Genomic DNA, 112907 nt, shown 5'->3' with positions numbered 1-112907 from the left:
GGCCAGCTGATGACCACGACCGACGTCGAAAACTGGCCCGCCGACGCCAACGGCGTGCAAGGCCCGGAACTGATGGCGCGCTTCCTCGAGCACGCCGAGCGCTTCAATACAGAGATCATCTTCGACCACATCCACACGGCGAAGCTCGATGAGAAGCCGATTCGCCTGATCGGCGATTCGGGCGAATACACGTGCGATTCGCTGATCATCTCGACGGGCGCATCGGCGCAGTATCTCGGCCTGCCGTCCGAAGAGGCGTTCATGGGCAAGGGCGTGTCGGCCTGCGCGACCTGCGACGGCTTCTTCTACAAGCAGCAGCACGTCGCCGTGATCGGCGGCGGCAATACGGCCGTCGAAGAGGCGCTGTACCTCGCCGGCATCGCGAAGAAGGTGACCGTGATCCATCGCCGCGACAAGTTCCGCGCCGAGCCGATCCTGATCGACCGTCTGCTCGCGAAGGAGAAGGAAGGCGTCGTCGAGATCAAGTGGAACCATGTGCTCGAAGAAGTAACCGGCGACAACTCCGGCGTGACCGGCCTGCGCATCAAGCACACGCAGAGTGGCGAGACCACCGACATCGCGCTGCAGGGCCTGTTCGTCGCGATCGGCCACAAGCCGAACACGGACATCTTCGAAGGCCAGCTCGAGATGAAGAACGGCTACATTATCACGAAGGGCGGCCTGAACGGTTTCGCGACCGCGACCAGCGTGCCGGGCGTGTTCGCCGCGGGCGACGTGCAGGACCACATCTATCGCCAGGCGATCACCAGCGCGGGCACCGGCTGTATGGCCGCGCTCGACGCGCAGCGCTATCTCGAGACCATCAACGAGATGGCCGGCGAGCACGCGATGAGCGCGGAAGCGGACCGCTGATCCGCAGCGCGATGCCTTATGTCGAGACGAAGTCCCGACAAACGGGCGCGACAGTAAAATGACGGTGGCGCAGCGCTGCTGTCATTGGCTCACGAAGGCCGCGGCTGAAATGCCGGCGGCCTTTGTCGTTTTTGCCGCTTTGTCAATGTGCGTCGAGCGCGTTGGCAGCACCACCGACCGACCTTTCCGCCTGTATTGCCGACATGCCGAAGAATCAGCCCCATCCGAACGAACCGAAACGCCCGCAAGCCGCCACGCGTCCCGCGCCCGCAACGGCTGCGCCCGCCGTCGCACCGAAGCTCGATCGCGCATCGGGGCTCGCCGGACTCGGTGCGTTGCGTGAAGCGTTGAAGGGCGAAGCCGAGCGGCGCGAGCGCGAACAGGCGGCGACGCGCGCGGCGCAGCGCGAAGCGGCCGCCGACGCCGATCTGTTCCGCCGCGAGATCGGCGAAGTCGCGCCGCTCGCGATTCCGCCGCGCGCGACGCTCACGCGCAATCCCCCGCCGCCGCTGCCGGTGCAGACGCTGCTCGACGAGGAGGCGGTGCTGCACGAAGCGATCTCCGACGAATTCGACCCCGAAGTGCTGCTCGAAACCGACGAAACGCTGTCGTATTGCCGCCCCGGCTTGAGCCGCGACGTAGTGCGCAAGCTGCGGCGCGGCGACTGGATCGTGCAGGCGCAGATCGACCTGCACGGCATGCGGCGCGAAGAGGCACGCGAGGCGCTCGCGGAATTCATCCGCGAATCGGCCAAACGCGGCCTGCGCTGCCTGCGCGTGATTCACGGCAAGGGTCTGGGGTCGATCGGCAAGGAGCCGGTGCTGAAGGGCAAGGTGCGCGCGTGGCTCGTGCAGAAATCCGAAGTGATCGCGTTCTGTCAGGCGCGCCCACATGACGGCGGCGCCGGTGCGGTGGTCGTGCTGTTGCAGCCGGGGGCGTTGCCGCCGCATGGGGCGAGCGCGAAGGTCTGAGGTCGATTTTTTCGGCCGTCGTTCGTCGTGGGGTAAACGGCCAGCCCGGCCGTCGCGCGGTGTGGCTTTCGTCGTCACCGCGTACTCGTGCTGTGCAACCGTCAAAGGTGATCGCGATGCCCGTGCTGCTTTATGCCCATCCGTTCTCGTCCTACTGCCAGAAGGCCCTGACCGCGCTGTACGAAAACGGTACGCCGTTCGAGATGCGCGTGCTCGCGCATGACGACCCGAAGGTCATGGCCGAATTGGCCGCGCTGTGGCCGATCAGGCGCTTCCCGGTGCTCGTCGACGGCGGGCGCACGGTGGTCGAGGCGAGCATCATCATCGAATATCTGGGCCTGCATTATCCGGGGCCCGTCACGCTGTTGCCCGCCGATCCGCGCGCCGCGCTCGAGGTGCGCACGATGGACCGCTTCTTCGACAACTACATTTCGACTCCACAGCAAAAAGTCGTGTTCGATAGCCTGCGTCCCGAAGCCGAGCGCGACCGGCGTGGCGTCGCCGATGCGCGCGCGCTGCTCGACACTTCGTACGCATGGCTCGACCGTCACATGGCCGAGCGCGAATGGGCCGCCGGCGACAGCTTCAGCCTCGCCGACTGCGGCGCCGCCCCGTTCCTGTTCTACGCCGACTGGACGCACCCGATCGACCCCGCGTTCGCGCACGTGCGCGCGTACCGGCAGCGGCTGCTCGCGCGGCCCTCGTTCGCACGCGCGGTCGACGAGGCGCGGCCCTACCGGCCGCTATTTCCGCTGGGCGCGCCGGAGCGGGATTGAGCCACGAGCGGCGGTGGCAGTTGCGCGCGAACGAGGCGCGGCAGACAACCAGTTTTGCTGGCTGTAGACTTCCTGTCGTGTCGCAAACCTGCCCCGCCCTTCTTCTGGCTCACCACTCACAAGGCACACCATGGACCGTTTCGAAGCGATGGAGATCTTCACGCGCGTGGTCGAAGCGAACAGCTTCACCAAGGTTTCGGAATCGCTCGATCTGCCGCGCGCGAAGGTCAGCCGCACGATCCAGGCGCTCGAGGAACACGTCGGCGTGCGGCTCCTGAACCGCTCGACGCGCCAGGTCAGCGTGACCGAAGACGGCGCATCGTTCTACGAGCGCTGCGTGCGCATTCTCGCCGATGTCGCCGATGCCGAGTCGTCGCTGTCGAGCAAGCGCGAGAATCCGGCCGGGACGATCCGCGTCGACACCTCCGGCACGCTCGCGCGCTCGCTGCTGCTGCCCGCGCTCGACGACTTCTACGCGCAATACCCCGCGATCGACGTGCGCCTCGGTCTCGCGGACCGCAACATCGATCTGATCCAGGACGCCGTCGATTGCGTCATCCGCATGGGCACGCCCGAAGAATCGAGCCTCGTTGCGAAGCGCATCGGGCTTGCGCGCATCGTCACGTGCGCATCGCCCGCGTATCTGCGCAAGTTCGGCACGCCGACCACACTGGCGGACCTCGGCGAGCATCGCGCGGTCAACTACGTGTCCGCGCGCAGCGGCAGGACCTTCCCGTTCGAATACGAAGTGGACGGCGAAATCGAGCGCGTCGCGATGGATAGCACGCTCGCCGTCAACGACGGCTCGGTGTACATCACGGCGGGTGTGTTGGGCCACGGCATCATCCAGCCGTCGCGCTTCATGGTCGCCGAGCTGATCGAGCAAGGCGCGCTCACGGAGATTCTCGGCAACTACGCGAGCCCCGGTACACCGCTGTCGATTCTGTATGCGCATCGCCGCAATCTGAGTTCGCGGCTGCGCGCGTTTATCGACTGGGTCAGCGAGCTCGCGCGCAGCAATCCGGACTTGCGTTTGCCCGAGGCGGCGTAACGGCTGCAAAAGAACAGAAGCCCCATGCGCAATTCAACGCATGGGGCTTTTCTGTAGCGACGGAATCAGCGCTTAGACGACGAATTACGCAATCCGCTCTTCATTCGCCGGATCGAACAACACCGCCTTCGACGTATCGAACAGCAGCGTCGCATTGTTCTCCGGTTGCGGGTTCGACGCCGGGTGCACGCGGCTCACCACGCGCTTGCCGTTGATCTGCGCGAACACCAGCGTGTCCGGACCGGTCGGCTCGATCACGTCGACCTTCACTTCGACCGGCTGCAGCTTCGAGTCGTCGCCGTGCGCGCCGCGCGCATCGGTGATGCGTTCCGGACGCAGGCCGAGAATCACGTTGTTGCCGACGTACGAGCGCACCTTCGCCGAATCGAACGGCAGCACCAGCACCTTGCGCGCGACGCCCGTATCGAGTTCGATGCCGACGCCCGAGCCCTGCTCGACCAGCTTGCCTTCGATGAAGTTCATCGGCGGTGCGCCGATGAAACCCGCGACGAACAGGTTCGACGGCGAGTCGTAGATTTCCTGCGGCGCGCCGAACTGCTGAACGATGCCGTCCTTCATCACCGCGATGCGGTCGCCGAGCGTCATCGCTTCGATCTGGTCGTGCGTCACGTAGACGATCGTCGTGCCGAGGCGTTGATGCAGCAGCTTGATTTCCGAGCGCATCTCGATGCGCAGCTTCGCGTCGAGGTTCGACAGCGGCTCGTCGAACAGGAACATCACCGGATCGCGCGCGAGCGCGCGGCCCATCGCGACGCGCTGACGCTGGCCGCCCGACAGCTGACCCGGCTTGCGATCGAGCAGATGCTTGATCTGCAGCGTGTTCGACACACGCTCGACAATCTGCGTCTGCTCCTGCTTCGGCACCTTGCGGATGTTCAGGCCGAACGAGATGTTGTCGCGCACCGTCATCGACGGATAGAGCGCGTACGACTGGAACACCATCGCGATGTCGCGATCTTTCGGCGACAGGTTGTTGACCGTCTTGCCGTCGATCTGGATCTCGCCCTTGGTCACGGTTTCGAGACCGGCAATCATGTTGAGCAGCGTCGACTTACCGCAGCCTGAGCCGCCGACCAGAATCAGGAACTGGCCGTCTTCGATGTCGATGTTGACACCCTTCAGAACCGGCACCCCGTTCGGGTAGGTCTTGTACACGTCACGGATGGAAAGGCTTGCCATGCTGTGAATCCTCTAGTCTCTGGTACTGCTTGAAAACGTCTTGTCAGGCGACGACGGCACGCGTTCGGTGAAACGCCGTCGCTCCAGGGTGATTTAGCCCTTCACCGCGCCCGCGGTCAGGCCGCGCACGAAGTAACGTCCGGCGATGATGTAGACGAGCAGCGTGGGCAGCGCCGCGATGATCGCGCCGGCCATGTCCACGTTGTATTCCTTCACGCCGGTCGAGGTGTTGACGAGGTTGTTCAGCGCCACGGTGATCGGCATCGAATCGACGCCGGAGAACACGATACCGAACAGGAAGTCGTTCCAGATCTGCGTGAATTGCCAGATCAGGCACACCATGAAGATCGGCAGCGACACCGGCAGCAGGATCTTCGTGAAGATCGTGAAGAAACCCGCACCGTCGATCCGCGCGGCCTTCACGAGCTCAGCCGGCACGCTCACGTAGAAGTTGCGGAAGAACATCGTCGTGAACGCGATACCGTAGATCACGTGCACGAGCACGAGGCCGCTCACCGTGTTCGCCAGGCCGAGGATGCCTTCGAGGCGCGCCATCGGCAGCAGGATCGCCTGGAACGGAATGAAGCAGCCGACCAGCAGCATCGTGAAGATCAGATCGGCGCCGCGGAACCGCCAGTGCGTGAGCACGTAGCCGTTGAACGCGCCGATGATCGACGAGATCAGCACGGCCGGAATCACCATGCGCACCGAGTTCATGAAGAACGGCTGCATGCCGTCGCAACGCACCCCCGTACACGCGCCGCTCCACGCCTTGAGCCACGGCGCGAAGCTCCAGCTCGTCGGCGGCGTCAGCAGGTTGCCGGTGCGCAACTGGTCGATGTCCTTGAACGACGTCGACAGCATCACATACAGCGGGAACAGGAAGTACAGCGCAAACAGAACCAGGGCCGCGTAAATGACGGCACGGCTAATCGTCATCTTAGGCTGCATTGCGGGTGCTCCTCGATTCCAGATACATCAGCGGCACGAGCACGGCCACTACGGTAGCGAGCATCATGATCGACGATGCCGCGCCGACGCCGAGCTGCCCACGGTTGAACGAAAACGTGTACATGAAAATGGCCGGCAGCGACGACGACGTGCCCGGACCGCCGGCGGTCAGCGCGACGACCAGGTCGAACGTCTTGATGGTGATGTGACAAAGGATCAGCAGCACGGAGAAGAACACCGGCCGCATGCTCGGTATCACGATCTTGCGGTAGATGGTCGGCAGGTTCGCGCCGTCCATCTGCGCGGCCTTGAAGATCTCGCTGTCGACGCCGCGCAAGCCGGCGAGGAACAGCGCCATCACGAAGCCGGTGGACTGCCAGACCGCCGCGATCACGATACAGAAGATCGCCCTGTCCGGGTCGCCGAGCCAGTTGAACGAGAAGCTCGTCCAGCCCCAGTCGTGAAACACCTTCTCGATGCCGATGCTCGGCGTCAGAATCCATTGCCACGCGGTGCCGGTCACGATGAACGACAGCGCCATCGGATACAGGAACACGGCGCGCAGCGCGCCTTCGTTGCGGATCTGCTGATCGAGCAGGATCGCGAGCAACAGACCCAGACCGATGCAGATACCGATGAACGGAATGCCGAACCAGCCGAGATTCGCGGCCGAAGTCCAGAACACGTCGTTCTGGAACAGTTCGCGATAGCGGTCGAGACCCGCGAACTCCCAACGAGGCATCAGCCGCGAAGTAGACAGCGACAGATAGCCGGTGATTGCGATAAAGCCATACACGAAGATCAGGCTGATCACGACGCTGGGTGCGAGCACCAGCTTCGGAATCCAGCGATCGGCGAGGGCCGCCATGGGCGACGTGCGGCGGGTGACGGTGGCCGTTTTCCCGTTCCCGCTGATGGAAGCAGTCACTACTCGACTCCTGCTGAAACTGTACCGTCGGGCGGCCCGTGCGCGCATGGCGCGGAACCGCGACGGCCTGGGTGTGACTCCATGAAACCAGGGTGAGCCGGGTGGCGCCGGACTGCGCTGCGAACGAAAGCAGCGAGGTCCGATCCCACACGGCCCGAAGGGCGCGCCCGGTGCTTCGGATGCAAGCCGCCGGGCGCAACACTTCGTACTTACGCTTACTTGGTCTTCGCTGCCTTCGCGAGAGCCTGAACCGCGGTCTTCGAATCTTCCTGCGAGTTCATGAACTTCGTGACGACGTCGGAGATCGCGCCTGCCGCGGCATCCGGCTGAGCCATACCGTGAGCGAGCGACGGCACATAACCGCCGGCCTTGATCGCAATCTGCTCATCCGCGTACGACTTCTTCGCGCAGTCGTCGAACTTGTCCATCGGCACGCCGAGACGCACAGGGATCGAGCCCTTGTACAGGCTGAACTGCTCCTGGAACGCCGGCGACATGATCGTCTTCGCGAGCGCGAGCTGGCCCGGCGTCGCGGCCTTCTGGCCCTTCTGCTGGAAGAACACGAACGAGTCGACGTTGAACGTATAAGCCTTGTCGGTGTTCGGCACCACCGCGCAGATGTAGTCCGTGCCCGACTTCTTGCCAGCGTTGGTGAACTCGCCCTTCGCCCAGTCGCCCATGAACTGCATGCCGGCCTTGCCGTTGATGACCATGGCCGTGGCGAGGTTCCAGTCACGGCCCGTACGGCCCGCGTCGAAGTAGCCCTGGATCTTGCGGACCGTGTCGAACACCTGAACCATCTTTTCCGAGGTCAGCGTCTTCTCGTCGAGGTCGACGAGCGCCTTCTTGTAGAAGTCCGCGCCTTCCGACAGCACGACGTCTTCCCACAGCGTCAGGTCTTGCCACGGCTGGCCGCCCATTGCGATCGGCTGAATGCCCGCGGCCTTCATCTTGTCGGCCACCGCGAAGAACTCAGGCCACGTGGTCGGCACCTTGCCGCCTGCCTTGTCCAGCGCTGCCTTGTTGATGTACAGCCAGTTCACGCGGTGCACCGAGAAAGGCGCGGCCACGTAGTGGCCGTCCGCCTGGATGATCTTGTCGATTTGCGGCGGCAGATTCTTCTTCCAGTCGCCCGCGACCGAGTCGATTGGCACCAGCACGCCCTGCGAAGCCCACTCCTGGATCAGCGGACCCTTGATCTGCGCGGCGCTCGGTGCGTTGCCCGAGATCACCTGCGTCTTCAGTGCCGTCATGGCAGCCGCGCCAGCGCCGCCCGCGACCGCGAAGTCCTTCCACGTGTAGCCCTGCTTCGTCATGTCGTCCTTGAGGACGCCGACGGCCTTGGATTCGCCGCCCGAAGTCCACCAGTGCAGCACTTCGATCGACTCGGCGGCCTGCACGGCCGACACGCCACACATCAGACCCGCAGCGCACAGAGCGCCCATGATCGCGCGAAATTTCATTGCTTATCTCCTCCAGACACCTGAACAAAAAAACGAATGGCCCCTGATGTCGCCAGGGTGCTGTGGTTGGTTCAAACAGGCAAAACACTGGCGATCGAGCACGGTCGGGCGCATGCGCGAGGGCATGTGCCGGCGGACCGATGTCCGGCCGCTGGACGCTCAAGAGGTGAGTGGTTCGGGATGCAACTGACTGTCTCCTCTTTTGATTTTTGCCTGCCCGCATCGCGCTGCAGACTCGAGGTACCTCATACGCCAACTCGACGCCAGCCTGACGTCGGCTGCGGGCAACGACCCCGCAAGCCCGTCGACTCCCCGGCTTTCCGTAAGGTCCGCCGGCACCCTGCTGGCGCGTACCGGAAGGCGTTGTCCCATTGTCCGTTAGCGTGCCGGGGACGCCCGCCGATTCGCAAAAAGCGTGCATTCCGTCAGTACAGCGCACGCTTTTTTCATCGAATTAACGCTACCTCTTGATTTGGATTGTAGTTAAACTACAATTCAGTGTCAAAAAATATTTTATCGGACTACGGTCGCTCTTCCGGGGCGCTGCGCGTGCAGTGTCCGATCAGCGCGGCGGCCCTTCAGGACATCGACGGAGACTCATGCATACCGACTCAAGCTTCACCTTCGTTCTCTTCGGCGGAACCGGCGATCTGTCGATGCGCAAGATCCTGCCCGCGCTGTTCGAGGCGCACCGCGCGGGCGGCATGCTCGCCGACAGCGGCAAGATCGTCGCGCTCGCGCGGCACGTCGAGGATCGCAGCGAGTATCTGCAGTGGGTCGACGGGCACGTCAAGCCGCATGTGTCGAAGAACGGCCTCGACGAAGCCGCGTGGACGAGCTTCCTCGCGCGCATCGAGTTCGTGAAGATCGATCTCGGCAATCCGGATGACTTCGCGCAATTGCGCGACGCGATCCAGGAGATGCCCGGCATCCGCGTGTTCTATCTGGCGACGGGTCCGTCGCTGTTCGTGCCGATCTGCCATGCGCTCGCCGCGGTGGGCCTGAACCATAACGCGCGCATCGTGCTCGAGAAGCCGCTCGGCTACGACCTGAAGTCGTCGAACGCAATTAATGATGCGGTCGGCGAAATCTTCGCGGAAGAGCAGATCTACCGGATCGACCATTACCTCGGCAAGGAGCCGGTGCAGAACCTGCTCGCGCTGCGCTTCGGCAATGCGCTGTTCGAGCCGCTGTGGCGCCGCGAGTGGGTCGAAAGCATCCAGATCACGATCGCCGAGGAACTCGGCGTCGAAGCGCGCGGCGATTTTTACGACAATACCGGCGCGCTGCGCGACATGGTGCAGAACCACCTGTTGCAGTTGCTGTCGATCGTCGCGATGGAGCCGCCCCACTCGATGGATTCCGACTCGGTGCGCGACGAAAAGCTGCGCGTGCTGCGCGCGCTCAAACCGGTCGAGCCGCAGGAAATCGGCAAGGTCGCGGTGCGCGGCCAGTATCATTCGGGCGTCATTCGCGGCAACACGGTCCCGGCCTACGCCACCGAGCACGGCGTGAAGCCCGATAGCTCGACCGAGACCTTCGTCGCGCTGAAGGTCGAGATCGAGAACTGGCGCTGGGCCGGCGTGCCGTTTTTCCTGCGCACGGGCAAGCGGCTCGCCGATCGCGTCGCCGAGATCGTCGTGAATTTCCGTGCGGTGCCGCATTCGGCGCTTGGCGCGTCGGCGCTGCGCGCGGGCGCGAACCGCCTCGTGATCCGTCTGCAGCCGAACGAGACGATTCGTCTGTACTGTCTCGCGAAGCAGCCCGGCGAGGGTATGAACCTCGCGAGCGTGTACCTCGATCTCGCGTTCGACCGGTTCTTCCGCGAAGGCCAGATGGAGGCGTATCAGCGGCTGCTGCTCGACGTGATCAACGGGCGCCTCGCGCTGTTCGTGCGGCGCGACGAACAGGAAGCCGCATGGCGCTGGGTCGAACCCATCCTGAACGAATGGAAGGCGTCGCCCAAGCCGCCCAAGCCGTACGCGGCAGGCACGTGGGGACCGGCCGCGGCGAGCGCGATGCTCGCCCAGCACGGCACCTGCTGGCTCGAGGAAGAGAATTGAGTTTGATGAATTGATGGACGGCGCCGCGCGCGATGAACACCTTGGCGCGCGGGCGCCGGCAACACCACCGACGAACTGAACGGAGTCGCGCCGGTATCGCGTCATGCGTTTGCAGGCCACCCGCCTTGCAGGCATCGTGCGAGAGCAGTCAGGCTGATTCCGCAGACCTAACAAGAAAGCAGCACGGAGGAGAAGTGATCGAGCTTCACGCTTTCGACGACCAGCGCGCCCAATCCGACGCGCTGGCGAAAGCGGTGGGCGACGCGTTACATGCGTCGCTTGCCGCACAGGCGGCCGGCACCGGCACGTCAACCCCGCTCGCGCGCCCGGCCATGCTGGCGGTGTCCGGCGGCAGCAGCCCGCGTCCGTTCCTGCAAACGTTGTCGACGCAGACGTTCGACTGGCCCCGCATCGCGATCACGCTGGTCGACGACCGCTGGGTGCCGGAGACCGATAGCGCGAGCAACGCGCAGCTCGCGCGCGCCACGTTGCTGCAGAACGCGGCGCAACACGCGACCTTCTGGCCGCTCGTCGACACCACCCAGGATCTGCATTCGCACGTCGCCGCGCTGAACGCGGACGCGCGCTTCGCCACGGCGCCCGACGTCGCGGTGCTGGGCATGGGCGAAGACGGCCACACCGCGTCGATCTTCGCCGATGCGCCCGAATGGGATCACGCGATCAACACGACCGAGCGTTTCGTCGCCGTGCATCCGGGCGCGGCGCCGCACGCGCGCGTGAGCTGGTCGCTGTCCGCGCTGAAGGACGTGAAGCATCTGTTTCTGCTGATCGCAGGGCCGCGCAAGATGGACGTGCTCAACGCCGCGTCCGCCGCGCTACAAAAAAATGCCATCTCGCAGCTGGCAAACGACAAGGGAGTGAGACTCGATGTCTACTGGTGTGCAAACTAAAGCTGTGCCGGGCGCGGTCCAGCACGCCGATGGACCGAGGCTGCTGGCCGACATCGGCGGTACCAATGCGCGTTTCGCGCTCGAGACGGGCCCCGGCGAAATCGGCTCGGTGCAGATCTATCCTTGCGCCGACTACCCGAGTGTCGCCGACGTCATCAAGAAGTATCTGAAGGACACGAAGATCGGCCGCGTCAATCACGCGGCGATCGCGATTGCGAACCCGGTCGACGGCGACCAGGTCAGCATGACCAATCACGACTGGACCTTTTCGATCGAAGCGACGCGCCGCGCGCTCGGCTTCGACACGCTGCTCGTCGTCAACGACTTCACCGCGCTCGCGATGGCGCTGCCCGGCCTCACCGACATGCAGCGCGTGCAGGTGGGCGGTGGCCAGCGCCGGCCGAACAGCGTGATCGGCCTGCTCGGCCCCGGCACCGGCATGGGCGTGTCGGGCCTGATCCCCGCCGACGACCGCTGGATCGCGCTCGGCAGCGAAGGCGGCCACGCCACCTTCGCGCCCGCCGACGAGCGTGAAGATATCGTGCTGCAGTACGCGCGCAAGAAGTGGTCGCACGTGTCGTTCGAACGCGTGGCCGCGGGTCCCGGCATCGAGGTGATCTATCGCGCGCTCGCGGGCCGCGACAAGAAGCGCGTGCCGGCCAGCGTCAATACGGCCGATGTGGTCAAGCGCGCGCTCGAAGGCGAGCCGCTCGCGGCCGAATCGGTCGACGTGTTCTGCGGCATTCTCGGCACCTTCGCCGGCAATATCGCGGTGACGCTCGGCGCGCTCGGCGGCATCTATATCGGCGGCGGCGTCGTGCCACGCCTCGGCGAGTTCTTCGCGCGTTCGTCGTTCCGCCAGCGCTTCGAGGCGAAGGGCCGCTTCGAGGCGTATCTGCAGAACGTGCCGACCTATGTGATTACCGCCGAATACCCGGCGTTCCTCGGCGTATCGGCGATTCTGGCGGAGCAGCTGTCGAACCGCGCGGGCGGCAGCTCGTCGGCGGTGTTCGAGCGGATTCGCCAGATGCGCGACGCGCTGACGCCGGCCGAGCGCCGCGTCGCCGAACTCGCGCTGAACCACCCGCGTTCGATCATCAACGATCCGATCGTCGACATCGCGCGCAAGGCCGACGTCAGTCAGCCGACCGTGATCCGCTTCTGCCGCTCGCTCGGCTGCCAGGGGCTGTCGGACTTCAAGCTCAAGCTCGCGACCGGTTTGACCGGCACGATTCCGGTCAGCCACAGCCAGGTGCATCTCGGCGACACCGCGACCGACTTCGGCGCGAAGGTGCTCGACAACACCGTGTCCGCGATTCTGCAATTGCGCGAGCATCTGAACTTCGAGCACGTGGAACGCGCCATCGACCTGCTGAACGGCGCGCGGCGCATCGAGTTCTACGGACTCGGCAATTCGAACATCGTCGCGCAGGACGCGCACTACAAGTTCTTCCGCTTCGGCATTCCGACCATCGCGTACGGTGACCTGTACATGCAGGCGGCCTCGGCCGCGCTGCTCGGCAAGGGCGACGTGATCGTCGCGGTGTCGAAGTCGGGGCGCGCGCCCGAGCTGCTGCGCGTGCTCGACGTCGCGATGCAGGCCGGCGCGCAGGTGATCGCGATCACGTCGAGCAACACCCCGCTCGCGAAGCGTGCGACGGTCGCGCTGGAAACCGATCACATCGAGATTCGCGAGTCGCAACTGTCGATGATCTCGCGCATCCTGCACCTCGTGATGATCGACATTCTCGCGGTCGGTGTGGCGATTCGGCGCGCGGTGCCGAGCGACGACGTCGCCGAGACGGTCGAGAAAGCGCGCGAAGGCGCCGACGACGACGCGACGGCCGTGCTCGACTGGCTCAGTCACGGCGCTGCTTCGTCGGCGCGCGACTGAGCCTCCGTTAGCGGCTGTCCCGAGCCGCTTGCAGTGAACGAATCCGCGGCGTGTGCATCGTCTTCGATGCGCCCGCCGCGGGTTTTCCTGTTTGGGGACGCGAAAAGCGACCGATAATAGGCGCTCTATCTCCTGGCCGAAGCGCTTTGCCATGATCATCCGCCCGCATCTCCACTGGTTTCACATGCTGCTCGCGTGGCGCGGCTCCGTGCTGCCGCAGTTGCTGCCGCGGCTCCTGCTGATCTTCTTCATCTCGATCATTGCGCTCGCCGCACACGATCATCTGCTGCCCGTCAGCCTGAACCTGAACTCGATCGCGCCGTTCTCGCTGGTCGGCATTGCGCTCGCGGTGTTTCTCGCCTTTCGCAACAACGCGAGCTACGACCGCTGGTGGGAGGCGCGCAAGCTGTGGGGGCAGTTGCTCAATGAGTCGCGCTCGCTGACGCGCCAGGCGCTGACGCTGCCGTCGCGCGAGTTGCCCAAAGAAGAAGCCGCCGCGTTTCTGGCGATACTGAGCGCGCTCCCGCATGCGCTGCGTCATCAGTTGCGCAAGACCGAACCGCGCGACGACCTTGCCGCGCGGCTGCCCCGCGCACTGTTTGAACGTGTGATTGGATCGCGCTACAAGCCAGCCGCGCTGTTGCTGTGCCTCGGCGAATGGGTGCAGCGCTCGGCACGCGCGGGGGCGCTCGATCCGATCGCGGTGCTCGCGTTCGACCGCAATCTGAGCGGGCTGTCGGATGTGATCGGCGGGTGCGAGCGCATCGCGTCGACGCCACTGCCGTTCGCGTATTCGGTGATGATCCACCGCACCGTGTACTTCTTCTGCGCGTCGCTGCCATTCGGACTCGTCAATAGCATCGGCATTTTCACGCCGGTGTTCGCGGTGTTCGTCGCGTACACGTTCATGGCGCACGAAGCGATCGCGTCGCAGCTCGAAGAACCGTTCGGCACCGACGACAATGACCTCGCGCTCAACACGATGTCCGCGATGATCGAGGATGCCATGCGCGATCTGCTCGGCGAGCCGGCGCTCGCGCCGCCGCAGCCGCGCGAAGACCGTTATCAATGGGATTGAATGCGCGGTGGGCCGCGCCGGTCGGCGGCCGTCAGTGGTTGCCGGCCGTTTCGGAGAGCCGTTTGATCGTCGCGACGCGCGCGCCGATGATGTCGATACGCCCGTGCTCGTCGACGAGCCGCGTCGACGCCCTCAGATACGCGCTCCACGCGCGTTGTGCGTGCACGAGCGTCGGCCGCGATTGCGCCGGCATCTTCGATTCGAGCACACGATAGTAGCGCTTCAGATCGAACATCGCGTGTTCGCAACGCGCGTCGGCGTTGCAGGCGCGCGGCCGGCGCGGCGCCGGACCGTTCGCATCGGCGAGCGCGCTGCGCAGCGCGAGCGCGCGGTCGCGCACCGGCTGCAACTGCATGTCGGCTTCGGAAAGCACGTACGTCGAACCTCGGGTCGTGGCGAAGACCGCGACAAGCAACTGCTTCTCGGCATCGCGCGACGCGAGCCAGCTCGACTGGCTCCTTTCCCACAGCCTGCGCGACGCGGGCGGCAGCTTCGCGAGCAACTGCTGGTACGCGTTGTCGACCGCGACCTTCCAGCCGATGCGCGCAGCGTCCATGCACTGCACCTGCCCCATCGTCGTCGACATGTCGGCGCGCGCGAGACACGCGCGCATCGACGCGTCGATCGGATCGGCGGCGGCCACCTCGGCATGCGCCGCCGGACTCGCGATGCCGCCGAACACCGCCGTGCCGGCCGCCAGCGCGAAGGCCAGCACGCCGGCCCCGCGCCGCCAGCGGCCGATCGCTGCCAGGCCCGGCAGAAACGTCACCCACCCCATCGTCAGATGCGCACGCAATCGACGAAGTATTCGATGCGCCCGTTGACCATTTCGCCGACGAGCCCGTGGATATCCGTATGGAAGCCCGGGAAGCGCTCGTTGAACTCGCGCGCGAAACGCAGATAGTTGACGATGGTCCTGTTGAAACGCTCGCCCGGAATCAGCAGCGGAATGCCCGGCGGATACGGCGTCAACAGGATCGACGTGACACGGCCTTCGAGCTCGTCGATCGGTACCCGATCGATGTCGCGGTGCGCGAGCTTCGCGAACGCGTCGGAGGGCTTCATCGCCGGCTCCATGCTCGACAGGTACATCTCGGTCGTCAGACGCGCGATGTCGTTCGCGCGATACACGCTGTGGATCTGCTGGCACAGGTCGCGCAGGCCGACACGCTCGTACATCGGATGATGCTGCACGAACTCGGGCAGCACACGCCACAGCGGCTGGTTGTTGTCGTAGTCGTCCTTGAACTGCTGCAGCTCGGTCACCATCGAGTTCCAGCGGCCCTTCGTGATGCCGATCGTAAACATGATGAAGAACGAGTACAGGCCCGTCTTCTCGACGATGATGCCGTGCTCGGCCAAATACTTCGTGACGATCGCGGCCGGAATACCGGTTTCGCCGAAGCCGCCGTCCATGTCGAGACCCGGCGTGACGATCGTCGCCTTGATCGGGTCGAGCATGTTGAAGCCTTCGGCGAGCGGGCCGAAGCCGTGCCATGCGTCGTTGGGACGCAGCATCCAGTCGTCGCGCGAGCCGATGCCTTCCTCGGCGAACTGGTCCGGGCCCCACACCTTGAAGAACCAGTCGTCGCCGTATTCGGTGTCGACCTTGGTCATCGCGCGACGGAAGTCGAGCGCTTCAGCGATCGACTCCTCGACGAGCGCGGTGCCGCCCGGCGCTTCCATCATCGCCGCGGCCACGTCGCACGACGCGATGATCGCGTACTGCGGGCTCGTCGACGTATGCATCAGATACGCCTCGTTGAAGCGATGCTTGTCGAAGCGGCTGTTCTTCGAATCCTGCACGACGATCTGCGACGCCTGCGAGATGCCGGCGAGCAGCTTGTGCGTGGAGTGCGTCGCGTACACCATCGCGCCGATGCGCGGACGGCCCGCGCCGATGGCGTGCATGTCCTGATAGAACTCGTGGAATTCGGCGTGCGGCAGCCACGCTTCGTCGAAGTGCAGCGTGTCGAGCCATTCGCCCAACATCTCCTTGATCATCTCGACGTTGTAGATCACGCCGTCGTAGGTGCTTTGCGTGATCGTCAGAATGCGCGGCTTCAGGTTCGGGTTCTTCGCGAGCGCTTCGCGCGCGAACGGGTTCGCCTCGATCTTCTTGCGGATGTTCTCCGGTTCGAACTCGCTGCGCGGAATCGGGCCGATGATGCCGAAGTTGTTGCGGGTCGGCCTCAGGAACACCGGGATCGCGCCGGTCATCGTGATCGCGTGCAGGATCGACTTGTGGCAGTTGCGGTCGACCAGCACGATGTCGCCCGGCGCCACCGTGCCGTGCCAGACGATCTTGTTCGAGGTGGAGGTGCCGTTGGTCACGAAGAACACGTGGTCGGCGCTGAAGATGCGCGCGGCGTTGCGCTCCGAGGCCGCGACCGGACCGGTATGGTCGAGCAGCTGGCCCAGTTCGTCGACCGCGTTGCAGACGTCGGCGCGCAGCATGTTCTCGCCGAAGAACTGGTGGAACATCTGGCCGAGCGGGCTCTTCAGGAACGCGACGCCGCCCGAGTGACCCGGGCAGTGCCACGAGTACGAACCTTCTTCCGCGTACTGCACCAGTTCCTTGAAGAACGGCGGCGCCAGCGAGTCGAGATACACCTTCGCCTCGCGGATGATATGGCGCGCGACGAACTCCGGCGTGTCCTCGAACATATGGATGAAGCCGTGCAGCTCGCGCAGGATGTCGTTCGGCAGATGGCGCGAAGTGCGCGTTTCGCCGTACAGGAAGATCGGAATATCGGCGTTGCGGCGGCGCACTTCGGTCACGAACGCGCGCAGCGCGACGATCGCGGCGGCAAGCTCGGGCGTCTCGCCTTCGACGACTACGTTATCGACGTACGGCAGCAGCTCGTCGTCGTCGATCGACAGGATGAAGCACGACGCGCGGCTCGACTGCTGCGCGAACGAGGTCAGATCGCCGTAGCTCGTCAACCCGAGCACTTCCGCGCCTTCTTTCTCGATGGCTTCGGCCAACGCCCGGATGCCGGAACCCGAGATGTTCTCGGAGCGGAAATCTTCGTCGATGATGACGACGGGGAAACGGAACTTCATGGGCGATTCTCCAAAAAGAAAACGACCGCTGCGTTACGTAAAAAGCGCAGCGGTCACCCGAATAACTGGTGGGTCAAGACGCTGCCGGCGTCACGTTTTCGGCAACGTGACGCCGTGCTGACCTTGATACTTGCCGCCGCGATCCGCGTACGACGTTTCACAAATCTCGTCGCTTTCGAAAAACAGCACCTGGGCGACGCCTTCGTTCGCGTAAATTTTCGCAGGCAAAGGTGTCGTATTCGAGAATTCGAGCGTGACGTGGCCTTCCCATTCCGGCTCGAACGGCGTCACGTTGACGATGATCCCGCAGCGCGCGTAGGTCGATTTGCCGAGGCACACGGTCAGCACGCTGCGCGGAATACGGAAATACTCGACCGTGCGCGCGAGCGCGAACGAGTTCGGCGGGATGATGCAGACGTCGCCCTTGAAATCGACAAACGACTTCTCGTCGAAGTTCTTCGGATCGACGATCGTCGAGTTGATGTTGGTGAAGATCTTGAATTCGTCGGCGCAGCGGATGTCGTAGCCGTAGCTCGAGGTGCCGTAGCTGACAATCTTCCGGCCGTCTTCGGAGACGCGAACCTGATCGGGCGCAAACGGCTCGATCATCTTGTGCGACTCGGCCATGCGCCGGATCCACTTGTCGGATTTGATGGTCATAGGTGAGAGCTGCTCGACGTGAATATCAGGTGTGACGAAAGATAGATGAAAACGGCCGGCGGCGCTTCGGCGCCCAGCCGGGAAAGGCCGCTTATTTTACGCGATCACGGAGACGCTGCCGCAGATAGCGCGAGGCGCGCCCGATGAAGGGGGTCCGCCGACTGGCACGACGCCGTTGCGGGACGGGCGCGGCGAAAGCGCGCTCGCGCTTCACTGCTGGCGAATCACGCCGCAGGCGATCGCCGCGCCCGCGCCATGCTGAGGGTAAGCGTAGGGATCGGTCGCATCGCGATGGAGCAGTACCGCGCGCTGCAGCACCGAGCGGATGCCGTCGAGCGACACGTCCGGCGCAACGATGAAGCCGGTGGCCACGCCGTTCGCGTCCGCATGGATGTTGCCGAGATCGCCCTCGACGCGCGCGCCGGCCTTGAGCCGTTCGGCCGCCGGCGAAAACACCGGACCGGCGCTGGAGCCGTCGGCGGCGTTGCAGTCGCCGCGCTCGTGCACCTGCAGCGCGTGGTCGCTATTGGGCGGCAAGCCCGTGAGATTGTAGGTGACCTGGACGCCGTCCGAGCGCTCGATAAAGGTCACGAGACCGTGCGCCTGATTGCCCACGGTGGGCAGCAGTTGCGCGTCGGCGCGCTTTTCCTGTGGTCTCAGGAATACGCCACAGCCGCTCAACAGCACACAGCCGGCAGTCAGGACGATGAACGCATGTACCGCGTGCCCGTCGATTCGTTTTCCCATGCGATCCTCTTGTCGGCCTGGCGGCCGCCCCTGCGGCCGCCGAGCCGAACTCGTGAAGTCGACATGATACCGCGAGAGCTCGTGAAAATAGGGATCGAGATCGCCCCTAATCCCTCGCCCGAACGGCCGCTCAGGTGTTCTGCACGACGATGTTCGGAAACTTCGAGCTCATGTCGCGCGCGCGTTCGGCGATATGCACCGCGACCTTGCGCGCGATCGAGCGATAGAGCTCCGCAATGCGCCCGTTCGGGTCCGCGACGACCGTGGGACGGCCCGAGTCGGCCTGCTCGCGGATCGTGATGTCGAGCGGCAGGCTGCCGAGCACGTCGACGCCATACTCCTTGCCCATGCGCTCGCCGCCGCCGGCGCCGAAGATGTGCTCCTCGTGCCCGCAATTCGAACAGATGTGCAGGCCCATGTTCTCGACGATGCCGAGAATCGGGATGCCGACCTTTTCGAACATCTTGAGGCCCTTCTTCGCGTCGAGCAGCGCGATGTCCTGCGGCGTCGTGACGATCACGGCTCCCGTAACCGGCACGCGCTGCGCGAGCGTCAGCTGGATGTCGCCGGTGCCCGGCGGCATGTCGACGATCAAATAGTCGAGTTCGTGCCAATTGGTCTGGCGCAGCAGCTGTTCGAGCGCCGAGGTCGCCATCGGGCCGCGCCACACCATCGGGTTGTCCGCCTCGATCAGGAAACCTATCGAGCTGGCCTGCACGCCGTGGCCGGTCATCGGGTTCATCGATTTGTCGTCGGGCGATTCGGGGCGACCCTCGATGCCGAGCATGGTGGGCAGCGACGGGCCGTAGATGTCGGCATCGAGAATGCCGACCGCCGCGCCCTCGCTCGCGAGCGCGAGCGCGAGATTCACGGCGGTCGTGCTCTTGCCGACGCCGCCCTTGCCCGAGGCAACCGCGACGATGTTCTTCACGCCGGGCAGCAGTTTCACGCCGCGCTGCACGGTGTGCGCGGCAATCTGTTGCGAAACCTCGACGCGCACGTTCGCGACGCCGGGCACCGCGCGCAACGCGTCGGCGAACCGCTGGCGGATCGCGTCGAACTGGCTTTTCGCCGGGTAGCCGAGCGTCACCTGAAGGTTGACCGCGTCGCCCTCCACAACCACGTTGCGGATGCTCTTCGCGGCCGCGTACGGCGCGCCCGTGTTGGGGTCAGTGACGGCCGCGACGGCGGCGTCGACCAAAGCCCGATCGATACTCATTGATACTCCGTGGGGAAGAGGTGCGGCGCGGCGAGATGGACCGATCGGCCACGCAGCGGAATTTGCAAGAAATTGTTATGCGGCATTGCGAAAATCGAATGTGCCGGGCACCCTTCGGGGCACGCGGGACGCCGTAGGGTCGCATCGCTGTGTGTTTCAGGCACTATTGTAGTGTCTGACGGCACACGGTGCCCGAAGACCCTTCTTCGCTGTAGGACCGCGCGAAGCAAGGCGCAGGAATCGTTCCCGAACTTTCTGAGTGGTCGGTGCATTGCCGTAATGTTCGCTGCATAGACTGACCGCTACCCGCTGGCTTATTCGCACTCGAAAGGAAACCAAAATGAATGCAAGAATCATGACTCGCGTGGCCGTATTCGCCGTGGCCGGCTCGCTGGTGGCAGGCTGCGCAACCCAACAGGGCACCAACACAGCAGTCGGCACCGGCGTGGGCGCTGGTGCCGGCGCGGCGATCGGCGCGATCTTCGGCGGCGGCAAGGGCGCGGCGATCGGCGCGGCCACCGGCGCCGCGGTGGGCGGCATCACCGGCTACAACTGGGACAACATCCGCAACCGCATGTCGGGCGCGACCAAGGGCACCGGCACGCAGATCACCGAGCAACCGGATGGCTCGCTCAAGCTGAACATCCCGAGTTCGGTCACGTTCGACACCAGCAGCTACGCGATCAAGCCGTCGTTCGCACCGGTGCTCGACCAGCTCGCGCAGACGCTGCAGCAGAATCCGGAAGTCGTCGCGTCGGTCGTCGGCCATACGGACAGCACCGGCTCGCTGCAATACAACGAGACACTGTCGGTCAATCGCGCGCAGAGCGTGACCGGCTATCTGGCGCAACGCGGCATCGCGCCGCAGCGCCTGTCGGCCACCGGCATGGGCCCGAACCAGCCGATCGCCGACAACAACACTGAAGCCGGCCGTGCGGCCAACCGTCGCGTCGAGATCTATCTGCGCGCCACGGCCCAGCACGCGACCCAATAAGGGCAAGTCTCAAGGAGAAGGCGCCGCCGGGCCGGCCGGGCGTCTCAGCCGCACGCGCCCGGCTTGCGGGCGGGACGAGGCGCCGGACCGGTTTGTCGACGGATCGAAAAAAATTTCGAACTCTGCGGAAAATCCGCGGTCTGTCTTTACGGTACGTGGCTGGCGAAGCCATCACGTCACCATTCTCCTCTTGTCGTTGTTGCTCCGGGGTTTATCGACCCCGGTTTTTTTTTGCCCGCGCGGTTTTGCACCCCGCTTCGCCAGGCATCGTTCCTGGCTGTCCCCCACCGCAGCGCCCGCCCCCATCCCCCTCTGTTCCGCGCGTCCAGCCCGCCGCGCCCGGTCCGCGTGCGGCGTGCGCCCTGCTAAAATCACCGTTTCGTCCCACCGCAGGCACCCCCGATCCTTATGTCAGCACCCGCCACCGACCTCCCAGCAGGCGCGCCGCCCGGCCGCCGTCAGATTCTCGTCACGTCGGCCCTTCCTTACGCGAACGGGCAGATTCATATCGGCCATCTGGTCGAATATATCCAGACGGACATCTGGGTCCGGGCGCTGCGAATGCACGGCCACGAGGTCTACTACGTCGGCGCAGACGACACGCACGGCACGCCGGTGATGCTGCGCGCGGAACAGGAAGGTCTGACGCCGAAACAGCTGATCGATCGCGTCTGGCTGGAACACAAGCGCGACTTCGACAGCTTCGGCATTTCGTTCGACAACTACTACTCGACCGACTCCGACGAAAACCGCGTGCTCAGCGAAAACGTCTACCTCGCGCTGAAGGAAGCGGGGCTGATCGACGCGCGCGAGATCGAACAGGCGTACGACCCGGTCAAGGAAATGTTCCTGCCGGACCGCTTCATCAAGGGCGAGTGCCCCAAATGCGGCGCCAAAGACCAGTACGGCGACAGCTGCGAGGTCTGCGGCTCGACCTACCAGCCCACCGAGCTCGTCAATCCGTACTCGGTCGTCTCGGGCGCGACGCCGATTCGCAAGACCTCGACGCACTACTTCTTCCGCCTGTCCGATCCGCGCTGCGAGAACTTTCTGCGCGCCTGGGTCGGCGGCCTCGCGCAGCCGGAAGCGACCAACAAGATGCGCGAATGGCTCGGCGACGCCGGCGAAGCCAAGCTCGCCGACTGGGACATCTCGCGCGACGCGCCGTACTTCGGCTTCGAGATTCCGGGCGCGCCCGGTAAGTATTTCTACGTGTGGCTCGACGCGCCGGTCGGCTACTACGCGAGCTTCAGGAACCTCGCCGAAAAGCGCGGCCTCGACTTCGACGCGTGGGTCCGCAAGGGCTCGACGGCCGAGCAGTACCACTTCATCGGCAAGGACATCCTGTATTTCCACACGCTGTTCTGGCCCGCGATGCTCGAGTTCTCGGGCCATCGCACGCCGACCAACGTGTTCGCGCACGGCTTTTTGACGGTCGACGGCGCGAAGATGTCGAAGTCGCGCGGCACCTTCATCACCGCGCAAAGCGTGATCGACACCGGCCTGAATCCGGAATGGCTGCGCTACTACTTCGCGGCCAAGCTGAACGGCACGATGGAAGACCTCGACCTGAATCTCGACGACTTCCAGGCGCGCGTGAACAGCGATCTGGTCGGCAAGTACGTGAACATCGCGAGCCGCGCGGCCGGCTTCCTGATCAAGCGCTTCGACGGCCGCGTGCAGGACAGCGCGATGCATCATCCGCTGCTCGGCACGCTGCGCGCGGCGCTGCCGCAGATCGCCGCGCACTACGAGGCGCGCGAGTACAGCCGCGCGCTGCGTCAGACCATGGAGCTCGCCGACTCGGTCAACGCCTACGTCGATACCGCCAAGCCCTGGGATCAGGCGAAAGACCCGGCCAACGCGGTCGCGCTGCACGAGACCTGCAGCGTCAGCATCGAGGCGTTCCGTCTGCTGTCGCTGGCCCTGAAGCCGGTGCTGCCGAAGCTCGCCGAAGCGGTCGAGGCTTTCCTCGGCATCGAGCCGCTCGTGTGGGCCGACGCCACCGTGCCGCTCAGCTCGGCGCGCCCGATCAACGCGTACAAGCATCTGATGACGCGCGTCGATCCGAAGCAGATCGAGGCGCTGCTCGCGGCCAATCGCGACTCGCTGCAGGCCACGCCGGAAGCGGCGCCGGCCGACGCGAAGGCCAAGGCGAAGGCCCACGCCAAGGCCGTCGCCGCGAAGGAAGAAGAGGCCGGCATCATCACGATCGACGACTTCGCGAAGGTCGATCTGCGCATCGCGAAGATCGTCGACTGCAAGGCGGTGGAAGGCTCGGACAAGCTGCTGCAACTGACGCTCGACGTCGGCGAAGAGAAAACCCGCAACGTGTTCTCGGGCATCAAGTCCGCGTATCAGCCGGAGCAGCTGATCGGCAAGCTGACCGTGATGGTCGCGAATCTGGCGCCGCGCAAGATGAAGTTCGGCATGTCCGAGGGCATGGTGCTGGCGGCATCGGCGGCGGACGAGAAGGTCGAACCGGGCCTCTACGTGCTTGAGCCGCATAGCGGCGCGAAGCCCGGCATGCGCGTGAAGTAACGCGCGGCGCCTTTGGGCGCCTCGCCCCACCTCGCCGCAGGCAGGTATGACGAAAACGGCACGCTTCCAGGCGTGCCGTTTTTTTTATGTTGCCCGCGTCACCACGAGATCCGGTCGAAGCGCCGCGTGTACAGCACGTCGGCGCCATAGAACGTGCCGCCATACACGACCAGCGACCAGTATCGCGTCAGATTGATCGTCGCCTTGATCGCATTGCTCGCCGACTGCAACCCCTGCTCGTAGCCGATCACGAGCCGCTCGTTGATCGCCTTCGACACCATCACGACTTGCGGATCGGTCAGGCCGACGTCGCTGCGGCCGATCGAAAACTCGTCGAGCCCGACGGTCTGCGCGATCCGCTGACCCGTCGCGCTGCCGAGCAGCGCGAGCGCGGTCGTCATCGTGCTCTGCTGGCCGAGGTTGTTGCCCTGGTCGGTGCCGTGGCCGAACAGCAGCCACGACAGTTTTTCGTTGTCCGGCACGCTTGGCTCCGACACGAGCCGCGCGACCGGCGCCTGCAGCGTGCCCGTTACCTGTACGCCGGCCTCGACCTGCTGGTTGCGGCGCATCGCGAGAATGTTGATGCCCGGATTCGTGACCGGCCCGTTGAACGTGAAGAAGCCGTTCTCGATTGCGAGCTTGCGGCCGAATTCGGTGTAGGTCGAACCCGGCGTGACGCGCACGTTGCCGACCGCGCGCAGCGGCGTATTCGGCGCGCTCGTCGCGGTGATCGTGCCGGCGAGGCCGAGATCGGCGCCCTTCCCACGGAAGCGGAAGTCGTTGCCGAGGCCGATCTCGATGTTCGCGCGTGGCGCGAACGGGCTCGCCGGCGGCTGGCCGCCTTCGCTCGGACGCGGCCGGCCGCCCGAGCGCGTGCCGTCCGGGCGGATGATCACGACGTCGTCGCCGAGGCTCGGCGCGGCCTGCTCGGGCAGATCGAACCGCGCGCTGTCGACCACGAACTTGCCGTCGATCACGGGGCCGCGCTCCACGCCGCCGTTCGAGATGTTCGCTCTGCCCGACAGCGACAGATGGCGGTCCGGCGACGCGAACACATCGAGCTTGTCCGCGACGATGCTCGCGGCCATGTCGGGCTCCGAGCTGTCGAGACGCACGCGCCCAGTCGCGCGCAGCGTGCCGCTCGCGCCGTGGAACTCGACCTGCTGGAAGTCCACAGTGTTCTGCGACAGCGCGATGCGCACGACCCCGTCCTTCAGTTGCACGCCCTGGCTCACGACCGTCGCGGACAGACCGTCGCCGGTCAGCGAGCCGGTCACGTTCGGTTTCGCGACCGTGCCGCCGAGCGCGAGCTTCAGCGCGAGACGGCCGTCGAGCAGATAGCTGGGGCCGAGCAGGCCGCCCGTCGTGCGCAGCGACGGCACGTTCGCGTTCACGTTGCCCGACAGCGCGCTTTGCGGATCGACGCTCAACATGCCGTCGCGCAGCACGAGCGGCGTGTGCGCGTCGGCATCGATCACGCCGACGCGGCTCGCCTGCGCATGCACGGTCGCATTGAGCCGGTTGCCGCCGGTGAATTCGGCGCGCGCGCGGATGTCGCCAATGCCCATCGACGAGAGCCCGCGGCCGATCTCGACCGTCACGTCGCCGCTGCGCCGGCGCAGCTCGATGTGGCCGCTCGCCGTCGCGCCGAGCGAGAAGTCCCAGTCGCCGTCGAACACGAGGTCGGTGCGCACGGCGGGCGGCTCGCCGGTGATCTGGTGACGCAGCTCCTGCAAGTGCGCGAGCGACACATCGGTCAGGCTGCCGGCCGACTGGATGCGGCCGTGATCGAACGCGAATGACTTCAGGCTCAGCACCGAGCCTTCGATCGTCAGGCGCGTCGCGCCGAGCGTGAGGTGCCCCGGCCCGGCGCTGAGCGCGAGCGGCGATTCGAGATTGAGCGCCGGCGTGCCGCGATTTTGCAGACGCGTGACGGTGCCGTCCCAGCGCGAACCGTCGCGCGTGTCGGTCAGCTTGCCGTTGGCGGCGAGCGTCAGATCGAGCGGTCGGTCCTGCAGCTTGCCGGTCGCGGCGGCTTCGAGCGTGTGGTTCGCGCGTGTGCCGGACAGGCGGGCGGTCAGCGTGGCGAGGTCGACGCCGCCCGCGTTGACATTGCGCGCGTCGGTCGTGAACGCGAGCGCGCCGTTCGCGCCGTCGCGCAACTCGGCGTGGCCTTCCGCATGGCCGATGCGGTTGCTCGCGAACACGACGCTGTCGGCCTTGTAATTCAGCGTGACGTTCGGATGCGCGAACGAGCCGGTAATGTCGCCGTCCGCGGCGACCGCGCCCGCGAGGCCGAAGCCCAGCCGATCGAGCTGCGGCGCGTCGATGCCGAAGCGCAGCCGGTCGCCGGCCGCGCCGAAGCTGCCTTGCAGATTCACCCGGTTGCCCGCCACCGAAAGATTCGCGTGGCTCGGCAGGATTCGCGAGCCGGCCAGCTGGATCATGCCGCCGCCCGTGAGCGGCAGGTCGTTGTAGACGCTCGGACCGAGCGTGAATTCGGCGCGCGTCGTGAAGACCGGCGCGAGCACACCTGCTGCCGTGACCGTGGCGTTCACGCGCGCCTCGATCCTGCGCGCTGGCGGACCTGCATGCGCGGCTGCGCGTGGCGCAGGGCCCGCGCGATGCGCGGGCGGTGGCGTCCTGCGCTCGAGCACTTCGGTCTGCGCCGCGGCCTGCGCGGTGTTCTTCACGATGGCGGCGGCCTGATCGCCGGGCGCCGCGCTCTTCGCGCCGGCGGTGCTGCCCACGAGCGCCGCGGCTTGCGCTTGCCGCTCGCGTTGCGCGCCGCTCGCGGCGGACGCGCCGGATGTCGTGACAGGCGTGCGGGCGGGCATCTGCGAGGTCAGCGACAGCGGATCGAAATCGGTCAGTTGCGCCTTCAGGTTGTAGGTCGAGTTCTCATCGTGCTTCAGCGCGCCCGATAGATCGATGCGGCCACGGCCCGACGTGACGCGCACGTCGTTAAAGCTGATGCGTGCGGGGTCGAACGTAATCTTGCCCTGGGCGCGCAGCGCGGCGGCGGGGTCGGCGAGATCGAGCGTCAGGGTCTGGATGTCGTCGTTTAGGCGGATGCCGATCGGGCCGGACAGTTGCGTCGGCCGCACGGTCGCCTGCAGCGCGTTCAGGTCGAGCCGCGCGACGCTCAGATCGAGCCGGCCGTACCGGCCGCTCAGCGCACCGCCGCCGGTGAGCGTCGCGTTGCGCACGAGCCGCACGTTCAGGTTCGAGATGCTCTGCGTGTGGGCGTCGAGGCGCACGTCGGCGTTCGCATCGATCAGCGGCAGCAGTTTCTGGTCGATTGCGCCGGGTTTCGCGTTGACGATCGAGACATGGCCGGCGACGGCGAAACCCGCCGCCGGTTTGGCCGGCGCGTGGTGGTCGCCGAAGATGTGGTGCGGATGGTTGGCGGCCGACGGTTTCGCCGCGCTGGCTGTGCCAGGCGCGGTCGCCGCGCCCTGCTCGACCGGCTGCAGCTCCGCGCGCACCGCCAGATCGGCCAGCGGCGCACCCGGCGCGAAAGCCTGCGGATTCACATGATCGAAGCTCAGCGTCGCGCGCTGCAACGGCACCGCGGCGAACGGCGCCGCTTCGAGCCGCGCGTGGCCGGCGAGCTTCATGCCGCTCGCATCGAGCTCGGCGACGAGCTGCTCGAGCGTGCCGCTCAGGTGGCCGGCCACCTGCACCGCTTCATCGTTGACCTTGCCCGCATAACCGACTTCGCCGGTGAGCGGAAACGGCCGCACGCCATCGAGTTTCGCCGCTGCCGTCAGCGCCCCGAACGGCGTATCGAGCCGATCGATCGCGGCCTCGTGATGACGCCCGTCGCTGCGCCCATGAAACGCGAAGCTGGACAGCTCCGTCGTCGACGCGCCCTGGTGCAGCAGCAGCCGCTCGACCTGCACGTCGCGGATCTCCAGCTGCATCGGTAGCTGCAGATCCTGCGGCAAGCTCAGCGGCTCGCTGGTGCTCGCCGACGACGGGCCGACGCGCGCCTCGATCGTGCCGACGTGCAGGTAGTCGATCGTGAACCGCCACGGCTCGCGCGCGAGCACCCAGCGGCCCGCGACGCGGTCGATCTCGATGTCGGTGCCGCTGCCGTCGAGGCTGCGCCAGCGCACGTCGCGCAGTTGCACGCCGCGCGCGAGCGTGCCGCCGTCGAGCGTGCCGGCGAGCCGGCCGCCGAGCAGCTTCACGGCCGCGTGCCACGCGTACGCGGTGCCGCGCTCGGTCGTCAGCGCCCCGTACAGCAGACCGAGCGCGAGTGCGGCGAGCAGTACCAGCATGACCACCGTGCCCACGACCGACTTCAGCAGCAGCCGGCCCCAGCGCCGTTTCGGCGGCGGCGTGTCGGGCGGCTGCTGCCCATCCGGCGGTCCTGGCGGCATGGCGCCGGGCGGCTGCGCGGGGGGCGGGGCGGTGACGTCGGTGGTCATGCGTGAATACGGTGGCAAATAAGGTAGTGGGTTGTCGTCAAAACGTCAGAACGCGATGCCGAGTGTGATATACGGCCGCACCCGGTTATCGCGGATCCCGTAAGCGACATCGAGATTGACCGGGCCGACCGGGCTGCGCCAGCGCGCGCCGACGCCGGCGCCCGGATAGAAAACTTTTTCGCCCCAGGTGTCGGTCGCGGTGCCGACGTCGAAGAACACGGCCGCGCCCCAGTTGTGCGAGAACCAGTGCTGGTATTCGGCCGCGCTCGTCACCAGGTACTTGGTCGGCAGGATCGAGCCGGCGACGTTGTTACCGATGCTCTGGAAGCCGTAGCCGCGCACCGAGTTCGAGCCGCCCGCGCGGAACAGCAGCGACGCCGGAATGCCCCTCGAGCTGCCGCTCGTGAATACGCCGCCGAGTTCGGCGCGGATCAGCACGATGTCGTCGACGCCGATCGGGAAATACTGCTGGCCGCGCGCGTAGCCGCGGATGAACGACTGGTCGGCGAGCAGACTTTTCACCGCGAAGCCCGCCTCGACGTGGATCAGGTTGCCGCGGCGCGGGAACAGCGGGTCGTCGGTGTCGCGCCGCGTCCACGACCACCCCGGCACCAGCGCGTGCGCGCGGGTCGGCGGCGCCGCGTTCTGGTCGAGCTTATCGTCGTAGAACAGCAGCGAATAGCTGTAGTCGAGGAACTGCGACGTGCGCGAGCGCTGCACGCCGCCGCGGATGCTGTAGATGCGCGTGTCGGAGACGTCGGTGGTCGTGTACGACGCGAGCACGCTATTGGTCCACCCGTGCTGGCCCGGCGGCATCGACAGCTGGATCTGCCCGTATTGCTGCGTCTTGTCGGCGCGGCCCTCGACCGTGAACGGCCACGCCGCGCCGAACGTGTTCAGATACGTGTAGCCGCCCTGCACGAGCGGGCCGTTGTCGGTCGAATAGCCGACGCCGCCGCGGAAGCTGTGATACGGAAACTCCGACACCTTCACGTGCACCGGCGTGTCGAGCGGCTTGGCGGGGTCGTTGTCGAGGTCGATCGCGACGCTCGCGAAGTACGGCGTGTTCTGCAGTTGCCGCTGCAGTTCGGCGACAGTGCGCGTGTCGTAGATGTCGCCCGGCGAGATCGGATTGACGTTGTGGACGATGCGCTCCGGATAGCGCTTCGTGCCCTGCACGTCGAGTTGGCCCATCGTGAAGGTCGGCCCGCTGTCGTAGATCACCGACAGCTTCGCCGTGTTCGTGCGCGGATCGATCAGCGCCTCCGAGTGGTAGATCTTCGCGGCGAGGTAGCGGCGCGATTGCAGCTCGCGCAGCGACGCGTTCTTCGCGTCGTCCCAGGCGCCCTGCGAGAACGGCTGGCCCTCGTGCAGCGAGAACGCGAAGCGCGTCGCGTTTTCGCGCGATGGGTCTTCGGTCAGCACCGCGCCGCGAAACGACAGATCGACCGACGTGACTTTGGTCTGCGGGCCCGGCTCCACGCGCACGGTGACCTGCCGCAGGTTGTCGACGGTGCGCACGTCGGTGCTGACGAGCGGCGAGAAATAGCCCTGCGTCGCGGCGAGATCGCGCACCTGCTGTGGCGTCGCGGTGATCAGGAACGAGAACTGGTCGTCGGTGACGTCGGGCCGCTTCGCGAAACGCGAGATATCGAGGTGCTGTTCGAGCAGCCGGCGCAGCGCGCGCGGCTCGGCGACCACCTCGACCTTGTAGCTCGGTGCCTTGCTCGCCGCGTGAGCCTTGCCCGCGGCGAGCAGCAACATCAGGAGGCCGAGGCCGATGGCGAGCGACACACGCAGCCACCACCGCGCGAGCGCCTCGCGCTCACGCGCGCGCCCGCGCGCCTGGCCGGTCTCGCCGCGCAACGCACGCGGCATGTCGATCGTACCTCCCGCCAAACAGGACCTCCGGCCTCAATGAGTGAATTCTCGCGCCCCGGCCGCGCATGCGATCGAGGCATGCTATTTGACCACAACGCGACCCCGATCGGCCTGTCTCGTGCCCCTGGCGGAGCTCCGCGCTTCATCTCAAAAATGGGCGGCCCGCGGCGATTTTCGACCGCCCGCGACGCATGCGGTAAAATCGCGGACGACGGCGCCCTCCCCGCGGCACCGCGCAGCGGCCAGCCCGAGAGCCGCCACCCTACCCACCACGGACGTCGAGCCATGTATCAATCGGACATCACCCAGTTCCTGAACCAGCTCAAGCAACAGAAGCCCAATCTGGAGGCCGAGCAACGCAAAGGCCGCGCACTGCTGTGGGACAAACAGCCGATCGATCTGGAAGAGCGCGCCGAGCAGAAAACTTCGCGCGTGCAGCAGACGCCTTACTCGTACTACCAGAATTTCTAAGCTCCCCAGTCACGCCGACGATGAGTCACGCTGACGAGGTGCATGGTCCGGTTCACGGTCCGGTTCACGGCCCGATACACGGCCCGGTTCACGGCCCAGCGCCGGCACCGTCCGACACCGCGCTTTCCACGCCCGCCACCGATTCGACGCCCGACACGGTCGACGGCGTCGCGTTCGCGCGTCTGTACGGCGAGCCGCTGTTCAAGCTGCCGAACGACCTGTACATCCCTCCGGACGCGCTCGAGGTATTCCTCGAGACCTTCGAGGGGCCGCTCGACCTGCTGCTGTACCTGATCCGCAAGCAGAACTTCAACGTGCTCGACATCCCGATGGCGGATGTCACCGTGCAATATCTCGGCTACGTCGAGCAACTGCGCAAGACCAATCTCGAACTCGCGTCCGAGTATCTGCTGATGGCCGCGATGCTGATCGAAATCAAGTCGCGCATGCTGCTGCCGGTCAAGAAGGCCGACACCGGCGAGGAAGCCGAAGACCCGCGCGCCGAACTGGTGCGCCGCCTGCTCGAATACGAGCAGATGAAGCTCGCCGCGCAACGCATCGACCAGTTGCCGCAGCTTGGGCGCGATTTCCTGCGCGCCGAGGTCTACATCGAGCAGAGTGTCGCCCCGCGCTTCCCGGACGTGAACAGCGACGACCTGCGCGCCGCGTGGGCCGACGTGATCAAGCGCGCGAAGCTGGTCCAGCATCACAAGATTTCGCGCGAGGAGTTGTCGGTGCGCGAGCACATGAGCCTGATCCTGCGGCAGTTGCAGAATGCGCGCTTCATCGAGTTTTCCGATCTGTTCGACACGAGCCGCGGCGTGCCGGTCGTCATCGTGAATTTCATCGCCGTGCTCGAGCTGTGCCGTGAATCGCTCGTCGAAATCACCCAGGCGGAGCCGTTCGCGCCGATTTACGTGCGGCTGGCGTATCTGCCGGCCTGAGCGCCGAATGACGGCCGCTTGACGGCCGGACCGCGGCCGGACCGTGGAAATCTCGCTACGAACACCGTCGCAGCGAAGCTTGGCAGGCCTCAGCGGGGAGTGCGCGGCAAGCTCGTCGCGCGCCGCTCGGAAGTGCCGCCGCGTTTGGGTGCGTCCGCTGCCCAAATCCACTACAATCCGCGCTCCGAACCCGTCATTTGCCGGTGAGGCGATGACCCGCGCGATTCCGCCAGGTGTCGCGCCAACCGGATCGCGCGCCGCGCGAGCCTATCCCTGTCCGATCATGAAAGTCATCAGCTCGATCCATGAATTGCGCGACCAGTTGCGCGGCCAGAATCGCACGGCCTTCGTGCCGACGATGGGCAACCTGCACGAGGGCCATCTGTCGCTGATGCGCCTCGCGCGCCAGCACGGCGACCCGGTCGTGGCGAGCATCTTCGTCAACCGCCTGCAGTTCGGCCCGAACGAGGATTTCGACAAATATCCGCGCACGCTCGAAGCCGACATCGAGAAGCTGCAGAAGGAAGGTGTCTACGTGCTGTTCGCGCCGACCGAAAGGGACATGTATCCGGAGCCGCAGGAATACCGCGTGCATCCGCCGCACGATCTCGGCGACATCCTCGAGGGCGAATTCCGCCCCGGCTTCTTCCACGGTGTGTGCACGGTCGTGATGAAGCTGATGTCGTGCGTGCAGCCGCGTGTCGCGGTGTTCGGCAAGAAGGATTACCAGCAGCTGATGATCGTGCGCCAGATGTGCCACCAGTTCGCGCTGCCGACCGACATCGTCGCCGCCGAAACCGTGCGCGACACCGACGGCCTCGCGCTCAGCTCGCGCAACCGGTTCCTTTCGGCCGCCGAACGCGCCGAGGCGCCGATGCTGGCCGCCGAACTCAATCGGGTGCGCGACGCGGTGCTCGCGGGCGAGCGCGACTTCGCGAAGCTCGAAGAGTCGGCCAAAGCGACGCTCGCGGCGCGCGGCTGGAATCCCGATTACATCGCGATCCGCAAGCGCTCGAACCTGATCGCGCCCGGCGCGCAGGACGCCAGCGCACCGCTCGTGGTGCTGGCCGCCGCGAAGCTCGGCGCGACCCGGCTCATCGACAACCTCGAAATCTGACGCCGCAACCGCCCGCGCGAACACAGTTACACTGCGCAGTCACACAGGATTGGATTGATCATGCAACGCAATATGCTGAAGTCGAAGATTCACCGCGTCGCAGTCACGCACTGCGAGCTCCACTACGAGGGCTCGTGCGCGATCGACGAAGATCTGCTCGAAGCGGCGAACATCGTCGAAAACGAGCGTATCGACATCTGGAACATCAACAACGGCGAGCGCTTCTCGACGTACGCGATCAAGGGCGAGCGCGGCAGCGGCATGATTTCGCTGAACGGCTCGGCCGCGCGTCGCGCGCAGCTCGGCGATCTGGTCATCATCGCGGCGTTCGCGGTGGTCGACGAGGCGGAGTTGAAGGCGGGCTGGAAGCCGGACCTCGTGTTCGTCGATGAAAACAACAAGATCAAGGGCAGCCGCGACCACGTGCCCACGCAGGCCTGGAGCTGAGCGAAGCTCGGCTTGACGCTTGACTGATGGCGGGCAGCCCCCGCCTCAGCCCTTCTTCCCCGCGCCGTTCGTCCACTCGACGATCGGCTGCCACTGCTCCAGATCCTTCTCCACACGGCTTTTCGCGACGTCCCACAGCGTCAGGCCGTGCGCCGCGAGCTGCACGTAGTTCTGCGTGTCGCGCAGAAAACCGAGCACCGGCAGCTTCAATCCCTCGACGAAGCGATGCAGCTGCTCGGCCGAGCGCGTGCGCGCATCGACGCGCATGCCGACCACGCCGACCTCGATCGCGCCCTTCCTGACCGCCTTTTCCTTCGCCAGCCGCTCGAGAAATTCCTGGGTCGCGAGAATATCGAACAGCGACGGCTGCAACGGCACGATCACCTTGTCGGCGAGATCGAGCGCGATGTTCAGGCGATTGCCGTGCAGGCCGGCCGGCGTGTCGACGACCGCGTGCTCGAGGCCTTTCGGCGGCTTGGCCGGCGTGTCGGGATTGACCTCCCAGGTTTCGATGTTCGGCAGCGTGGCGGGCCGTAATTCGAGCCACGCATGCGCGGAGTGCTGCTTGTCGAGGTCGGCCAGCGCGACCCATTCGCCCGCCGCGGCGAAATAGCCGGCCAGATTGGTCGATATTGTGCTCTTGCCCACGCCGCCCTTCGGATTCGCCACCACGATCACCGACATGAAATCTCCCGGAAAGAAGGCTGGACACCGCCAGCCGGTTTGCCGCGCTATTGCTCCGTCCCCGCCGATCCGCTGTGACCGGCGCCGGCGGGCTCCACGATCGCTGCCGTTCGAAGTTCGGTTTCCAGGGACGCCCGCCGGTCCAGGCGTTGATAATATCGACAAATTCAGCGCGGCCGAAGCCCCCGCATCGCGAATCGGCCGCTCCAACCCGCCGTTTTTTTCGACAAGGACCTGAATCTCATGAGCAAACTGCGCCCGGAATACACCGTCGAACGCCTGCTGGAGCGCCAGAAGGGCACGCTGCCGGACCTGCTGGGCCTGCGCGTGCTGACCGTGGACCAGGGCACGCTGGTCGCCGAACTGACCGTGCGCGAGGCGCTGCTCGCGCCGAACGGCTTCCTGCACGCGGCCACGGTGATCGGCCTCGCCGACACCGCGTGCGGCTACGCGTGCATCGCGCATCTGCCCGAAAACTCGCGCAACTTCACGACGATCGAGCTGAAGAGCAACTTCCTCGGCACCGCGACGCAGGGCACGATCCGCGCGGTCGCGAAGGGTGTGCACCTTGGGCGCAGCACGCAGGTCTGGGACGCGACGGTCACCGGTCCGGATGATAAGACCATCGCGCTGTTTCGTTGCACGCAGATGGTGTTGTACTGAGCGAACCGCCCGCGCAGCAATTGCGTTCAAGCCGATGAAGGAGGCCGGCGCAAAGCGTGTCACCCCAGCGCCGCGAACAGCCTGCGCATATCGACGTGCCCGGCCAGCGTATCGGCCAGCCGCTCCAGCGACGCCTCGCGCAACGCCGGATAGTCGAGCGCTTCGGCATCGCTCAAACCCGCCCATGCGAGCAGCGCCGCGCACGCGGCCGGCGTGTCGAACAGGCCATGCACGTAGGTCGTGAGAATCTGGCCATCGGCGGACATCGCGCCATCGGGACGGCCAAAGTCCGCGCCGCCCTCGTGCGGGCCAGCGTGGTCGAGTCGCAGCGCCGGCGTGTCCAATGCCGGCCCGCGCGTCTCGCCCATATGAATCTCGTAGCCGGCGACGTCCGGCGTGCCGGGCAGCGCGAGGCGCCCGGTCACATTCTTCAGCGTCTTGTCGCGCGTGAGCACCGTCGCATAGTCGAGCCAGCCGAAGCCCGCGAAGGTGCCGGGTGCGCCCTCGACGCCATGTGGATCGGCGATCTCGCGGCCCAGCATCTGCATGCCGCCGCAGATGCCGATCACGCGGCCGCCGTAGCGCAGATGCCGCGCGAGCACGTCGTCCCAACCCTGTGCGCGCAGAAACGCGAGGTCGTCCGGCACGTTCTTCGAGCCCGGCAGGATGATCAGATCGGCGGCCGGCGGCGGCGTACCCGCGCGCACATAGTGAAAATCGACCTGCGGATGCGCGCGCAACGCGTCGAAGTCGGTGTGATTGCTGATGTGCGGCAGCACCGGCACGACCACGCGCAGCAGACGGCGCGAATCAACGCTCGCCGCCGCGCGCAGCTCGGGCGGCAGCATGTCCTCGGCGTCGAGCGTCAGGCCATGCAGATACGGCACGACGCCGAGCACCGGCTTGCCGGTCTTCGCTTCCAGCCAGTCGAGCCCGGGCTTCAGCAGACCGATGTCGCCGCGAAAGCGGTTGATGATGAAGCCGCGCACGCGCGCCTGCTCGCTGTCGGACAGACACGCGAGCGTGCCGGTCAGATGCGCGAACACGCCGCCGCGATCGATGTCGGCGACCAGCACGACCGGGCAGTCGACCGCCTCCGCGAAACCCATGTTCGCGATGTCGCGCTCGCGCAGATTGATCTCGGCCGGACTGCCCGCGCCTTCGACGAAAATCGTGTCGTACGACGCGCGCAGCCGCGCATACGACTCCAGCACCGCCTCGAACGCGACCGGCTTGTAGTCGTGATACGCGCGCGCGTCGAGATTGATGCGCGCCTTGCCGTGGATGATCACCTGCGCGCCGCGATCGCTGGTCGGCTTCAGCAGCACCGGGTTCAGATCGGTGTGCGCGTCGATGCCCGCGGCGAGCGCCTGCAATGCCTGCGCGCGGCCGATCTCGCCGCCGTCGACGGTCACCGCGCTGTTCAACGCCATGTTCTGCGGCTTGAACGGCGCGACCCGCGCACCCGCGCGCCGCGCGAGGCGGCACAGTCCCGCAACCAGCGTGCTCTTGCCCGCGTCGGACGTGGTGCCCTGGATCATCAGCGTGCCGCGCGGCACGGGCAGGGTGTCGGGAGGAATGGTCATTCGGGTCACGGCGGTGCAGGTGGAAGATGGACAGTGGCGTTGCAATGCAATCGAGCGGCATTATCCCATCGCGCCGGTACAATCATAGGATGACTCCCCGCGACCTCACCTTCGTCCTCGGCGGCGCCCGCTCGGGCAAGAGCGCGCATGCCGAGCGGCTCGCCAGCGACAGCGCCTTCCCCGTCACCTACATCGCCACCGCCCGCGTCACCGACGACGCCGAATTCAACGCGCGCATTGCGCATCATCGCGAGCGACGGCCCACGCATTGGGGGCTCGTCGAAGCGGACGACGACCTGGCCGGCGCGCTCGCGCAACACGACGCGCCGGGCCAGTGTCTGCTGATCGACTGCCTGACGCTGTGGCTCGCAAACCTGCTATGTCCCGCCGACGGCGCGGCGCCGCCGCTGTCGCACTACTACGAGAAGGCCGCCGCGTTCGAAGCGGCGCTCGCCGGCGCGCGCGGCAAGATCATCGTCGTCAGCAACGAGATCGGCCTCGGCGTCGTGCCGCTCGGCGAAGCCACGCGTCTTTACGTCGACGAACTCGGCCGCCTCAATCAGCGCATCGCCGCGTTGAGCAGCGCGGCCGCGCTGATGGTCGCGGGACTGCCGCTCGCGCTGAAAAGCGCGAGCGGCGCGTGATGCCGCCGCTGACCATGCCGCTGGTCGCGACGCTCGCGGTCGCGGGCGTCGCCGTCGACCGCTGGTTCGGCGAGCCGAGCCGCCAGCATCCGCTGATCGGGTTCGGCAACTGGGCGGCGCGTATCGAGGCGCGCTTCAATCACGACCGGCGTCTGCGGCTCAAGGGCCTGCTCGCATGGGCGCTCGCGGTTCTGCCGCCGGTGTTGATCGCGTGGTGGCTCGTCGCCGTGCTGCCGTTGTTCGCGGCCTGCGCGCTGCATGTCGCGCTGCTGTGGTTCGCGCTCGGCGCGCGCAGCCTGCGCGATCACATCGCGCCGATCGCGCGGGCGCTCGGCCAACGCGATCTGGCCACGGCACGTGAGTTGACCGCACGGATCGTCTCGCGCGACACCGAGCAGTCGGACGAGGCCGCGCTCGCGCGCGCCGCGGTCGAATCGGCGCTCGAAAACGGCAACGACGCGATCTTCGGCGCGCTGTTCTGGTTCGCGCTCGCGGGCGGGCCTGGCGCGCTCGGCTTTCGCCTCGCCAATACGCTCGACGCGATGTGGGGTTATCGCACGCCGCGCTATCTGCGCTTCGGCTGGGCCGCCGCGCGCATCGACGACATGCTGAACTGGATTCCCGCGCGGCTGACTGCCACGAGCTACGCGCTGCTCGGCGACACGCTGACCGCCTGGCGCTGCTGGCGCGACCAGGCGCCGCGCTGGGACAGCCCGAACGCGGGCCCGGTGATGGCCGCCGGCGCCGGCAGCCTGAACGTGCTGATCGGCGGGCCGGCCGTGTATCACGGCACGCTCGAGCATCGGCCGACGCTGGGCTTCGGGCGTCCCGCCGAGGCGCGTCATGTGGGCGCCGCGTTGATGCTGGTCGAACGCACGGTGATTCTCTGGCTGGCCGTGCTGATCGTGCTGGCGTTGTTGAGCGTGCCGTTTCATGGCTGAGCGGAACGACGCGCGTAGCGATGGGATGAGCGCATGACCGACTGGACGCAACCGCGCGAGCACGCCGCAAGCGGCCCGATCGCGCACGGCGGCAACCTGCACGAAGCGGCGGCGCGCTACGGCATTGCGTACGCGCAGTGGCTCGATCTGTCGACCGGCATCAATCCGCACGGCTATCCGGTGCCGCCGCTGCCCGCCGACGCGTGGCGCCGTTTGCCCGACGAAGGCGACGGCTTCGCCGAGCGGGCCGCGCGCTACTACGGCGCGCCCGATGCCGCGCACGTGCTGCCCGTCGCCGGCAGCCAGGCGGCGATTCGCGCGCTGCCCGCGTTGCTGTCGCCTGCGACGGTCGGCATCGCGCCGCTGACCTACGGCGAGTACGCGCCCGCGTTCGCGCGCGCCGGACACGCGGTCGCGCCGCTCGACGTGCATCGCGACACGCTGCCCGCCGCGCTCACGCACGTCGCGATCGTCAACCCCGACAATCCGACCGCCACGCATATCGATGCCGCCAGGCTGCTGTACTGGCACGCGCAGTTGCGCGAACGCGGCGGCACGCTGCTCGTCGACGAAGCGTTCGCCGATACGCTGCCGGCCGCGCGGGTCGCGTCGCTGGCGGCGCATACGCACCGGGACGGGCTCGTCGTGTTGCGCTCGCCCGGCAAGTTCTTCGGACTCGCGGGTGTGCGCGCCGGCTTCGTGCTGGGCGCGCCCGCATTGCTCGCCGATTTGCACGACAGGCTGGGGGCGTGGACCGTCAGCGGTCCCGCGCGTCATGCGGTGAGCGCCGCGTTCGACGATGCCGCGTGGCAAACGCGCATGCGTGAGCGGCTCATCGGCGACAGCGCGCGGCTTGCCGGGCTGTTGCATGCGCACGGTTTCGCGACACGCGGCACGCCGCTTTTCGCATGGACCGACGATGCGCGCGCCGCCGCGTTGCATGAAGCGCTCGCGTGGCGCGGCGTGTGGACGCGTCTTTTTCCGCCATCGCTTCGGGTGCCATCGGCCAGTGTGCGCTTCGGGCTGCCGGGCGACGAAGCCGAATGGACCCGCTTCGAGCAACAGTTGCAACAGGCGGTTGACTCGATCGATACCGCGCGGTCGAGTTAGCGCAGTGACCTTCGCACCCAAGCCGCTCAACGCTTCGTGATCCGCCCTCCTCCGATGATCCGCTTTGCACGTTCCATCCGCTTTGCCCCGCCCGCGCATGGCTTCATCCATTGGTTCGGCGCCGCAGCGCTCGCGCTGACCGCACTGAGCGCGCACGCCGCGATCACCGTCACCGACGACAGCGGCGCGACCGTCACGCTCGCCGCGCCCGCGCGGCGCGTGATCAGCCTCGCCCCGCACGTGACCGAATTGCTGTACGCCGCGGGCGGCGGCCCGAAGATGGTCGGCGCGGTGTCGTACAGCGACTATCCGCCCGAAGCGAAGCAACTCCCGCGCGTCGGCGACAACAAGGCGCTCGACCTCGAACGCATCGTCGCGCTGAAACCGGACCTGATCGTCGTATGGCGGCATGGCAACGCGCAGCGCCAGCTCGAACGCTTGCGCGAGCTACACGTGCCGCTCTTTTTCAGCGAGCCGCGCCGTCTCGACGATATCGCCGTGTCGCTGACCAGGCTCGGCCGGCTGCTCGGCACATCGGCGAGCGCGGATGCGGCGGCGGCCGCCTTCCGCGACGACATCGCCCGTCTGCGCGCGCGGTATGCGAACCGCCCGGCCGTCAGCGTCTTCTATCAGGTATGGGACCGGCCGCTGATGACGCTCAACGGCGAGCACATGATCAGCGACGTGATCACGCTATGCGGCGGCCGCAATGTGTTCGCGGACCTGCAGCCGCTCGTGCCGACCGTGTCGATCGAAGCGGTGCTCGCGGCGAATCCACAGGCGATCGTCACCGCCGCGCCCGGCGCGACGCGGCCCGACACGATGCTGCCGCAACTCGACACATGGCGCGCATGGCCGGGCCTCGCGGCCGTCGCGAACAACAACCTGTTTGCGATCGACGGCGATCTGATCAATCGCCCCGCGCCGCGCATCGCGCAAGGCGCGCGGCAACTGTGCGAGGACCTCGAACTGGCGCGCTCGCGCAGCAAGCAGCCCGCGCCATGACGGCGCCGCGCGTGGCGAGAAAAAAGGATCGGTTTTCCGGATGACCACGCGGGTCACGCATTCCATCGCACGAGCGACCACTGCAACGTCTCGTCGTTACGTCGCAACCAGACGATCCCCGTCATATCTAGCGACCACTGCAGGCAATGCGCGAGCGGCACCTCCAGCACCCACGACGCGATCGCGCGCATCACGCCCGCGTGCGTGACCACGTATGCGGGCGACAGCTCGCGCGTCAGCGCGAACGCATCGAACCACGCTCGCACACGCGCGACGAATTGCGCGACGCTCTCGCCGCCGTGCGCGCGCGCATGTTCGAAATTGGCGGCCCAGTCGTCGAGCAGCGCGCGATCGATCGTATCCCAGCGCTGCGCTTCCCACTCGCCGAAATCCATTTCCTTCAAGCGCTCGTCGTGGCTGACCACGCAGCCGAAGTCGTTCGCGATCTCGGTCGCTAGCGCGGCGCAGCGCGTAAGCGGACTCGTGATCAGCACACGCGGCGCCGGCACCTGCAAGCTCGCGAGCTTCACCGCCAACGCATTGGACGTCACCTCGGCGCTTTCCGCCAACGCGACATCACTATGGCCGTAACAAATCCCCGCCTCGAGCGCGACAGCGGGATGTCGAATCAGGACGATATCCATGCAAGCCCCACCAGGTAGATGCTCAATTCGAAGATCTGCTGCGCGAAGCCGAGGCAGTCGCCGGTATAGCCGCCGATGCGTCTGACGAAATAACGGCCCACCGCAAAGCGCAGCGCGAACAGCACAGCACACGTGAGCGCGGCGAAACGCCAGTCGGGCACGCCGGGGCCGTTCGGCCACAGCAGCCACGGCAGCCCGAACAGCGCGGCGCACAACAGCGCCGGCCCGCTCAAACGCTGCGCGACCGGCTTGGCTTTGCCGGCCGCGCGCACATAGTCGAGCGTGGCCAGGTAACTGATCGCGCACGCGCGGCTCGCGCCATGCGCCGCAAGCATCAGGCTTGCGGCGCGCAGCGGTGGCAACGCCGCGAGCGTTTGCCACTTGATCGCCAGGGCGATCACGAGCGCGATGGCACCAAAAGCACCGATGCGCGAGTCGTGCATGATGCGCAGCGCATCGTCGCGCGTATAGGCGCCACCGAACGCATCGATGCAATCGGCGAGACCGTCCTCGTGAAATGCGCCCGTGACCACGAGCGACGCGGCCATCGACAGCAGCACCGCGACACTCGCCGGAAACACGCGCAGCGCGGCCAGATAGACGAGCGCGCTGAAGCCGCCGACCAACACGCCGACGAGCGGAAAATAGCGCGCCGCGGCGTTCAGATAATGCGGCTCGAAACCGACCCAGCGCGGCACGGGCACGCGCGTGAAGTAACCGAGCGCCGTGAAGAAATAGCGCAGTTCCGCGAGCGGGTTCATGAACGTGGCAAGTGCAGCTTCACGGCGCTGCGGGCCGAGCTTCGCGTTATCGCGAAGCGCGTGCTCGTGCGCTTCACGGTTCGCGATCGGCGACGCCCGCCGAATCGAAGCTGGCCATCTCGTTGACGAACGCCACCGCCGCGCGCAGCAACGGCACCGCGAGCGCGGCGCCCGTGCCTTCGCCGAGCCGCATGTCGAGCGACAGCAGCGGCTGCGCGCCGAAATGACCGAGCATGCGCCGATGCCCGGCCTCGTTCGACGCATGCGCGAACACGCAGTACTCGCGTACGTCGGGCGAGAACGCATCGGCGACCAGCAGCGCGGACGTCGCGATGAAGCCATCGACGAGGATGGTCATGCGCGCCTCGGCGGCCGCCAGATACGCGCCCGCCATCATCGCGATTTCGAAACCGCCGAAGGTCGCGAGCACGTCGAGCGGCGCGCGTGCATCCGCATGGCGCGCGAGCGCCGCCGCGAGCACGTTGCGCTTCTTCGCGAGTCCGGCATTGTCGAGACCCGTGCCGCGGCCGACGCAGTCGTCGATCGGCACACCGCACAGGCGGCTCATCAGACACGCGGCCGCCGAGGTGTTCGCGATGCCCATCTCGCCGAAGCCGATCACGTTCGTGCCGAGCGCCGCGTGATGACGCACGCGCGCGGCGCCCGCCTGCATCGCGGCGAGCGCTTCGGCGTGCGTCATCGCGGCTTCGTGTGCGAAGTTGCGCGTGCCGGGCCCGACCGGAATGTCGACGAGTCGGTCCGTGGACGGCAGCGGCGTCGCGATGCCCGCGTTGACCACTTCGAGTTCGAGACCCGCGACGCGACTGAGCGCGTTGATCGCCGCGCCGCCCGCGATGAAGTTCGCGACCATCTGCGCGGTCACCGCTTGCGGATAGGGGCTCACGCCTTCGGCGGCGATGCCGTGGTCGCCCGCGAAAACGATCATCGCGGGACGCTGCACGGTGGGACGCGTACTACGCTGGATCAGGCCCATCTGGCGCGCGAGCGTTTCGAGCCGGCCGAGGCTGCCGGGCGGTTTGGTGCGCGTATCGATGATCCGCTGCAGCTCGGCGCGCAGCGTCTGATCGAGCGGCGCGACTTCGGGCAAACCGGCTGGGTGTGGGATGCGAGTCATAGGTGTGATCGAAACAAGGGATAGGAATAAATATCAGCCTGACTGTGCGTCATGGCCGGCAGGCGATTCGTGACGCGCGCGCGGCGCGGGTATCAGCGCCTCGTGCTCGCCGTCGCGAATCAGAATCAGCGGATAGCCGAACGCGCGGCTCGTCAACGCGGGCGTCAGCACGTCGCGCACCGGGCCCGCATACGCGCCGCCCGCGCCGTCGAGCAGCAACGCGTGCGTCGCGAAGCGGCGCGCGAGGTTCAGGTCGTGGCACGAGAACAGCACACTACGGCGCGGTTCGCGCGTCCATGCGACGAGCGCTTCGAGACAGTCGACCTGATGATGCAGGTCGAGATGCGACAACGGTTCGTCGAGCAGCAACAGCGGCGCGTCCTGGCACAGCACCGCCGCGAGGGCAACGCGCTGACGCTCGCCGCCCGATAGTGACAGCACGTCGCGCGTCGCAAAGTCCGCAAGGCCGAGCCGTTCGAGCGCCGCTCGCGCGGCCGCGCGATCCTCGTCGCGCTCCCAGCCCCAGCCGCCCAGATGCGGGAAGCGGTTCAGCAGCACGATGTCGAGCACGCTTGCGTTGAACGCATCGGCCGCGCTTTGCGGCATCAGCGCGCGGCGCCGTGCGAGCGGCAGCGGCTGCCAGTCGGCCACGCGCACGCCATCGAGTTCGACATGGCCCGCCGCCGGATGCAACAGCCCCGCCAGCGTCGATAGCAAGGTGGTCTTGCCCGCGCCGTTCGGCCCGGCGATGCACCAGATTTCGCCCGCCTGGAACGTGTGCGTGAACGCCTCGAGCAAGGTGCGCGCGCCGGCGCGCAACGTCAGGCGCTGCGTGCTCAGCATCGAACAGGTGGGGCTGGGTTTGGCTCGTATCATCGGCGGCGTTTGAGCAGCATCCACAGGAACACCGGTACGCCGACCAGCGACGTGATCACGCCGACCGGCAATTGCGCGGGCGCGATCACGGTCCGCGCGATCAGGTCCGCGCCCATCACCGCGACACCGCCGCCGAGCGCGGCCGCCGGCAGCAGCATGCGCTGATCGTTGCCGAACGCGAGCCGCAGCATGTGCGGCACGACGAGACCGACGAAGCCGATCGTGCCCGCGGTCGTCACCGCCGCGGCCGCCGCCAGCGACGCGACCAGGTACACACGCAAACGCAGCGGCATCACGGCGACGCCCAACGCCTGCGCGGCCGCGTCGCCGCGCAGCAACACGTTCAGACGCGGCGCGGCCGGCACGATCGCAAGCAGCACGAGCGCGAGCGCCATCAGCGCGGTCCACGGCAGCGCGCCGCCGTTGAGGTCGCCGGTGAGCCAGAACAGCATGCCGCGCAGACGGCTGTCGGGCGCGAGATTGAGCAGCAGCGTGATCAGCGCGCCCCACCCGGCCGCGATCACCGCGCCGGTCAATAGCAAACGGGGCGACGTGTCCTGCGGCTCGCCGCGCCATAGCTCGCGACGCGCGAGGCCGAGCACCAGCAGGATCGACACGAACGCACCCGCGAACGCACTCGCATCGACGATCCACCATGCGCCGCCCGCGATCATCGCAACGAGCGCGAACGTCGCCGCGCCGCCCGACACGCCGAGCACGTATGGCTCGGCCAGCGGATTGCGCAGCAGCACCTGCAGCAGCGCGCCGGCGAGCGCGAGCAACGCGCCGCACGCGAAGCCCGCGAGCGCGCGCGGCAAACGCAACGTACGCACGATTTCGCCGGCGAGATCGTCGCTGCCCGTGCCGCCGAACGTGTGCGTCGGCACGAGCGCCGCAAGCACGCGCGACGGCGCGAGCGGCACGCTGCCGAGCACCAGCGACGCGCCGAGCACCGCGACGGCGGCGAGCGCGAGCCCGAGCCAGATCGCGGCCGCGCGTTTCGCGTTCATCGGGCGCGGCGTCGCCATCGCGGCGCGCAGCGAAGCGGACGCGCGACTCATCCGCGTGCGCTCACGCATGCGGCCAACCCGGCGCGCGCGTCACTGCTGCTGCCAGCCGAGCGTGACATACGCACCGCGTCGCGGCGAGTTATACGAGTAGGCCGTTTCATAATCCTTGTTGAACAGATTGTCGATTTGCGCACTGACGTACCACGCTTTGGTGACGTTGTAGCGCGCCGACAGATTCACGATGCCATAACCGCCGAGGTTGCCCGTGCTATCGGTGCGCGGACCGCTGACGATCCACTCGCCGCCAACCCGCCATCCACCGATGCTGCGATTCATCGCGAACGACCCGAACCGACGCGCGCGCCGCACGAGGTCGGTACCGTTGTCGAGATCGACCGGGTTCTGCAGCGTCACCGTTGCGCGCACGTCGGTCTTACCGACATGACCGCTCCACGATCCCTCGAGTCCCTGCACCTTCGCACGGCCGACGTTCTCCGCGAGGTAGATGCCGGGGATCGTCTGCACGTAGTCGATCAGATTCGTATAGCGCGTCTGAAATGCGTTCAGACGCATCACGCCGAGCGCATCGGTCGCGTACTGCAAACCGGCTTCGACCGAATGACTGCGCTCGGGCTGGATCGACGGATTGCCGCTGATCGGATAGTACAGATCGTCGAAGCTCGGCGCGCGAAACGCATCCGAATAGCTTGCGGTTACCTTCCAGCGCGACGTGATGTCGAATCCGTAGCCGAGATAGTAACTGTTCGCTCCACCGAAATCGGAGTACTGGTCGCGTCGCACGTTGGCCTGAAACTGGTTGCGGCCGAAGCGCGCGCTGTAGCCCGCGAAGACCGAATCGACGTGACGGTCGGGCGCGGCGAACGTGTCGGAGTCGAGCGTCTGGTCGAGATGCTCGTAGCCGAGTTGCAGCTTCTGGTTCGCGGCGAGCGCGAAATCGTTCTGCCACGTGTACTGGCGATTGTCGGTATCGAAGCGGCCGTTGTAGATGCCATTGGTGTTCGACACGCTGCGGTCGTCGCCCTCGGCGAGCGTGACGTGGGTGGTCCACCAGTCGGTCAGCTTGCCGTTCGCGAATACCGACACCTGACGCACCTTGCTATAGAGATTGTTCAGATCGGTGGGCTCGCCGTACGCATTGTCGTAGCTGTTGTCGTTGTTCGACTGGAAGTAGCTGACGCCCGCGTCCCACCTGTCGGTGAACTTGTGACGCAGCGACGCGCTGATGCTCTCGTTCAGATTGCCGTTCGCGTTCGGATTCGCGTTCGGCGCCTCGAGCGGATTGAGCGACGAAAAGCCGTCGTCCTTCGTGCGCGCGAGCGAAATATTGAAAGTCGTGCGGCCGTCCTGATCGAGCGCGCCGTTCACGCCGGCCGTTTGCGTCTGCGTGCGATAGCTGCCGTAGCCGACCGAAAAATTGAAACGCGGCGGATGATCGCCGCCGTCTTTCGTGAACACCTGCACGACGCCGCCGATTGCGCCCGAGCCATACAACGCCGACACGTTGCCGTTCACCACTTCGACGTGATCGACCTGATCGAGCGGAATCTGTGCGAGTTGAGCTGAGCCGAGACTCACCGAATCGACGCGCACGCCGTCGATCAGCAGCAGCGATTGCGTCGACGATGCGCCGCGCAGAAAGAGGCTCGTGGTCGAACCGGGGCCACCCGTGCGCGAGATTTGCGCGCCTGGCGCGAGTTGCAGCAGGCCGGGCAGATCGGTCGCGGTCGTGTCGGCGATGTCCTGCTGATCGAACCGCGTGGTCTGCGGGATCGCATCGCGCAACGCTTGCGGTCCGCGTTGCGCGGTCACGACGATCGGCGACAGCAGGTTGCCCGACGCATCGGTGGAAGTGAGATTGGCCGCGTCGGCAACGTTTGCGGCGCTCGCAGCGGTTGCATCCGTCGCGGACGATGAAGACGCAGGCTCGGCGCTTTGCGCATGCACGACGAGCGGCAGGCTCGCGAACGCGAGCAGCGTTGCGCGGGCGATGGGGGACAGCATGGGATGACATTCCTGTGGATAGCGTGCGCGGCCTGCTTCCCCGCAGGCCGTCGCGTCACGAGGCGCCCCCTTGTTTAGCGTTTTCGCGGGGGGACGTCCCTCTTTTCTGGCCGGTATCCGGGCTACGACACATCGATCCGCCTTCCCACGCGTGACGCGCAGTGGCACACTCGCACGTTGAACTTCCAACCTTGCGACCAGGACCGACCTGCATGAGCACATCACATGCGGTCGCTTACCGTTGCGGGGGCAGCGCAGGTTCGCGCATCCGGTTTTGGCACCGCGCGCGCCCTGCTTCCCGTTTAACTGCGCGCGCCGAAAAGCGCGCGCGGGCACCAGAGTGCGGGAAGTTTAGGAGCGGCCTCGCGGGGCGTCAAGAAAGGTCGACCGGAGCGCAATCGGTTCTGTTGAATGCAGGTTATTGTCGGATGGATTGCCGGTTTTTATCTTATGGTCGACGACGCGACACCCAACGAACGTGCACGAAGCGATGCTGTTACGTCTCGAAACGAGACAATTGTCGGAACCTGTAATATTCCGCGCTAAAATGCGATGTCTTTAGAGGACGCAGCACATGCTCACCGAACTCGAATCACTCTCCCAGAACATCGGCAAGCTGATTGCGATCAGCCAGCGCCACAACGAAGCGCGGCTCGCGCTCGAAGAGCAGCTCGCGCAAACGCGTGCCGAAGTGCAAGCCACGCATGCGGAACTCGCGCAATTGCGCGAAGAGCGCGACGCACTGCAGGCGGAACGCGACGCGCTGTCCGCCAAGATCGACGACGCTCAGGTGCGCCTGAATGCGATTCTCGAAAAATTGCCGCGCGCACGCGCGAGCAGCGAACCGGATAACCAGCTCGATCTGCTCGAGTCCGCCCAGCCCGAACACGAGGAAGCGGAAAGCGACGTGAGCCGACACGGAGAAAGCGCATGACCACCAAGCAGATCGAAGTATCGATTCTCGAAGTACCCTATCGTCTCGCCTGTTCGCCGGAAACGGAAGGCGCGCTGCTCGAGGCGGTCGCGCGCGTCGACGCCGAGATGCAGAAAATCCGCAGCGGCAGCAACGTGCGCGGCACCGATCGCATCGCGGTGATGGCTGCGCTGTCGCTGGCATCGGAACTGCTTAAGCTGCAAAGCAGCGTGCGACACGGAGAAGCATTTCCTGCTGAAGAAATCCGGCGTACAATGCAGCAAATGAACGAACAGCTAGGTACTGTGATCGAGCAGTACAGCTTGCAGTAAGCAGTAGTGGGCCGGTTTCGAACCGGTCACGTGTTGAACGGTTTGGGTTGTAGCTTCATCGGTTTAGCTTCCCTGCCTGGTTCGCCAAGGTCATACATTCCTTGAACCAATGCCATGTGCACGGTTGCGGAAATTTGTAGCACGGGTGTGCGCGTCACTCAGTCTGATGTACCCGAAGTGTTGCTAACTGCGACCAATTCTGAACCCTCGGTTCAGGATGCCGGCCTAGCGGCTAAGGCGGGGACCTTATCTGGAACGGCATCGGACTTCGGTTCGATGCCGTTTTTCTTTGGTCGTCGTTTTTTCGTTTGAGCGCCTTTTTCAGGGGCTTTTCCGTACGCGCCTGCTGTTGTAGCGCTTCGTTCAATCTCACACGCTCACTCCGATTCATGCGCTACTGGCTGATGAAGTCCGAACCGGACGAAGCAAGCATCGACGACCTCGCCAACGCTCCTCATCGCACCTTGCCGTGGACCGGCGTACGCAACTATCAGGCGCGCAACTTCATGCGCGACGTGATGCAGGTCGGCGACGGCGTGCTCTTCTATCATTCGAGCTGTCCGGAGCCCGGCATCGCGGGCATCGCGGAGGTCTCGTCGACCGCGTATCCGGACCCTACGCAGTTCGATAAAAAGAGTCCGTACTACGACGCGAAATCGTCGCCGGAAACGCCGCGCTGGATGCTCGTCGACGTCGTGTTCAAGAAGAAAATCGGGCTGATTCCGCTTGCCGCGCTGCGCGAGCATGCCGAATTGCAGGACATGCGCGTGCTCGCCAAAGGCAATCGCCTGTCGATCACGCCGGTGACCGAAGCCGAATGGCGCTTCATCACCAAACAGCTGGTTTAAGGGCGAACGCGCGACGCGGCACCTGTCGTGATCGCATCCAGGTCATCGTTTCCGATGCGGCGGCGAAGCATTAATTGGGGAACCAAGCGTCGGTAAAACGCGCCTAATCGGTCGACGAAAGCGTGAACTCGAACCGGCCGCTCGACGGCAAGCCGATGCATTCGCCAGCGCATCCGTCAAACCGCGCGCCACACCCGGCGCTCGCGTCGAACGTGCACAACCTGTTCAAACAAGGATTCCAGTCATGACGACAAAAACCGCACGGTCCCTCGCACTTGCGCTCGCCTTGGGCGCGCCTGTGGCACTCGCACTGAACCCTGCACCCGCTCGAGCGCAGACCATGATGCCGCAGCCTTCGGGCGTGCTGTCGCTGAATGCGCAGGCGAGCGCGGAAGTCCCGCAGGACGAAGTCGAAATCACGCTGTTTTACGAGCAGGAAGCGAGCGAGCCGTCGTCGCTGACGTCGACGCTGAATGAACGCGCCGACGCGGCATTGCAGAAAGCGCGCGGCGTCAGCGGCGTGACCGCGCGCTCGGGCGCGTTCTCGATCTTCCCGTCGACGGATCGCGACGGACGCATCTCGACGTGGCGCGGCCGCACGGAAGTCGTGCTCGAATCGCGCGACTTTGCCGCGGCATCGAAGCTCGCCGGACAGATGGCATCGATCATGCAGGTTGGCAACGTGCGTTTCTCGCTGTCGCCGCAAGCGCAGCGCGCGGCCGAACAGCGGCTCAGCGGCGAGGCGATCAAATCGTTTCGCGAGCAGGCCGCGGCGGCCTCGCAGGCGTTCGGCTTTAGCGGCTATTCGATCCGCGAGGTCAACGTGAATCACAGCGGCGTGATGCCGCGTCCGATGATGATGATGAGCGCACGCGCGATGGGCGCCGACGCGAAGAGCGCGCCGCTGTCGCTCGAAGGCGGCACGTCGACGGTGACGGTCAACGTGTCGGGGTCGGTGCAGATGAAGTGACGCGCAAGCGCAAGCCCAAACTGAAAACGCCACGGCATCCATCGATGCCGTGGCGTTTTTTCATGCAACGCTCGCTACGCTAGCCGAGCGCCGCTCAGTTCGCGCCAACCGCCTGCGCCTGCTCGCGACGCCCACGGCGATACGCCCACACCATCAGGCCGATGCCCGCGAGAATCATGGGCAGCGACAGCCATTGACCCATCGACAGTCCCATCGCGAGCAGGCCGAGGAAATCGTCCGGCTCGCGCGCGAATTCGACCGTGAAGCGCGCCAGGCCGTAGCCGATCAGGAACATTGCGGAAATCGCGCCGAGCGGCTTCGGTTTGCGCGAGAAAAAGATCAGCACGAAGAACAGCGCCACGCCTTCGAGCGCGATCTCGTACAGCTCCGACGGATGTCGCGGCAGCATGTGATATTGCGCGAACACTTCGTTCAGATGCCATTGCGCGGCCAGTTGCGGATGCGCGGCGAGCCATGTGGCGTCGTCAGGCGCGGCGCCGGGAAACAGCATCGCCCACGGCGCGGACGGCTCGGTCACGCGGCCCCACAGCTCGCCGTTAATGAAGTTGCCGAGGCGCCCCGCCGCGAGGCCCGTGGGCACCATCGGCGCGACGAAGTCGGTGACTTGCAGCCACGAGCGCTTGCGCTGATAAGCGAACAGCATCATCGCGATCGTCACGCCGAGAAAGCCGCCGTGAAACGACATGCCGCCTTGCCAGACCTTGAAGATGTCGAGCGGATGCGCGAAATAAAAGCTCGCCTTGTAGAACAGCACATAGCCGAGCCGGCCGCCGAGGATCGTACCTAGCACGCCGTAGAACAGCATGTCGTCGATATCCTTCGCGGTCCAGCCTTGCGCGGCGACGTACGGCAGCCGCAGCCGCAGCCGGGCGACGACGATCGCCGCGACGAACGCGACGAGGTACATCAAGCCATACCAGCGCACGGCGAGCGGCCCCAGATGAATGGCGACAGGGTCGAAATTGGGGTGAATGAGCATCGTGTAGTTATGGGCAGTTCAGGTTCGAAAGCAGTTTTTACAGGGAATCAGAAGCGGGATCTAGACACGCGACGCGACGCTCGCCGCATGCGCGCGCACGATGTCGATGAAGCCCGCCAGCACCGGGCTGACCTCGTCGCTGCGCCAGACGAGGCCCGTCTCGATCGCGGGCACCGACTCGGACAGCGGCCGGTACACGACGCCCGTGCGCCGCAGGTTACGCAACGATTGCGGCACCAGCGCGACGCCCATGCCGGCCGACACGAGACTCACGATGGTCTGCATCTGGATCGCCTCCTGGCCGATCCGTGGCGCGAGGCCCGCAACGCCGTAGCAATCCATAATGATGTCATAAAAGCCTGGCGCGAGACGCCTTGGGAAGATCACGAGCGGCGCGTCGGCGACATCGCGCAGGCTGACGGGCATGTCGAGCCATTCGGCGGCGGGGTCTTCGGCGGCGCTGCCCTTGCCGTTTGCGTTCACGCTGCCCCGCAAGCCTTGCGCCATCTCCGTCGACATCGCGATCACGAGCGGCTCGCGCGCGATCGGCAGCCACGACAGCTGCGCCGCATGCCGCGACGGCAGCGGCGCGATCACCAGACCCGCGTCGATACGCCCGGCCACCAGTTCCTCGACCTGCACGTCGCTGGTCGCCTCGGCCAGTTCGAGCCGCACGCGCGGATGCCGCGCGCCGAAATCGCGCAGCAGCAGCGGCAGCAGGCCGTAATCCGCAGTCGACACGAACGCGAGCGACAGCACGCCCGCCTCGCCGCGCGCGAGGCTCTGCGCGAGCGGCCTGAGCCCTTCCGCGGCCGCGAGCAGCCGCTGCACCTCCGGCAACAGATCGGCGCCGACCGCCGTCAACTCGACCGAGCGCTTGGTGCGCGCGAACAGCTCGACGCCGAGCGTCTCCTCGAGCGCGCGGATCGCCTGCGACAGCGGCGGCTGCGTCATCGACAGACGCGCGGCCGCGCGCCCGAAGTGCTTTTCCTCGGCGACGGTGACGAAATAGCGCAACTGACGCAGGTCGGGGATCGTCGGCAGCATGATTAATATATTTTACGACCTGAACAACCGCGAATAATACACACGACGCGTGTCACGCAAAACCGCCGGCTTGCACGGTCTGGCGGAACTACACTGAACGGATGCGCGCGCGGACGCCGCCGCGCGCTTTCATCAGAACAGCCAGACTGGAGCTCCCCATGGCCTACAACCGTCGTTCGAAGAACATCACGCAAGGCATCGCGCGTTCACCGAATCGCTCGATGTACTACGCGCTCGGCTACCAGAAAGAGGATTTCGACAAACCGATGATCGGCGTCGCCAATGGCCACTCGACGATTACGCCGTGCAACGCCGGCCTGCAGCGTCTCGCCGACGCGGCCGTCACCGCGATCAGGCGCGCCGACGCGAACCCGCAGACCTTCGGCACGCCGACGATCTCGGACGGCATGTCGATGGGCACCGAGGGCATGAAGTACTCGCTCGTGTCGCGCGAGGTGATCGCCGATTGCATCGAGACTTGCGTGCAAGGGCAATGGATGGACGGCGTGGTCGTGATCGGCGGCTGCGACAAGAACATGCCGGGCGGCATGATCGGCCTCGCGCGCATGAACGTGCCGGGCATCTATGTGTATGGCGGCACGATCCGTCCGGGCAACTGGAAAGGCACTGATCTGACGATCGTGTCGTCGTTCGAGGCGGTCGGCGAATTCACGGCGGGCCGCATGTCGCAGGAGGATTTCGAGGGCATCGAGAAAAATGCGTGTCCGTCGACCGGTTCGTGCGGCGGCATGTACACGGCCAATACGATGAGCTCGTCGTTCGAGGCGCTCGGCATGTCGCTCATGTATTCGTCGACGATGGCGAATCCCGACCAGGAGAAGGTCGACTCGGCCGCCGAATCGGCGCGTGTGCTCGTCGAAGCCGTCAAGAAGGATCTGAAGCCGCGCGACATCATCACGAAGCAGTCGATCGAAAACGCGGTTGCCTTGATCATGGCGACCGGCGGCTCGACCAACGCGGTGCTGCACTACCTGGCGATCGCGCACGCGGCCGAGATCGAATGGACGATCGAGGACTTCGAGCGCATGCGCAAAAAAGTGCCGGTGATCTGCAACCTGAAGCCGTCGGGCCAGTACGTTGCCACCGATCTGCACAAGGCGGGCGGCATTCCGCAGGTGCTGAAGATCCTGCTCGACGCCGGGCTTCTGCACGGCGATTGCATGACGATCACCGGCAAAACGATCGCCGAGGAGTTGAAGGACGTACCAGCCAAGCCGCGCAGCGATCAGCAGGTAATCTTCCCGATCGACAAGGCGCTTTACGCCGAAGGCCATCTCGCGATCCTGAAGGGCAATCTGGCCGAAGACGGCGCGGTCGCCAAGATCACCGGGCTCAAGAACCCCGTCATCACGGGCCCGGCGCGCGTGTTCGACGACGAGCAGAGCGCGCTCGAAGCGATCCTCGCCGACAAGATCGTCGCCGGCGACGTCGTCGTGCTGCGCTACCTTGGCCCGAAGGGCGGCCCCGGCATGCCGGAAATGCTCGCGCCGACCTCGGCGATCATCGGCAAGGGGCTCGGCGAATCGGTCGGGCTCATCACCGACGGCCGCTTCTCGGGCGGCACCTGGGGCATGGTGGTTGGGCACGTCGCACCGGAGGCGTTCGTCGGCGGCACGATCGCGCTCGTGCAGGAGGGCGATTCGATCACGATCGACGCGCACCAGCTGCTGCTGCAACTGAACATCGACGATGCCGAGCTGCAGCGCCGCCGCGCCGCATGGCAGGCGCCGGAGCCGCGCTACACACGCGGCGTGATGGCCAAGTATTTCGCGCTCGCGCAGCCGGCGAATCGAGGGGCGGTGACGGGGTAATGACCGCGGCCGGCGTGGCCCGCCCCGACAGGGATAACCCGCCGCCACGTTACGCGAAAACGCAAGGGGCGCACGAAAATCCGTGCGCCCCTTTGCTCTTATAATGCGTGCACCACGAGCCGGGCATCTGCACTGGCGGAGACCATAATGAAATCGATGTCGTACGCAGCCGTGGCAGCCACTGTTGCGCTCGCCGCCGCATTGAGCGCCGCCAGTCCCGCAGCCCGAGCCGAAACAGCCGGGCTCGCGCTCGCCCAGCAGAAGAACTGCATGAGCTGCCACTCGGTCACTCGCCCGTTCATGGGGCCGGCGCTGCACGACGTTGCAGCCCGCTATGCGGGCCGCAACGACGCCGCCTCCTATCTGAAGCGCAAGATCCTCGATGGCGGCACCGGAGTATGGGGAACCGTGCCGATGCCCGCGAACACGCAACTGACGCCCGATCAGGCGGCCACGCTGGCGGCTTGGGTGCTGACGCTCAAATAACGGCGCTCTCAGGTCACCGCGGCGTCAACGCGAGCGCCGCGCGATTTCTTCTTCCACCGCTTCACGTACCCAGTCGGTCATCTCGGCTTCGAGCGTCTGCGCGACCTCGCGCGTGATCTGGCTCACGAGCAGACTGGTGTGCTGCTGCACTGCATCGCGGCAGCGCGCCTCGATGATGCCGCGCCCCTCGCCCGTCAGAAAACGCTGGAAGCGTCCGTGCAAACGTGCGGCGAGCGCGTCGGCATCGAGTGTCGGCCGAGCGGGAGCGGCTTCGTGCGCGCCTTCATGGTCGATATCCGGCGGCACGGTCGCGCCGGCTTCGAGCGGTATGAAGGGCTCGGTACGATCGAACACGCCGGGCGACACCTCCACGTCCTCATGCAAGTCGTCATGCCCATGTCGCACATGAATGCCGTGATGCGGCCGTGCGTGTTTTCTCGGGTGCGTGTGATCGGCCACGTGCGGCTGATGAAGCTCGGTCTGCGCGAGAGGCTCATGCTCCGCCGCATGCGGGGCTTCTCGCGTCGGCATCGGCTCCGGCACGAGCACGGGCTCCGGCGAACTCAGTTGCTCGGGCGTGGGCACCGGTTGGGGCGCGAGTACCGGCTCGGGCGCCAGCGTCGGGTCGGCTCGATGCGCGGGCGGTGGCACGAACGCGGGCTCCGTGCGGGAAGCGGGCTCGGGCACCGCCGCCGGTTGCGCGACGGCTGGGCTTGCGGGCTCGGCGCCCGGCTGGGATGCAGGCGCGGCGGTATCGGTCGACGCCTCGCGCGGCTCGCGCGCGCGGCCCGGCACGAGGACCTCGTTCAGGACCGGAATCGAATTGTCGTGGGGATCGGACACGTGCGCTCTCCGTGTTTGAGTCGAAGCCAGGGCAGGCGGTCCGCATGCCGCGTTCCTCGCGGCCATGACGCGCAGCGCAACGAACTAGCCGCCCTGCTTGTAGTTGTTCAAAGCATAGCCGCGATCGCGATAGAAGCGATAGCGCTCGCGGCCCGCAGCGAGTTCCTCGTGTGCGTTACCGACCACTTCGAGCAATCTTTCGAAGCGCGCGAACTGCGCCGGCACCGTTGCGCCCAGATTGAGCAGCACCTGATGATGCGGCACGTCGTCGAGATTCGTGGCCAGCACGACGGGCGTGTCGGTGGCAAGCGGCGTGCCCGCCATGCAGTGCGGCACGAAGTCGAGCGGCGAGAAGGTCCACAGCATTTCGTCGAAGGCGCGCAGGCGCGCGGGCTCGGCCAGCACGACGAGCGGCTGGCCCGCCAGATACGCCTTGCGCACGAGGCGGCACGCGTACAGCAGCGAATCGCCGACGTTCGAGTGAAAGTCGATTCTCGTCATCGGCCGCTCCGCCCCGCTTGCCGCGCGCCGTGCGCGCGCTTACCGCACTGCGTCATTGGCCGGCGCGGTCGATCAGGAACTGCGCGAGCAGCGGCACCGGACGGCCCGTCGCGCCCTTCGCGGTGCCGCTCTTCCACGCGGTGCCGGCGATGTCGAGATGCGCCCACGGGTACGAATCCGTGAAACGCGACAGGAAGCACGCGGCCGTCACGCTGCCCGCCGGACGCCCGCCGATATTCGCGACGTCCGCGAAGTTCGACTTCAACTGGTCCTGGTACTCGTCGTCGAGCGGCAGGCGCCATGCCGGGTCGGCCGCTTCGCGCGACGCGTCGAGCAGTTCGCCCGCGAGCGCGTCGTCCTTCGAGAACAGGCCGCTGTTGTGATGGCCGAGCGCGATGATGCAGGCGCCCGTCAGCGTCGCGATGTCGATGACCGCGGCCGGCTTGAAGCGCTCCGCGTAGGTGAGCGCGTCGCACAGAATCAGGCGGCCCTCGGCGTCGGTGTTCAGCACCTCGATCGTGAGGCCCTTCATGCTGGTGACGATGTCGCCCGGCTTGGTGGCCGTGCCCGACGGCATGTTCTCGACGGCCGGAATGATGCCGACCACGTTGATCTTCAGGCCCATCTCGGCGACCGCGCGCAGCGTGCCGAGCACCGAGCCCGCGCCGCACATGTCGTATTTCATCTCGTCCATGCCCTCGCCCGGCTTCAGCGAGATGCCGCCCGTGTCGAACGTGACGCCTTTGCCGACCAGCACGACCGGCGCGGCCTTCGCGGCGGCGCCCTGGTACTGCAGCACGATGAACTGCGCCGGTTCGACCGCGCCCGCGGTGACCGACAGGAACGAGCCCATCTTCAGCGCTTCACACTGTTTCTCGCCGAGCACCTCGACCTTCAGCTTCCAGTCTTTCGCGAGCTTCTTCGCGGTGTTCGCCAGATAGGTCGGCGTGCAGACGTTGCTCGGCAGATTGCCGAGCTCGCGCGTCAGGTCCATGCCGTTGGCGAGCGCGCCGCCCTGCCTGGCGGCGAGCTTGGCGGCCTTCTCGTCACCAGTGTTGACGCTGAACACGATGCGCTTCAACGCGCGCGGCGTGTTGTCCGGCTTGCTCTTCAGTTGCGTGAAGCGGTAGGTCAGCTCGCGCAGCGCGAGGATCGCGGCGCGCACGCACCAGTCGGCCGTGCGTTCGAGCACCGGCAGTTGCGCGAGCGTGAACGTGACCTGCACGATCTTCGTGCCGAGCAGCGCGCGCCATGCGGCGCGGACCGCCTCGCCGTAGGCTTTCTGACTGAAAGCGTCCTGTTTGCCGAGCCCGACGAGCAGCACGCGCGACGCGCCGATGCCCGACACCTCGTGCAGGAACAGCGTGGTACCCGCCTTGCCGTCCATGTCGCCCGCCTTGATGACGCGCGTGAGCAGGCCCTTGGTGGCCGCGTCGATCTCCAGCGCGGCGCCCGACAGCGTTTGCGACTCGAACACACCGATCACGATGCAATCGGATTTCCCGGTCAGGAAACCGTTCGTCGAGCCTTTGGTCCAATCACAGGCTTTTATGCTAAAGTCCATCGCGCTTGTCCTCGGATAAAATCTGGGCTTAAGATGAAAGCCGCAATTATCCGCTATTTTTCCCGCGGCGGCTGCACCGGAGGCGTGACGGGAACGAACACCCCCGCGTCGCCGTGAGCGCCCCCTCTCGTCATCAACAATGATCTTTGAACGCTCCCTCCAGCGCGAGCTCGCGTACACGGCTGGCGCCGTGTTCATGGTTCTCCTCACGCTCGTGCTGACGACGATGATGATCCGCATCGTCGGCTTCGCGGCCTCGGGCGAGGTCGACCCGCGCGACGTGCTGGTCCTGATCGGCCTCACCGTGATCGGCTATCTGGCCATCATGCTCGTCGCGACGCTGTTCGTGTCAATCCTGTTCGTGCTCACGCGCTGGTACAAGGACTCCGAGATGGTCGTGTGGCTGTCCTCGGGCGTCAGTCTCACGCAATTCATCAAGCCGATCGGCATTTTCGCCACGCCGATCATCATCCTGATCATGTTCTTCGTGTTCGTCGGCTGGCCGTGGTCGAACCAGCAGAGCAAGCTGATCCGCGCGCGCTTCCAGCAGCGCGACGAGGTCTCACTGCTCGCGCCGGGGCAGTTCCGCGAATCGCCGACCACGCACCGCGTGTTCTTCATCGAGAAGATGTCGCCCGACCAGGGGCATGTGGAAAACGTGTTCGTGACGAGCACCGAGGGCGGCAAGGTCAACGTCGTGGTGTCGAAGAACGGCCACATCGAGACGCACAAGAACGGCGACCGCTTCGTCGTGCTGGAAAACGGCCGCCGCTACGACGGCGAACCGGGCCACCCCGATTTCCGCATCATGGAGTTCGCGCGCTACGGCGTGAAGATCCAGAGCCAGCCGGTCGTCAATACGCCGACCACCACCGGCTTGCCGACGCTCACGCTGCTGCGCAATCCCACTAAAGAGAACCTCGCCGAATTCGCGTGGCGCGCGGGTCTTCCGTTGATCGCGATCAACCTGATGCTGCTCGCCATTCCGCTCGCGCACCAGAACCCGCGGCGCAGCCGCACGATCAACCTCGTGATGGCCGTGTTGATCTACCTCACTTATTCGAATCTGCTGAACGTCGTGCAGGCGTGGATCGAGCAGGGCAAGATGTCGTTCGGCGTCGGGCTCGTGATCCTGCACGTGATCGTGCTCGGGATCGTCGCGTTCATCTTCTGGATGCGGGTGCGCAACCGGCCGCTATTTACGCGCGCCATGTTCAGCCGTTCGCAGGGAGCCTGAGCGATGCGCATTTATGAAAGGTATTTCGCGCGTCAGATCTATCTCACGTTCGTGTTCATCCTGTTTGCATTTTCAGGTCTGTTCTTCTTCTTCGACCTGATCAACGAACTGAACTCGGTCGGCCACGGCAACTACAAGTTTCAGTACGCGGTGCTGCGCGTCGCGCTGCAAACGCCGTCGCGTTTCTACGAAATCATTCCGGTCGCGGCGCTGATCAGCGCGATCTACGTGTTCGCGCAGATGGCGGCGAACTCCGAATACACGATCTTCCGCGTATCAGGCCTCGCGACGAATCAGGCGCTGCGCTCGCTGCTGAAGATCGGCATTCCGCTCGTGATCGTCACCTATCTGATCGGCGAAGTGGTCGGCCCGTATACGGATCAGCTCTCCGAGCGCGTGCGGCTCGAGGCGCTCGGCTCGTCGGTGTCGAGCAACTTCGAGTCGGGCGTGTGGGTCAAGGACACGCTGACCGAGCGCGCCGACGGCGAGCAGGTCACGCGCTTCGTCAACGTCGGCGAGCTGAAGCCCGACGCGACGATCAGCAACGTGCGCATCTACGAGTTCGATTCGAAGTTCCGCCTGTCGAACATTCGCATCGCGCAGAGCGGCCGCTATCAGCCGCCGGGCCACTGGCTGCTGACCGGCGTGACCGATACGCAACTGCTCGACGTGGCCCCCGCTCCGGGTACGCCGGCAGATGCGCTCAATCCGGTGTATCGCGCGAAGCAGGTCACGCTACCCGAGTATTCGCTGCGCTCGGAGCTGACGCCGCAGATCCTGTCGGTGCTGCTGGTGTCGCCCGACCGGATGTCGATGTTCAATCTGTTCCGCTATATCCAGCATCTGACCGAAAACCATCAGGACACGCAGCGCTATGAAATCGCGCTGTGGCGCAAGGTGCTGTATCCGTTCGCGGTGTTCGTGATGCTGGTGCTGTCGCTGCCGTTCGCGTATCTGCATACGCGCGCGGGCGTGGTCGGCGTGAAGGTGTTCGGCGGCATCATGCTCGGCATGAGCTTCCAGCTGTTCAACACGCTGTTCTCGCATATCGGCACGCTCAATACGTGGCCCGCGCCGTTGACCGCGGCGACACCTGGGCTCGTCTACCTGGTGCTGGGGCTCGTCGGGTTGAAGTGGGTCGACCGGCACTAACGCCAGTGCGTTGAGGGGCATCGTCAGGAGCTGATGCGATGGCTATGCACGGACTGATTCTGTTTGGCCACGGCGCGCGCGATGCGCGCTGGCGCGAGCCGTTCGAACGGCTCGCCGACAAGCTGCGCGCCGCGCGCGCGGCGACGGGCGAAGCTCCTGCGGTTACGCTCGCCTTTCTCGAACTGATGGAACCCGACCTGCCGACGGCCGTCGCGCAACTCGTCACGCAAGGCTGCGATGCGATCACCGTGGTGCCGGTGTTCTTCGGGCAAGGCGGTCATGTCCGCAAGGATTTGCCCGCGATTGTCGATCATTGCCGCGCCGCGCATCCCGGTGTCGAGATTCGCTGCGCGGTGGCAGTCGGCGAGGATGATTCGGTGCTGGATGCGCTCGCGCAGTATTGCTTGCGGCAGCTCTGATTTTTTCGTTCTGGTGGCTCAGATTCGCCGCTCTCGGGTCGGCCCTGCCGAGGATATTCAGGCCGCGACCAGCATCCCGTTCGACGAGCGCTTCGCCTCGGTCTGCCGCGCCGCGAACGCCTCGCCGATCATCAACAGACTCGGCTGCGACGCATCGACCCAGCGCTGCGCTTCGCCGGCCGCAAGATCTTCCAACGTCAGCGTCAGCATGCGTTCGCGCGGCGTGCTGCACGCCTCGACGATCGCCACGGGCGTCGTCGCGGGCTTGCCAGCATCGATCAGTTGCTGCGCGATTTCGACGCCGCTGTCGCGGCCCATGTAGAACACCAGCGAATCGGCGTTGACCTGCTCGCGGATCTCATCGGAACCTGGCGCGCGGCTGAACGTCGCGAGCGCGACGCTGCGCGACACGCCGCGCAGCGTCAGCGAACGCTTCAGCGTGGCCGCGCTCGCCAGTGCGGCGGTGATACCCGGCACGACTTCATACTCGATGCCCGCGGCTTCGAGCGCGCGCATCTCTTCGTCGGCGCGGCCGAACAGCATCGGATCGCCGCCCTTCAAACGCACGACTACGTCGTGCTCCAAAGCCGCATCGACGATCTGCTTGTTGATGAACTGTTGGGCCGTCGATAGCTGCCCGCAGCGCTTGCCGACCGCAATGCGCTTCGCGCGCGCGGGCGCGTAGTCGAGCATCGCCGGCTCGACCAGCGCGTCGTGCAGCACGACGTCGGCGGCGCCGAGCAGCCGCGCGCCGCGCACTGTAATCAGGTCCGCGGCACCGGGTCCCGCGCCGATCAGATAAACCTTACCCATTGACATCAACCTGTTCGTTGGAGCGTACGCGGCGGCGCGTTGCGCCGCCTGTGTGGCCCATCCGTCGCCTGCCAGCCTTGCCGTGCTCAGGCGGAAAACGCGCGGATCATGCCGGCGGCGACCGTGTGGTTCGTCGCCTCGTCGATCAGCACGAACGCGCCGGTGCCCTGATGCGAGTCGTACGCGTCGCACACGAGCGGCTTCTGCAAGGTCAGCGCGACACGACCGATGTCGTTCATCGCCAGTGCCTTGCGATCGGTCGCCTGCGACAGCGTATGCACGTCGAGCACTTCCCTGATCGCGCCGATCTTGGCGAACACCGTGCTGGTGGTCTGCTTCAGCAGATACTTGCGCTGCGTCGACAGCGGCGTGTCGTCGAACCAGCAGAGGTCCGCTTCGAGCTTCTTCGCCGGCTCCGGCGCCGCTTCGCGCAGCACGAAGGTGTCGCCGCGCGACACGTCGACGTCTTCGGTGAGACGGATCGTCACCGTCTGACCGGCGAACGCACGGTCCACCTGCGCGGTGCCGCCGACCACCGGCGCGATGATCTCGGCCACGGTCGCTTCGCGATTGGCCGGCAACACGACGATCGTGTCGCCGAGCTTCACTTCGCCCGATTCGACCCGGCCCATGTAGCCACGGAAATCGTCGGCCTGGCTGCCGTCCTGGCGCGCGACCCACTGCACTGGAAAGCGCAGCGCCTCGCCGCTCGCGGTTTCGACCGGCAGCGCTTCGAGCACGTCGAGTAGCGGCTCGCCCGCGTACCACGGCATGCGCTCGCTCGCCGTGACGATGTTGTCGCCCTTCAGCGCCGACACCGGCACGAAGCGCACGTCCTGCAGACCGAGGTGACGCGCGAGCTCGACGTAGGCGTCGCGGATCTCGTTGAAGCGCGCTTCGCTGTAGTCGACGAGGTCCATCTTGTTGATCGCGACGATCACGTGCTGCAGACCGAGCAGCTTGACGATCGCGCTATGACGCTTGGTTTGCGGCAGCAGTTGCGCGACGCCGTTTTCGAACGTCACGCGCGTCGCGTCGACGAGAATGATCGCCGCATGCGCGGTCGACGCGCCCGTCACCATGTTGCGCGTGTACTGCTCATGGCCCGGCGTATCGGCGATGATGAACTTACGCTTGGCGGTGGCGAAGTAGCGGTAGGCGACGTCGATCGTGATGCCCTGCTCGCGCTCGGCTTCGAGGCCGTCGGTCAACAGCGACAGATCGATTTCATCGCCGACGGTGCGCTTGTTCTTCGCGCGCGACAGCGCCGAGAGCTGGTCGCTCAATACAGCCTTGCTGTCGTACAGCAGGCGGCCGATCAGCGTGCTCTTGCCGTCGTCGACGCTACCCGCGGTGATGAAACGCAGCACGCCGAGGTCTTCTGGTTGATGAATACTGCTCATGGTTGCTTTGCCTTCGTCGTGTGCTTAGAAATAACCCTGCTTCTTGCGCTGTTCCATCGCCGCTTCCGACACCTGGTCGTCCATCCGCGTCGCGCCGCGTTCCGTGATTTCGGTGACGGCCGTCTCGGCGATGATCTTCTCGATGACGTCCGCGTCGCTTTCGACCGGGCACGTGCAGCTGATGTCGCCGACCGTGCGGAAACGCACGAGCGCCTGTTCGCTCGTCTCACCTTCGCGCATCGGCGTGAGCGGCGTGACCGGCACGAGCAGGCCGTTGCGGCGCACGATCTCGCGCTGGTGCGCGTAGTAGATCGACGGCAGTTCGAGCTGTTCACGCGCGATGTACTGCCACACGTCGAGCTCGGTCCAGTTCGAGATCGGGAACACGCGCATGTGTTCGCCGTTGTGCAGACGCGCGTTGTACAGGCTCCACAGTTCCGGGCGCTGCGCCTTCGGGTCCCACTGGCCGAATTCGTCACGGAACGAGAAGATGCGCTCTTTCGCGCGTGCCTTTTCCTCGTCGCGGCGCGCGCCGCCGATCATCGCGGTGTAACCGTACTGCTCGATGGTTTCGAGCAGCGTCACCGCCTGCGCGGCATTGCGCGAATCCGTTTCGCGACGCAGACGCACGGTGCCGCGCTTGATCGAATCTTCAACATGGCCGACCACCAGTTCCGCGCCGATCTCTTGCGCGCGACGATCGCGGAAGTCGATCACTTCGTCGTAGTTGTGGCCCGTGTCGATATGCACGAGCGGGAACGGTAGCTGCGTTTTGCGGTTCGCACCGAGGCCGAACGCCTTCAGTGCGAGCGCGAGCACCACCACGGAATCCTTGCCGCCCGAAAACAGCAGCGCCGGCTTGCTGCATTCGGCGACCAGTTCGCGCAGGATGTGAATCGACTCGGCTTCGAGCCAATCGAGGTGATCCATCCGGTTGACCGTGTTGGCAAGCGGAGCGTTGACAGTGGAATCGAGCGTGGTGCTCATAGCGGGTCCTTCGTTGGTTCGCCCGGCAAGCGCTGCTCGCACGGGCGAAAATATTCAGATCGGTTTCGGCGGTAATGCGCCGCAAGCTCGGTACGCGGCGCTCAGGCCGACGCGTTTTCGTTGCGCTCGACCGCAATCGGAGTAATCGCCGTGATATGCAAGCCGCATTCCTTCGTATCGCGCGACTCCCACCACCAGCGCCCCGCCCGGCTGTCTTCGCCGGGGCGGATCGCACGCGTACACGGCTCGCAGCCGATGCTCGGATAACCGCGCGCATGCAGCGGATTGACCGGCACGTCGAACGCACTAAGATAATCCCAGACTTCGGCTTCGGTCCAGTCCGCGAGTGGATTGAACTTGGCGATGTTGCGCGCGCCGTCGTGCTCTTCCTCGTGCAGCTCGGCACGCGTGACCGATTGCTCGCGACGCTGCCCGGTCACCCAGGCGCTGACCTCGGCAAGCGCGCGATTGAGCGGCTCGACCTTGCGGATCTCGCAGCAGCGCTTGCGCAGCTCGACGCTTTCATAGAATGCGTTCAGGCCGTGCCCGTTCACATACTGCTCGACCGCGGCCGCCTGCGGATGAAACTGCTCGATGTCGTAGCCGTAGCGCTCTTTCACGCGGTCGAGCATGCCGAGCGTTTCCGCATGCAGACGCCCCGTGTTCAGCGAAAAGATGCCGATCTTCACGCCGCGCGACAGGATCGCATGCGTGAGCAGCATGTCTTCGGCCGCGAGGCTGCTCGCGAGCTTCACGTTCGCGTGACGCGCAGCGATCGAGTCGAGCAGCGCGTCGAGACGCTCGACCTTCGCTGCGAGCTCCGGGCTCAACGATTGGGCGGCGCTCATGCCGGGACCTTGGCGGCGCCAGCCTGCGCGGCACGGCGGCGGAACAGCGGCGACGTGTCCACGGCGCCCTGGTACTGCACGCTAAAGTCGTCGAACGCTTTCAACGCGTCGTTGATGTCCTTGTCGGCGCGCAGTGCATACGCGTCGAAGCCGCAGCGGAACATGAACGCGATCTGGTCGCGCAGCACGTCGCCGATCGCGCGCAGTTCGCCCTTGTAGCCATAGCGCTCGCGCAGCAGACGGCCGATGCTGTAGCCACGGCCGTCGCGGAACACCGGGAAGTCCACGGCGATCAGCGCGAGCTTGTCGAAGTCGCCGACGAGGTCCGCCGGTTCGTTATCCGGCGCGAGCCACACGCCGATGTCGGCGGCTTGACGCGCGGCCACGAGCGCTTCACGCTCGGCCTGCCACAGCGCCAGCGGCACGATGACCTTGCCGGGCGGCAGTTCAGCCACTGCCGGCAAAGCGCCGTCTTCCGCGGCGCGCACGACGCTCCAGTCGTCGTTGACGATCGCGCGGTTCTTGATGATTGAAGCCATCTGTTCAGTATCCTTTCGCGGTTACGCGTGAGCCGGTTGACGCGCGGCGTACACGCGCTCCTTGAACGGCGCGATGCCGATGCGGGTGTACGTATCGATGAAACGCTCGCCTTCCTGGCGGTTTTCCACGAACGTATCGATCACCTTCGTCATCACGTCGGGCATTTCCTCGGCCGAGAACGACGGGCCGATCACACGGCCAAGGTGAGCCCCGGTCGCGCCGGTGCCCTGCTCGCCGCCGAGCGTCACCTGGTACCACTCGGAGCCGTCCTTGTCGACGCCCAGAATGCCGATGTTGCCGACGTGATGGTGACCGCACGCGTTGATGCAGCCCGAGATGTTCAGCGACACGTCGCCGAGGTCGTACACGTAGTCGAGATCGTTGAAACGTTCCTGGATCGCGAGCGCGATCGGAATCGACTTCGCATTCGCGAGCGAGCAGAAGTCACCGCCCGGGCACGAGATGATGTCGGTCAACAAGCCGATGTTCGGCGTCGCGAAACCCTGCGCCCTGGCCTTTTCCCACAGCGCGAACAGGTCGCGCTTCCTGACGTCGGCGAGGATCAGGTTCTGTTCGTGCGACACGCGGACCTTGCCGAACGAGTATTCGTCGGCCCAGTCGGCGACCGCGTCCATCTGCACGTCCGTCGCGTCGCCCGGCGCAACCGTGGTCGGCTTCAGCGACAGCGTGACCGACGCGTAGCCCGCCACCTTGTGCGGACGCACGTTACGCTCGACCCAGCGCGCGAACGCGCGGTTTTCCAGCAGATGCTTTTCGAACGGCGCATCGGTGTCCGGCAGCTTGTCGTAAGCGGGCGGCGCGAAGTATTGCGTCACGCGATCGACTTCGGCCTGCGTGAGCGTCGACGGGCCGTCCTTCAGGTGCTGCCACTCTTCTTCGACCTGCGCGGCGAACTTCTCCGGCGACAGCGCCTTCACCAGAATCTTGATACGCGCCTTGTACATGTTGTCGCGGCGGCCGTAGCGGTTGTACACACGCAACACGGCTTCGCTATAGGTCAGCAGGTGCTGCCACGGCAGATCGCGGCGGATCACCGCGCCGACGATCGGCGTGCGGCCCAGACCACCACCGGCGAGGATGTCGGCCACCAGTTCGCCCTGTTCGTTCTTGCGCAGATACACGCCCATGTCGTGGATCTGCACAGCCGCGCGGTCTTCCTTCGAACCCGACACCGCGATCTTGAACTTGCGCGGCAGCCACGCGAATTCGGGGTGGAACGTCGACCATTGACGCAGGATTTCGGCCCACGGACGCGGATCGACGACTTCGTCGGGCGCGACGCCGGCGAATTGATCGGCGGTGATGTTGCGAATGCAGTTGCCCGAGGTCTGAATGCCGTGCATCTGCACCGAGGCGAGCTTGCGCAGAATCTCCGGCGTTTCTTCGAGCTTGATCCAGTTGTACTGGATGTTCGAACGCGTCGAGAAATGGCCGTAGCCGCGGTCGTGTTCGCGCGCGATCTGCGCGAGCACGCGCATCTGGTCGCTGCGCAGGTTGCCGTACGGAATCGCGATGCGGTGCATGTACGCGTGGCGCTGGTAATACAGACCGTTCTGCAGGCGCAGCGGACGGAATTCCTCTTCGCTCAATTCGCCCGACAAGCGGCGGCGAACCTGATCGGCGTACTGCGCGACCCGTTCATCGACGATGGTCTGGTCGTACTGATCGTATTGGTACATTCGGGGGCCCCAGTTTTTTCGAAACTTGCGTGACACGCGACCGTCCGGATCGGCCGCGGCTTGAATACCGGCTTTGTCAGCTATCGCAAGCAAGCGTTTAGACCCATCGCTCATTTGCTTATAACAAATACAGATATCCATATTGAAAAAGATGGAGAGATCGTAATAAACTCGCCTTATATTTCAAACGACTAAAAAATTCTTTTTATATGCGGCGAGGTTATATATGAACCTGCACCAATTCCGCTTCGTCCGCGAGGCTGTGCGGCAGAACTTCAACCTCACCGAAGCGGCCAAGGCGTTATTTACGAGCCAGCCGGGCGTCTCGAAGGCGATCATCGAGCTGGAGGACGAACTTGGCGTCGAAATCTTCACCCGCCACGGCAAGCGCGTGCGCTCGCTGACCGAGCCGGGCCGCATCATATTGCAATCGGTCGAAAAAATCCTGCAGGAAGTGGAAAGCCTGAGGCGGGTCGGCAAGGACTTCGCGGCGCAGGACCAGGGCAATCTGACGATCGCCGCGACCCACACGCAGGCGCGCTACTCGCTGCCCGCAGCGATCGCGGAGTTCAAGAAGCGCTTTCCGAAGGTTCACCTTTCAATTCTGCAAGGCAGCCCGACCCAGGTCGCCGAAATGGTGCTGCACGACCAGGCCGACCTCGCGATCGCGACCGAGGCGATCTCGAACTACAAGGATCTGGTGTCGCTGCCCTGCTTCCAGTGGCACCACGTCGCGGTGCTGCAGCCCGACCATCCGCTGCTCGAGCGCAAGCTGCTGTCGCTCGACGACCTGACCCAGTACCCGCTGATTACGTACGACAACGCGTTCGCCGGCCGCACCAAGATCAACGAAGCGTTTCGCCTGCGCGGGCTGCATCCGGACATCGTGCTCGAGGCGATCGACGCCGACGTGATCAAGACCTACGTCGAGCTGGGCCTCGGCGTCGGCATCATGGCCGACATCGCGTTCAACGCCGAGCGCGACCGCCATTTGCGCGCGATGCCGGTCGGCCATCTGTTCGGCAGCAACGTGACGCGCGTCGCGCTGAAACAGGGCGCGTATCTGCGCAGCTACGTGTACACGCTCGTCGAGCTGCTGTCGCCGAGCCTGAGCCGCAAGCTGATCGAGCAGGCGCTGAACGGCGAACACGAAACCTATGAGCTTTGAACCGCTTCCATACCGCTCTCTCGCTACGGAGACCTTCCGATGAAGTTGCATAACAATAAAGTACGCAACACCCTGCGCGGCCTCGCGGCCGCGGCGCTGCTCGTCGCCGGCGCGGCGCACGCCGACCTGAAAGTCGGCATCGATCTGTCGTACACCGGACCGGCCGCCGTGATCGGCATCACGAGCAAGAACGCGATGCTGATGTGGCCGCAGACGATCGCCGGCCAGAAAGCCCACTACATCTTCCTCGACGACGCGTCCGACCCCGGCAACGCCGTGCGCAACATCCGCAAGCTGATCGACGAGGACCACGTCGACGTGGTCGTCGGCCCGAACATCACGCCGGCCGCGATGGCCGCGCTCGATCCGGTCGCCGACAGCCAGACGCCGATGATCACGCTGATCGGCTCGGCGATCGTCGTCGAGCCGCAGGAAGGCAAAAAGATCTGGGCCTACAAGATGGCGCAGACCGATAGCGCGATGGCCGACGTGATGACGCGCTACATGTCGAACCACGACGTGAAGACGGTCGGTTTCATCGGTTTCGCGGATGGCTACGGCGAAAGCTGGCTCAACGAGTTCAGCAAGTTCGCTGCGCTGCGCCATATCCAGCTGGTCGCGACCGAGCGCTACAACCGCACCGACGCCAGCGTGACCGGCCAGATCCTGAAGCTGATGGCCGCGAAGCCCGACGCGATCCTGATCGCCGGCGCGGGCACCCCAACGGTACTGCCGCAGCGCACGCTGATCGAGCGCGGCTACAAGGGCCCGATCTATCAGACGCATGGCATCGCGACGCCGGAGTTCATCAAGCTCGGCGGTAAAGACGTGGAAGGCACGCTGTTCCCGACGCAACCGGTCGTCGTCGCGCGCACGCTGCCGGCCGATCATCCGTCGAAGAAGGCGGCGCTCGCGTTCGTCGACGCGTACGAGGCGAAGCACGGCCCCGGCAGCGTCACGCAGTTCGCGGGCGACGCGGCCGGCGTGTACCCGCGCCTGCAGGACGCCGTCGCACGCGCGTTGAAGACCGCGCAGCCGGGTACGCCGGCGTTTCGCGTCGCATTGCGCGACGAGCTCGAACACGCGCATGAGCTGGTGGTGCCGAACGGGGTCGTCAATACGAGCCCGAAGGATCACGTCGGTCTCGATCAGCGGGCGAGCGTGATGGGCACCATCAAGAATGGCAAGTTTGTTTACCTGAGCCAGTAATCTGGCATCGGGGCGCCGATCAGGCGCCCCTGACGGCGGCTTCGCGAATGTGCAAGCCGCCGTTCGTTCAGCGGGCACCCCATCCGCTTTCTTTCGCCTTTCGGTAGAACTTCCCTTACAGCGCGTCCGCACGATCGGCCGCACCGCGCCGGCGAACGCCTACACTGCATGGATCCGCTTCTCCGTTGGCGCATTGCACGCATGCGACGCATGCTGCGTCACGGTCAACGCGTTGCCCGTCCGGCAGACCTGATCACGCGAACGCTGCCGGAGCACAACATCCGCACGGGAGGCATGATGGCCACCGCTTCGATCGCAGAGAACGCCAGCGCTGGCATCGTCACCGTTGCAAGCACCCATGCGGGCGACGCGACCGCCGAGCGTCTTCAAACCTTGATTCTGGAGCGAGGGCTGACGGTTTTCGCGTGCATCGATTTCAGCGGTGACGCTGGGCGCGAGGGACTGGCGATGCCGTTCAGCCGGCTCCTGATCTTCGGCAATCCCAAAGCCGGTACACCGTTGATGCAACTCGCGCCGACCGCCGCGCTCGATCTTCCTTTGAAGGTGCTCGTCTGGGAGGACGCGGACGGCCGTGCGTGGCTATCGTTCAACTCGACGGCCTATCTTCGTGAGCGGCATGGTCTGCCGGACGACTTGATGAAGCCGGTGAGCGGTGTGGCCGCCCTCGTCGATGCGGCCGCGCGGTAACGCGTCGAACCAAGGAGACCGCCATGTCCATGCACGCTCTGATCCTCAGCCAATACAACGGCCCGCTCGAATACACGCCGCTGCCCCGCCCGGAACCCGCTGCCGGCCAGGTCCTGGTGCGCGTCGCCGCGAGCGGCCTCAATCCGCTCGACATCAAGATTCGCGCGGGTGAGGCCGGGCATGCGCAACACCCGTTGCCGCTCGTCCTCGGTATCGACCTCGCGGGCACGGTGGAGGCGCTCGGCGATGGCGTCGGCGGGTTCGCTGTCGGCGACAACGTGTATGGCATGACTGGCGGCGTCGGCGGCATCCAGGGGTCACTCGCCGAGTACGCTGCGGTCGATGCCGCCCTGCTCGCCCATGCGCCGCGCAATCTGTCGATGCGCGAGGCCGCCGCGTTGCCGCTCGCGTTCATCACGTCGTATGCGGGTATCGTCGATCGCGCGCATCTGCAAGGCGGAACCAAGGTGCTGGTCCAGGGTGGCGCCGGAGGGGTCGGCCACATCGCCGTGCAACTGGCGCGCGCGCTCGGCGCCGACGTCTATGCAACCGCGAGCGCACACAATGCCGAGCTGGTGCGGCGGCTCGGCGCGACACCGATCGACTACCGCGCGCAGACGGTCGAACAGTATGTGGCGAGTTTGACCGATGGCGAAGGCTTCGATCTGGTCGTCGATACGGTAGGGGGGGCCTCGCTCGATGCGTCGTTCGCCGCGGTCCGGCATTTTGGGCACGTGGTCAGTGCGCTTGGCTGGGGGACGCATGCGCTTGCGCCGCTGTCGTTTCGTGAAGCCAGCTATTCAGGGATCTTCACGCTGTATCCGTTGCTGACCGGTCGATATCGCGCGCACTTCGGCGAGATGATGCGCGAAGCGACGCGGCTCGTGGAAAGCGGCGCGCTCGCGCCCGTGGTCGATGAAACACGGTTCGATTTACGCAGTGCGGACAAGGCCTATAAGCTCGTCGGCAGTGGGACTGGACGGGTGAAGGTGGTGGTCGACGTGGATACCGCGCAACGCTGACCCGGTCCGGAACAACCCATCGAAATCAGCGCCGTCACCCGACTCAGGTATGCTGGGCCCTTCGTAACCGCTTCCGTTCAAGGGGAGACCATGCGGCGCGTTGTATTCAATCAGAAAGGTGGCGTAGGCAAATCGACCATCGTCTGCAACCTGGCGGCCATCAGCGCGAGCGAAGGTCTGCGTACGCTGGTGATCGACCTCGACGCTCAGGCGAATTCGACCCAGTATCTGCTCGGCCCGCAGGCGAGCGAAGTCCACCCCACCGTCGCTGGCTTCTTCGAAACCGCGCTCGGCTTCAGCTTCAAACCCGTGGAAGCGACCTCGTTCATCCATCCGACGCGCTTCGAGAATCTCGACGTGATGCCCGCCCATCCCGACCTCGACACGCTGCACGGCAAGCTCGAATCGCGCTACAAGATCTACAAGCTGCGCGACGCGCTGAACGAACTCGACATGTACGACGCGATTTACATCGACACGCCGCCCGCGCTGAACTTCTACACGCGCTCGGCGCTGATCGCCGTCGAGCGTTGTCTGATTCCGTTCGACTGCGACGACTTCTCGCGTCGCGCGCTCTACACGCTGCTCGAAAACGTCAAGGAGATCCAGCAGGATCACAACCACGCGCTGCAGGTGGAAGGCATCGTCATCAACCAGTTCCAGCCTCGCGCGAGCCTGCCGCAAAAGCTCGTCGACGAACTGATCGGCGAAGGCTTGCCGGTGCTGGGGTCGCGCTTGTCATCGTCGGTGAAGATCCGTGAGTCGCATCAGCTGGCGACACCCGTCATTCATCTCGATCCGGGGCATAAGCTGGCGCAGGAGTATCGGGCGTTGCATCGGGAGTTGAGCGAGTAAGCCGGAGCGACGCGTTGCGCTGCCAGCAAGCGATGATCTTGCCGTCGCTGAGCGGGTCGTGGTTCATCGGGTGTTTTCGTCCGTAGTCCCCAACCGCATACCGTCGGCAAAATTGTTAAAGTAACGCTCTCGTCAATCAGCCGCCGCAGTCCCCATCATGCGCACCACCCGAGCCATCCACGCCGTCGAGCGCCTGAAAACGCGCAGCGGCAACCCGCGCTTCGCCGCGATCAGTCTGTCGGGCGGCCTGTTCTATCTGGTCGACAAATCGAGCGGAGCCGACCAGAAAGTGTCCGACCCGCTGACGCTCGACGACTTCGTCAAGTTCGTCGACGCGTACGGCCCGCAGAAGCCGCGCAAGGCCAGCAAGCTCGATATCGCGTTCGAAGCGCAGATCAGGAAAAGCAAGGGCGGTTGACGCTTCGGCAGCTTCGCCGACCTGGCGTTTTGTTGCAACGCTTCATGCCCCTTCCATCTGCACCCACCGCCCATCCGCCGCACTACTTTTCAGCACCGCGTCGATAAACCGCAAACCGTCGACGCCATCATCGACCGTCGTCAACAGCAGGCTCTCGGCTGGCGGCGCGCGACCATCGTTCAACGCATCGATCTGCAACGCCGCATCCTGGTACAACTGCGCGAACGCTTCCAGATAGCCTTCCGGATGCCCGGCCGGCACACGCGTAGCATGCGCGGCAACCTGACTATTCACCCGAGCGCGCGTCAATCGTTCGGCAGCGCCGCCCAACGGCGTGAACCACAAGGCGTTCGGCTCCTCCTGATCGAACGCGAGTCCTGCTTTCGTGCCATACACGCGCAAGCGCAGCGCGTTCTCCGCGCCGCTCGCCACCTGGCTCGCCCACAACATGCCGCGCGCGCCGTTCGCGTAACGCAGCATCGCCTGCACGTGATCGTCGACACGACGCCCCGGTACGAACGTGTGCAACTCGGCCGACAGCGCGCGCGGCATCATTCCCGTCACGAAAGCGGCCAGTTGATACGCGTGCGTGCCGATATCGCCGAGGCACCCGGCCGGTCCCGCCAACGCCGGATCGGTGCGCCAGCCCGCCTGCCTGTTCGCGCCGCCTGTTTCGACCGGCTCGGCGAGCCAGTCCTGCGCATACTCGACCTGCACGACGCGAATCTCGCCCAGTTCGCCATGTTCGACCAGCTCGCGCGCATGCCGCACGAGCGGGTAGCCCGAATAGGTATGCGTCAACGCAAACAGCCGCTTTTTTGACTGCGCGAGCTTCGCGAGCGCTTCGCCTTCGGCGAGCGAAACCGCGAGCGGCTTGTCGCAGATCACGTGGATGCCGGCTTCGAGAAACGCCGTCGCGACCGGCGCGTGCAGATGATTCGGCGTGACGATCGCGACCGCGTCGATGCCGTCCTCCCGCGCGGCCTCGGCGCGCGCCATCTCGCGCCAATCCGCATAGCTGCGCGCGATGCCCGCTTCGACGGCGCTCGCCCGCGCGCGCTCGGAATCGGAGGACAACGCGCCCGCCACCAGTTCGAAACGATCGTCGAGCCGCGCGGCGATCCGATGCACGGCGCCGATGAACGCGCCCTGCCCGCCGCCGACCATCCCCAGCCTGAGCCTTCTTCGCTGCATTGTTTGCGCTCCCATGTGTTGCGTCGGCTGTCACCGCCCGGCCGTCAGATGCCGAGCACGCTTTTTAACTGTGCGGTATCGACACCGCTTCCCGCGAAGTCATCGAACGCACGCTCGGCCACGCGGATGATGTGCCGGCGAATGAACTCCGCGCCTTCGCGCGCGCCGTCGTGCGGATGCTTCAATGCGCATTCCCATTCGAGCACGGCCCAGCCCGGAAAATCGAACTGCGCCATCTTCGAGAAGATCGCGCCGAAGTCGATCTGCCCATCGCCGAGCGAGCGAAACCGCCCCGCGCGTTCGACCCAGCCGCTGTAGCCGCCGTACACGCCCTGCTTGCCGGTCGGACGAAACTCCGCGTCCTTCACATGAAACGCCTTGATGCGCTCGTGGTAGATATCGATGAACGCGAGATAGTCGAGCTGTTGCAGCACGAAGTGGCTCGGGTCGTACAGGATGTTCGCGCGCGGATGCTGATCGACCGCCGCGAGAAAGCGCTCGAACGTCACGCCGTCGTGCAGGTCTTCGCCCGGATGCAGTTCGTAGCAGACATCGACGCCGGCTGCGTCGAACGCATCGAGAATCGGCGTCCAGCGGCGCGCGAGCTCTTCGAACGCGGCTTCGACGAGACCGGCCGGCCGCTGCGGCCACGGGTACAGATACGGCCACGCGAGCGCGCCCGAAAACGACACGTGCGTGCTCAGGCCCAAACGACGCGACGCCTGCGCCGCGAGCTTCATCTGCGCGATCGCCCATTCGGTGCGCGCCGCCGGATTGCCGCGCACCTGCGGCGCGGCGAAGCCGTCGAACAGCGTGTCGTAAGCCGGATGTACGGCGACCAGTTGCCCTTGCAGATGGGTCGATAGTTCGGTGATCGCGACGCCCGCGTTGTCGACGCTCTCGCGCAGTTCGTCGCAATACGCGTCGCTCGCGGCCGCCTTGTCGAGATCGATCAGGCGCGGGTCGCACGGCACCTGGATGCCCTTGAAGCCGAGACCCGCGGCCCAATCCGCGAGATGCCCGAGGTTGTCGAACGGCACGTCGTCGCCCACGAACTGCGCGAGAAAAATCGCCGGCCCTTTGATGGTTTTCATCGTACGGTTCCTCGAACTTTGCGCGCGGGCCGCGCCCGCGCGTGCTAGACGATGCTCGGCGCGCCGCTCAGAACGGCGAGTCGGGGAAATAGAACTGCTGGGCGTTTTCCTTGGTGATCAGCACCGACGGAATGATCGTGGTGGCCGGCAGCTTGTCGCCCTTCAGCCGCGCTTCGGCCGTCAGCTTGATCGCGTCGTAGATGAATTTCGGCGAGTACGACACGTCGGCCTTGATCATCGGCGCGCCGTCCATCACGTTCTTCACCATCCCCTTCGAGCCCGCGCCGCCGAACACGATCTTGATGTCGTTGCGCTTCGCCTGATCGATCGCCTTCAGCACGCCGACCGCCATGTCGTCGTCGGCGGCCCATACGGCGTCGATGTGCTTGAAGCGCGTCAGGTAGTCCTGCATCACCTTGAACGCGTCGTCGCGATTCCAGTTCGCGTATTTCGCGTCGAGAATCTTGATGTCCGGATAGTTTTTCATCACACCGGTGAAGGCGGTCCAGCGCTCGTTGTCGAGCGTGGTCGGAATGCCGCGCAGCGCGACGACGTTGCCCTTGCCGTCGAGTGCCTTCGCCAGGTACTCGGCCGGAATCTTGCCGAACGCGGTGTTGTCGCCGGCCACGTAGGCGTCCTGCGCGCTCGTGTTCGTCAGGCCGCGATCGACCACCGTCACGTACACGCCTTTCTTCTTCACCTGCTCGACCGGCTGTGTCAGCGTCGCCGATTCGTACGGGAAGATCACGAGCGCGTTGATCTTGTTGACCGTCACGAGATCCTGCAACTGGTTCGCCTGCTCGGGCGCGTTGGCGGCCGTTTTCACGATCACTTTCAGATCGGGATGCGCCTTCTCGAGATCCGCCTTCGCCTTGTTCGCCCACCAGACGATGCCGCCGGTGAAGCCGTGATCGGCCGTCGGAATCGCGACGCCCAGCGTGACCTTGTCGTCGGCGCGCGCCGCGCCGCTCGTGCCCAGTATCCCCAACGCCAGCACGCCGGCGCCGATCGCTCGAATGACTTGCTTCATGGTGTGTGTCTCCAATCATGAGGCGTTCGCTCGCCTCGATTTTTCGGACCTGCCGTTGGTTCAGCGCGCCTGCTTTGCTACGCCTGCTTTGCTGCGTTTTCTTCGCTGCGCCGCTAGCGCCGCCCACGCTGCACGAACGCGACGAAAATAATCACGACGCCCTGCACCGCCGCGTTCAGATACACGCTGATGATGCTGGTCAGGTTCAGGATGTTCGCGATCACCGACAGCAGGACCGCGCCGATCACGGTGCCGATCACGCGTCCCTCGCCGCCCTTGAGCGCGGTGCCGCCGACCACCACCGACGCAATCGCTTCGAGCTCCCACAACAGGCCCGTGGTCGGCGTGGCGGAGCCGAGGCGCGGCACGTAGAGCACGGTGGCCACGCCCACGCAAATCCCCAGCAGCACATAAGTGACGATCTTCACCGTATCGACGCGAATCGCCGCATAACGCGCGACCTGTTCGTTCGAGCCGATCGCCTGCACGTGCCGGCCGAACGCGGTGCGATTGAGGATCAGCGCGCCGCCGGCCGCGACCACGAGAAACACCCAGATCGGCACCGGCACGCCGAACAGGCTCGCGTAATAGACGGGACCGTAGAGGTCCGATAGCGAATCATTGAGCGTCAGCGCGCCGCCATCGGCGAGCCATGTCAGCACCGCGCGAAAAATCCCGAGCGTACCCAGGGTGACGATGAACGGCTCGATGCGCCCTTTGGTGATCAGCAGCCCATGCGCGCAGCCGAACAGCGCGCCGAGCACGAACGCCGCGACGATGCCGATCGTCACGATCACGAGCGGCGGCAACGCATGACCGGCGGCGCCCGCCGCGAGCCCGTTCATCAGCCAGATCATGATGCCCGCGATCAGCGCGGCCATCGAGCCGACCGACAGATCGATGCCGCCCGAGATGATCACGAAGGTCATGCCGACCGCGATGATGCCGATGAACGACGTGCGCGTGAGCACGTTCATCAGGTTGTCGAGCGTCGCGAAGTCGCGATTGAGCAGCGTGCCGACGATGCACAGCACGATCAGCCCGGCGAGCGGCCCGAGCGTGTAGAGCCGCTGCGCGACGCGCAGCGCGCGCCGTGATTGCACGGCTTCAGTGGATGCCGGTCGCATGAGCGATCAACTCCTCTTCAGTCAGATGCTCGAGCGTCAGCGTCGCTTGCAGATGTCCCGCGCGCATGACGGCGACGCGATGGCACAAGCCGATCAGCTCGACCAGTTCGGATGAAATGACGATCACCGCGCGGCCCTGCGCGGCGAGACGATGAATCAGGAAGTAGATGTCGCGTTTCGCGCCGACGTCGACGCCGCGCGTCGGCTCGTCGAGCACGATCACGTTCGGGTCGGGTTGCAGGAACTTCGCGAGCGCGAGCTTCTGCTGGTTGCCGCCCGACAGCATGCGCGCGCGGCTCGACAGGTCGCCGGTACGAATGCCGAATTCGCCGACGGCCTTCTGCAAGACCGCGCGCCCCGCTTTCATGTCGAGCAGCGGATGCGCGTAGCGTTCGAGCGTCATCAGCGTGACGTTGTCCTGCAGGCTCAGGTCGACGTGCAGACCCTTGCCCTTACGGTCCTCGCTCAGATACGTGAGACCGTGGCGCATCGCGTCGCGCGGGTTCTTCAGATCGACTGCCCGGCCGGCGATTTCAATCGTGCCGCCCGTGCGTTTGCGCAAGCCGATGATCGCCTCGAACGCCTCGGTGCGGCCCGCGCCGACGAGGCCCGCGAAGCCCAGCACTTCGCCCGCGCGCACCTCGAAGCTCAGATCCTCGACCCAGTCGGGCACCGTCAGGCCGTTCACACGCAACGCGATCGGCGTGTCGGCGGGCACCGTCTGTTTGTCGGGGAACATGTCGGACACGTCGCGCCCGACCATCAGGTTCGCCATCTGCTGACGCGCGAGCCCCGCGGTTTCACCGCGCGCGACGAAGCGGCCATCGCGCATCACGATCACTTCGTCGGTGATGCGCTCCACTTCATCGAGCTTGTGCGAGATGTAGACGATCGTCACGCCATCGGCCTTTAGCTTCAGCATCAGCGCGAAGAGCCGTTCGGTCTCGGCGGGCGTCAGCGTCGCGGTCGGCTCGTCCATGATCAGGAGACGCGCGCGGCGCGACAGCGCCTTCGCGATCTCGACCATCTGCTTTTCCGCGACGATCAGCTCGCGCACCTTCGTGTCCGGCGCGCGCTCGAGCCCGACCTGCGCGAGATAGCGCGCGGCGTCGCTGCGCATCGCGGCATCGTCGACTAACCAGCCGCGGCGCTTCTCGTGACCGAGGTACATGTTCTGCGCGATCGTCAGATGCTCGGCGAGGTTGAACTCCTGGTGGATCAGCACGATGCCCTGCGCCTCGGCGTCGCGTGAGCCGGCGAAGCGCTGCGCGTGGCCGTCGACCAGCACGCTGCCTGACGTTGCCGTTTCATAACCGGCGAGGATTTTCATCAGCGTCGACTTGCCCGCGCCGTTCTCGCCGAGCAGGCCGTAGATGCGGCCGGGTGCGAGTTCGAAGCTCACGCCGTGCAGCACGCGCACGGGCCCGAAGTCCTTGCGGATGTCGTCGAAACGGATCGCGAGGCTCATGGCTCACGCACTCCCACGGATCACGAGGCGATGCGGCAGCAGCACGCCCGGCACGTTGGCCTGCGGATTCGCGAGGCGTCGCAGCAGCAGACGCGCGGCGGTCTCGCCGAGCTCGCGCATCGGCTGCGCGATCGTCGTGAGCGGCGGATCGATCTGCGCGGCGAGCGAGATGTCGTCGAAGCCGGCCACGGCGACGTCGTCGGGCACGCGCTTGCCGACGCTGCGCAAGCCGTGGATCACGCCGATCGCGAGCGTGTCCGACACTGCGAAAATCGCGCTCGGCGCATCGGGCTGCCGCATCAACGCAGCCGCGGCCGAGGCACCCGCCTCGTAATCGAGGCTGTTCAGATTCATGCGCCAGCGCGGGTCGGGCGCGATGCCCGCGTCGCTCAATGCGTCGAGGTAGCCCTGCTGACGCTGGCGCGCATACAGATAGTCGACGTCGGAATTGATCAGGCCGATGCGCCGGTGGCCGCGCGTGAGCAGGTGGCGCACGGCGTCGCCGGCCGCGCGGTAGTTGTCGATGCCGACGTAGGGCACGCCCATCTGCGGATCGAACTCGCAGCACGCGACCCACGGCAGCGCCTGCGACGCCTCGCCGAGCGCCTGCTGGATGGTCGCCGGATCGAGGCAGATCGCGCCGTCCGCGCGGCGCCGCCGCAGCATGTCGAAGTAGCTGCGCTCACGCCCCGGGTCCGCGCCGGTGTCGCATAGCAGCATGAAATAGCCGTGCTGACGCGCGACGCTGTCGATACCGCGCACGATCTCCGCGTAAAACGGATTGCCGAAGTCCGGCACCATCGTTAGCAGCAGGCGGCTTTCGGCGGTTCGCAGATTGCGCGCAAGTTCGTTGACGCGGTAGCCGCTCGCGTCGATCGCGGCGAGCACCCTGTCGCGGGTAGCGGGCCGCACGTTCTCGTGGCCGTTCAGCACGCGCGACACCGTCGCGACCGATACGCTCGCCTGCTCGGCCACGCCGGCGATCGACGGGCCGTCTGCCGCGCGCGGCGAGCGCCTCTGCGGCTGAGGTTGCGGTTGACTGCTCGCGCCGGACACCAGGGCCGGCGACGATCGGGACGGCGTTCGGGACACACGACCTCGCAGCAGAAATGTAATCGATTACATTTTGTGGCGATGGCGATGCGAATCGCAAGGACGGATCGCTAGGGATTAACACGGGGGCCGCCCGGCCTGTCGCTTGCCCGCGAGCGGCCGGCGCGAGTCCGCCATTTGATACAATCCCGCAGTTCCCCTGACGCGGCTTGCGATGCGAATACCTTGCTCCGAAGCCGCGGCCGCCGGCAATCCGCCGGGGCCGGGTCAGGACAAAAGTCTGCGGCAGCCGCCGCCCGCTCGCCAAACCAAAACCGCCGAATCCACCATGAACATCGAGCAAGCGCGTTTCAACATGATCGAACAGCAGATCCGCCCCTGGGAAGTGCTCGACCAGGACGTGCTGAATCTGCTGTCGATCGTCAAACGTGAGAATTTCGTCCCCGCCGCTTACCGCGACCTGGCTTTTGCGGACTTCGAAGTGCCGCTGCCGGCCGGCCAGCACATGCTGGCGCCGCGCGTCGAGGCGCGCGTGCTGCAGGAACTCGCGGTGAAGAAGCACGAAAGCGTGCTGGAAATCGGCGCGGGCTCGGGTTACATGGCGGCGCTGCTCGCGCATCGCGCGCAACACGTGTTGACCGTCGACATCGAACCGGAACTGGCCGAGTTCGCGAAGAGCAACCTGATCGCCAACGGCGTGCTGAACGCCGAAGTCGCGACCGGCGACGCCGCGCGCGGCTGGAGCGGCGCGGCACCGTACGACGTGATCTGCGTGTCGGGCGGTCTGCCGGTGCTGCCGCAGGAAATCCTCGAACAGCTGAAGGTCGGCGGCCGTCTCGCGGCGTTCGTCGGCAGCGCGCCGGTGATGAAGGCGCAAATCATCACGCGCATCGACGAGAAGCAATACCGCATCTCCGACGTGTTCGAAACCTATGTCGAGCCGCTCGCCAACGCGGTGCAACCGGCGCGGTTCAGGTTCTAAGCGGCTCTTTTTCGCTGCGCTTCGCGCTGTATTGTTGATCTGGACGGGCGGCGAGTAAGCCGCCGTCCCACGAACTGGATGTCTCGCTGATGCAAAACCTGACCGCTCCCGCACTCGCCGAATGGCTCGCCGATACCTCACGCCCCGCACCCGTGCTGCTCGACGTACGCGAGCCGTGGGAACTGCAAACGGCGTCGATCGCCGGCATCGTGTCGATTCCGATGCGCGAGATTCCCGCGCGCAGCGAAGAACTCGATGACGACGCGCAGATCGTCTGCATCTGCCATCACGGTGCGCGCAGCGCGCAGGTCGCGATGTTCCTCGAATCGCGCGGACACACCAACGTGTTCAATCTGCAAGGCGGGATCGACGCGTGGTCGCGTCAGGTCGATCCGTCGGTTCCGACTTACTGAGATTCGGCGCGAAGGTAGCGCGTTGAAGCGGCGCAAGGGCTGCCGGTCCTTGCGCCGTTTGTCTTTGGTGCTGCGCCAGAAATGGTGGCGAACACCCCGCAAGATCGACGGCTTGCGGGGTGTTTTGTTTTTTGTGAGCGATCATTCAGCCCGTCATTGAGCAGGGACTAACGGTTGTTCGTGGACGTCCCTGCCGACCGATGACTATTGCGCACGCTGGCACAAGCAAGCGGAAGTTTTGGGCCGTCGCCCACATACGGACAACCGATCGCGCGGTGATTATCTGATCGCTGCCGATCCGGGCAGCGACTTCAAATAGATCGTCAACACGCCTATGTCCTTGTCAGTATTCGAGATGCACTCGTTGGAGATGTTCTGCCATAGGCCTCTGGGTGCATGTTATATGTGATCTGTGACGAGTGGCACTACAAGGCGTGCCTGCGCAAGGCAGCGGACGCCGAGAAGGCCAAAGTAGATACGCGGGAATTTCTCGGTATTGCCGAACTGAACTGTCGCGACTGGGGGGAGGACCCGGGGCTGGTCGAGCGCATCATGAAGCATCGCTGGCTGTGGTTTCATAATGTGCGGGACCGGAACCCCGAGACAGATGGCTGGTGGGTTATCAGTGCGCTTCTCGACGAGGTGCGCAGGGGCTCCCTGCTTGCCATTAAGGGGCGTCGTGCCGACCTGTTTTCGCAGTCACACGTCACGCCAATCAGGACTCTCGCGGCGAGGGCAGTCGATCTCACGAACGGCGGACCCATGTTGGTCGGCCCGTATCATCCGGCCACACGGCAAACGGGGTTGACAACCGCACGCGCAGCAATGCATGTCGGTAGCAGCGACGTGGGCGCCCTGCTCGAAGCGGCTGTCGACATGGTCGGTGCGCCGGCCGCTGAGAGTGACGCGAATAGCGCAAATGGCAGCGGCCTGGCCAATGATGGGCTCCCCTTAACGCTGCTCGGCGATACAGAGCCGTTCGAGTATAGGCAGGACGCGGTGAGTGATGACGCCGCGTATCTGGCCGGTATTGGCAGTCGCGGCGACATGTATGCATGCGACATCATTTCAGCAGAGTGCAAAGGGTCCGTGTTGCGTGAGTTTCCTGGCCAATACCTAAACTCAACACTGGACGATATTCAGAGCGGTGCGCAGGACGGGGTAAAAGATGCCCGGAAGGCGCTCAAGCTACTCAATGACGGAAGATTCAAGAAATAGGACGACAGCCATGCCTCATCCACTGTATGACCTGCTCGACAAGCTTGACGATGCCAAAATTCACTATTCCTTGAGCCGACAACGACTGGGTAGCGTGCTTCTTTCCATCACCGTGGTCGGCCAGCGCGTCGAAATTGATGTATTCGGCGATGGGCATATGGAAGTGTCTCGTTTTATTGGCCACGAAGACATCGAGGGTGGCGCGGAATTGATCGACTCAATCATTGCTCTTGGCTAAGCTCGCGCGTCCATCGCGAGCCTACAAAAGCGTCTCTGATTGACGTTTCATGGTGTTCAGGACCGGAACCCCGACACCGATGGCTGGTGGATCATCAGTGCGCTACTCGATGAGGTGCGCAGTGGCGCCCTGCTTGCCATCAAAGGTCGCAGTGCTGATCTGTTTCCGATTTTGCGCCTGATCCAATCAGCCCAGCAGCTTCATTATGAACTCGGCAGTGAGCTTCCCACGGGATTTCACGAGATCCGAACGGGCTAAAGACATGTTCAATCTGCGGTGACACGAGACAGTTCGAGGAGGAATTTTAACGATTAACGATCAGCGAGAAATCGAGCGCCGCTTGTCGGTACTTCGCGGCTTGGAATGGAGCAGCGTCAGTCGTGCAGCGGATATGCTTACCTTGGGTTTTGGTCCGAAGCACGGACCGAAAAGCTTTTATGGTGTAACCAGGCAGGTCAGCGCATGGGCTCTTCATATCCAGTGCGCCTGGACGCTGAGTGAGGCTGGCAAAATCATAGCAACTGAAGAGTCACTCAGGGGTCCCGACGAGGAGGCTAACGCGTTTGCACTGCGTATGCGGCAATTGTTAGCGCGGAATGGACCCATCATCGTCGAGAGCATATCGGCCAACTCGGACTGCGGCCTGGTCGTGTCTTTGTCGCAAGCGTTCCGTTTGATCGTCGCGCCGGACATAAAATCGGATCACGAGAACTGGCGGTTCTTCGAGTCGAAACGCGATGCGAAACATTTGGTGATTGAAGGCGGGACAGTCGCTCCAGAGGCGTTCGACTGAGCTACCTGAATCGGCTGTGGTATCGCGCGAACGGTCGGCCGTTTTCATGGTTCGTATCCGTCGAGTGTGCCGTCGAACCGACAACCGAAAGCATCATTCGTGCATCGGCACATCTGAATTGCGCAACTGAACCGCCACGTCCCCGCGGGCGCTTTTTTTCTGTTTCATCGAAAGCAGCCAAAATTTTGGGCCATCGCCCATGTACGGACAACCTGTCGCACGGTGATTATCTGATCGCTGCCGATCCGGGCAGCGACTTCATATAGATCGTCGACAATACCTATGTCCTTGTCCGTGTTTGAGATGCACTCCGTGGAGCTGCGCTGTTAGAGGCCCTTGGGTGCTTGTTATGTAATCTGTGACGAGTGGCATTACAAGGCGTGCCTGAGGAAGGCCGCCGACCTCGAGAGGGCCAAAGCAGATACCCGAGAATTTCTGGGCATTGCCGAACTGAACCATCGGGAGTGGGAACGGGACCGGGAGCTGATCAAAAGCATCGGGTGGCGTCTCTCCCTGGCGTTTCAAGCTTTGCGAGACCATGAACCCGACAGCGATGGATGGTGGGTCATCAGTGCGCTTTTCGCTGAAGTGCGGCGGGGCTCCCTACTTGCCGTTAAAGGTCGTCGTGCTGACCTGTTTCCGCCACCCCACCACACGCCGTTGAGGAGTCTCGCGGCGAGGGCAGTCGATCTCCCGAACGGCGAACCGATGCTGTGCGGCCGGTACGACCGAGGCGCCCGGCAAGCCCGGAAGTTCGCCGCACCCGCGGCCATGCCTGGAGGCAGCGGCTACGACGGCCTGCTCGACGCGGCGCTCGCCGTGGTCGATGCGCTCGCGGGCAAGGGCGAGGCCTCAACGCTGCTTGATGACGCGCAGCCCTTCGAGTACACACCTGATGCTGTCAACGGCGACTCCTTTGATATCGCCAAAACACCCAATGAAGGCGAACCCGGTACGTGGTATACCAACCCTGGTAGCGGGCAAATGCGCATGTTTGGAGACGACGGCAAACGTGTCGTTGACTTCGACTTTGATCACGATCACGGTCAGGGCGTACCTCATGCCCACAACTGGGCAATCGATCCGCTTAGCGGGAAACTCAGGCGCGGCCCCGGCCTACCGTTTTCGTTGCTCCCCTAATCGACGGAGATGAAATGGAAAAGTCAAATTACGCAAACGTGCGGGATCTCCAGAATCTCCCCAGCTTCCACGACGCGGAGCTCTTTCGGATTGAGCACCGTCGCGATGAGAGCGAGTTGGAGCTTGGATTTAAGCGTGTCAATGGTGAAATGGAGGTTCTGCTTTTCAAGCAGGTGATTTCACTACGGATGCTGGACTTCGCAGAGCAAAATGTTGTCTCGCGCGTATTGCTGTCGCCGAAGCATTCATTTTCTGTCAGCGATGTGAGGACAATTATCGGATGGATCCGTAGTTGGACCGACTCCAAACCCGCGCTTGTATCTCAGGAGCAGGCAGAAAACATCACTCAGGACATACTGACAGGAAAGGCGACTCTATTCGCACTTGATCCCTCATGCGGAGCTGAAGTAGCCGTTCTGTGCGAGTCGGTTTGGCTACGGCAACACGATTAGTCAGCGTACAAGTATTAACCGCCTATGCACCACAGCCAAACTTCTGCATCAGACGCGAGCGCGGACGCCGGAGCATAAGCATCTTTCCTGATAACCGGAGATGCCGTATCACCGGAATTCTGGACCGAGTACTTTCAGATATCCCCCGACACAACCATCGTCAAAGGAAAGTCATTTACTCTCCGGTCCGGAAAGTCCAGTAAGGCTATGGGGAAAACAGGTCTCTGGGAGCTAAGCAGCGAATCGACCGTGCAAAGCGATTTGCTGGAGCCGCATTTGCGGTATCTCATTGCTCGGCTTGGTATGCCCCGCGAAGAAGCATTGTCCATTTCCCCGGCCTGCGCCCGTTCGCTCATGTCGGGCCTCCTTGTTCCGCATCACACTGGTCGTCCGATGTAGCCAGAGCGCACGTCATGCACAAAGACGCGGCGCCCCGATGCCGCCCATGCACCGCCGATGCCCAGCGCGCGCCAGCGGCGCTTCGCTGGCGGCGAAGTGCGCTTCGTCGCGGCGCGACACGCACCCGAACGAGGCGCGGCGCGCGCGACTGCACCACTTTCGCGCCGCGGCATCGATGCCCCGACGCGCAGCCCTCTCGCCGATAGCCGCGCCGCAACGGGCATCGCACGCGCATCGCACCGAATGTGTCACATGGCATGTGCCTTGCAGTAGACGATCGGCTAGTCGTGCGAGCTCAGCCAGGCTGGCTGAAATCGACGCTCATAAACAGTGACCATCAATGACAAGGGGAAAGCACATGAAACGTCGCAGTCTGTTGAAGTTCGGCTCCATGTCCGGCGCGCTCGCGCTCGCGGGCCGTGTGCCGTTCGCGCACGCGCAGTCCGATAGCGGCCCGATCAAGGTGGGCATCCTGCATTCGCTGTCCGGCACGATGGCGATCTCCGAAACGTCGCTGAAAGACACCGCGTTGATGACGATCGCCGACATCAACAAGAACGGCGGTGTGATGGGCCGTCAGATCCAGCCGGTGGTCGTCGACCCCGCGTCGAACTGGCCGCTGTTCGCCGAGAAGGCGCGCCAGCTTCTGACGCAGGACAAGTGCGCGGTGGTGTTCGGCTGCTGGACCTCGGTGTCGCGCAAGTCGGTGCTGCCGGTGTTCGAGGAACTGAACGGCCTGCTGTTCTATCCGGTGCAGTACGAAGGCGAGGAAATGTCGCGCAACGTGTTCTATACGGGCGCTGCGCCGAACCAGCAGGCGATTCCCGCGACCGAATACCTGATGAGCGCCGAAGGCGGCGGCGCGAAGCGCTTCTTCCTGCTCGGCACCGACTATGTGTATCCGCGCACGACCAACAAGATCCTGCGCGCGTTCCTCAAATCGAAGGGCGTGCAGGAAGCCGACATTCAGGAGGTCTATACACCGTTCGGCCACAGCGACTATCAGACCATCGTCGCGAACATCAAGACCTTCTCGCAAGGCGGCAAGACCGCGGTGATTTCGACCGTGAACGGCGATTCGAACGTGCCGTTCTACAAGGAGCTCGGCAACCAGGGGCTGAAGGCGTCGGATGTGCCGGTCGTCGCGTTCTCGGTCGGCGAAGAGGAGCTGCGCGGCATCGATACGAAGCCGCTCGTCGGCAATCTCGCGGCCTGGAACTACTTCATGTCGTTGCGCAATCCGACTAACGAGAAGTTCAAGAAGCAATGGGCCACGTGGGTCAAGGACAACAACCTGCCGGGCGGCACGAAGCGCGTGACCAACGATCCGATGGAAGCGACCTTCGTCGGCATGCATATGTGGAAGCAGGCGGTCGAGAAAGCAAAGAGCACCGAGGTCGACAAGGTGCGCGTCGCGATGGTCGGCCAGACTTTCGCCGCACCGTCGGGCTTCACGCTGGAGATGGACGGCAACCACCATCTGCACAAGCCGGTGATGATCGGCGAGGTACGCGCGGATGGCCAGTTCAACGTCGTGTGGCACACCAAGGGACCGATTCGCGCGCAACCGTGGAGCCCGTTCATCGCCGGCAATGCTGGCAAGCCGGATGTGGTCAGCTCGATTCCGGCGTTCCTGCGGCGCTCGCGCGTCGCATGACGTGTCGGCGTGAGCCTCGTTGCGGCTCGCCGGCGGCGGTGTCGCGCGCGGGTCACCGCGCGGGTATCGCCGCTCCGGTCGCGACGCGCGACCTGCGTGCCGACGCGCGCGCGGCTCGCGCGTGACCCGGACGCCCTGCGCTTCGCGCCGCCGCCGCGCGTTCGCCGCGTCGCGCGGCGTGACCGCGCACGCCAATGCGCGGCAACGTCCCGCTGAAGCGGCGGCGACGTCTGACGCGACGCCCTCGCGCTCTCGAGCGGGTCATCGATTCAACCCAGTGCAAAAGGCCATCATGGCGTTTTCATTTCCGACTTCCGTACGACGAGGCGGCGCGACGCTCCTGCTGCCGCTCGCGGTCCTTCTCGCCGCCGCGCCGGGCGCCGCATTCGCGCTGACCCAGGCCGACGTCGCGCCGCTCGCGGGCGACGACTTCGAGGCGAAGTCCGCCGCGATCGACAAGCTGATCTCGACGCACGATGCCGCGTCGCTCGCGGTGCTCAAGGCGCTCGCCGACGACAACGCGCTCGCCACCGACGCAGGCGCGGTACTGCTGCAGGACGGCGACGCCACCCGCGATGCCGTCACCGGCCAGCCCGTCGCCACGAGCGACGCGCAACCGGTCACGCTGAACAACCTGCTGCGCTCGAAAGTGGCGGGCGCGCTGTCGGGTCTGCAACTCGCCTCGCCCGACCAGACGACACGCGCAGCCGCCGTCGATGCGCTGCTGCAAAACCCCGATCCGTCGATCAAGCCACTCGTCGACGCGGCGCGCGCCAAAGAAACCGATCCCGCTCTGAAGAAACGTCTCGACACGCTGTGGGCGATGAGCGCATTGCACGACCCGGATCCGGCCAAGCGCCTCGAAGCGGTGCAACTGGTCGCCGCGCGCCACGACCTCGAAATGAATGAACTGCTGCGCCCGCTGGTCGCGAAGAAAGCCGACGGCACGTTTGCCGAACCCGGCGAACGCGTGCGCGCGGCCGCGCAAAGCGGCATCGATGAGCTCGATGCGCTACAGCGCCGCAGCCAGATCGCGGGCACGCTGTTCGCGGGGCTGTCGCTCGGCAGCGTGCTGCTGCTCGCCGCGCTCGGCCTCGCCATCACATATGGCCTGATCGGCGTGATCAACATGGCGCACGGCGAATTCCTGATGATCGGCGCGTACGCGACCTATGTCGTGCAGAACCTCGTTCAGCGTTTCGCGCCCAATGCGTTCGACTGGTATCCGCTGCTTGCGATACCGGCCGCGTTCGTCGCGGCGGCGCTGGTCGGCATCGTGCTCGAACGGCTCGTGCTGAAGCACCTGTACGGCCGCCCGCTCGAAACGCTGCTGACCACCTTCGGCGTGAGCCTGATCCTGATTCAGGCCACCCGCATGCTGTTCGGCGCGCAGAACGTCCAGGTCGTCAATCCGTCGTGGATGAGCGGCGGCGTTACCGTGCTGCCGAATCTGATCCTGCCGTACAACCGGCTCGCGATTCTCGCGTTCTCGATGATCGTCGTCGCGATCGCGTGGGCCGTGCTCACGCGCACGCGGCTGGGTCTGTTCGTGCGCGCGGTCACGCAGAACCGTCGCATGGCCGCGTGCGTCGGCGTAAAGACCGCGCGCGTCGATTCGTATGCGTTCGCGTTCGGCGCGGGCATCGCGGGGCTCGGCGGCTGCGCGCTGTCGCAGATCGGCAATGTCGGGCCGGACCTCGGCCAGAGCTACATCATCGATTCGTTCATGGCGGTCGTGCTCGGCGGCGTCGGCCAGCTCGCGGGCACCGTGCTCGGCGGCTTCGGGCTGGGACTCGTCAGCAAGGCGATCGAACCGTTCTGGGGCGCGGTGCTCGCGAAGATCGCGGTGCTCGTGCTGATCGTGCTGTTCATCCAGAAGCGTCCGCAGGGCATGTTCGCCTTGAAGGGCCGTAGCGCGGAGGCATGAGATGACATCGGCTACTTCATCGGCAGACCCCGCTTCCGCTTCGTCGTCGCGCGCCGGTGCCGCTGGCGCTGGCGGCGCGCGCGAGTCCAACACCGGCTTCGCGCTCGGCCTGCCACCGCGGCCCGCGCTGTTGTCGCGTCGCGCGTGGCTCGCGCTGATCGCGCTGATCATCGTGTTCGGCCTCGGCGTGCCGTTCGCCGCGCTGGTGATTCCGGAGACGAGCGCCTTGCATCTGTCCGCGTATGCGATGACGCTGACCGGCAAGTTCATGTGCTATGCGATCGCCGCGCTCGCACTCGATCTGGTGTGGGGCTACTGCGGCATCCTGAGTTTGGGTCACGCTTTGTTCTTCGCGCTCGGCGGCTACGCGATCGGCATGTACCTGATGCGCGCGATCGGCCACGACGGCAAGTACGGCAGCGATCTGCCCGACTTCATGGTGTTTCTCGACTGGCACCAGTTGCCGTGGTACTGGCAGGGCACGCAACATCTCGGCTACGCGCTCTTGCTCGTCGTGCTGGTACCCGCCGTGCTCGCGTGGGTGTTCGGCTTCTTCACGTTCCGCTCGCGCGTGAAGGGTGTCTATCTGTCGATCATCACGCAGGCCATGACCTTCGCCGCGATGCTGCTGTTCTTTCGCAACGAGACGGGCTTCGGCGGCAATAACGGCTTTACCGACTTCAAGCGCATCGGCGGTTTTCCGATCACGCATCAGGGCACGCGCGCCGCCTTGCTGCTTATTACGTTCGCGGTGCTGATCGCCGCGTTCATCGGCGCGCGTGCGATCGTCACGTCGAAGCTCGGCCGCGTGGTGACCGCGGTGCGCGACGGCGAAACGCGGCTGATGTTCCTCGGCTACAGCCCGCTCGCGTACAAGCTGTTCGTGTGGACCGTGTCGGCGGTGCTGTGCGGCATCGCGGGCGCGTTGTACGTGCCGCAGGTCGGCATCATCAATCCGGGCGAGATGTCGCCGGGCAACTCGATCGAAATGGCGATCTGGGTGGCGGTCGGCGGACGCGGCACGCTGATCGGCCCCATCATCGGCGCGTTCGCCGTGAACGGTGCGAAGAGTTTCTTCACGGCGAACTTCCCCGAATACTGGCTGTTCTTTCTCGGCCTGATCTTCGTGCTGGTGCCGCTGCTGCTGCCGAACGGCATCATGGGGCTCGCCGATCTGCTGACGCGTAAAAGGAACCGCTGATGAACGAAAACCCGATGGTTCCCGATCTGGCTTTACCCGAAGCACCACCGGAACGCTCGCTGAGCGGCGTCGCGAGCATGGGACACGCGGTCGTGCCCGGCGAGATCGACGTATCGCACGGCACGATCCTCTACCTCGAAGACGTGACGGTCAGCTTCGACGGCTTTCGCGCGCTGAACGCGCTGTCGCTCGCGATCGACGCGGGCGAACTGCGCTGCATCATCGGCCCGAACGGCGCGGGCAAGACGACGATGATGGACGTGATCACGGGCAAGACCGCGCCCGATCACGGCAAGGTGTTTCTCGGCCAGTCGATCGATCTCACGCGCATGAACGAACCGGCGATCGCGCGCGCCGGCATCGGCCGCAAGTTCCAGAAGCCGACCGTGTTCGAGCAGCATCCGGTGTGGGAAAACCTCGAACTCGCGATGAAGACCGACAAGGGCTGGTGGGCGTCGCTGCGCGCGCGGCTCGATGGCGACGCGCAGGCCCGCATCGAGGAAACGCTCGCGCTGATCGGGCTGGAAAGCGAAGCGCGAAGGTTCGCCGGCGAGCTATCGCACGGCCAGAAGCAGCGCCTCGAGATCGGCATGCTGCTGATGCAGCAACCGGCGCTGCTGCTGCTCGACGAACCGGCGGCCGGCATGACCGATGACGAAACGATGCAACTCGCCGAATTGCTCAACCACCTGCGTGGCACCTGCTCGATGATGGTCGTCGAGCACGACATGGAGTTCGTCGCGGCGCTCGCGGGCGACGCAGGCAAGGTGACGGTGATGGCCGAAGGCCGCGTGCTCGCGCACGGCACGCTCGACGAAGTCAAGCGCGACGAGACGGTGATCGAGTCTTATCTAGGCCGCTGATTGCTGCTGGAAGCGGCACCGCATCGTCAACCCGACCGGATGACTGAACAATGCTCGAAGTAGACCGACTGAACCAATACTACGGCGGCAGCCATATTCTGCGCGACGTGAAGCTCACGGTGCCCGACGGCAAGCTGACGGTGCTGCTCGGGCGCAACGGCGTCGGCAAGACCACGCTGCTGCGCTGCCTGATGGGCGTCGTGCCCGCGAAAAGCGGCGCGATCGCATGGCGCGGCGAACAGTTGATGAAACTGCCGACCCATGCCCGCGTCGCTCAGGGGCTCGCCTACGTGCCGCAGGGCCGCGATATCTTTCCGCGCCTCACCGTCGAGGAAAATCTGCTGGTGGGCGCCGCGAGCAGAAAGGCGCCGAAGAAAATCCCCGAGCGCATCTACGAGCTTTTCCCGGTACTGAAGGACATGCGCAACCGGCGCGGCGGCGATCTCTCCGGCGGTCAGCAGCAACAGCTCGCGATCGGCCGCGCGCTGATGAGCGAGCCGCAACTGCTGATCCTCGATGAGCCGACCGAGGGCATCCAGCCGTCGATCATTCAGGACATCGGCCGCACGCTGCGGCAGCTCGTCGAGGACATGGGCATGACGGTGCTGCTGGTCGAGCAGTACTACGACTTCGCCAAAGCGATCGCCGATCGTTACTGGGTGATGAGTCGCGGCGAGATCGTCGCGGGCGGCGAGGGGGCGAACATGGATGCGGATGGGGTCAGGGGGTTGATTGCCGTGTAAGCGAGCTCAAGTTATCCGCCGCGCAACCGTTACACAGGCTAGGCAACGCCGCAACGCCGCAACGGTTCGACGAGGTGGACACCATGGACGACAACAAGCAGGTCAGACGCGAGTTTTACAGAAACCCAGCCTCCTATTGCAGGGTGATGAACGTCGTGTCGGCGGTCACTTTTGGTCTATTCGAAGTGGACAGCGGCGGTACGGTCGGCATGCTGTCGGTGCGCTGGGAGAAGCTCGGCAACGAACTCGCGCCGCAGCTGCACGCGTATTACGACAGCTGGCACGTGCTCGCGTCGTTCCCCGACGTTCTCGCGAGAATGGCCGGGACGACCGGGCCGTCGTGTTCGCCGGAAGCTTTCTGTCAGCTATTGCTCGACTGCGGATTTATCAATCGCGCGGAACGGGGCGTGGACGATCACGCCGAGCCGACACTCGTACCCTAGACGCCGCCGCGATACGGCCTGGGTCGGCGACACAACATCGATATAGAGGGAGAAAAGCATGTCCGTGACGGTTCTCGTCGAATATCAGTATTGCCAACATGGCAAGAAAGCAATCCAGACAGGCAGCGACTCGTTGACCGTCCAGGAAAACACCCCCCGCGCGATCCTTGCGTTGCTGCGACTGTTGCATCCGCAGTGGGAGGGCATCAAGGTGCTGTCGGTGACCGAAGCCTCGCCCGAGAGTACCGCGTCGTAGCCGCTGCCGCGGCTTCCGCGCTTCGACACGCGTGCTATCCTCGTCGCACGCCGATTCCCCCATCCATCCGCATGTCGCTTCACGAAAACCACGCCACGCTCGCCGCCGCGCACACGCCGTGGCGCGCGCGACTCGAACTCGGCTTCGTCGGCGGCGACGCTCGCACGACGCTCGCGCACCGGCTGCACGACGGACCGCTGCGCGTGCAACGGCCGCTCTATCCGGAAGGCCCGGCGATCTGTCACGCGGTGATCGTGCATCCGCCCGGCGGCGTCGCGGGTGGCGATCAGCTCGACATCGACATCACGCTCGCCGCGCAAACGCATGCGGTGCTGACGACGCCGGGCGCAACCAAGTGGTACAAGTCGAACGGCCGCGCGGCGCGGCAGCGCATCGCGCTGCGTGTCGGTGAGCACGCGAAGCTCGACTGGCTGCCGCAGAACAACATCGTGTTCGATCACGCGAACGCGCACCTCGATTTTTCGCTGACGCTCGCCGACGGCGCGAGCGCGATCGGCTGGGACGCGACCCAGCTCGGACGCCAGGCGGCCGGCGAACGCTGGTCGGCGGGTAGCTTGCGCGCGGTGTCGCGCATCGTCGGCGCGAATGGCGAGCTGCTGTGGTTCGAACGCGCGAGCCTCACCGCCGACGATCCGCTGCGCGCCGCGCCGCAGGGGCTCGCCGGCTTTCCGGCCTACGGCACGCTGTGGGCCGCAGGCGCCGCTTGCGACGACGCGCTCGCCGAATCGCTGAGCGCGCAACTGCCGTTCGACGACACGTTGCGAGCAGCCGCCTCGTGCGTGACGAACGGCGTGCTGCTCGTGCGCGCGGTGTCGCGCTCGATGGAAACGCTGCAGCACGCGCTCACGCGCTGTTGGCTGCAATTGCGGCCGGTCGTGCATGGTGTCGCGGCGGTGCCGTTGCGGATCTGGTCGACCTGACAGCGCGGCTTCCCGCTTTCGTCTTCATCACGCTCTTTGCGCACCAAGGCGGCGCACGCGCACGCCCCAACCATGTGCGCGAACTGGCGCAGCACGCCGCCGCGCCACGCCGCAGAGGGATGGCACACAGCTTGCATTGCACTCGCCACTTCGCGGCCGGCCACGATGAAGCCAGCGACGACCCGACACCCACGACACCACCACTGCTCACGCCCATGACCCGCACTCTCTCCCGCTCCGCGCGCCGCGCCTTGCTGGCCGCATTGCTCGCCTTGCCCATCGTCGCCGATCTCGCGTTTCATGCGGGCCCCGCGCACGCCGACACGCTCGACAACATCGCCAAGGCCGGCGTGCTGAAGGTCGCCGTGCCCGAAGACTATCCGCCGTTCGGCTCGGTCGGCCCCGACATGAAGCCGCAGGGCTATGACATCGACACGGCCGCGCTGCTCGCCAAGGCGATGAACGTGAAGCTCGAACTCGTGCCGGTCAACAGCGCGAACCGTATTCCGTATCTGCAAACGGGCAAGGTCGACCTCGTGATCTCGTCGCTCGGCAAAACGCCCGAGCGCGAGAAGGTGATCGACTTTTCGAGCGCGTACGCGCCGTACTACCAGGGCGTGTTCGGTCCCGCCGACATCAAGGTGAGCGGTCCCGCCGATCTCACCGGCAAGACCGTCGGCGCGACGCGCGGCGCGCTCGAGGAAATCGGTCTCACGCAGATGGCGCCGAACGCGACGATCAAGCGCTTCGAGGACAACAACGCGACGATCGCCGCGTTCCTGTCCGGCCAGGTGCAGCTGATCGCGGCCGGCAACATCGTCGCGGCCGCGATCCTCGCGAAGAATCCGCCGCGCCGTCCGGAGCCGAAGTTCGTGATCAAGAACTCGCCGTGCTTCGTCGGCATGAACAAGAACGAGCCGCGCCTGCAACAGAAGGTCGATGCCGCGATCGCCGAGGCCAAACACGACGGCACGCTCGGTGCGATGTCGAAGAAGTGGTTCGGCGCACCGCTGCCCGCCGACCTGTAATTCTGCAAACGCGGTGGCATGCGCGGTCGCAAACGTAGTTGTAAGCGCGCCGTTAGCCGGACTTGATACCGTGGCCGGATGATCGCGCGACGCCAGGCCCCCGTCACCGCGACGCGACCACGACGCCGCCACGACACATCAAACGCCGAGACCCACACCCGATGAAGCTGACACCTCGCGAGAAGGACAAGCTGCTGATCTTCACCGCCGCGCTGCTCGCCGAACGGCGCCGCGCGCGCGGCCTCAAGCTGAACTATCCGGAGGCGGTCGCCTTCATCACCGCCGCGCTGATGGAAGCCGCGCGCGACGGCAAGAGCGTCGCCGAGGTGATGCACTATGGCACCACGCTGCTCACGCGCGCCGACGTGATGGAGGGCGTGCCCGAGATGATCCCCGACATCCAGGTCGAAGCGACGTTTCCCGACGGCACCAAGCTCGTCACCGTCCATCACCCGATTCCCTGAACTCCTCTTCGTCAAGGCAGGCCCCATGATTCCCGGCGAACTCCTCATCGACGACGGCGAGCACGAACTGAACGCGGGCCGCGCAACGGTCACGGTGGTCGTGTCGAATACCGGCGACCGTCCCGTGCAGATCGGCTCGCATTATCATTTCTACGAGGTGAACGACGCGCTGTCGTTCGATCGCGAAGCGGCGCGCGGCTTTCGCCTGAATATCGCGGCGGGCACCGCGGTGCGCTTCGAGCCCGGTCAGGAGCGCACGGTCGAACTCGTCGCGCTGGCTGGCGAGCGCATCGTCTACGGCTTCAACGGCAAGGTGATGGGCAAGCTGTGATGCGCTGCCCGCGCCCTGGCGTTTCGACCGCCCTGCTCCGCCTTGCCTTGCCTGTCGCTCGCTTGTAGCTCATTCCGGACCCACACCATGACATTACGCATTGGCCGCCGCGCGTACGCGGAGATGTTCGGCCCCACCACCGGCGACCGCGTGCGCCTCGCCGACACCGAACTGCTGATCGAGATCGAGCGCGACTTCACGACCTACGGCGAAGAGGTCAAGTTCGGCGGCGGCAAGGTGATTCGCGACGGCATGGGCCAGTCGCAGCGCGTGCATGCCGAGGTCGTCGATACCGTCGTGACGAACGCGGTGATCCTCGATCACTGGGGCATCGTAAAGGCCGACATCGGCATCAAGGACGGCCGCATCGCGGCGATCGGCAAGGCCGGCAATCCCGACATCCAGCCGAACGTGACGATCGCGATTGGCGCGGCCACCGAAGTGATCGCGGGCGAAGGGCTGATCGTGACCGCGGGCGGCATCGATACGCACATCCACTTCATCAGCCCGCAGCAGATCGAGGAAGCGCTCGCGAGCGGCGTGACGACGATGCTCGGCGGCGGCACCGGCCCCGCGACCGGCACGAATGCGACCACCTGCACGCCGGGGCCGTGGCATCTCGAACGCATGCTGCAAGCGGCCGACGGCTATCCGATGAACCTCGGCTTTCTCGGCAAGGGCAACGTGAGCCAGCCGGCCCCGCTGACCGAACAGATCGCCGCGGGCGCAATCGGTTTGAAGCTGCACGAAGACTGGGGCACGACGCCCGCGGCGATCGACAACTGCCTTGGCGTCGCCGACGATACCGACACGCAGGTCGCGATCCACACGGATACGCTAAACGAAGCGGGCTTCGTCGAAGCGACCGTCGCCGCGTTCAAGGGCCGCACGATCCACACGTATCACACCGAAGGCGCGGGCGGCGGCCACGCCCCGGACATCATCAAGGTGTGCGGCGAAGCGAACGTGCTGCCGTCGTCGACGAATCCGACGCGGCCCTACACGGTCAACACGCTCGACGAGCATCTCGACATGCTGATGGTGTGCCATCACCTCGATCCGTCGATTGCCGAAGACATCGCGTTCGCCGAATCGCGGATTCGCCGCGAGACGATCGCCGCCGAGGACATCCTGCACGATCTCGGCGCGCTGTCGATGCTTTCTTCGGATTCGCAGGCGATGGGCCGCGTCGGCGAAGTGATCATCCGCACGTGGCAGACCGCGCACAAGATGAAGGTGCAACGCGGCGCGCTGCCCGAGGACAACGCGCGCCACGACAATTTCCGCGCGAAACGCTATGTCGCGAAGTACACGATCAATCCGGCGATCACGCACGGCATCGCGCATGAAGTCGGTTCGATCGAACCGGGCAAGTGGGCCGACCTCGTGTTCTGGGAGCCGGCGTTCTTTGGCATCAAGCCGTCGCTGATCCTGAAGGGCGGCATGATCGCGATGGCGCAGATGGGCGATCCGAATGCGTCGATTCCGACGCCGCAGCCCGTGCACTATCGCGAGATGTTCGCGACGCGCGGCGGAGCGCTGGGCCGCACGTCGCTGACCTTCGTGTCGCAACTCGCCGCCGATGCGAATGTGGCCGAACGCTATGGTTTGCACAAGCGCATCGTCGCGGTGAAGAACTGCCGCAACGTGACGAAGGCCGACATGATTCACAACGCGTGGCGCCCGAACATCAGCGTCGATCCGGAAACCTATCAGGTGATCGCCGACGGCCAGTTGCTGACCTGCGATCCGGCCACCGTGCTGCCGATGGCGCAACGCTATTTCCTGTTCTGATCATGCGTACACTGAACAAACTTCTCGCGCCGCATCTGAAGATCGCGCCGGTACTCGTCAAGCGCGCGCCGACCTTGACGCTCGCGTTCGATGAACGTCGCAAGAGCCGTCTCGCCGCGACACTCGATGACGGCGAGGAAATCGCATTGCTGTTGCCGCGCGGCACCGTGCTGCGCGATGGCGACGTGCTCGTCGCCGATGATGGCGGGCTCGTGCGTATCGTTGCGGCTGATGAAGCCGTGCTTGTCGTACGCGCATCGGACGCGTTGACGTTGACGCGCGCCGCCTATCACCTCGGCAATCGTCATACGCTGGTCGAAGTGGGCGCCGATTATCTGAAACTCGAATACGATCCGGTGCTCGCCGACATGCTCAAGCGCATCGGCGCGACGGTCGAGCACGTGTCGCTGCCGTTTCAGCCTGAAGCCGGGGCGTATGGCGGTGGACATAAGCATGGGCACGACGAGACGTTCGCCGAGGACTATGCGATCGCGCAGCAGGTGTTTGGTGAGCATCATGGGCATGAGCATGCTCATGCCCATGATGGCTCTTCTCACTCGCACGATCATGACCATGACCACGTGCACGACGAATCGTGCGGACATGGACACCACCCGCATCGTCATGCGCATCGCTGAATTCACCGCGCTGCTGCATCTCGCGTCGCCAGCACTGCCGATTGGCGCGTTCAGCTATTCGCAGGGTCTCGAAGCGGCGATTGAAGCGCAGCTCATCACCGATGCCGACTCCGCGCGCATATGGATCGAACGCGGCCTGACCGACGTGCTCGCGCGCGGCGAGTTGCCGTTCCTCGCGCAGCAGATCGAACGCTGGCGCACGCACGACGCCGTGGAACTCGCCGACGCCAACGCCGAATTCCTCGCGAGTCGCGAGTCCGCCGAACTGCGCCGCGAAACGGAGCAGATGGGCTGGTCGCTGCGACAGCTGTGCGTGTCGCTCGAATGGGGCGACGTGGCGAGGCGCGAAACGCTCGCGTCGCTGACGCCACTCGCGCAGCCGAGCGCGTTCGCATTCGCCGCTCACGCGCACAATGCTCCGGTCGATGCCGCGCTCGCCGCCTATGCGTTCAGCTGGGTCGAGAACCAGGCCGCCGCCGCGTTGAAGGCCGTGCCGCTCGGCCAGCTCGCGGGGCAACGCATCATCGTCGCGCTGCGTGAGCCGATCGACGCGGCCGTCGCGCGCGCGCTCGCGACCTCGCGTGACGACCTCAACACGTTCGCGCCGCAGCTCGGCATTCTGTCGGCGCGCCACGAGTCGCAGTATTCGCGGCTCTTCCGCTCGTAGCACGATTCCCACGATCCATCATGAACGCATCTCATCATTCCGCTTCCCATACCGCGAGCCAGATCCGCACGAAGAAGCTGCCGCCGCTGCGCGTGGGCGTCGGCGGCCCGGTTGGCTCGGGCAAGACCACGCTGCTCGAAATGCTGTGCAAGGCGATGCGCGACCAGTACGACCTCGTCGCGATCACGAACGACATCTATACGAAAGAGGATCAGCGTCTGCTGACCGTCGCGGGCGCGCTGCCGGCCGAGCGCATCATGGGCGTCGAGACGGGCGGCTGCCCGCACACCGCGATCCGCGAGGACGCATCGATCAACCTCGAAGCGGTCGACCGCATGCTCACGCGTTTTCCGGATGCGGACATCGTGTTCATCGAATCGGGCGGCGACAACCTCGCGGCGACCTTCAGCCCGGAGCTGTCGGACCTGACGATCTACGTGATCGACGTCGCGGGCGGCGAGAAGATTCCACGCAAGGGCGGACCTGGCATCACGAAGTCGGATCTGCTCGTGATCAACAAGACCGATCTCGCGCCGCTGGTGGGCGCGAACCTCGATGTGATGGCATCGGACGCGAAGAAGATGCGCGGCGAGCGACCCTTCGTGATGTGCAATCTGAAGGCGCTCGAGGGTCTTGATGACGTGGTGAAGTTTATTGAAAAGAAGGGGTTGTTGAAGGTGTGAGCAAGTGACGCTTCACTCGCCAGGATGGCATTCGCGCAGGAATGCCATCATTCGGTGCCATCCTTCGATAGATAGAAGCGCACCATCTTTTCGTTGAAGTCGGCCGCGCGATGAGCGGGCACGCTGATCACATCGATACCGTTTGCCATCAGCACGCCGTTCATCATGAAGCGCGACTTGCGCTTGTTGCCGTCAAAGAAAAACTGCTGCAATGCGCCGAACAGGAAGAACGCGCAGCCGCGTTCTCGGGCGTCCCTTTTTTGCTAACCGCGGCACCACAGTCACCCCTACTCCGGTAACAACGCCGCCAACACATCCACCGTCCTCGCCGTCGCCCCGCGATGCCTCGCCGCAAACGCGGCAGCCGCACCGCCCATCGCGAGCCGCCGCGACTTGTCGCCGAACAGCTCGCGCAGCGCGCGCGCCAGATCGGCCGGGTCCTGCACCTGCACGGCGGCACCGGCCGCGACCGCATCGGCGGTGGCTTGCGTGAAGTTGAAAACGTGCGGCCCGATCAGCACCGGCACGCCGACCGCGCACGCTTCGATCAGGTTCTGTCCGCCAAGCGGCAACAGACTGCCGCCGATAAACGCAAGATCCGACGCCGCGTAGTAAGCGCCCAACTCGCCCATCGAATCGCCGAGCAGCACGTTCACGTCGCGAGGCAGCGGCGCCACGCCATCGTCAGCGGTGCGCGCCGCCGACGCGACCTTCGCATCGGGCGCCCAACTCGATCGGCGTTCGAGCCGCAACCCCGCTTTCTCGACGAGCGCCGCGACTTCATTGAAGCGCTGCGGATGACGCGGCACCAGAATCAGCAGCGCATCGTCGATGCCGAGCGCCGCGAACGCCTCGAGCACGAGCGCTTCTTCGCCCTCGCGCGTGCTCGCCGCGACCCACACGGGCCGCGTGCCGATCGCCGCGCGCCACGCGTGGCCGCGTGCCGCGAGTTCGGGCGGCGTGCTCATGTCGAACTTCAGATTGCCGAGCACCGCGACATTGCGCGCGCCGAGCGAGGTCAACCGCTCGGCATCGGACGGACTCTGCGCGAGCACGCGCGCGAAGCCGCCGAACACGTCCTTCGTCGCGCCGCCGAATTTCGCCGCGCGCTTGAACGAACGCGCCGACATCCGCGCGTTGGTCAGCACGAGCGGCACGTCGGCGCGACGGCACTCGTCGATCAGGGTCGGCCACACCTCGGTTTCCATCACGAGACCGAGCGACGGCCGCCACCCGCGCAAGAAGCGCCGTACCGCGTGCGGCATGTCGTACGGTAGATAACTGCGCAACACGCGGTCGCCGAAAATCTCGATGCCGGTCGCGCGGCCGCTCGGCGTCATGTGCGTAAGCAGAATGCGCGCGTCGGGGCGCGCCTTCATCAGCGCATCGATCAGCGGCTGCGCGGCGCGCGTCTCGCCGACCGACACCGCATGCACCCAGATCAACGGCGCGCTGTCCTCCGGCAAGCGTCCGCGCGAATAACCGAAGCGCTCGCCGATATGCTCGCGATAACCGCGCTCCTTACGCGAACGGATCAACAGACGCAGCACCGCAAGCGGCGCGATGAGCCACCAGAGCGCGCGATAGATCGCCCTTAGCATCGGCGCCCCGCGTGATTCGCAAAGCGCAGCGCGCTCACGCGCGCGATGCGGGCCGGCATCTGCCCGGCCCTCGAATCGACCGCCGCGCTCAAACCAGCGCCCTGCCCTTCAGGCGCTCGAGAATGCCGAGCGGCGCGCATTCCGGCTGCGCCATCGCCTTCACCGGCAGGAAGAAAGTCTGCTCCAGCATGAACTGGCCGGACATCACCGCATGCGAGGTCTGGTCGGAGAAGCACACCCACACGCTGCCCGGTGGAAACGGCATCGTCTGTTGCGGGCTCGTCTTCTGATAGTCGAGGTCGGCCTTCATGCCGTCGTGCAGACTGAGCATCAGATGATCGTATTCGCTGCGCAGCGATTTGGTCACGTGCAGCAGGTTCAGCAGCCACGCGGAGCCGGGCATCTGCGGCTTGATACGCGGCAGGAAGCGCTGCGCCATGTCCTCGAACGGCTCGCCGACGCGCCATACGCGCGGCACGCCATGCGGATTGACGTTGGTGAACACGCGCAGGATGCGCTCGCCGTAGTTCGGCCGCGACGGAAACGCGTCGACGTGCAGACGGCTATCGTCCTTGCGCCACGAGGTTTCGCGAGTCTCGACCTGATGCAGCCGCAGGCTCGTCGGCGCGACCCGCAGCTTGCCGCTGTACTCGGGAAAGAGCCCGTCGACGAGCGTGCGCGCATTCGCCTGATAACGCGCGATCAACGCGCGCACCGCCGATTGCGTGACCGCATCGCCGGCCACGCCATGCAGCGCGCCGCCGTTCGGTTCGAGGCTGATGTTCTTGCGGTTCGGATCGGCGAGCGCCGGGTCGAGCAGCGCCTGCTCGCCACCGTCGATCGCGAAGCGCAGGTTCGGGAAGTACAGCACCTTGCCGCGCTCGACGCCGGCGAGCAGCGTCTCTCGAGGCACGGACAGGTTGCAGCCGTGCCAGTCGGCGTTCGCTACTTCGATGATCTGGGTTTCGTTCATGGTCGCCCTTTGGAACGGAGGGTGCGCAAGGCGAAGCGCACCGACAGGATGCAGCAGGTGCTGATGCCGGCCGGCCCGGGTTACAACAGCCCGAAGCCGGCAAGCACCGACTTCACCTGCTGCAGCGTAGGCGGCTGCCCTGCCGCGCCGAGATTGACGACGTTCGGCGACCAGTAGCCGCCGGTGCGCCACGCGGTCGAGAAATTGTACAACTCGACCGTGGGCCGCTTCAGCGCCGCCGCGATATGAACCAGACCTGTGTCAACCCCGACCGTCGCGGCCGCGCCATCGATCAGCCCCACCACAGCCGGCAGCGACAGCTTCGGCGGCACGATCGCGGCCGCGCCGAACTCCTTCGCGAGCCGCTCGCTGGTCGCGCGCTCGGCGTCGCTGCCCCACGGCAGCACGATCGACGCGCCGCGCCGCACCAGCGCCTGCCCGAGTTCGATCCACGCGGCATCGGGCCACTGCTTGTCGGCGCGCGAAGTCGCGTGCACGAACACCACGTACGGCACCGGCAGATTCAGATTCGCCTGCGACAGCGCGAGCGCGGCACGGCCCGTGTCGAGACCGAAGTCGATGTCGTCGGTGGGTTGCGGCGGCGGATCGTTCAGCGCCGCGGCCACCAGTTGACGCGTGCGTTCGACCACGTGCGTGCGCGGCGCGATCGGCACGCGGCGCCCGTAGAAAAGGCGCACCGGCCATTCGTAGCCGGCGCCTTCGGTACGGTTGCCGAGGCCGACGAGCGGTCCGCGCGCCATGTTCGCGAGCCACGCGGTCTTGATGAGGCCCTGGCAGTCGATCACCAGATCGTAGTGCTCGGCGGCGAGCGCGCGGCGAAACGCGCCGATCTCGCGCCAGTTGTCGACGGACAGGATGCGCTTGCGCCAGCGCCGCAGCGACACCGGAATCGCGCGGCGCACGCCGGCCACGAGTTCCACGAGCCCGACGAAGCTTTCCTCGACGAGCCAGTCGATCTGCGCGTCGGGATGGCGGCGCCGGATGTCGGCGATCACGGGCATGTTGTGAACGACGTCGCCCAGCGACGACACCCTCACGATCAGTATCTTTTGCGCGCTCAAGAGTGAGAAAACCGGCTATCCGGCTCGAAGATGCGTTGAAAGGACCGCAATTCTAGCGCGCCGTCCATGAAAGACATGAAAAACGCGGCGCGGTAAGGCAACCCGCGCCGCGTTCGGTAGGGGCGACGCTTCGAGCCGTCTTGACGACCTTCGAAGCGCAGCGCCGCATCAGCCGTCAGAACGGCAGTTTCGCATCGGCCTTCTCCGCGAGAATCACGCGGCGGAAGTCGTCCTGGATGCGTTTGAGCGCCGCGTCGTTGTCGGCCTCGAAACGCATCACCACGACCGGCGTCGTGTTCGACGAACGCGCGAGGCCGAAGCCGTCCGGATACTCGACGCGCAGACCGTCGATCTTCACGACGTTGTCCGCGCCGGTGAACTTCGCGTTCTGCTGCATACGCGCGATCAGCTCGAAGTTCTCGCCTTCCTCGAGTTTCAGCTGCAGCTCGGGCGTGGAGTGCGAGTTCGGCAGCGAGTTCAGCAGCTTGCTCGGGTCGGCGACACGCGTGAGGATCTCGAGCAGACGCGCTCCCGTGTACAGGCCGTCGTCGAAACCATACCAGCGGTCCTTGAAGAACACGTGGCCACTCATTTCGCCAGCCAGCGGCGCGCCGGTTTCGCGCAGCTTCGCCTTCACGAGCGAGTGGCCGGTCTTCCACATCAGCGGCTCGCCGCCCTTGTCCTTGACCCACTTCGCGAGATTGCGCGTGCACTTCACGTCGTAAATGATCTGCGCGCCCTTGTTGCGCGACAGCACTTCTTCGGCGAACAGCATCAGCTGACGGTCCGGGTAGATGATCTGGCCGTCTTTGGTGACGACGCCGAGGCGGTCGCCGTCGCCGTCGAACGCGAAGCCGATTTCCGCATCCGTTTCCTTCAGCGCGCGAATCACGTCTTCGAGGTTCTCCGGGTGCGCCGGGTCCGGGTGGTGATTCGGGAAGTTGCCGTCGACTTCGGTGAACAGTTCGACGAGTTCGCAGCCGAGCTTCCTGAACAGCTTCGGCGCGAGCCCACCGGCCACGCCGTTGCCGGTATCGACGACGATCTTGATCGGACGCGCGAGCTTCACGTCGCTCGCGATGCGCTCCAGATACGCGTCGGCGATGTCGTACTCGGCGTAGCTGCCGCTGCCGTCGGCGAAGTTCTCGTCGACGATGCGCTGATGCAGCGCGAGAATCTGCTCGCCGTAAATGGCCGCGCCGCGCAGCACCATCTTGAAGCCGTTGTAGTCCGGCGGATTATGGCTACCCGTCACGACGATGCACGAGTCGACGCGGCGCTCGCCGCCCGCCAGTTTCAACGGTACGCTCGCCGCGAAGTAGCCGACCGGCGTGGGCACCATGCCCACGTTCACGACATCGACGCCGGCCGCACGCAGGCCGTCGGACAGCGCCCCGATCAGCTCGGGGCCCGACAGGCGTCCGTCGCGCGCGACCACGACCGCGTCGCCGCCCTGCGCGCGCACTTCGCTGCCGAATGCGCGACCGATGGAACGCGCGGCGTCGGCGTCGAGCGTCTGGCCAATGACGCCACGAATGTCATACGCCTTGAAAATGGATTTGGAGATCATGTTGGCTCACTTGCGTGCAATGGAAAGTTTTGACCTGCGCACATACGATAACCGGTAAAAACGCAGTAAAAATTCGCGTTAAAAACACCTGTTACCGCGCCTCGATGCGCCCTTGCCGGAAGCGGTCCGGTTCCAACTTATAATTGCGTTTTTCTGACCAGCCTGAATACCGCCATTCTAATGCTTAGACGCCCTCCATTTGTAAAGTTGCCGTGGCTGCCGGCCGGGCGGGCGAATGCGCATAGCGCCGCATGCATGGCCGTGCGAGGCGGCTTGACCGACGCGCAGCGGCGAGCGGCCAACGGATGCTGACGGTCAAGCGCTTCGCCAATCCCGACGTCACCCGAGCTTTGACGAACATCGTCTGGCTGGGTCTCGAGCGGCTCACGCAGATCGGCGTCGCAATCGTGATCAGCGGCATGCTCGCGCGTTACTTCGGGCCCGAAACGTTCGGCAAATGGCAGTACGCGAATACGCTGCTGCTGGTGCTGTCGCCGATCACCTGGGTCTGCGGCGCGGAAATCCTCGTACCGACCATCGTCAACCGGCCGCCCGAACAACTCGGCACCGTCCTCGGCAGCGCGTTCGCGTTGCGCTTCTCCGTCTCGGCCGTTGCGCTGCTGCTCACGTGGCTCGGCATTGCGCTGCACTTCTTCGAACCGCTCGTCGGTGCGATGCTCGCCGGCCTCGCGGTGACGATGCTGTTTCGCGAGCCGTTCGTCGGCGTGATCAACGCGTGGCTGCAAAGCATGACCTACAGCAAGCCGCAATTGCTGACCAGCATGAGCACCGCGGTGATCAAGGCGGCTCTCGTCTATCTGCTGGTGCGCGCGACGGCCGCGCCCGCGCGTTTCGGCTGGCTGTGGGCGCTCGAATCGGCGGCGATCGGCGCGGTGCTGTTGCTCTACTTCATGCGCCGGCATGGCGGCAAGCTGGGCTGGCATGTCGAACGTTCGCTCTTCAGGCACTTCGCGAGCGCGGGCACCGTGTTCTGGCTCGGGCTCATCTGTATGTATCTATTTCTGAAACTGGACCGGCTGATGCTCGAACGCGCGATTTCGTTCGCCGACCTCGGTCGCTACTCGGCCGCCCAGCAGTTGAATGAAAACTGGATCACGCTCGCGCTGATGCTCGCGCAAACCATTGCGCCCGCATTCGTCTACCGCGTGCAAGGCATCGCGCAACTGCGCCGCAACATGTGGCGGCTCACCGCGCTGAGCGCCGTGCTGATGGTGTGCGGCGCGTTCGTGCTCGATCTGCTCGCGGGCTTCATCATCCGCCGTGTGTTCGGGCCGGACTTCGAAGGCGCGATCGAAATCTTCCGCTGGGCCGTGTGGCTGTCGGTGCCCGCCGGCGTCGAGGCGATCGGCAATCTGGTCGTGCTCAAATATCAGGCCAGGTTCGTGTTGCTCGCCAAGTGGCTGCTCGCGCTCGCCGTCGCGTTCGCGGTCAATCTGCTGGCGATCCCGCGGCTCGGCGCGTATGGCGCGCTCGTCGGCCTCGCGGCCGGCTATCTGGCGGCCGTCTCGGTCAATCTTTATTACATCCGTTTCAAATTGCGCCCATGACGAATTCATCCGCCTCCGCGCAAACCACGCTCGACGACGTCGCGGTGCTGATACCCGCCTATAACGGCCAGGCGGACGTCGATTCTACGCTCGCGTCGTTCGAAGAAAGTGCGCTGGTGCACGTACTGATCGTCGATGACGGCAGCACGCCGCCGATCGTCGCGCCCACGCTGCCGAACCTGAAGATCGAAGTGCTGCGCATGGCGCAGAACGGCGGCATCGAGCGTGCGCTGCGAACCGGCATCGACGCGCTCGCGCAGCGCGGCTTTCGCTATGCGGCGCGCATCGACGCGGGCGATCGCGCGGTGCCGCGGCGGCTCGCGAAGCAGCGCGCGTTCATGGAAGCGCATCCGAACGTGGCGGGCCTCGGCATGTGGACCCAGGTCGTCACGCGCGCGGGCGAGCGGCTTTTCATGCTGACGCCGCCGGCCGAGCCGAACGTGATCCGGCGCGAGCGCTTTTTCCGCTCGTGCCTCGCGCATCCGTCGATGATGCTGCGTATCGATGCCGTCCGCACAGTCGGCAACTACCGCGCCGCGTATCGTTCGGCGGAAGACCTCGATCTGTTCGTACGTCTGATGGAACGCTATGACTGCGCGAATCTGCCGGAACTCGGCCTTTTCTATGAGCTGAACGAAGGCGGCATCAGCGCGACGAAACGGCGCCGGCAGATCGGTTCGACGCTGCGTTTGCAGTTGCGCTACTTCAACGTGGCCAATCCGTACGACTGGTTGGGCCTCGCGAAGAATCTGTTGCATCTGATGCTGCCTTATCGCACGTTGCAGCGGGTCAAGCGCGCGCTGCTCACGCCGCGCGCGAACCGTTGAGTCGCGCCGCGTGTGAGCGTTGTCGTTGCCGCTGTCGCTGTCGTTGCCGCTGTCGTTGTCGCTTCATTCGCTGAGGTTCGCGCCGCATCGTAGGGCGCTGTCTCCGTATCAATGGTCCACACTTCATTCAACGCCCGGCATTTCTTCGCATGAAGCCCTCTTTCAAGTCGACGCCCGCGCTACGCATTACACTCGTTTGCAACACGGCCTGGGCAATCTATACCTATCGGCAAGGGCTGATCCGCACGCTGATCGGGCGCGGCGTCGACGTGACGGTGCTCGCGCCGCGCGACCGCACGTTCGAGTTGCTCGCCGCGATGGGCTGCCGTTGCATCGAGCTGCCGATGGCGTCGAAAGGCACCAGTCCGGGCGAAGATCTGCGCACGCTCGTCGCGCTGTATCGGCAGTACAGGACCATCCGTCCGCATGTCGTGTTTCACTACACGATCAAGCCGAACATCTACGGCTCGATCGCGGCGAAGCTGGCTGGCGTGCAGTCGGTGGCGGTCACCACCGGGCTCGGCTATGTGTTCATCCAGCACAGCCGCGCGGCGCAGATCGCCAAAAGGCTGTATCGTTTTGCGTTCCGCTTTCCGCGTGAAGTGTGGTTCCTGAATCGCGACGATCAGGCCGCGTTCATCGACGGCAAGCTGCTCGTGCATCCGGAGCGCGCGCGGCTGTTGCACGGCGAGGGCGTCGATCTCGAGCAGTTCGCGTTCACGCCGCTGCGCGAGCGCGCGGAATTTCGCTTCGTGCTGATCGGGCGGCTGCTGTGGGACAAAGGTGTCGGCGAATACGTCGAGGCCGCGCGGCAATTGCGCGCGCGCTACCGCCACGCGCGCTTCCAGCTGCTCGGGCCGGTCGGCGTCGACAATCCGAGCGCGATCACGCGCGAGGAAGTCGCCGCGTGGGAACAGGAAGGCGTGATCGAATATCTGGGCGAGGCGCACGACGTGCGGCCGTTCATCGCCGATGCCGATTGCGTGGTGCTGCCGTCGTATCGCGAAGGCGTGCCGCGCACGCTGATGGAAGCGTCGGCGATGGGCCGGCCGATCGTCGCGACCGACGTGCCCGGCTGCCGCGAGGTGGTGGCCGACGGCGTCAACGGCTTGTTGTGCGAAGCGCGCAATGCGCAGAGCCTCGCCGCGAGTCTCGCGCGCATGCTCGAGATGAGCGGCGCGGAGCGGCGCGCGATGGCGGAACGCGGCCGGCAGAAAGTCGCAACCGAATTCGACGAACGCATGGTCGTCGAAACGTACAAAGACCTGGTGCAAAAAATCACGGGTGTTTTACTTTAATGGGAGCAACAGCATGACCACGAAGGGCACGATTCTGGTAACGGGCGGCGCGGGCTTCATCGGCTCGCACACCTGCGTCGAACTGCTGAACGGCGGCTACGACGTCGTGGTGATCGACAACCTCGTGAACAGCAAGCGCGAATCGTTGCGGCGCATCGAGAAAATAACCGGCCGTGCGGTGAGCTTCTACGACGACGACGCGCGCGACGCGGCCGCGCTGCAGCGGATTTTCGATGCGCATCCGATCACCGGCGCGATTCATTTCGCGGCGCTGAAAGCGGTCGGCGAGTCGGTCGCGAAGCCGATCGAGTACTACGCGAACAACGTCGGCAGCCTGCTGACGCTACTCGGCGTGATGCGCGATCGCAACGTCAAGCAGTTCGTGTTCAGTTCGTCGGCAACGGTGTACGGCGTGCCGAAGAGCTCGCCTATCGACGAATCGTTCCCGCTGTCGGCGACCAATCCGTATGGTCAATCGAAGCTGATCGCCGAGCAGATCCTGCGCGATCTCGAAGTGTCGGACCCATCGTGGCGCATCGCGACGCTGCGCTACTTCAATCCGGTCGGCGCGCATGAAAGTGGCCTGATCGGCGAAGATCCGGCCGGCATTCCGAACAACCTGATGCCGTACGTCGCACAGGTCGCGGTCGGCAAGCTCGACAAGCTGCGCGTGTTCGGCGGCGACTACGAGACGCCCGACGGCACCGGCGTGCGCGACTACATCCACGTGGTCGATCTCGCGCGCGGGCATCTCGCCGCGCTCGATGCGCTCGTCGAGCGCGATGCGAGCTTCGTCGTCAATCTCGGCACGGGCCAGGGCTATAGCGTGCTCGACGTGGTGCGCTCGTTCGAGAAGGCGTCGGGGCGGCCGGTGCCGTACGAGATCGTCGCGCGCCGCCCGGGCGACGTCGCGCAGTGTTTCGCGGACCCGAGCGCGGCCGAGAAAATCATCGGCTGGCGCGCGCAGTTCGGCATCGAGCGCATGTGCGCGGACCACTGGCGCTGGCAGTCGACGAATCCGCAGGGGTTTGCATAAAGCGCTTCGGCACCAGCGCATCCCGTTAAAAAAATGGCGGCGGCATTCGCGCAGCGCGGATGCCGCCGCCGTTTGCTTTGGCGCTCACCTCGTCAGAACGGTGAGCGCCGTGGCTGCTGAACGCGTTACGCCGTTGCCCCTTCCAGCTGGAACACCGCGACCGCATCACGCAACGCCATCGCATGCTCCTCCAGCGACTTCGCCGCGGCCGCCGCCTGCTCGACGAGCGCCGCGTTGTGCTGCGTGACCTCGTCGATCTGCGACACCGCCTTGTTGACCTGCTCGATGCCGTCGCTCTGTTCGAGCGCCGACGCCTCGATCTCGCTCATCACGCCGGTCACGCGCTCGACGGCCTTCAGCGCTTCCTGAATCGTCTTCTGCGCATCCGACACCAGCGAGGCACCCTCCTCGACCTTCGCCGCCGACTCGCCGATCAGCTCCTTGATCTCCTTGGCCGCCGCGCCCGAGCGCTGCGCGAGGCTGCGCACTTCCGAGGCGACCACCGCGAAGCCGCGTCCCTGCTCGCCCGCGCGCGCCGCTTCGACGGCCGCGTTCAACGCGAGAATGTTGGTCTGGAACGCGATCCCCTCGATCATGCCGATGATCTCCGTGACCTTGCGCGACGACTCGCTGATGCCGTCCATCGTCTCCGTCACGCGCGACACCACCTTGCCGCCGCGCGTGACCGTATCGAGCGCGCCGTGCGCGAGGCGGTTCGCCTGCCTGGCGTTGTCGGCGTTCTGTTTCACGGTCGCCGACAGCTGCTCCATGCTCGCCGCGGTCTGCTGCAGCGCGGCCGCCTGCTGCTCGGTGCGCGCCGACAGATCGGCATTGCCCGACGCGATTTCGTTCGCGCCCTGCGTGATCGCGCTCGTGCTGCCGCGCACCTTGCCGACCGTTTCGACGAGGCCGTCGCGCATCCGCGTCAGCGCGCCGAGCAGCTGGCCCATCTCGTTGCGCGATTTCACCTTGATCGCGACGCTCAGGTCGCCGGCCGCGATGCGCTCGAAGTGCTTGACCGTCGCGTTGACCGGCTTGATCAGCGCCGACGACAACGCGACCCGAGCGCCCACCGCGATCACGAGCGCGATCACCGCGATCGCGCCGAACAGCACTGTCGCGAGCTGGAAGCGTCGCGCGCCGGTCGCGGCCTGCTGATGCTGATTGTCCATCTGCGCTTTTTCGAGCGCGTCGATCGCTTTCGAGTAGGACGCGTACAGGCTGTTCGCCGTGTCGCCCTGGATGTTGCGGAAGGTGTTGAAGTCGAAGTCGGTCAATGCCTTGAATTCCGGTTCGATCGCCTTGTCGACGAGCGCCGCGCGCGCGTCGCCGACGCTCTGCGCAAGCTTGCGCTCTGCGTCGCTCGCGAACGGGCCGGCCATGTAGTTGCGGAAGTCGTTGTTCGATTCGAGCAGCACCTTGTGCGCGGCCGGCAGCAGATCGTCGGTCTGCTTGCCGACGCTGAACAACGTCTGATAGGTGCCCAATGCGAGCTGCACCTGCAGAAGCTTCTCGGAACTCGCCTTCAGATGCGACAGCGCGACCGCACTGCGCTGCGTGTCGTCGAGGCTGTCGTTGGCGAGCTTCAGCGCGCCGTAGCCGACAGCGATCACCGTCAGAAGGAAGGCGACGAATACGCTGATCACGAGCGTCAGTCCGCCACGAATTGTGATGTTATTAAGCATTGGGTCTCCGGAACGCCTTTGTTGCGCGCGACTTACACTTCGTCGCATCCAGGTTTACGGTTGCGGCGCGCGCGCGCCGCATAGGGGGAATCCATGAGGAGCGAGCGCTCACGGGCCTGTGCGGGTCGCTTCGGTCTCGCTATCTGGGATTTTTTGCCGGCCTGGATGAAGGCTTCGCGCCCGTGCCGCGCGCCGGCCGCCGCACGTTTCGTTTGTATAATTCCGCGTCTTCGCTCAGGCCCACTTTCATGCTTAGTTTTGCGCTCGGCTTTCTCGTCTCTCTGCTGATCACGCTGTTGATCGTGCGCTATGCGCATCTGCATGAAAAGTTCTCGACCGACACCGATCTGGCCGGCGTCCAGAAATTCCACGTGCGGCCGGTGCCGCGCATCGGCGGGACTGGGATTCTGGTCGGGCTGATCGTCTCCGCGGTGCAGTTGCATCGCGCGTATCCGGCCGTATCGGGCAGCATTCTCGGGTTGATCGCGTGCGGCATGCCGGCGTTCGGCTCGGGGCTCGTCGAGGATCTGACCAAGCGCGTGTCGCCGCTCGCACGCCTGATCTGCACGATGGCGGCCGCCGCGCTCGCCTGGTTCTTTCTCGACATCGCGGTCACCCGCATCAGCGTGCCGCCGCTCGACTTTCTGCTGTCATATGCGGCGATCTCGTTCGTGGTCACGGTGCTCGCGGTCGCGGCGCTCGCCAACGCGATCAATATCATCGACGGCTTCAACGGCCTCGCGTCGATGGTCGCGTTCATGATGTTCGCGTCGCTCGCGTATGTGGCGTTCCAGGTGCACGACCCGGTCGTGCTGTCCGCGTCGTTCATGATGATGGGCGCGGTGCTCGGCTTCTTCATCTGGAACTTCCCGGCCGGGCTGATTTTTCTCGGCGACGGCGGTGCTTACTTCATCGGCTTCATGCTCGCCGAGCTGTCGATCCTGCTCGTGATGCGCAATCGCGACGTATCCGCGTGGTATCCGGTGCTGCTCTTCATGTACCCGATCTTCGAGACCTGCTTCTCGATCTACCGCAAGAAGTTCATTCGCGGCATGTCGCCGGGCATTCCGGATGGCGTGCATCTGCATATGCTGGTCTACAAGCGGCTGATGCGCTGGGCGGTCGGCGCGCGCACCGCGCGCGAACTGACGCGCCGCAACTCGCTGACGTCGCCGTATCTGTGGCTGCTGTGCCTGATTGCGGTCGTGCCGGCGACGCTGTTCTGGCGGCACACGCTGCATCTGTTCTGCTTCGTCGTGGTGTTCGCGGCGACTTATGTGTGGCTTTACGTGAGCATCGTGCGGTTCAAGTCGCCGCGGTGGATGGTGGTGAGGAGGGGGAAGCGGTAAGCAGAAGCGACAAAGGCTGAAATCGGCTCACTCGGCTCGAAATGTAGCAATAAATCCTCTCTGCACGAGATTCCTCCAAATTCATCAATGCACGGGATAAACAAAAGCCCCGTCGCCGGGGCTTTCGTCTACCTCGTGCGATACCACCGCCATAGCTTCAGGATCGCCACATACACCAGCGCCGCCACGATCAGTTCGATAGTCACCCACACCATGTAATACAGGTCATCAGGGTCACGCACACCGAGCCAATCGGAAGCCGCCCAATATGCATTCGACTCGCTTTCTGTCCACTCGTACGGATACGGCCGGACATAAAGAACAGAGAGAACAAACAGCGCCAGAAACAACGTGACCTTGAACAGTCTACGGGCAAGTGTTGCCATATGTGATGACCTCAATTGTTCCGTAGGCCCGAAGCCCCGAAATGCCGGCAGGGATCGTCAGCAACCAAGTGATGCGCCGTGCCCGCCTGCTGGATGCAACCGGAACTGCCCACGCTTGACACCATTGACCCAAGTGAAATCATCGACTAGTCCATCATCCCGATACATGGCGAACCAGTCACCGTGATTCGACGGATGGCCGAAAACGGCATTCAACGCGTCTTTTCCCAATGCGTAAGCCTGTGAACGGATGCCACCAGTCGGACGGTCGACGATCCAGTATTTGCCGGCGGGAATCGACCCCTTGCTAGGCACAGCCGTGCAGCCGCCCCGATTGCGGTATTGCCGGTCGCCAGAATAAGCGTCAAAGGTGCCGATGCCAGAAATGGTGAGCGGTGATAGTGGCTCGTTATTCACGAGGAATTTGCCGGTGCAGGCCATATGTCACACATCCTGATTACGCTGGCTGTAGGTCATTGCGTCCTGCACAGGGTCCTCCCGTCGGGGAACCTTGCCCGTAAGCGCGCGTGCCCCTGGCGCGCTACAGGTCGATTCCCGATTTGCCGCCTCCTTCGCCTAGGCAAAAAAAGCGCGCCACAAGGGCGCGCAAAAATTTGCATCACAGATAAAAGAGCTAACCGAACCGCCACCTCAGCGAGAAAGCGATACCGGGTTGCGACGATTCAATGCTAGGTGTATGTGCCGGGCGCAGGCTTCAGACAACTCCGAAAAGCCGGGGCGTGCGCGATGGTCGTCAACTCTCCTGAGCAAAAATAGAAAAGCCCCCTCCCCAGGGCTTTCGTCTACTTCGTGCGGTACCACCGCCATAGCTTCATGATCGCCACATACGCCAGCACCGCCACGAGCAGTTCGATAGTCATCCACAGGCCGATATACAGGTTTTCGGGATCGCCGATACCTAGCACCTCCGAAGCGTGCATCCATGCACGCATCTCGGACTCGGTCCACCCATCGTCGTACGGTCGGACAAATCGAAATGACAGAAGGTACAGACCTATAAACAGCAGGACTTTAAGCACCCTTCGGACAGGTGTTGCCATATGTGACGACCTCAATTGTTCCGTAGGCGCGAAGCCCCGAATTGCCGGCAGGGATCGTCATGGTGTGCAGGAGTGAGTTGCGGATTCTCAGGAAATCCGTACGGCTCGGCAGGGTAATGCAGCCAAGCGAAACACCCCGACCACCTGCCGGATGCAACCTGAAGTTTCCACGCCGCACGCCGTTGATCCATGTGTAATCGTCGATTAGCCCATCATCACGATACAGTGCAAACCATTCACTGTGATCGGTCGGGTGCGACGAGTAGTAATTGAACTCATCTTTTAACCACGTTTCTACCGCAGAGCGCACGCCGCCAGTAGGGCGCGGGACGATCCAGTACTTGCCAGCGGGGATCGGCCCGTTATTGGGGACCATTGTGCAGCCGCCCCGATTGCGGTATTGACCGTTGCCGGAATAGGCGTCGAATGTGCCGATGCCATTAATGGTGAGCGGTGACAGCGGCGCGTTGTCCACGAGAAATTTGCCGAAGTAAGCCATGTTTCACGCCTCCTGATTGCGCTGGCTGTAGGTCATTACGTCCTGCATAGGCTCCTCCCGTTGGTGAACCTTGACCGTAACCGCGCGGGCCGCTGGCGCGCTACAGGTCGATTCCGGAATTGCCGCCTCTTTCGCCTGGACAAAAAAACGCGCCTCAAGGGCGCGCAAAACCTTTGCATCACAGAAAAAGAGCCAATAGAGCCGCCACCTCAGCGGGAATGACATACCGGGTGGCGACGGTTCAATGCTAGGTGTGTGTGCCGAGAGCAGGCTTCAGACAACTCCGAAACGCCGAGGCGTGCGCGATGGTCGTGAACTCTCCTGGGCAAAAAAAGGTTCTTCGCGGATTTCCGGGGAAGACCGATTGCGGACAGGCCGTAGTCGCCCAATAGCGGTAATTGAGTGTCTAGCAGAATCGGAGGGATTCACTGAATTGTCCTTCATAAAGACCGAGATCTAGCTTCGCTCAACAAGATCTATAAGGCGCAAATAGCGTGGATCTGATGTCAAATCAGGTTCGGTTTCCGCAATCAGTGCTAGCACCTTCGGTAACTCGTACGGCGGACGGGTGAGAACCTGAGGTGTAGTTCTGTTCATCAAATCCAGCGTCGCTTCAGGGAATAGAGCAGCGATCGGCTGTTCCTCATTGATCTCTCGGGTGAACCGGTAGAACGGATGGTCATTTGTCTCCACCGGCACCAAGAACTTTTTCAGCGCGTCGTAGACGGCCGGGAAGCTATCGCCGGTGTCATCAAGCAGGCCGATCCATACCCGCATCGATGCAGAGGTCCTGTATCGGCGCTCTCTCGGCCAGTCCTCGTTGATTAGAGGGATGACGTGTTTGGCCCAGCCGTTGTCATTTTTTTGTCCAACCAGGCCCAACCAGGGATATGAACCGGTTTCGAGTGTCGTCAGACATCGCTCGAAAGGCCGAACGCATTTCGCGTCGTGAAAGACCGCTCGGCTCATTCGGGTGAAACACTCGCATGAAGCCTAGCCATTGGGCGGCTACCGTCGAGAGGTCGCGATTCCAAGAAAATCCTTCGCCCCACGGAATGGGGTTAAGGCTACGCTGAACAAGCCGCGAATTCGGCAGCGTGTCAGCAATTTGAACGTCGCCAAGTCATGAGGCCGAGCTTGAGCCATTGCTTTTCGAC

At 65.1% G+C, this 112907-nt stretch carries 110 protein-coding genes, 1 other RNA gene, 1 pseudogene and 1 riboswitch (1 of these 113 running past the window's edge); of the genes and pseudogenes, 64 read left to right on the top strand and 48 right to left on the bottom strand.

What is annotated here, in order from left to right; translation table 11 throughout:
• The 4 genes from trxB to HDG33_RS00545 all read left to right on the top strand — a co-directional run.
• On the top strand, window positions 1-873 hold the 3' portion of the coding sequence (gene trxB / locus HDG33_RS00560; RefSeq protein WP_184021156.1) for a thioredoxin-disulfide reductase. Its footprint begins 129 nt before the window's first position; the window shows 873 of its 1002 coding nt (coding positions 130-1002); its start codon lies off the left edge, out of view; the stop codon is at window positions 871-873.
• A gap of 203 nt (window positions 874-1076) precedes the next feature.
• Complete coding sequence (locus HDG33_RS00555) at window positions 1077-1844, top strand: Smr/MutS family protein (protein WP_184022808.1); 768 nt, start codon at window positions 1077-1079, stop codon at window positions 1842-1844.
• Between the two features lie 116 nt (window positions 1845-1960).
• Window positions 1961-2620, top strand: a complete 660-nt coding sequence (locus HDG33_RS00550; RefSeq protein WP_184021154.1) for a glutathione S-transferase family protein — start codon at window positions 1961-1963, stop codon at window positions 2618-2620.
• A gap of 130 nt (window positions 2621-2750) precedes the next feature.
• Window positions 2751-3671, top strand: coding sequence for a LysR family transcriptional regulator (locus HDG33_RS00545; protein ID WP_184021152.1), 921 nt, complete (start codon window positions 2751-2753; stop codon window positions 3669-3671).
• 84 nt (window positions 3672-3755) lie between these two features.
• Here the strand turns inward: HDG33_RS00545 and HDG33_RS00540 are convergent, their stop codons facing one another.
• The 4 genes from HDG33_RS00540 to HDG33_RS00525 form a co-directional block, all read right to left on the bottom strand.
• On the bottom strand, window positions 3756-4871 hold the full coding sequence (locus tag HDG33_RS00540) for an ABC transporter ATP-binding protein (protein ID WP_184021150.1): 1116 nt from the start codon (window positions 4869-4871) through the stop codon (window positions 3756-3758).
• 93 nt (window positions 4872-4964) lie between these two features.
• The gene (locus HDG33_RS00535; RefSeq protein ID WP_184021136.1) at window positions 4965-5822 is read right to left on the bottom strand and encodes a carbohydrate ABC transporter permease; all 858 of its coding nucleotides are present in this window, start codon (window positions 5820-5822) and stop codon (window positions 4965-4967) included.
• On the bottom strand, window positions 5812-6750 hold the full coding sequence (locus tag HDG33_RS00530; protein WP_184021125.1) for a carbohydrate ABC transporter permease: 939 nt from the start codon (window positions 6748-6750) through the stop codon (window positions 5812-5814). Before HDG33_RS00530 ends, HDG33_RS00535 begins: the two co-directional genes overlap by 11 nt.
• A 215-nt stretch (window positions 6751-6965) precedes the next feature.
• Window positions 6966-8213 (bottom strand): ABC transporter substrate-binding protein, encoded by a 1248-nt coding sequence (locus HDG33_RS00525; RefSeq protein ID WP_184021114.1) that lies wholly within the window; start codon window positions 8211-8213, stop codon window positions 6966-6968.
• A gap of 599 nt (window positions 8214-8812) precedes the next feature.
• Between HDG33_RS00525 and zwf the strand changes: the two genes are divergently transcribed.
• The 4 genes from zwf to HDG33_RS00505 all read left to right on the top strand — a co-directional run bounded on the left by zwf (window position 8813) and on the right by HDG33_RS00505 (window position 14159).
• On the top strand, window positions 8813-10276 hold the full coding sequence (gene zwf, locus HDG33_RS00520) for a glucose-6-phosphate dehydrogenase (RefSeq protein ID WP_184021107.1): 1464 nt from the start codon (window positions 8813-8815) through the stop codon (window positions 10274-10276).
• Between the two features lie 194 nt (window positions 10277-10470).
• Entirely contained in the window at window positions 10471-11187 is a 717-nt protein-coding gene (gene pgl, locus HDG33_RS00515) for a 6-phosphogluconolactonase (protein ID WP_090803460.1), read from the top strand.
• Window positions 11165-13081, top strand: a complete 1917-nt coding sequence (locus tag HDG33_RS00510; protein ID WP_184021104.1) for a bifunctional transcriptional regulator/glucokinase — start codon at window positions 11165-11167, stop codon at window positions 13079-13081. The genes pgl and HDG33_RS00510 overlap by 23 nt, the downstream gene beginning before the upstream one ends.
• 151 nt (window positions 13082-13232) lie before the next feature.
• On the top strand, window positions 13233-14159 hold the full coding sequence (locus HDG33_RS00505; protein ID WP_184021100.1) for a bestrophin family protein: 927 nt from the start codon (window positions 13233-13235) through the stop codon (window positions 14157-14159).
• Between the two features lie 31 nt (window positions 14160-14190).
• On the opposite strand, the gene HDG33_RS00500 is transcribed toward HDG33_RS00505, so the two are convergent.
• The 5 genes from HDG33_RS00500 to apbC form a co-directional block, all read right to left on the bottom strand.
• Window positions 14191-14937 carry a lysozyme inhibitor LprI family protein gene (locus HDG33_RS00500; RefSeq protein WP_409258967.1) on the bottom strand — a complete coding sequence of 249 codons (747 nt, stop codon included), beginning with the start codon at window positions 14935-14937 and terminating at the stop codon, window positions 14191-14193.
• A gap of 2 nt (window positions 14938-14939) precedes the next feature.
• A complete protein-coding gene (locus HDG33_RS00495) occupies window positions 14940-17225 on the bottom strand; it encodes an arginine/lysine/ornithine decarboxylase (RefSeq protein WP_184021094.1) in 2286 nt (761 codons plus the stop codon).
• Window positions 17226-17315: 90 nt separating this feature from the next.
• Window positions 17316-17885, bottom strand: coding sequence for a dCTP deaminase (dcd, locus tag HDG33_RS00490; RefSeq protein ID WP_008924193.1), 570 nt, complete (start codon window positions 17883-17885; stop codon window positions 17316-17318).
• Between the two features lie 210 nt (window positions 17886-18095).
• Window positions 18096-18632, bottom strand: a complete 537-nt coding sequence (locus tag HDG33_RS00485; RefSeq protein ID WP_090803451.1) for a superoxide dismutase family protein — start codon at window positions 18630-18632, stop codon at window positions 18096-18098.
• A gap of 130 nt (window positions 18633-18762) precedes the next feature.
• Window positions 18763-19851: an iron-sulfur cluster carrier protein ApbC gene (gene apbC / locus HDG33_RS00480; protein ID WP_184021091.1), complete on the bottom strand. Its 1089-nt coding sequence runs from the start codon at window positions 19849-19851 to the stop codon at window positions 18763-18765.
• 340 nt (window positions 19852-20191) lie between these two features.
• On the opposite strand from apbC, the gene HDG33_RS00475 reads away from it, so the two are divergent.
• Both HDG33_RS00475 and metG read left to right on the top strand, forming a co-directional pair.
• On the top strand, window positions 20192-20845 hold the full coding sequence (locus tag HDG33_RS00475) for an OmpA family protein (protein WP_184007820.1): 654 nt from the start codon (window positions 20192-20194) through the stop codon (window positions 20843-20845).
• A 408-nt stretch (window positions 20846-21253) separates the two neighbouring features.
• A complete protein-coding gene (metG, locus tag HDG33_RS00470; protein WP_184021088.1) occupies window positions 21254-23386 on the top strand; it encodes a methionine--tRNA ligase in 2133 nt (710 codons plus the stop codon).
• A gap of 98 nt (window positions 23387-23484) precedes the next feature.
• On the opposite strand, the gene HDG33_RS00465 is transcribed toward metG, so the two are convergent.
• Together HDG33_RS00465 and HDG33_RS00460 are read right to left on the bottom strand one after the other, a co-directional pair.
• The gene (locus tag HDG33_RS00465) at window positions 23485-27822 is read right to left on the bottom strand and encodes a translocation/assembly module TamB domain-containing protein (RefSeq protein ID WP_184021085.1); all 4338 of its coding nucleotides are present in this window, start codon (window positions 27820-27822) and stop codon (window positions 23485-23487) included.
• A 45-nt stretch (window positions 27823-27867) separates the two neighbouring features.
• Window positions 27868-29721, bottom strand: coding sequence for an autotransporter assembly complex family protein (locus HDG33_RS00460; protein ID WP_184021082.1), 1854 nt, complete (start codon window positions 29719-29721; stop codon window positions 27868-27870).
• A 267-nt stretch (window positions 29722-29988) separates the two neighbouring features.
• Here HDG33_RS00460 and HDG33_RS00455 point away from each other — a divergent pair, with 267 nt between their 5' ends.
• From HDG33_RS00455 to panD, 4 genes are all read left to right on the top strand, one after another.
• Window positions 29989-30174, top strand: a complete 186-nt coding sequence (locus HDG33_RS00455; RefSeq protein WP_184007962.1) for a DUF3460 family protein — start codon at window positions 29989-29991, stop codon at window positions 30172-30174.
• Window positions 30175-30194: 20 nt separating this feature from the next.
• Complete coding sequence (locus tag HDG33_RS00450; protein WP_221311250.1) at window positions 30195-31118, top strand: ScpA family protein; 924 nt, start codon at window positions 30195-30197, stop codon at window positions 31116-31118.
• A gap of 283 nt (window positions 31119-31401) precedes the next feature.
• Entirely contained in the window at window positions 31402-32235 is an 834-nt protein-coding gene (gene panC / locus HDG33_RS00445; RefSeq protein ID WP_184022806.1) for a pantoate--beta-alanine ligase, read from the top strand.
• A gap of 60 nt (window positions 32236-32295) precedes the next feature.
• On the top strand, window positions 32296-32682 hold the full coding sequence (gene panD / locus HDG33_RS00440; RefSeq protein WP_018431692.1) for an aspartate 1-decarboxylase: 387 nt from the start codon (window positions 32296-32298) through the stop codon (window positions 32680-32682).
• A 45-nt stretch (window positions 32683-32727) separates the two neighbouring features.
• On the opposite strand, the gene HDG33_RS00435 is transcribed toward panD, so the two are convergent.
• On the bottom strand, window positions 32728-33366 hold the full coding sequence (locus HDG33_RS00435; RefSeq protein ID WP_018419705.1) for a ParA family protein: 639 nt from the start codon (window positions 33364-33366) through the stop codon (window positions 32728-32730).
• Window positions 33367-33609: 243 nt separating this feature from the next.
• Here HDG33_RS00435 and HDG33_RS00430 point away from each other — a divergent pair, with 243 nt between their 5' ends.
• Window positions 33610-34029 carry a PaaI family thioesterase gene (locus HDG33_RS00430; protein ID WP_184021079.1) on the top strand — a complete coding sequence of 140 codons (420 nt, stop codon included), beginning with the start codon at window positions 33610-33612 and terminating at the stop codon, window positions 34027-34029.
• 59 nt (window positions 34030-34088) lie between these two features.
• Here the strand turns inward: HDG33_RS00430 and HDG33_RS00425 are convergent, their stop codons facing one another.
• On the bottom strand, window positions 34089-35615 hold the full coding sequence (locus tag HDG33_RS00425) for a cobyric acid synthase (protein WP_184021076.1): 1527 nt from the start codon (window positions 35613-35615) through the stop codon (window positions 34089-34091).
• Window positions 35616-35704: 89 nt separating this feature from the next.
• On the opposite strand from HDG33_RS00425, the gene cobU reads away from it, so the two are divergent.
• From cobU to HDG33_RS00405, 4 genes are read left to right on the top strand one after another with little or no spacing between them, the layout of a single operon-like run.
• Window positions 35705-36259, top strand: coding sequence for a bifunctional adenosylcobinamide kinase/adenosylcobinamide-phosphate guanylyltransferase (cobU, locus tag HDG33_RS00420; RefSeq protein WP_184021073.1), 555 nt, complete (start codon window positions 35705-35707; stop codon window positions 36257-36259).
• Complete coding sequence (gene cbiB / locus HDG33_RS00415) at window positions 36259-37200, top strand: adenosylcobinamide-phosphate synthase CbiB (protein WP_184021070.1); 942 nt, start codon at window positions 36259-36261, stop codon at window positions 37198-37200. Before cobU ends, cbiB begins: the two co-directional genes overlap by 1 nt.
• A gap of 33 nt (window positions 37201-37233) precedes the next feature.
• Window positions 37234-38310: a threonine-phosphate decarboxylase CobD gene (gene cobD / locus HDG33_RS00410; protein ID WP_184021067.1), complete on the top strand. Its 1077-nt coding sequence runs from the start codon at window positions 37234-37236 to the stop codon at window positions 38308-38310.
• 54 nt (window positions 38311-38364) lie between these two features.
• Window positions 38365-39315: a cobalamin-binding protein gene (locus HDG33_RS00405; RefSeq protein WP_184022805.1), complete on the top strand. Its 951-nt coding sequence runs from the start codon at window positions 38365-38367 to the stop codon at window positions 39313-39315.
• 53 nt (window positions 39316-39368) lie between these two features.
• On the opposite strand, the gene cobC is transcribed toward HDG33_RS00405, so the two are convergent.
• From cobC to HDG33_RS00375, 6 genes are all read right to left on the bottom strand, one after another.
• Entirely contained in the window at window positions 39369-39959 is a 591-nt protein-coding gene (gene cobC, locus HDG33_RS00400) for an alpha-ribazole phosphatase (RefSeq protein ID WP_184021063.1), read from the bottom strand.
• Window positions 39944-40720 carry an adenosylcobinamide-GDP ribazoletransferase gene (locus HDG33_RS00395; protein ID WP_184021060.1) on the bottom strand — a complete coding sequence of 259 codons (777 nt, stop codon included), beginning with the start codon at window positions 40718-40720 and terminating at the stop codon, window positions 39944-39946. Before HDG33_RS00395 ends, cobC begins: the two co-directional genes overlap by 16 nt.
• 73 nt (window positions 40721-40793) lie before the next feature.
• On the bottom strand, window positions 40794-41855 hold the full coding sequence (gene cobT, locus HDG33_RS00390; protein ID WP_184021057.1) for a nicotinate-nucleotide--dimethylbenzimidazole phosphoribosyltransferase: 1062 nt from the start codon (window positions 41853-41855) through the stop codon (window positions 40794-40796).
• A gap of 33 nt (window positions 41856-41888) precedes the next feature.
• On the bottom strand, window positions 41889-42698 hold the full coding sequence (locus tag HDG33_RS00385; protein WP_409258946.1) for an ABC transporter ATP-binding protein: 810 nt from the start codon (window positions 42696-42698) through the stop codon (window positions 41889-41891).
• Between the two features lie 29 nt (window positions 42699-42727).
• On the bottom strand, window positions 42728-43792 hold the full coding sequence (locus tag HDG33_RS00380; protein ID WP_184021054.1) for an iron ABC transporter permease: 1065 nt from the start codon (window positions 43790-43792) through the stop codon (window positions 42728-42730).
• A 39-nt stretch (window positions 43793-43831) separates the two neighbouring features.
• A complete protein-coding gene (locus HDG33_RS00375) occupies window positions 43832-45763 on the bottom strand; it encodes a TonB-dependent receptor domain-containing protein (RefSeq protein ID WP_184021051.1) in 1932 nt (643 codons plus the stop codon).
• Window positions 45764-45853: 90 nt separating this feature from the next.
• Window positions 45854-46118, bottom strand: a riboswitch (cobalamin riboswitch).
• Window positions 46119-46337: 219 nt separating this feature from the next.
• Between HDG33_RS00375 and HDG33_RS00370 the strand changes: the two genes are divergently transcribed.
• From HDG33_RS00370 to HDG33_RS00350, 5 genes are all read left to right on the top strand, one after another.
• Window positions 46338-46697 (top strand): ATPase, encoded by a 360-nt coding sequence (locus HDG33_RS00370; protein WP_184007785.1) that lies wholly within the window; start codon window positions 46338-46340, stop codon window positions 46695-46697.
• A complete protein-coding gene (locus HDG33_RS00365; protein WP_184021048.1) occupies window positions 46694-47008 on the top strand; it encodes a cell division protein ZapA in 315 nt (104 codons plus the stop codon). The genes HDG33_RS00370 and HDG33_RS00365 overlap by 4 nt, the downstream gene beginning before the upstream one ends.
• Window positions 47009-47074: 66 nt before the next feature.
• A non-coding RNA gene (ssrS, locus tag HDG33_RS00360) (6S RNA) lies at window positions 47075-47256 on the top strand.
• A 141-nt stretch (window positions 47257-47397) separates the two neighbouring features.
• Window positions 47398-47856, top strand: a complete 459-nt coding sequence (locus HDG33_RS00355; RefSeq protein ID WP_090803419.1) for an EVE domain-containing protein — start codon at window positions 47398-47400, stop codon at window positions 47854-47856.
• Between the two features lie 244 nt (window positions 47857-48100).
• Entirely contained in the window at window positions 48101-48826 is a 726-nt protein-coding gene (locus HDG33_RS00350; RefSeq protein ID WP_184021045.1) for an SIMPL domain-containing protein, read from the top strand.
• A gap of 94 nt (window positions 48827-48920) precedes the next feature.
• Here the strand turns inward: HDG33_RS00350 and lgt are convergent, their stop codons facing one another.
• Both lgt and HDG33_RS00340 read right to left on the bottom strand, forming a co-directional pair.
• Window positions 48921-49826 carry a prolipoprotein diacylglyceryl transferase gene (lgt, locus tag HDG33_RS00345; protein ID WP_184021042.1) on the bottom strand — a complete coding sequence of 302 codons (906 nt, stop codon included), beginning with the start codon at window positions 49824-49826 and terminating at the stop codon, window positions 48921-48923.
• Window positions 49827-49886: 60 nt separating this feature from the next.
• A complete protein-coding gene (locus HDG33_RS00340; protein WP_184021039.1) occupies window positions 49887-50873 on the bottom strand; it encodes a LysR family transcriptional regulator in 987 nt (328 codons plus the stop codon).
• A 158-nt stretch (window positions 50874-51031) separates the two neighbouring features.
• Between HDG33_RS00340 and ilvD the strand changes: the two genes are divergently transcribed.
• Both ilvD and HDG33_RS00330 read left to right on the top strand, forming a co-directional pair.
• Complete coding sequence (gene ilvD, locus HDG33_RS00335) at window positions 51032-52705, top strand: dihydroxy-acid dehydratase (protein ID WP_184021037.1); 1674 nt, start codon at window positions 51032-51034, stop codon at window positions 52703-52705.
• Between the two features lie 147 nt (window positions 52706-52852).
• Window positions 52853-53191, top strand: coding sequence for a c-type cytochrome (locus HDG33_RS00330; protein WP_184021035.1), 339 nt, complete (start codon window positions 52853-52855; stop codon window positions 53189-53191).
• 24 nt (window positions 53192-53215) lie between these two features.
• On the opposite strand, the gene HDG33_RS00325 is transcribed toward HDG33_RS00330, so the two are convergent.
• The 3 genes from HDG33_RS00325 to HDG33_RS00315 all read right to left on the bottom strand — a co-directional run bounded on the left by HDG33_RS00325 (window position 53216) and on the right by HDG33_RS00315 (window position 56099).
• Window positions 53216-54034 (bottom strand): DUF2486 family protein, encoded by an 819-nt coding sequence (locus HDG33_RS00325; protein WP_184021033.1) that lies wholly within the window; start codon window positions 54032-54034, stop codon window positions 53216-53218.
• An 84-nt stretch (window positions 54035-54118) separates the two neighbouring features.
• Window positions 54119-54535 carry a DNA polymerase III subunit chi gene (locus HDG33_RS00320; RefSeq protein WP_184021031.1) on the bottom strand — a complete coding sequence of 139 codons (417 nt, stop codon included), beginning with the start codon at window positions 54533-54535 and terminating at the stop codon, window positions 54119-54121.
• A gap of 52 nt (window positions 54536-54587) precedes the next feature.
• The gene (locus HDG33_RS00315) at window positions 54588-56099 is read right to left on the bottom strand and encodes a leucyl aminopeptidase (protein ID WP_184021029.1); all 1512 of its coding nucleotides are present in this window, start codon (window positions 56097-56099) and stop codon (window positions 54588-54590) included.
• A 139-nt stretch (window positions 56100-56238) separates the two neighbouring features.
• On the opposite strand from HDG33_RS00315, the gene lptF reads away from it, so the two are divergent.
• Genes lptF through HDG33_RS00300 form a run of 3 tightly spaced genes read left to right on the top strand, consistent with a single transcriptional unit; the run spans window position 56239 to window position 58907 of the window.
• Window positions 56239-57336 carry an LPS export ABC transporter permease LptF gene (gene lptF / locus HDG33_RS00310; protein ID WP_184021026.1) on the top strand — a complete coding sequence of 366 codons (1098 nt, stop codon included), beginning with the start codon at window positions 56239-56241 and terminating at the stop codon, window positions 57334-57336.
• Window positions 57337-57339: 3 nt separating this feature from the next.
• Window positions 57340-58488 (top strand): LPS export ABC transporter permease LptG, encoded by a 1149-nt coding sequence (gene lptG, locus HDG33_RS00305; RefSeq protein WP_184021023.1) that lies wholly within the window; start codon window positions 57340-57342, stop codon window positions 58486-58488.
• Window positions 58489-58526: 38 nt separating this feature from the next.
• Complete coding sequence (locus tag HDG33_RS00300) at window positions 58527-58907, top strand: sirohydrochlorin chelatase (protein ID WP_018419678.1); 381 nt, start codon at window positions 58527-58529, stop codon at window positions 58905-58907.
• 57 nt (window positions 58908-58964) lie between these two features.
• Here HDG33_RS00300 and cobA read toward each other — a convergent pair whose 3' ends face one another.
• The 6 genes from cobA to HDG33_RS00270 all read right to left on the bottom strand — a co-directional run bounded on the left by cobA (window position 58965) and on the right by HDG33_RS00270 (window position 65198).
• Window positions 58965-59720 carry a uroporphyrinogen-III C-methyltransferase gene (gene cobA / locus HDG33_RS00295; protein WP_090803404.1) on the bottom strand — a complete coding sequence of 252 codons (756 nt, stop codon included), beginning with the start codon at window positions 59718-59720 and terminating at the stop codon, window positions 58965-58967.
• A gap of 86 nt (window positions 59721-59806) precedes the next feature.
• Entirely contained in the window at window positions 59807-61123 is a 1317-nt protein-coding gene (locus tag HDG33_RS00290; protein WP_184021020.1) for a sulfate adenylyltransferase subunit 1, read from the bottom strand.
• Window positions 61124-61147: 24 nt separating this feature from the next.
• Entirely contained in the window at window positions 61148-62110 is a 963-nt protein-coding gene (gene cysD / locus HDG33_RS00285) for a sulfate adenylyltransferase subunit CysD (RefSeq protein WP_184021008.1), read from the bottom strand.
• 101 nt (window positions 62111-62211) lie between these two features.
• Complete coding sequence (locus HDG33_RS00280; protein WP_184021006.1) at window positions 62212-62958, bottom strand: phosphoadenylyl-sulfate reductase; 747 nt, start codon at window positions 62956-62958, stop codon at window positions 62212-62214.
• Entirely contained in the window at window positions 62955-63497 is a 543-nt protein-coding gene (locus tag HDG33_RS00275; RefSeq protein WP_184021004.1) for a DUF934 domain-containing protein, read from the bottom strand. The genes HDG33_RS00280 and HDG33_RS00275 overlap by 4 nt, the downstream gene beginning before the upstream one ends.
• A gap of 21 nt (window positions 63498-63518) precedes the next feature.
• Complete coding sequence (locus tag HDG33_RS00270; protein WP_184021002.1) at window positions 63519-65198, bottom strand: nitrite/sulfite reductase; 1680 nt, start codon at window positions 65196-65198, stop codon at window positions 63519-63521.
• A 226-nt stretch (window positions 65199-65424) separates the two neighbouring features.
• Here HDG33_RS00270 and HDG33_RS00265 point away from each other — a divergent pair, with 226 nt between their 5' ends.
• The 6 genes from HDG33_RS00265 to HDG33_RS00240 all read left to right on the top strand — a co-directional run bounded on the left by HDG33_RS00265 (window position 65425) and on the right by HDG33_RS00240 (window position 70578).
• A complete protein-coding gene (locus HDG33_RS00265) occupies window positions 65425-66366 on the top strand; it encodes a CysB family HTH-type transcriptional regulator (protein WP_184020999.1) in 942 nt (313 codons plus the stop codon).
• Between the two features lie 39 nt (window positions 66367-66405).
• On the top strand, window positions 66406-67575 hold the full coding sequence (locus HDG33_RS00260; RefSeq protein ID WP_184020996.1) for an ABC transporter substrate-binding protein: 1170 nt from the start codon (window positions 66406-66408) through the stop codon (window positions 67573-67575).
• Window positions 67576-67743: 168 nt separating this feature from the next.
• Window positions 67744-68283 carry a DUF302 domain-containing protein gene (locus HDG33_RS00255; protein WP_260330274.1) on the top strand — a complete coding sequence of 180 codons (540 nt, stop codon included), beginning with the start codon at window positions 67744-67746 and terminating at the stop codon, window positions 68281-68283.
• A 23-nt stretch (window positions 68284-68306) separates the two neighbouring features.
• Window positions 68307-69305, top strand: coding sequence for a zinc-dependent alcohol dehydrogenase family protein (locus HDG33_RS00250; RefSeq protein WP_184020993.1), 999 nt, complete (start codon window positions 68307-68309; stop codon window positions 69303-69305).
• 90 nt (window positions 69306-69395) lie between these two features.
• Complete coding sequence (locus HDG33_RS00245) at window positions 69396-70160, top strand: ParA family protein (RefSeq protein WP_184020990.1); 765 nt, start codon at window positions 69396-69398, stop codon at window positions 70158-70160.
• Between the two features lie 157 nt (window positions 70161-70317).
• Window positions 70318-70578, top strand: coding sequence for a hypothetical protein (locus HDG33_RS00240; protein ID WP_184020986.1), 261 nt, complete (start codon window positions 70318-70320; stop codon window positions 70576-70578).
• A 42-nt stretch (window positions 70579-70620) separates the two neighbouring features.
• Here the strand turns inward: HDG33_RS00240 and HDG33_RS00235 are convergent, their stop codons facing one another.
• The 6 genes from HDG33_RS00235 to HDG33_RS00210 all read right to left on the bottom strand — a co-directional run bounded on the left by HDG33_RS00235 (window position 70621) and on the right by HDG33_RS00210 (window position 77583).
• On the bottom strand, window positions 70621-71772 hold the full coding sequence (locus HDG33_RS00235) for a Gfo/Idh/MocA family protein (RefSeq protein ID WP_184020971.1): 1152 nt from the start codon (window positions 71770-71772) through the stop codon (window positions 70621-70623).
• Window positions 71773-71816: 44 nt separating this feature from the next.
• Window positions 71817-72866, bottom strand: a complete 1050-nt coding sequence (locus HDG33_RS00230) for a sugar phosphate isomerase/epimerase (RefSeq protein WP_184020960.1) — start codon at window positions 72864-72866, stop codon at window positions 71817-71819.
• A 67-nt stretch (window positions 72867-72933) separates the two neighbouring features.
• Window positions 72934-73896 (bottom strand): substrate-binding domain-containing protein, encoded by a 963-nt coding sequence (locus HDG33_RS00225; RefSeq protein WP_018419664.1) that lies wholly within the window; start codon window positions 73894-73896, stop codon window positions 72934-72936.
• A gap of 113 nt (window positions 73897-74009) precedes the next feature.
• Window positions 74010-75023: an ABC transporter permease gene (locus tag HDG33_RS00220; protein ID WP_184020957.1), complete on the bottom strand. Its 1014-nt coding sequence runs from the start codon at window positions 75021-75023 to the stop codon at window positions 74010-74012.
• Window positions 75004-76491, bottom strand: a complete 1488-nt coding sequence (locus HDG33_RS00215; protein WP_184020954.1) for a sugar ABC transporter ATP-binding protein — start codon at window positions 76489-76491, stop codon at window positions 75004-75006. The genes HDG33_RS00220 and HDG33_RS00215 overlap by 20 nt, the downstream gene beginning before the upstream one ends.
• Before the next feature lie 3 nt (window positions 76492-76494).
• A complete protein-coding gene (locus HDG33_RS00210) occupies window positions 76495-77583 on the bottom strand; it encodes a LacI family DNA-binding transcriptional regulator (protein ID WP_184020951.1) in 1089 nt (362 codons plus the stop codon).
• A 289-nt stretch (window positions 77584-77872) separates the two neighbouring features.
• Here HDG33_RS00210 and HDG33_RS00205 point away from each other — a divergent pair, with 289 nt between their 5' ends.
• The 24 genes from HDG33_RS00205 (at window position 77873) to ureG (ending at window position 96815) form a co-directional block, all read left to right on the top strand.
• Complete coding sequence (locus HDG33_RS00205; RefSeq protein WP_184020948.1) at window positions 77873-78526, top strand: protein-L-isoaspartate O-methyltransferase; 654 nt, start codon at window positions 77873-77875, stop codon at window positions 78524-78526.
• Window positions 78527-78615: 89 nt separating this feature from the next.
• The gene (locus HDG33_RS00200; protein ID WP_018419659.1) at window positions 78616-78939 is read left to right on the top strand and encodes a rhodanese-like domain-containing protein; all 324 of its coding nucleotides are present in this window, start codon (window positions 78616-78618) and stop codon (window positions 78937-78939) included.
• 396 nt (window positions 78940-79335) lie between these two features.
• A complete protein-coding gene (locus tag HDG33_RS00195) occupies window positions 79336-80157 on the top strand; it encodes a hypothetical protein (RefSeq protein WP_184020944.1) in 822 nt (273 codons plus the stop codon).
• Window positions 80158-80167: 10 nt separating this feature from the next.
• On the top strand, window positions 80168-80395 hold the full coding sequence (locus tag HDG33_RS00190; protein ID WP_184020941.1) for a hypothetical protein: 228 nt from the start codon (window positions 80168-80170) through the stop codon (window positions 80393-80395).
• Window positions 80396-80434: 39 nt separating this feature from the next.
• Window positions 80435-80653, top strand: a complete 219-nt coding sequence (locus HDG33_RS00185; RefSeq protein ID WP_184020938.1) for a hypothetical protein — start codon at window positions 80435-80437, stop codon at window positions 80651-80653.
• An 82-nt stretch (window positions 80654-80735) separates the two neighbouring features.
• Complete coding sequence (locus tag HDG33_RS00180) at window positions 80736-81188, top strand: hypothetical protein (RefSeq protein ID WP_184020935.1); 453 nt, start codon at window positions 80736-80738, stop codon at window positions 81186-81188.
• Window positions 81189-81524: 336 nt separating this feature from the next.
• Window positions 81525-82328, top strand: coding sequence for a hypothetical protein (locus HDG33_RS00175; protein ID WP_184020932.1), 804 nt, complete (start codon window positions 81525-81527; stop codon window positions 82326-82328).
• A gap of 14 nt (window positions 82329-82342) precedes the next feature.
• Complete coding sequence (locus HDG33_RS00170) at window positions 82343-82780, top strand: hypothetical protein (protein ID WP_090803378.1); 438 nt, start codon at window positions 82343-82345, stop codon at window positions 82778-82780.
• Between the two features lie 87 nt (window positions 82781-82867).
• Complete coding sequence (locus HDG33_RS00165) at window positions 82868-83179, top strand: DUF4279 domain-containing protein (protein WP_260330304.1); 312 nt, start codon at window positions 82868-82870, stop codon at window positions 83177-83179.
• Between the two features lie 358 nt (window positions 83180-83537).
• Window positions 83538-84836, top strand: coding sequence for an urea ABC transporter substrate-binding protein (urtA, locus tag HDG33_RS00160; protein ID WP_184020929.1), 1299 nt, complete (start codon window positions 83538-83540; stop codon window positions 84834-84836).
• Window positions 84837-85128: 292 nt separating this feature from the next.
• A complete protein-coding gene (gene urtB, locus HDG33_RS00155; RefSeq protein ID WP_184020926.1) occupies window positions 85129-86763 on the top strand; it encodes an urea ABC transporter permease subunit UrtB in 1635 nt (544 codons plus the stop codon).
• A 1-nt stretch (window position 86764) separates the two neighbouring features.
• Window positions 86765-87964 (top strand): urea ABC transporter permease subunit UrtC, encoded by a 1200-nt coding sequence (gene urtC / locus HDG33_RS00150; RefSeq protein WP_184020924.1) that lies wholly within the window; start codon window positions 86765-86767, stop codon window positions 87962-87964.
• Complete coding sequence (gene urtD / locus HDG33_RS00145; protein WP_184020922.1) at window positions 87964-88827, top strand: urea ABC transporter ATP-binding protein UrtD; 864 nt, start codon at window positions 87964-87966, stop codon at window positions 88825-88827. Before urtC ends, urtD begins: the two co-directional genes overlap by 1 nt.
• A gap of 50 nt (window positions 88828-88877) precedes the next feature.
• A complete protein-coding gene (gene urtE, locus HDG33_RS00140) occupies window positions 88878-89570 on the top strand; it encodes an urea ABC transporter ATP-binding subunit UrtE (protein ID WP_018419653.1) in 693 nt (230 codons plus the stop codon).
• Window positions 89571-89653: 83 nt separating this feature from the next.
• The gene (locus HDG33_RS00135) at window positions 89654-90013 is read left to right on the top strand and encodes a hypothetical protein (RefSeq protein ID WP_260330273.1); all 360 of its coding nucleotides are present in this window, start codon (window positions 89654-89656) and stop codon (window positions 90011-90013) included.
• 58 nt (window positions 90014-90071) lie between these two features.
• A complete protein-coding gene (locus HDG33_RS00130) occupies window positions 90072-90269 on the top strand; it encodes a hypothetical protein (protein WP_184020920.1) in 198 nt (65 codons plus the stop codon).
• A gap of 71 nt (window positions 90270-90340) precedes the next feature.
• Window positions 90341-91210, top strand: a complete 870-nt coding sequence (locus HDG33_RS00125) for an urease accessory protein UreD (protein WP_184020918.1) — start codon at window positions 90341-90343, stop codon at window positions 91208-91210.
• Window positions 91211-91425: 215 nt separating this feature from the next.
• A complete protein-coding gene (locus HDG33_RS00120; RefSeq protein ID WP_184020916.1) occupies window positions 91426-92238 on the top strand; it encodes a transporter substrate-binding domain-containing protein in 813 nt (270 codons plus the stop codon).
• A 161-nt stretch (window positions 92239-92399) separates the two neighbouring features.
• Window positions 92400-92702 (top strand): urease subunit gamma, encoded by a 303-nt coding sequence (gene ureA, locus HDG33_RS00115; protein WP_008923043.1) that lies wholly within the window; start codon window positions 92400-92402, stop codon window positions 92700-92702.
• Between the two features lie 25 nt (window positions 92703-92727).
• Entirely contained in the window at window positions 92728-93033 is a 306-nt protein-coding gene (locus tag HDG33_RS00110; RefSeq protein WP_018419648.1) for an urease subunit beta, read from the top strand.
• A gap of 87 nt (window positions 93034-93120) precedes the next feature.
• Window positions 93121-94827 carry an urease subunit alpha gene (gene ureC, locus HDG33_RS00105; protein WP_184020914.1) on the top strand — a complete coding sequence of 569 codons (1707 nt, stop codon included), beginning with the start codon at window positions 93121-93123 and terminating at the stop codon, window positions 94825-94827.
• 2 nt (window positions 94828-94829) lie between these two features.
• Entirely contained in the window at window positions 94830-95465 is a 636-nt protein-coding gene (gene ureE, locus HDG33_RS00100; RefSeq protein WP_184020912.1) for an urease accessory protein UreE, read from the top strand.
• The gene (locus HDG33_RS00095) at window positions 95452-96132 is read left to right on the top strand and encodes an urease accessory protein UreF (protein ID WP_184022802.1); all 681 of its coding nucleotides are present in this window, start codon (window positions 95452-95454) and stop codon (window positions 96130-96132) included. The genes ureE and HDG33_RS00095 overlap by 14 nt, the downstream gene beginning before the upstream one ends.
• A gap of 20 nt (window positions 96133-96152) precedes the next feature.
• The gene (ureG, locus tag HDG33_RS00090; protein WP_184020910.1) at window positions 96153-96815 is read left to right on the top strand and encodes an urease accessory protein UreG; all 663 of its coding nucleotides are present in this window, start codon (window positions 96153-96155) and stop codon (window positions 96813-96815) included.
• A 47-nt stretch (window positions 96816-96862) separates the two neighbouring features.
• On the opposite strand, the gene HDG33_RS00085 is transcribed toward ureG, so the two are convergent.
• The 5 genes from HDG33_RS00085 to HDG33_RS00065 all read right to left on the bottom strand — a co-directional run bounded on the left by HDG33_RS00085 (window position 96863) and on the right by HDG33_RS00065 (window position 102041).
• Window positions 96863-97027 (bottom strand): hypothetical protein, encoded by a 165-nt coding sequence (locus tag HDG33_RS00085; RefSeq protein ID WP_260330272.1) that lies wholly within the window; start codon window positions 97025-97027, stop codon window positions 96863-96865.
• Window positions 97028-97102: 75 nt separating this feature from the next.
• The gene (gene waaA, locus HDG33_RS00080) at window positions 97103-98416 is read right to left on the bottom strand and encodes a lipid IV(A) 3-deoxy-D-manno-octulosonic acid transferase (RefSeq protein ID WP_184020908.1); all 1314 of its coding nucleotides are present in this window, start codon (window positions 98414-98416) and stop codon (window positions 97103-97105) included.
• A gap of 88 nt (window positions 98417-98504) precedes the next feature.
• The gene (locus HDG33_RS00075; RefSeq protein WP_184020906.1) at window positions 98505-99389 is read right to left on the bottom strand and encodes a Kdo hydroxylase family protein; all 885 of its coding nucleotides are present in this window, start codon (window positions 99387-99389) and stop codon (window positions 98505-98507) included.
• 80 nt (window positions 99390-99469) lie between these two features.
• Complete coding sequence (gene waaC / locus HDG33_RS00070) at window positions 99470-100471, bottom strand: lipopolysaccharide heptosyltransferase I (RefSeq protein WP_184020904.1); 1002 nt, start codon at window positions 100469-100471, stop codon at window positions 99470-99472.
• A gap of 175 nt (window positions 100472-100646) precedes the next feature.
• Complete coding sequence (locus tag HDG33_RS00065; protein ID WP_184020902.1) at window positions 100647-102041, bottom strand: phosphomannomutase/phosphoglucomutase; 1395 nt, start codon at window positions 102039-102041, stop codon at window positions 100647-100649.
• Window positions 102042-102346: 305 nt separating this feature from the next.
• Here HDG33_RS00065 and HDG33_RS00060 point away from each other — a divergent pair, with 305 nt between their 5' ends.
• The 4 genes from HDG33_RS00060 to galE all read left to right on the top strand — a co-directional run bounded on the left by HDG33_RS00060 (window position 102347) and on the right by galE (window position 106770).
• Window positions 102347-103609, top strand: coding sequence for an oligosaccharide flippase family protein (locus HDG33_RS00060; protein ID WP_184020900.1), 1263 nt, complete (start codon window positions 102347-102349; stop codon window positions 103607-103609).
• The gene (locus HDG33_RS00055) at window positions 103606-104436 is read left to right on the top strand and encodes a glycosyltransferase (RefSeq protein ID WP_184020897.1); all 831 of its coding nucleotides are present in this window, start codon (window positions 103606-103608) and stop codon (window positions 104434-104436) included. Before HDG33_RS00060 ends, HDG33_RS00055 begins: the two co-directional genes overlap by 4 nt.
• Window positions 104437-104585: 149 nt before the next feature.
• Window positions 104586-105734 (top strand): glycosyltransferase family 4 protein, encoded by a 1149-nt coding sequence (locus HDG33_RS00050; RefSeq protein ID WP_184020895.1) that lies wholly within the window; start codon window positions 104586-104588, stop codon window positions 105732-105734.
• A 13-nt stretch (window positions 105735-105747) separates the two neighbouring features.
• Window positions 105748-106770 carry a UDP-glucose 4-epimerase GalE gene (galE, locus tag HDG33_RS00045; RefSeq protein ID WP_184020893.1) on the top strand — a complete coding sequence of 341 codons (1023 nt, stop codon included), beginning with the start codon at window positions 105748-105750 and terminating at the stop codon, window positions 106768-106770.
• 125 nt (window positions 106771-106895) lie between these two features.
• Here the strand turns inward: galE and HDG33_RS00040 are convergent, their stop codons facing one another.
• Window positions 106896-108455 (bottom strand): methyl-accepting chemotaxis protein, encoded by a 1560-nt coding sequence (locus tag HDG33_RS00040; protein ID WP_184020891.1) that lies wholly within the window; start codon window positions 108453-108455, stop codon window positions 106896-106898.
• A 248-nt stretch (window positions 108456-108703) separates the two neighbouring features.
• On the opposite strand from HDG33_RS00040, the gene HDG33_RS00035 reads away from it, so the two are divergent.
• Window positions 108704-109804, top strand: coding sequence for a glycosyltransferase (locus HDG33_RS00035; RefSeq protein WP_184020889.1), 1101 nt, complete (start codon window positions 108704-108706; stop codon window positions 109802-109804).
• 128 nt (window positions 109805-109932) lie between these two features.
• Here HDG33_RS00035 and HDG33_RS00030 read toward each other — a convergent pair whose 3' ends face one another.
• The 6 genes and pseudogenes from HDG33_RS00030 to HDG33_RS36880 all read right to left on the bottom strand — a co-directional run bounded on the left by HDG33_RS00030 (window position 109933) and on the right by HDG33_RS36880 (window position 112527).
• Window positions 109933-110190: a hypothetical protein gene (locus HDG33_RS00030; RefSeq protein WP_184020887.1), complete on the bottom strand. Its 258-nt coding sequence runs from the start codon at window positions 110188-110190 to the stop codon at window positions 109933-109935.
• Window positions 110171-110631, bottom strand: a pseudogene (locus tag HDG33_RS00025) (DUF2778 domain-containing protein). Before HDG33_RS00025 ends, HDG33_RS00030 begins: the two are co-directional and overlap by 20 nt.
• A 362-nt stretch (window positions 110632-110993) precedes the next feature.
• Window positions 110994-111143, bottom strand: coding sequence for a hypothetical protein (locus tag HDG33_RS37980; RefSeq protein WP_311548036.1), 150 nt, complete (start codon window positions 111141-111143; stop codon window positions 110994-110996).
• Between the two features lie 79 nt (window positions 111144-111222).
• Window positions 111223-111750 (bottom strand): DUF2778 domain-containing protein, encoded by a 528-nt coding sequence (locus HDG33_RS00015; RefSeq protein WP_184020882.1) that lies wholly within the window; start codon window positions 111748-111750, stop codon window positions 111223-111225.
• A gap of 3 nt (window positions 111751-111753) precedes the next feature.
• Window positions 111754-111975, bottom strand: coding sequence for a hypothetical protein (locus HDG33_RS00010; protein ID WP_184020879.1), 222 nt, complete (start codon window positions 111973-111975; stop codon window positions 111754-111756).
• 231 nt (window positions 111976-112206) lie between these two features.
• Window positions 112207-112527, bottom strand: a complete 321-nt coding sequence (locus HDG33_RS36880) for a hypothetical protein (RefSeq protein ID WP_221311249.1) — start codon at window positions 112525-112527, stop codon at window positions 112207-112209.
• Window positions 112528-112907 lie beyond the last annotated feature (380 nt).

The organism is Paraburkholderia sp. Cpub6, from assembly GCF_014201065.1.
Lineage (GTDB): Bacteria > Pseudomonadota > Gammaproteobacteria > Burkholderiales > Burkholderiaceae > Paraburkholderia > Paraburkholderia tuberum.
The sequence above is the reverse complement of the archived record's forward strand: the minus strand, read 5'-3'. Positions and strand labels throughout refer to the sequence as shown.

What these genes read in the sequence shown, in the direction of transcription:
- lptG (WP_184021023.1), top strand. Translation starts at nt 57,340, where the DNA reads ATGCGCATTTATGAAAGGTATTTCGCGCGTCAGATCTATCTCACGTTC.
- cobU (WP_184021073.1), top strand. Translation starts at nt 35,705, where the DNA reads ATGACTCCCCGCGACCTCACCTTCGTCCTCGGCGGCGCCCGCTCGGGC.
- galE (WP_184020893.1), top strand. Translation starts at nt 105,748, where the DNA reads ATGACCACGAAGGGCACGATTCTGGTAACGGGCGGCGCGGGCTTCATC.
- HDG33_RS00170 (WP_090803378.1), top strand. Translation starts at nt 82,343, where the DNA reads ATGGAAAAGTCAAATTACGCAAACGTGCGGGATCTCCAGAATCTCCCC.
- ureA (WP_008923043.1), top strand. Translation starts at nt 92,400, where the DNA reads ATGAAGCTGACACCTCGCGAGAAGGACAAGCTGCTGATCTTCACCGCC.
- ilvD (WP_184021037.1), top strand. Translation starts at nt 51,032, where the DNA reads ATGGCCTACAACCGTCGTTCGAAGAACATCACGCAAGGCATCGCGCGT.
- HDG33_RS00330 (WP_184021035.1), top strand. Translation starts at nt 52,853, where the DNA reads ATGAAATCGATGTCGTACGCAGCCGTGGCAGCCACTGTTGCGCTCGCC.
- ureE (WP_184020912.1), top strand. Translation starts at nt 94,830, where the DNA reads ATGCGTACACTGAACAAACTTCTCGCGCCGCATCTGAAGATCGCGCCG.
- HDG33_RS00340 (WP_184021039.1), bottom strand. Translation starts at nt 50,873, where the DNA reads ATGCTGCCGACGATCCCCGACCTGCGTCAGTTGCGCTATTTCGTCACC.
- dcd (WP_008924193.1), bottom strand. Translation starts at nt 17,885, where the DNA reads ATGACCATCAAATCCGACAAGTGGATCCGGCGCATGGCCGAGTCGCAC.
- HDG33_RS00265 (WP_184020999.1), top strand. Translation starts at nt 65,425, where the DNA reads ATGAACCTGCACCAATTCCGCTTCGTCCGCGAGGCTGTGCGGCAGAAC.
- HDG33_RS00500 (WP_409258967.1), bottom strand. Translation starts at nt 14,937, where the DNA reads ATGGGGTGGGTGACGTTTCTGCCGGGCCTGGCAGCGATCGGCCGCTGG.
- HDG33_RS00230 (WP_184020960.1), bottom strand. Translation starts at nt 72,866, where the DNA reads ATGAAAACCATCAAAGGGCCGGCGATTTTTCTCGCGCAGTTCGTGGGC.
- lptF (WP_184021026.1), top strand. Translation starts at nt 56,239, where the DNA reads ATGATCTTTGAACGCTCCCTCCAGCGCGAGCTCGCGTACACGGCTGGC.
- HDG33_RS37980 (WP_311548036.1), bottom strand. Translation starts at nt 111,143, where the DNA reads ATGCGTGCATGGATGCACGCTTCGGAGGTGCTAGGTATCGGCGATCCC.
- HDG33_RS00350 (WP_184021045.1), top strand. Translation starts at nt 48,101, where the DNA reads ATGACGACAAAAACCGCACGGTCCCTCGCACTTGCGCTCGCCTTGGGC.
- lgt (WP_184021042.1), bottom strand. Translation starts at nt 49,826, where the DNA reads ATGCTCATTCACCCCAATTTCGACCCTGTCGCCATTCATCTGGGGCCG.
- HDG33_RS00225 (WP_018419664.1), bottom strand. Translation starts at nt 73,896, where the DNA reads ATGAAGCAAGTCATTCGAGCGATCGGCGCCGGCGTGCTGGCGTTGGGG.
- HDG33_RS00215 (WP_184020954.1), bottom strand. Translation starts at nt 76,491, where the DNA reads ATGAGCCTCGCGATCCGTTTCGACGACATCCGCAAGGACTTCGGGCCC.
- urtE (WP_018419653.1), top strand. Translation starts at nt 88,878, where the DNA reads ATGCTCGAAGTAGACCGACTGAACCAATACTACGGCGGCAGCCATATT.
- HDG33_RS00545 (WP_184021152.1), top strand. Translation starts at nt 2,751, where the DNA reads ATGGACCGTTTCGAAGCGATGGAGATCTTCACGCGCGTGGTCGAAGCG.
- cobA (WP_090803404.1), bottom strand. Translation starts at nt 59,720, where the DNA reads ATGGGTAAGGTTTATCTGATCGGCGCGGGACCCGGTGCCGCGGACCTG.
- panD (WP_018431692.1), top strand. Translation starts at nt 32,296, where the DNA reads ATGCAACGCAATATGCTGAAGTCGAAGATTCACCGCGTCGCAGTCACG.
- HDG33_RS00015 (WP_184020882.1), bottom strand. Translation starts at nt 111,750, where the DNA reads ATGGCTTACTTCGGCAAATTTCTCGTGGACAACGCGCCGCTGTCACCG.
- apbC (WP_184021091.1), bottom strand. Translation starts at nt 19,851, where the DNA reads ATGAGTATCGATCGGGCTTTGGTCGACGCCGCCGTCGCGGCCGTCACT.
- HDG33_RS00135 (WP_260330273.1), top strand. Translation starts at nt 89,654, where the DNA reads ATGGACGACAACAAGCAGGTCAGACGCGAGTTTTACAGAAACCCAGCC.
- ureC (WP_184020914.1), top strand. Translation starts at nt 93,121, where the DNA reads ATGACATTACGCATTGGCCGCCGCGCGTACGCGGAGATGTTCGGCCCC.
- HDG33_RS00425 (WP_184021076.1), bottom strand. Translation starts at nt 35,615, where the DNA reads ATGACCATTCCTCCCGACACCCTGCCCGTGCCGCGCGGCACGCTGATG.
- HDG33_RS00375 (WP_184021051.1), bottom strand. Translation starts at nt 45,763, where the DNA reads ATGCTGTCCCCCATCGCCCGCGCAACGCTGCTCGCGTTCGCGAGCCTG.
- urtB (WP_184020926.1), top strand. Translation starts at nt 85,129, where the DNA reads ATGGCGTTTTCATTTCCGACTTCCGTACGACGAGGCGGCGCGACGCTC.
- cobD (WP_184021067.1), top strand. Translation starts at nt 37,234, where the DNA reads ATGACCGACTGGACGCAACCGCGCGAGCACGCCGCAAGCGGCCCGATC.
- HDG33_RS00485 (WP_090803451.1), bottom strand. Translation starts at nt 18,632, where the DNA reads ATGGGAAAACGAATCGACGGGCACGCGGTACATGCGTTCATCGTCCTG.
- HDG33_RS36880 (WP_221311249.1), bottom strand. Translation starts at nt 112,527, where the DNA reads ATGCGGGTATGGATCGGCCTGCTTGATGACACCGGCGATAGCTTCCCG.
- HDG33_RS00450 (WP_221311250.1), top strand. Translation starts at nt 30,195, where the DNA reads ATGAGTCACGCTGACGAGGTGCATGGTCCGGTTCACGGTCCGGTTCAC.
- HDG33_RS00220 (WP_184020957.1), bottom strand. Translation starts at nt 75,023, where the DNA reads ATGCGACCGGCATCCACTGAAGCCGTGCAATCACGGCGCGCGCTGCGC.
- HDG33_RS00235 (WP_184020971.1), bottom strand. Translation starts at nt 71,772, where the DNA reads ATGCAGCGAAGAAGGCTCAGGCTGGGGATGGTCGGCGGCGGGCAGGGC.
- HDG33_RS00380 (WP_184021054.1), bottom strand. Translation starts at nt 43,792, where the DNA reads ATGAGTCGCGCGTCCGCTTCGCTGCGCGCCGCGATGGCGACGCCGCGC.
- HDG33_RS00300 (WP_018419678.1), top strand. Translation starts at nt 58,527, where the DNA reads ATGGCTATGCACGGACTGATTCTGTTTGGCCACGGCGCGCGCGATGCG.
- cobT (WP_184021057.1), bottom strand. Translation starts at nt 41,855, where the DNA reads ATGACTCGCATCCCACACCCAGCCGGTTTGCCCGAAGTCGCGCCGCTC.
- urtC (WP_184020924.1), top strand. Translation starts at nt 86,765, where the DNA reads ATGACATCGGCTACTTCATCGGCAGACCCCGCTTCCGCTTCGTCGTCG.
- metG (WP_184021088.1), top strand. Translation starts at nt 21,254, where the DNA reads ATGTCAGCACCCGCCACCGACCTCCCAGCAGGCGCGCCGCCCGGCCGC.
- cobC (WP_184021063.1), bottom strand. Translation starts at nt 39,959, where the DNA reads ATGGATATCGTCCTGATTCGACATCCCGCTGTCGCGCTCGAGGCGGGG.
- HDG33_RS00550 (WP_184021154.1), top strand. Translation starts at nt 1,961, where the DNA reads ATGCCCGTGCTGCTTTATGCCCATCCGTTCTCGTCCTACTGCCAGAAG.
- HDG33_RS00190 (WP_184020941.1), top strand. Translation starts at nt 80,168, where the DNA reads ATGCCTCATCCACTGTATGACCTGCTCGACAAGCTTGACGATGCCAAA.
- HDG33_RS00495 (WP_184021094.1), bottom strand. Translation starts at nt 17,225, where the DNA reads ATGAAGTTCCGTTTCCCCGTCGTCATCATCGACGAAGATTTCCGCTCC.
- HDG33_RS00355 (WP_090803419.1), top strand. Translation starts at nt 47,398, where the DNA reads ATGCGCTACTGGCTGATGAAGTCCGAACCGGACGAAGCAAGCATCGAC.
- HDG33_RS00535 (WP_184021136.1), bottom strand. Translation starts at nt 5,822, where the DNA reads ATGCAGCCTAAGATGACGATTAGCCGTGCCGTCATTTACGCGGCCCTG.
- HDG33_RS00395 (WP_184021060.1), bottom strand. Translation starts at nt 40,720, where the DNA reads ATGAACCCGCTCGCGGAACTGCGCTATTTCTTCACGGCGCTCGGTTAC.
- HDG33_RS00455 (WP_184007962.1), top strand. Translation starts at nt 29,989, where the DNA reads ATGTATCAATCGGACATCACCCAGTTCCTGAACCAGCTCAAGCAACAG.
- HDG33_RS00130 (WP_184020920.1), top strand. Translation starts at nt 90,072, where the DNA reads ATGTCCGTGACGGTTCTCGTCGAATATCAGTATTGCCAACATGGCAAG.
- HDG33_RS00475 (WP_184007820.1), top strand. Translation starts at nt 20,192, where the DNA reads ATGAATGCAAGAATCATGACTCGCGTGGCCGTATTCGCCGTGGCCGGC.
- HDG33_RS00260 (WP_184020996.1), top strand. Translation starts at nt 66,406, where the DNA reads ATGAAGTTGCATAACAATAAAGTACGCAACACCCTGCGCGGCCTCGCG.
- HDG33_RS00320 (WP_184021031.1), bottom strand. Translation starts at nt 54,535, where the DNA reads ATGACGAGAATCGACTTTCACTCGAACGTCGGCGATTCGCTGCTGTAC.
- HDG33_RS00270 (WP_184021002.1), bottom strand. Translation starts at nt 65,198, where the DNA reads ATGTACCAATACGATCAGTACGACCAGACCATCGTCGATGAACGGGTC.
- HDG33_RS00435 (WP_018419705.1), bottom strand. Translation starts at nt 33,366, where the DNA reads ATGTCGGTGATCGTGGTGGCGAATCCGAAGGGCGGCGTGGGCAAGAGC.
- cysD (WP_184021008.1), bottom strand. Translation starts at nt 62,110, where the DNA reads ATGAGCACCACGCTCGATTCCACTGTCAACGCTCCGCTTGCCAACACG.
- HDG33_RS00525 (WP_184021114.1), bottom strand. Translation starts at nt 8,213, where the DNA reads ATGAAATTTCGCGCGATCATGGGCGCTCTGTGCGCTGCGGGTCTGATG.
- cbiB (WP_184021070.1), top strand. Translation starts at nt 36,259, where the DNA reads ATGCCGCCGCTGACCATGCCGCTGGTCGCGACGCTCGCGGTCGCGGGC.
- HDG33_RS00510 (WP_184021104.1), top strand. Translation starts at nt 11,165, where the DNA reads ATGTCTACTGGTGTGCAAACTAAAGCTGTGCCGGGCGCGGTCCAGCAC.
- HDG33_RS00405 (WP_184022805.1), top strand. Translation starts at nt 38,365, where the DNA reads ATGATCCGCTTTGCACGTTCCATCCGCTTTGCCCCGCCCGCGCATGGC.
- HDG33_RS00060 (WP_184020900.1), top strand. Translation starts at nt 102,347, where the DNA reads ATGCTGACGGTCAAGCGCTTCGCCAATCCCGACGTCACCCGAGCTTTG.
- HDG33_RS00430 (WP_184021079.1), top strand. Translation starts at nt 33,610, where the DNA reads ATGAGCAAACTGCGCCCGGAATACACCGTCGAACGCCTGCTGGAGCGC.
- HDG33_RS00035 (WP_184020889.1), top strand. Translation starts at nt 108,704, where the DNA reads ATGCTTAGTTTTGCGCTCGGCTTTCTCGTCTCTCTGCTGATCACGCTG.
- HDG33_RS00365 (WP_184021048.1), top strand. Translation starts at nt 46,694, where the DNA reads ATGACCACCAAGCAGATCGAAGTATCGATTCTCGAAGTACCCTATCGT.
- HDG33_RS00125 (WP_184020918.1), top strand. Translation starts at nt 90,341, where the DNA reads ATGTCGCTTCACGAAAACCACGCCACGCTCGCCGCCGCGCACACGCCG.
- urtD (WP_184020922.1), top strand. Translation starts at nt 87,964, where the DNA reads ATGAACGAAAACCCGATGGTTCCCGATCTGGCTTTACCCGAAGCACCA.
- HDG33_RS00245 (WP_184020990.1), top strand. Translation starts at nt 69,396, where the DNA reads ATGCGGCGCGTTGTATTCAATCAGAAAGGTGGCGTAGGCAAATCGACC.
- HDG33_RS00465 (WP_184021085.1), bottom strand. Translation starts at nt 27,822, where the DNA reads ATGACCACCGACGTCACCGCCCCGCCCCCCGCGCAGCCGCCCGGCGCC.
- HDG33_RS00385 (WP_409258946.1), bottom strand. Translation starts at nt 42,698, where the DNA reads ATGCTGAGCACGCAGCGCCTGACGTTGCGCGCCGGCGCGCGCACCTTG.
- HDG33_RS00050 (WP_184020895.1), top strand. Translation starts at nt 104,586, where the DNA reads ATGAAGCCCTCTTTCAAGTCGACGCCCGCGCTACGCATTACACTCGTT.
- HDG33_RS00010 (WP_184020879.1), bottom strand. Translation starts at nt 111,975, where the DNA reads ATGTCATTCCCGCTGAGGTGGCGGCTCTATTGGCTCTTTTTCTGTGAT.
- HDG33_RS00505 (WP_184021100.1), top strand. Translation starts at nt 13,233, where the DNA reads ATGATCATCCGCCCGCATCTCCACTGGTTTCACATGCTGCTCGCGTGG.
- HDG33_RS00250 (WP_184020993.1), top strand. Translation starts at nt 68,307, where the DNA reads ATGTCCATGCACGCTCTGATCCTCAGCCAATACAACGGCCCGCTCGAA.
- HDG33_RS00205 (WP_184020948.1), top strand. Translation starts at nt 77,873, where the DNA reads ATGAACATCGAGCAAGCGCGTTTCAACATGATCGAACAGCAGATCCGC.
- HDG33_RS00315 (WP_184021029.1), bottom strand. Translation starts at nt 56,099, where the DNA reads ATGGACTTTAGCATAAAAGCCTGTGATTGGACCAAAGGCTCGACGAAC.
- HDG33_RS00055 (WP_184020897.1), top strand. Translation starts at nt 103,606, where the DNA reads ATGACGAATTCATCCGCCTCCGCGCAAACCACGCTCGACGACGTCGCG.
- HDG33_RS00555 (WP_184022808.1), top strand. Translation starts at nt 1,077, where the DNA reads ATGCCGAAGAATCAGCCCCATCCGAACGAACCGAAACGCCCGCAAGCC.
- HDG33_RS00075 (WP_184020906.1), bottom strand. Translation starts at nt 99,389, where the DNA reads ATGAACGAAACCCAGATCATCGAAGTAGCGAACGCCGACTGGCACGGC.
- HDG33_RS00030 (WP_184020887.1), bottom strand. Translation starts at nt 110,190, where the DNA reads ATGGCAACACTTGCCCGTAGACTGTTCAAGGTCACGTTGTTTCTGGCG.
- HDG33_RS00280 (WP_184021006.1), bottom strand. Translation starts at nt 62,958, where the DNA reads ATGAGCGCCGCCCAATCGTTGAGCCCGGAGCTCGCAGCGAAGGTCGAG.
- HDG33_RS00540 (WP_184021150.1), bottom strand. Translation starts at nt 4,871, where the DNA reads ATGGCAAGCCTTTCCATCCGTGACGTGTACAAGACCTACCCGAACGGG.
- zwf (WP_184021107.1), top strand. Translation starts at nt 8,813, where the DNA reads ATGCATACCGACTCAAGCTTCACCTTCGTTCTCTTCGGCGGAACCGGC.
- waaA (WP_184020908.1), bottom strand. Translation starts at nt 98,416, where the DNA reads ATGCTAAGGGCGATCTATCGCGCGCTCTGGTGGCTCATCGCGCCGCTT.
- urtA (WP_184020929.1), top strand. Translation starts at nt 83,538, where the DNA reads ATGAAACGTCGCAGTCTGTTGAAGTTCGGCTCCATGTCCGGCGCGCTC.
- HDG33_RS00275 (WP_184021004.1), bottom strand. Translation starts at nt 63,497, where the DNA reads ATGGCTTCAATCATCAAGAACCGCGCGATCGTCAACGACGACTGGAGC.
- HDG33_RS00040 (WP_184020891.1), bottom strand. Translation starts at nt 108,455, where the DNA reads ATGCTTAATAACATCACAATTCGTGGCGGACTGACGCTCGTGATCAGC.
- HDG33_RS00255 (WP_260330274.1), top strand. Translation starts at nt 67,744, where the DNA reads ATGGATCCGCTTCTCCGTTGGCGCATTGCACGCATGCGACGCATGCTG.
- HDG33_RS00065 (WP_184020902.1), bottom strand. Translation starts at nt 102,041, where the DNA reads ATGATCTCCAAATCCATTTTCAAGGCGTATGACATTCGTGGCGTCATT.
- HDG33_RS00110 (WP_018419648.1), top strand. Translation starts at nt 92,728, where the DNA reads ATGATTCCCGGCGAACTCCTCATCGACGACGGCGAGCACGAACTGAAC.
- HDG33_RS00200 (WP_018419659.1), top strand. Translation starts at nt 78,616, where the DNA reads ATGCAAAACCTGACCGCTCCCGCACTCGCCGAATGGCTCGCCGATACC.
- HDG33_RS00240 (WP_184020986.1), top strand. Translation starts at nt 70,318, where the DNA reads ATGCGCACCACCCGAGCCATCCACGCCGTCGAGCGCCTGAAAACGCGC.
- HDG33_RS00290 (WP_184021020.1), bottom strand. Translation starts at nt 61,123, where the DNA reads ATGAGCAGTATTCATCAACCAGAAGACCTCGGCGTGCTGCGTTTCATC.
- HDG33_RS00095 (WP_184022802.1), top strand. Translation starts at nt 95,452, where the DNA reads ATGCGCATCGCTGAATTCACCGCGCTGCTGCATCTCGCGTCGCCAGCA.
- ureG (WP_184020910.1), top strand. Translation starts at nt 96,153, where the DNA reads ATGAACGCATCTCATCATTCCGCTTCCCATACCGCGAGCCAGATCCGC.
- HDG33_RS00120 (WP_184020916.1), top strand. Translation starts at nt 91,426, where the DNA reads ATGACCCGCACTCTCTCCCGCTCCGCGCGCCGCGCCTTGCTGGCCGCA.
- HDG33_RS00195 (WP_184020944.1), top strand. Translation starts at nt 79,336, where the DNA reads ATGTTATATGTGATCTGTGACGAGTGGCACTACAAGGCGTGCCTGCGC.
- panC (WP_184022806.1), top strand. Translation starts at nt 31,402, where the DNA reads ATGAAAGTCATCAGCTCGATCCATGAATTGCGCGACCAGTTGCGCGGC.
- HDG33_RS00370 (WP_184007785.1), top strand. Translation starts at nt 46,338, where the DNA reads ATGCTCACCGAACTCGAATCACTCTCCCAGAACATCGGCAAGCTGATT.